Origin of the sequence: Streptomyces sp. DH12, from assembly GCF_020873895.1 — a bacterium.
Lineage (GTDB): Bacteria > Actinomycetota > Actinomycetes > Streptomycetales > Streptomycetaceae > Streptomyces.
In genome coordinates, this window is record NZ_JAHWGT010000033.1 from 1 (window position 1) to 81,594 (window position 81,594).

At 76.0% G+C, this 81,594-nt stretch carries 71 protein-coding genes and 2 pseudogenes; 49 read left to right on the top strand and 24 right to left on the bottom strand.

All coding sequences use genetic code 11. The annotated features are described in order from the left end of the window. Nucleotides 1-264: pseudogene (locus tag LPA54_RS25625) on the top strand (tetratricopeptide repeat protein); the annotation flags it as partial. An 82-nt stretch (nt 265-346) separates the two neighbouring features. Here the strand turns inward: LPA54_RS25625 and LPA54_RS25630 are convergent. Beyond that, on the bottom strand, nt 347-1,624 hold the full coding sequence (locus LPA54_RS25630) for a DUF1015 family protein (protein ID WP_228981887.1): 1,278 nt from the start codon (nt 1,622-1,624) through the stop codon (nt 347-349). 77 nt (nt 1,625-1,701) lie between these two features. Here LPA54_RS25630 and LPA54_RS25635 point away from each other — a divergent pair, with 77 nt between their 5' ends. From LPA54_RS25635 to LPA54_RS25680, 10 genes are all read left to right on the top strand, one after another. Then, nucleotides 1,702-2,730, top strand: a complete 1,029-nt coding sequence (locus LPA54_RS25635) for an HAD-IIA family hydrolase (protein WP_228981888.1) — start codon at nt 1,702-1,704, stop codon at nt 2,728-2,730. A gap of 143 nt (nt 2,731-2,873) precedes the next feature. Then, entirely contained in the window at nt 2,874-3,833 is a 960-nt protein-coding gene (locus LPA54_RS25640) for an iron ABC transporter permease (RefSeq protein ID WP_228981995.1), read from the top strand. 38 nt (nt 3,834-3,871) lie between these two features. Then, complete coding sequence (locus LPA54_RS25645; RefSeq protein WP_228981996.1) at nt 3,872-4,963, top strand: iron chelate uptake ABC transporter family permease subunit; 1,092 nt, start codon at nt 3,872-3,874, stop codon at nt 4,961-4,963. Further along, nucleotides 4,960-5,808, top strand: coding sequence for an ABC transporter ATP-binding protein (locus LPA54_RS25650; protein ID WP_228981889.1), 849 nt, complete (start codon nt 4,960-4,962; stop codon nt 5,806-5,808). The genes LPA54_RS25645 and LPA54_RS25650 overlap by 4 nt, the downstream gene beginning before the upstream one ends. A gap of 156 nt (nt 5,809-5,964) precedes the next feature. Then, complete coding sequence (locus LPA54_RS25655; RefSeq protein WP_228981890.1) at nt 5,965-6,246, top strand: hypothetical protein; 282 nt, start codon at nt 5,965-5,967, stop codon at nt 6,244-6,246. Between the two features lie 7 nt (nt 6,247-6,253). Next, nucleotides 6,254-7,069, top strand: a complete 816-nt coding sequence (locus LPA54_RS25660) for a TlyA family RNA methyltransferase (protein ID WP_228981891.1) — start codon at nt 6,254-6,256, stop codon at nt 7,067-7,069. Continuing rightward, complete coding sequence (locus tag LPA54_RS25665) at nt 7,066-8,028, top strand: NAD kinase (RefSeq protein WP_267487619.1); 963 nt, start codon at nt 7,066-7,068, stop codon at nt 8,026-8,028. Before LPA54_RS25660 ends, LPA54_RS25665 begins: the two co-directional genes overlap by 4 nt. 374 nt (nt 8,029-8,402) lie before the next feature. After that, on the top strand, nt 8,403-10,145 hold the full coding sequence (gene recN / locus LPA54_RS25670) for a DNA repair protein RecN (protein ID WP_228981893.1): 1,743 nt from the start codon (nt 8,403-8,405) through the stop codon (nt 10,143-10,145). 46 nt (nt 10,146-10,191) lie between these two features. Beyond that, on the top strand, nt 10,192-10,947 hold the full coding sequence (locus LPA54_RS25675) for a hypothetical protein (RefSeq protein WP_228981894.1): 756 nt from the start codon (nt 10,192-10,194) through the stop codon (nt 10,945-10,947). A gap of 112 nt (nt 10,948-11,059) precedes the next feature. After that, nucleotides 11,060-12,193, top strand: coding sequence for a glycosyltransferase family 4 protein (locus LPA54_RS25680; protein WP_228981896.1), 1,134 nt, complete (start codon nt 11,060-11,062; stop codon nt 12,191-12,193). 63 nt (nt 12,194-12,256) lie between these two features. On the opposite strand, the gene LPA54_RS25685 is transcribed toward LPA54_RS25680, so the two are convergent. Continuing rightward, a complete protein-coding gene (locus LPA54_RS25685) occupies nt 12,257-13,894 on the bottom strand; it encodes a PucR family transcriptional regulator (protein WP_228981898.1) in 1,638 nt (545 codons plus the stop codon). Between the two features lie 250 nt (nt 13,895-14,144). Next, nucleotides 14,145-15,947: a glycoside hydrolase family 15 protein gene (locus tag LPA54_RS25690; RefSeq protein ID WP_228981900.1), complete on the bottom strand. Its 1,803-nt coding sequence runs from the start codon at nt 15,945-15,947 to the stop codon at nt 14,145-14,147. Between the two features lie 544 nt (nt 15,948-16,491). Here LPA54_RS25690 and LPA54_RS25695 point away from each other — a divergent pair. The 12 genes from LPA54_RS25695 (at nt 16,492) to LPA54_RS25750 (ending at nt 31,202) form a co-directional block, all read left to right on the top strand. Further along, a complete protein-coding gene (locus LPA54_RS25695; RefSeq protein WP_228981902.1) occupies nt 16,492-18,141 on the top strand; it encodes a CTP synthase in 1,650 nt (549 codons plus the stop codon). A 92-nt stretch (nt 18,142-18,233) separates the two neighbouring features. Beyond that, nucleotides 18,234-18,860 carry an NUDIX hydrolase gene (locus LPA54_RS25700; protein WP_228981904.1) on the top strand — a complete coding sequence of 209 codons (627 nt, stop codon included), beginning with the start codon at nt 18,234-18,236 and terminating at the stop codon, nt 18,858-18,860. A 1,183-nt stretch (nt 18,861-20,043) separates the two neighbouring features. Continuing rightward, nucleotides 20,044-22,056, top strand: coding sequence for a tetratricopeptide repeat protein (locus tag LPA54_RS25705; RefSeq protein ID WP_228981906.1), 2,013 nt, complete (start codon nt 20,044-20,046; stop codon nt 22,054-22,056). A gap of 154 nt (nt 22,057-22,210) precedes the next feature. Continuing rightward, nucleotides 22,211-23,326: an alanine dehydrogenase gene (ald, locus tag LPA54_RS25710; protein ID WP_228981908.1), complete on the top strand. Its 1,116-nt coding sequence runs from the start codon at nt 22,211-22,213 to the stop codon at nt 23,324-23,326. A gap of 417 nt (nt 23,327-23,743) precedes the next feature. Further along, nucleotides 23,744-24,916 carry a ParA family protein gene (locus LPA54_RS25715; protein WP_228981909.1) on the top strand — a complete coding sequence of 391 codons (1,173 nt, stop codon included), beginning with the start codon at nt 23,744-23,746 and terminating at the stop codon, nt 24,914-24,916. Next, a complete protein-coding gene (locus tag LPA54_RS25720) occupies nt 24,901-25,431 on the top strand; it encodes a hypothetical protein (RefSeq protein WP_228981910.1) in 531 nt (176 codons plus the stop codon). The genes LPA54_RS25715 and LPA54_RS25720 overlap by 16 nt, the downstream gene beginning before the upstream one ends. Before the next feature lie 187 nt (nt 25,432-25,618). Beyond that, complete coding sequence (locus LPA54_RS25725) at nt 25,619-26,635, top strand: ScpA family protein (RefSeq protein WP_228981912.1); 1,017 nt, start codon at nt 25,619-25,621, stop codon at nt 26,633-26,635. Between the two features lie 32 nt (nt 26,636-26,667). Beyond that, a complete protein-coding gene (gene scpB / locus LPA54_RS25730) occupies nt 26,668-27,237 on the top strand; it encodes an SMC-Scp complex subunit ScpB (RefSeq protein ID WP_228981998.1) in 570 nt (189 codons plus the stop codon). Next, nucleotides 27,237-28,451 (top strand): pseudouridine synthase, encoded by a 1,215-nt coding sequence (locus LPA54_RS25735; protein ID WP_228981913.1) that lies wholly within the window; start codon nt 27,237-27,239, stop codon nt 28,449-28,451. Before scpB ends, LPA54_RS25735 begins: the two co-directional genes overlap by 1 nt. A gap of 223 nt (nt 28,452-28,674) precedes the next feature. Beyond that, nucleotides 28,675-29,409 carry an NUDIX domain-containing protein gene (locus tag LPA54_RS25740; protein ID WP_228981999.1) on the top strand — a complete coding sequence of 245 codons (735 nt, stop codon included), beginning with the start codon at nt 28,675-28,677 and terminating at the stop codon, nt 29,407-29,409. Then, complete coding sequence (locus tag LPA54_RS25745) at nt 29,406-30,428, top strand: ADP-ribosylglycohydrolase family protein (RefSeq protein ID WP_228981915.1); 1,023 nt, start codon at nt 29,406-29,408, stop codon at nt 30,426-30,428. Before LPA54_RS25740 ends, LPA54_RS25745 begins: the two co-directional genes overlap by 4 nt. Nucleotides 30,429-30,431: 3 nt before the next feature. Further along, on the top strand, nt 30,432-31,202 hold the full coding sequence (locus tag LPA54_RS25750; protein ID WP_228981917.1) for a nucleotidyltransferase domain-containing protein: 771 nt from the start codon (nt 30,432-30,434) through the stop codon (nt 31,200-31,202). Here LPA54_RS25750 and LPA54_RS25755 read toward each other — a convergent pair. The 3 genes from LPA54_RS25755 to LPA54_RS25765 all read right to left on the bottom strand — a co-directional run bounded on the left by LPA54_RS25755 (nt 31,122) and on the right by LPA54_RS25765 (nt 32,795). After that, nucleotides 31,122-31,886 carry a nucleotidyltransferase domain-containing protein gene (locus tag LPA54_RS25755; RefSeq protein ID WP_228981919.1) on the bottom strand — a complete coding sequence of 255 codons (765 nt, stop codon included), beginning with the start codon at nt 31,884-31,886 and terminating at the stop codon, nt 31,122-31,124. The genes LPA54_RS25750 and LPA54_RS25755 overlap by 81 nt on opposite strands. Before the next feature lie 100 nt (nt 31,887-31,986). Continuing rightward, complete coding sequence (locus LPA54_RS25760; protein WP_228981923.1) at nt 31,987-32,400, bottom strand: Rieske (2Fe-2S) protein; 414 nt, start codon at nt 32,398-32,400, stop codon at nt 31,987-31,989. A 59-nt stretch (nt 32,401-32,459) separates the two neighbouring features. Beyond that, nucleotides 32,460-32,795 (bottom strand): DUF952 domain-containing protein, encoded by a 336-nt coding sequence (locus LPA54_RS25765; RefSeq protein ID WP_228981924.1) that lies wholly within the window; start codon nt 32,793-32,795, stop codon nt 32,460-32,462. A 147-nt stretch (nt 32,796-32,942) separates the two neighbouring features. Between LPA54_RS25765 and LPA54_RS25770 the strand changes: the two genes are divergently transcribed. The 4 genes from LPA54_RS25770 (at nt 32,943) to der (ending at nt 37,065) form a co-directional block, all read left to right on the top strand. Next, entirely contained in the window at nt 32,943-34,028 is a 1,086-nt protein-coding gene (locus LPA54_RS25770) for a prephenate dehydrogenase (protein WP_228981925.1), read from the top strand. 189 nt (nt 34,029-34,217) lie between these two features. Continuing rightward, nucleotides 34,218-34,904 carry a (d)CMP kinase gene (gene cmk, locus LPA54_RS25775; protein ID WP_228981926.1) on the top strand — a complete coding sequence of 229 codons (687 nt, stop codon included), beginning with the start codon at nt 34,218-34,220 and terminating at the stop codon, nt 34,902-34,904. Between the two features lie 50 nt (nt 34,905-34,954). Next, the gene (locus LPA54_RS25780; RefSeq protein WP_228982001.1) at nt 34,955-35,557 is read left to right on the top strand and encodes a 1-acyl-sn-glycerol-3-phosphate acyltransferase; all 603 of its coding nucleotides are present in this window, start codon (nt 34,955-34,957) and stop codon (nt 35,555-35,557) included. Nucleotides 35,558-35,616: 59 nt separating this feature from the next. Beyond that, nucleotides 35,617-37,065: a ribosome biogenesis GTPase Der gene (gene der / locus LPA54_RS25785; RefSeq protein WP_228981927.1), complete on the top strand. Its 1,449-nt coding sequence runs from the start codon at nt 35,617-35,619 to the stop codon at nt 37,063-37,065. On the opposite strand, the gene LPA54_RS25790 is transcribed toward der, so the two are convergent. Both LPA54_RS25790 and LPA54_RS25795 read right to left on the bottom strand, forming a co-directional pair. Continuing rightward, nucleotides 36,960-37,343 (bottom strand): hypothetical protein, encoded by a 384-nt coding sequence (locus tag LPA54_RS25790; RefSeq protein ID WP_228982002.1) that lies wholly within the window; start codon nt 37,341-37,343, stop codon nt 36,960-36,962. The two genes, der and LPA54_RS25790, sit on opposite strands and share 106 nt — an antisense overlap. A 134-nt stretch (nt 37,344-37,477) precedes the next feature. Next, complete coding sequence (locus LPA54_RS25795; RefSeq protein WP_228981930.1) at nt 37,478-38,272, bottom strand: hypothetical protein; 795 nt, start codon at nt 38,270-38,272, stop codon at nt 37,478-37,480. 676 nt (nt 38,273-38,948) lie between these two features. Between LPA54_RS25795 and LPA54_RS25800 the strand changes: the two are divergent. Then, nucleotides 38,949-39,344, top strand: a pseudogene (locus tag LPA54_RS25800) (transglycosylase family protein); the annotation flags it as partial. Between the two features lie 82 nt (nt 39,345-39,426). Here the strand turns inward: LPA54_RS25800 and LPA54_RS25805 are convergent. Genes LPA54_RS25805 through LPA54_RS25815 form a run of 3 tightly spaced genes read right to left on the bottom strand, consistent with a single transcriptional unit; the run spans nt 39,427 to nt 43,438 of the window. Then, on the bottom strand, nt 39,427-40,158 hold the full coding sequence (locus LPA54_RS25805; RefSeq protein WP_228981932.1) for an ATP-binding cassette domain-containing protein: 732 nt from the start codon (nt 40,156-40,158) through the stop codon (nt 39,427-39,429). Beyond that, nucleotides 40,155-42,884, bottom strand: a complete 2,730-nt coding sequence (locus tag LPA54_RS25810) for an ATP-binding cassette domain-containing protein (RefSeq protein WP_228981934.1) — start codon at nt 42,882-42,884, stop codon at nt 40,155-40,157. The genes LPA54_RS25805 and LPA54_RS25810 overlap by 4 nt, the downstream gene beginning before the upstream one ends. Beyond that, nucleotides 42,881-43,438 carry a hypothetical protein gene (locus LPA54_RS25815; RefSeq protein WP_228981936.1) on the bottom strand — a complete coding sequence of 186 codons (558 nt, stop codon included), beginning with the start codon at nt 43,436-43,438 and terminating at the stop codon, nt 42,881-42,883. The genes LPA54_RS25810 and LPA54_RS25815 overlap by 4 nt, the downstream gene beginning before the upstream one ends. A gap of 90 nt (nt 43,439-43,528) precedes the next feature. Here LPA54_RS25815 and LPA54_RS25820 point away from each other — a divergent pair, with 90 nt between their 5' ends. The 5 genes from LPA54_RS25820 (at nt 43,529) to LPA54_RS25840 (ending at nt 48,106) form a co-directional block, all read left to right on the top strand. Further along, nucleotides 43,529-44,098 (top strand): hypothetical protein, encoded by a 570-nt coding sequence (locus LPA54_RS25820; protein WP_228981938.1) that lies wholly within the window; start codon nt 43,529-43,531, stop codon nt 44,096-44,098. Then, entirely contained in the window at nt 44,076-45,377 is a 1,302-nt protein-coding gene (locus LPA54_RS25825) for an ABC transporter substrate-binding protein (protein WP_228981940.1), read from the top strand. The genes LPA54_RS25820 and LPA54_RS25825 overlap by 23 nt, the downstream gene beginning before the upstream one ends. Nucleotides 45,378-45,431: 54 nt before the next feature. After that, nucleotides 45,432-46,721, top strand: a complete 1,290-nt coding sequence (locus LPA54_RS25830; RefSeq protein WP_228981941.1) for a glycosyltransferase family 4 protein — start codon at nt 45,432-45,434, stop codon at nt 46,719-46,721. Next, nucleotides 46,718-47,491 carry a hypothetical protein gene (locus LPA54_RS25835; protein ID WP_228981942.1) on the top strand — a complete coding sequence of 258 codons (774 nt, stop codon included), beginning with the start codon at nt 46,718-46,720 and terminating at the stop codon, nt 47,489-47,491. The genes LPA54_RS25830 and LPA54_RS25835 overlap by 4 nt, the downstream gene beginning before the upstream one ends. Before the next feature lie 396 nt (nt 47,492-47,887). Then, on the top strand, nt 47,888-48,106 hold the full coding sequence (locus LPA54_RS25840; protein WP_228981943.1) for an I78 family peptidase inhibitor: 219 nt from the start codon (nt 47,888-47,890) through the stop codon (nt 48,104-48,106). 112 nt (nt 48,107-48,218) lie between these two features. Here the strand turns inward: LPA54_RS25840 and LPA54_RS25845 are convergent, their stop codons facing one another. Then, nucleotides 48,219-49,259: a phosphatase PAP2 family protein gene (locus LPA54_RS25845; protein WP_228981945.1), complete on the bottom strand. Its 1,041-nt coding sequence runs from the start codon at nt 49,257-49,259 to the stop codon at nt 48,219-48,221. A 525-nt stretch (nt 49,260-49,784) separates the two neighbouring features. Between LPA54_RS25845 and LPA54_RS25850 the strand changes: the two genes are divergently transcribed. Next, nucleotides 49,785-51,521 (top strand): MFS transporter, encoded by a 1,737-nt coding sequence (locus LPA54_RS25850; RefSeq protein WP_228981947.1) that lies wholly within the window; start codon nt 49,785-49,787, stop codon nt 51,519-51,521. A gap of 82 nt (nt 51,522-51,603) precedes the next feature. After that, nucleotides 51,604-52,794 (top strand): acyl-CoA dehydrogenase family protein, encoded by a 1,191-nt coding sequence (locus LPA54_RS25855; RefSeq protein WP_228981948.1) that lies wholly within the window; start codon nt 51,604-51,606, stop codon nt 52,792-52,794. 12 nt (nt 52,795-52,806) lie between these two features. Here LPA54_RS25855 and LPA54_RS25860 read toward each other — a convergent pair whose 3' ends face one another. Further along, nucleotides 52,807-53,241 (bottom strand): cell division protein SepF, encoded by a 435-nt coding sequence (locus tag LPA54_RS25860; RefSeq protein ID WP_228981951.1) that lies wholly within the window; start codon nt 53,239-53,241, stop codon nt 52,807-52,809. Between the two features lie 273 nt (nt 53,242-53,514). On the opposite strand from LPA54_RS25860, the gene LPA54_RS25865 reads away from it, so the two are divergent. Then, nucleotides 53,515-54,834: a DUF5685 family protein gene (locus LPA54_RS25865; protein ID WP_228981955.1), complete on the top strand. Its 1,320-nt coding sequence runs from the start codon at nt 53,515-53,517 to the stop codon at nt 54,832-54,834. A 450-nt stretch (nt 54,835-55,284) separates the two neighbouring features. Next, complete coding sequence (locus tag LPA54_RS25870) at nt 55,285-56,373, top strand: S1 family peptidase (protein WP_228982004.1); 1,089 nt, start codon at nt 55,285-55,287, stop codon at nt 56,371-56,373. Nucleotides 56,374-56,456: 83 nt separating this feature from the next. Here LPA54_RS25870 and LPA54_RS25875 read toward each other — a convergent pair whose 3' ends face one another. Beyond that, nucleotides 56,457-57,479: a DUF3533 domain-containing protein gene (locus LPA54_RS25875; protein WP_228981957.1), complete on the bottom strand. Its 1,023-nt coding sequence runs from the start codon at nt 57,477-57,479 to the stop codon at nt 56,457-56,459. A gap of 191 nt (nt 57,480-57,670) precedes the next feature. Here LPA54_RS25875 and LPA54_RS25880 point away from each other — a divergent pair, with 191 nt between their 5' ends. From LPA54_RS25880 to LPA54_RS25890, 3 genes are all read left to right on the top strand, one after another. Continuing rightward, complete coding sequence (locus LPA54_RS25880; protein ID WP_228981959.1) at nt 57,671-61,201, top strand: DNA polymerase III subunit alpha; 3,531 nt, start codon at nt 57,671-57,673, stop codon at nt 61,199-61,201. Then, nucleotides 61,198-62,166, top strand: a complete 969-nt coding sequence (locus LPA54_RS25885; protein WP_228981961.1) for a hypothetical protein — start codon at nt 61,198-61,200, stop codon at nt 62,164-62,166. The genes LPA54_RS25880 and LPA54_RS25885 overlap by 4 nt, the downstream gene beginning before the upstream one ends. A 334-nt stretch (nt 62,167-62,500) precedes the next feature. Beyond that, nucleotides 62,501-63,388, top strand: coding sequence for a triacylglycerol lipase (locus LPA54_RS25890; protein ID WP_228981963.1), 888 nt, complete (start codon nt 62,501-62,503; stop codon nt 63,386-63,388). A gap of 98 nt (nt 63,389-63,486) precedes the next feature. Here the strand turns inward: LPA54_RS25890 and LPA54_RS25895 are convergent, their stop codons facing one another. Both LPA54_RS25895 and LPA54_RS25900 read right to left on the bottom strand, forming a co-directional pair. Then, complete coding sequence (locus tag LPA54_RS25895) at nt 63,487-64,509, bottom strand: lytic polysaccharide monooxygenase (RefSeq protein WP_228981965.1); 1,023 nt, start codon at nt 64,507-64,509, stop codon at nt 63,487-63,489. A 337-nt stretch (nt 64,510-64,846) separates the two neighbouring features. After that, on the bottom strand, nt 64,847-65,536 hold the full coding sequence (locus tag LPA54_RS25900) for a response regulator (RefSeq protein ID WP_228981967.1): 690 nt from the start codon (nt 65,534-65,536) through the stop codon (nt 64,847-64,849). A gap of 125 nt (nt 65,537-65,661) precedes the next feature. Here LPA54_RS25900 and LPA54_RS25905 point away from each other — a divergent pair, with 125 nt between their 5' ends. The 4 genes from LPA54_RS25905 to LPA54_RS25920 all read left to right on the top strand — a co-directional run bounded on the left by LPA54_RS25905 (nt 65,662) and on the right by LPA54_RS25920 (nt 69,183). Beyond that, nucleotides 65,662-66,645 carry a tripartite tricarboxylate transporter substrate binding protein gene (locus LPA54_RS25905; protein WP_228981970.1) on the top strand — a complete coding sequence of 328 codons (984 nt, stop codon included), beginning with the start codon at nt 65,662-65,664 and terminating at the stop codon, nt 66,643-66,645. A 116-nt stretch (nt 66,646-66,761) separates the two neighbouring features. Beyond that, nucleotides 66,762-67,244: a tripartite tricarboxylate transporter TctB family protein gene (locus LPA54_RS25910; RefSeq protein ID WP_228982005.1), complete on the top strand. Its 483-nt coding sequence runs from the start codon at nt 66,762-66,764 to the stop codon at nt 67,242-67,244. Then, nucleotides 67,244-68,740, top strand: coding sequence for a tripartite tricarboxylate transporter permease (locus LPA54_RS25915; protein WP_228981971.1), 1,497 nt, complete (start codon nt 67,244-67,246; stop codon nt 68,738-68,740). Before LPA54_RS25910 ends, LPA54_RS25915 begins: the two co-directional genes overlap by 1 nt. Continuing rightward, nucleotides 68,737-69,183, top strand: coding sequence for an N-acetyltransferase (locus LPA54_RS25920; RefSeq protein WP_058943449.1), 447 nt, complete (start codon nt 68,737-68,739; stop codon nt 69,181-69,183). Before LPA54_RS25915 ends, LPA54_RS25920 begins: the two co-directional genes overlap by 4 nt. On the opposite strand, the gene LPA54_RS25925 is transcribed toward LPA54_RS25920, so the two are convergent. Beyond that, the gene (locus LPA54_RS25925; protein WP_228981972.1) at nt 69,162-69,635 is read right to left on the bottom strand and encodes a DUF402 domain-containing protein; all 474 of its coding nucleotides are present in this window, start codon (nt 69,633-69,635) and stop codon (nt 69,162-69,164) included. The two genes, LPA54_RS25920 and LPA54_RS25925, sit on opposite strands and share 22 nt — an antisense overlap. Further along, nucleotides 69,616-70,539, bottom strand: coding sequence for a GNAT family N-acetyltransferase (locus LPA54_RS25930; protein WP_228981974.1), 924 nt, complete (start codon nt 70,537-70,539; stop codon nt 69,616-69,618). Before LPA54_RS25930 ends, LPA54_RS25925 begins: the two co-directional genes overlap by 20 nt. A gap of 130 nt (nt 70,540-70,669) precedes the next feature. On the opposite strand from LPA54_RS25930, the gene LPA54_RS25935 reads away from it, so the two are divergent. Continuing rightward, nucleotides 70,670-71,044 (top strand): GntR family transcriptional regulator, encoded by a 375-nt coding sequence (locus tag LPA54_RS25935; RefSeq protein WP_228981976.1) that lies wholly within the window; start codon nt 70,670-70,672, stop codon nt 71,042-71,044. Nucleotides 71,045-71,080: 36 nt separating this feature from the next. On the opposite strand, the gene LPA54_RS25940 is transcribed toward LPA54_RS25935, so the two are convergent. After that, nucleotides 71,081-72,181 carry a DUF5925 domain-containing protein gene (locus LPA54_RS25940; RefSeq protein WP_306806541.1) on the bottom strand — a complete coding sequence of 367 codons (1,101 nt, stop codon included), beginning with the start codon at nt 72,179-72,181 and terminating at the stop codon, nt 71,081-71,083. Nucleotides 72,182-72,453: 272 nt separating this feature from the next. Here LPA54_RS25940 and LPA54_RS25945 point away from each other — a divergent pair, with 272 nt between their 5' ends. Then, a complete protein-coding gene (locus tag LPA54_RS25945; protein WP_228981980.1) occupies nt 72,454-73,263 on the top strand; it encodes an SGNH/GDSL hydrolase family protein in 810 nt (269 codons plus the stop codon). Between the two features lie 134 nt (nt 73,264-73,397). Here LPA54_RS25945 and LPA54_RS25950 read toward each other — a convergent pair whose 3' ends face one another. After that, nucleotides 73,398-74,546 (bottom strand): serine/threonine-protein kinase, encoded by a 1,149-nt coding sequence (locus tag LPA54_RS25950; RefSeq protein WP_228981982.1) that lies wholly within the window; start codon nt 74,544-74,546, stop codon nt 73,398-73,400. A 197-nt stretch (nt 74,547-74,743) separates the two neighbouring features. Between LPA54_RS25950 and LPA54_RS25955 the strand changes: the two genes are divergently transcribed. After that, nucleotides 74,744-75,007, top strand: coding sequence for a hypothetical protein (locus LPA54_RS25955; RefSeq protein ID WP_228981983.1), 264 nt, complete (start codon nt 74,744-74,746; stop codon nt 75,005-75,007). Nucleotides 75,008-75,134: 127 nt separating this feature from the next. On the opposite strand, the gene LPA54_RS25960 is transcribed toward LPA54_RS25955, so the two are convergent. The 4 genes from LPA54_RS25960 to hmgA all read right to left on the bottom strand — a co-directional run bounded on the left by LPA54_RS25960 (nt 75,135) and on the right by hmgA (nt 79,961). Beyond that, nucleotides 75,135-76,349: a CaiB/BaiF CoA-transferase family protein gene (locus LPA54_RS25960; RefSeq protein ID WP_228981984.1), complete on the bottom strand. Its 1,215-nt coding sequence runs from the start codon at nt 76,347-76,349 to the stop codon at nt 75,135-75,137. 127 nt (nt 76,350-76,476) lie between these two features. Further along, nucleotides 76,477-77,676, bottom strand: coding sequence for a type ISP restriction/modification enzyme (locus LPA54_RS25965; RefSeq protein WP_228981986.1), 1,200 nt, complete (start codon nt 77,674-77,676; stop codon nt 76,477-76,479). A gap of 109 nt (nt 77,677-77,785) precedes the next feature. After that, on the bottom strand, nt 77,786-78,535 hold the full coding sequence (locus tag LPA54_RS25970) for a GntR family transcriptional regulator (protein WP_228981987.1): 750 nt from the start codon (nt 78,533-78,535) through the stop codon (nt 77,786-77,788). A 46-nt stretch (nt 78,536-78,581) separates the two neighbouring features. Then, complete coding sequence (hmgA, locus tag LPA54_RS25975) at nt 78,582-79,961, bottom strand: homogentisate 1,2-dioxygenase (RefSeq protein WP_228981989.1); 1,380 nt, start codon at nt 79,959-79,961, stop codon at nt 78,582-78,584. A 238-nt stretch (nt 79,962-80,199) separates the two neighbouring features. On the opposite strand from hmgA, the gene LPA54_RS25980 reads away from it, so the two are divergent. Then, entirely contained in the window at nt 80,200-80,805 is a 606-nt protein-coding gene (locus tag LPA54_RS25980; RefSeq protein ID WP_228981991.1) for a hypothetical protein, read from the top strand. Then, nucleotides 80,792-81,565: a class F sortase gene (locus LPA54_RS25985; RefSeq protein ID WP_228981993.1), complete on the top strand. Its 774-nt coding sequence runs from the start codon at nt 80,792-80,794 to the stop codon at nt 81,563-81,565. Before LPA54_RS25980 ends, LPA54_RS25985 begins: the two co-directional genes overlap by 14 nt. Nucleotides 81,566-81,594 lie beyond the last annotated feature (29 nt).

An 81,594-nucleotide genomic window follows, 5' to 3' on the forward strand; every position in this document is an offset into this window, starting at 1 on the left:
GTGCAACCGTGGACCGCGCGTCTGCGGTACGCGTACGCCGACGCGCTGCTCGCGGCGGGCCGTGAGGGCGAGGCGCGCGAGTGGTTCGCCAAGGCCGTCGAGGCCGACCGGGACGGCAGCACGGACGCCTCCGACCGACTGGCCGAGCTGGACGGCGTGGAGTTCATGGACGCCCTCGTCGAGGACGAGGACGAGGTCGCTCCCGGGGATGGCGCCGTCGACAGCCGCGACGAGCAGGACGCGCGGGACGACGACAAGGACTGACGTCCTCGCGGCATCACGCACAGGAGAAGGGGCGGACCCCGGCGCACAGCCGGGGCCCGCCCCTTCTCCTGTTCCCCGGCGCTCAGAGGTCCAGGACGCGCAGCACCAGGCCCGTCGCCGGCTTCGGCCCGAACGACGTCGACTTGCGCGGCATCGTCACCCCCTGGCGCGCCAGGTCCCGGACGACCTCCTCGCGCACCGGGTGCATCAGCACCGCCGTCGCGCCGTGCCGCTCCGCCTGCTCCACCACGGCCTCCGCGTCGTGGATGTAACCGATGTGCTCCGGGCCGTCCGGGACGCGCCACACGTGCTCAAGCAGCGTCGTGTGCAGCACCGTCGCGTCGAGCGTGCGCCACGCCTCCGGCCGGTCCGCGCGTACGGTGCGGGTGAGCAGCTCCGGATCCGGCCGGTCCACGAGGTGGAAGCGGCCGTCACCCGCCAGCAGGAACGCGTTGCCGTCGGCGACCGCCCCCGCCAGGGCGTCCAGGGCGGCCGGAAGCGGAACCTCCAGCGTCCGCACCCGGAAGGCGCCCTCCAGGGCCGCCAGCGCCCGCGCGACCGGCAGGCGGTGCAGCAGCCGGTGGATGGCCCGCACCTGGAGCGGGTAGCGGGCCGTGTCCACCAGCAGCACCAGGCCGGAGTCCCACGGGCCTGGTGTCGACCGCTCCTCGCGCAGGCGCAGGTACGTCGCCCAGCGGTGGTGGCCGTCCGCGATCAGCGCCTGGTGGTGCGCCAGGTCGTCCGCGGCGGCCGCCAGCTCCGCCGGGTCCGTCACCGCCCACAGCCGGTGGGCGAAGCCGTCCTCCGTCGTCGTCGCCAGCAGCGGGACCCGGGCCGTGGCCCGCTCGATGACGGCCGTCGCGCCCGTCGCGCGGCCGTCTCCCCGGTAGGTCAGCAGCAGCGGCTCCAGGTGGGCGCCCGTGGTGCGCATCAGGTCGGCGCGCTCCTCCACCACATCCGGCATGACGTCCTCATGGGGGAGGACCACACCCTCGGACGGGGCGGACAGCTCCAGGGCGCCGATCAGGCCCCGCTGGAGCAGGTCGCCGTTGCGCTGCTCGTACACGTACAGGGCGGGCCGGGCGTCGGCGGCCAGGACGCCCTCCGCCAGCCAGTCCGCGAGGGTGTCCGCCGCCCGGCGCGGGCGGGCGTCCGCGGTGGGCGCCTGCGGCAGGATGAGCCGCACGATGTTGTACGGGTCGGACGACTCCAGGTGGTGCAGCCCGTCCGGCCGGACGACGACGTCGTACGGGGGAGAGGTGACCGCCGCGAGGCTGCGCACCTTTTCGGGTACGTACCGCAGACCGCGGAACGGTTTCAGGCGCAGACCGTCTTCGGCCGCAGGACCTCTCGTGTTCATCCTTGCATCGTAGGTGGACGCACGGATGAGCGATGATCGGGGGACGGGAACGTCCGGACGAGTGAGGGGTGCGGTTGATGGGGCAGCAGGGGCGGAACCTGCCGGGTGGCAGCGACACCGCGTTGAGCGCGGCGTACGACACGGCGCTGCTGGACCTCGACGGGGTCGTGTACGCGGGCGGCGAGGCCATCCCGCACGCCGTGGAGGCGCTGGGCGCGGCCCGTGACGCGGGGATGCGCCTGGCGTACGTCACCAACAACGCCCTGCGCACCCCGGACGCCGTCGCCGCCCACCTGACCGAGCTGGGGGTGCCCGCCGAGCCGGGTGACGTCGTCACCTCCGCGCAGGCGGTGGCGCGGTTGATGGCCGGGCAGCTGCCCCGGGGCGCGAGGGTCCTGGTCGTCGGCGGGGAGGGGCTGCGGGTCGCGCTGCGCGAGCGGGGGCTGGAGCCGGTGGAGTCGGCCGATGACGACCCGGTGGCCGTCGTGCAGGGGTACGGCGGGCCCGACCTGCCGTGGGGGCGGTTCGCGGAGGCGTCGTACGCCGTCGCGCGCGGCCTGCCCTGGTTCGCGTCCAACACCGACCTGACGATCCCCGGCGCCCGCGGCATCGCCCCCGGCAACGGGGCGGCGGTGGAGGTCGTGCGGATCGCCACGGGCGCCGAGCCGCAGGTGGCGGGGAAGCCGCTGCCGCCCATGCACCGCGAGACGATCCTGCGGACCGGGGCCCGGCGGCCCCTCGTCGTCGGGGACCGGCTCGACACGGACATCGAGGGGGCGTCCAACGGCGGCGTCGACTCGCTGCTCGTGCTCACCGGCGTGACCGACCCGGCGCGGCTCCTCGCGGCCGTGCCCGAGCACCGGCCCACGTACGTCGACACCGACCTGCGGGGCCTGCTGACCGGGCAGCCGGAGGTGGTGGCCGAGGGGGGCGGGTTCCGCTGCGGGGGCTGGACCGCGTCCGTGGACGGCGGAGCGCTCACGCTCGACGGGGCGGGGGAGCGGACGGACGGGCTCCGGGCGCTGTGCGCGGCGGCCTGGACGCAGGCCGGTGCGGGTTCCTGCGGGGCGGACCCGGCGCGGGCCCTGGGCCTGCTCGGTTGGTGACGCCCGACACTCCGACGATCATCGCGGGGAGGGTAGGCTAACCTAACCGCGTGTTGGTCGAAACTCTCGAACAGAGCGCGGAGCCCCAGGCCGCCGCGCAGCCCGCTGGGCGGCGCCGCTTCCTGCGCGCCGCCGGGCTGTTGCTGTCCCTCGGCGTGCTGGCGCTCGTGTGCGTCGCGAGCATCGTCGTCGGGGCGAAACCGGTCCCGCTCGGCGACGTCTGGCACGGCCTGTTCCAGAACTCGGGCACCGGCCACGACGTCCTCATCGCCGACGTCCGGCTGCCCCGCACCGGGCTCGGGCTCCTCGCGGGCGTCGCGCTCGGCCTGTCCGGCGCCGTGATGCAGGCCCTGACGCGCAACCCGCTCGCCGAGCCGGGCCTGATGGGCGTGAACGCGGGCGCGGCGGCCGCCGTCGTCACCGCGACCAGCTTCCTCGGCGCCACCTCCTTCATGGGGTACGTCTGGTTCGCCTTCGCGGGCGCCGCCGTCGTCTCGGTCCTCGTGTACGTACTCGGCGGCGGGCGCGGCGCCACGCCCGTACGGCTCGCGCTCGCCGGCACCGCGGCGACGGCCGCGCTCTACGGGTACGTCAACGCCGTCCAGTTGCTCGACTCCGCCGCGCTGGACCGGCTGCGCTTCTGGACCGTCGGCTCGCTCGCCGGCGCCGACGGGGCCACCCTCAAGGCGGTCGCGCCGTTCATCGCGGCCGGGGTCGTCCTCGCCGCGCTGGTCGCCCGGCCGCTGAACGCCATGGAGATGGGCGACGACGCCGCCCGCGCGCTCGGCGCGCACCTCAACCGGACCCGCCTGCTCGCCATGGTCGCCGTGACGCTGCTGTGCGGGGGCGCCACCGCGGCGTGCGGGCCCATCGTGTTCGTCGGGCTGATGGTGCCCTACCTGGTCCGCGCGATCACCGGGCCCGACGTGCGGTGGATCCTGCCGTACGCGGCCGTCCTCTCGCCCGTGCTGCTGCTCGGCTCCGACATCGTCGGCCGGGTCGTCGCCCGGCCCTCGGAACTCCAGGTCGGCATCGTCACGGCCCTCGTCGGCGGGCCCGTCTTCATCCACCTCGTACGCCGCAAGAGGATGGCCCAGCTGTGACCGCCACCCCCGCACCCCCCTCCGCGCCCGCCACCCCCGTGCCCGGCACCGGCACCGGCACCGGTTCCACGCCCGCGCCCGCCGGGCCGGCCGCCACCCGGACCGTCCGGGCCGTCCGCCGCGGCGGGCTCTCCGTGCGCGTCGAGCCGCGCGCCCTGGCCGTCTGCGTCCTGCTCTCCGCCCTGATCCTGGCCGCCGCGGTCGTCCTCATCGGCAGCGGCGACTTCCCCGTCGCCCCCGCCGACGTCGTCGCCACCCTGCTCGGCGACGGCACGCCGGCCCAGGAGTTCGTCGTCCTGGACCTGCGGCTGCCGCGCGCCCTCGTGGCGGTCCTCGTCGGCGCCGGGCTCGCGATCGGCGGCGCGGTCTTCCAGACCATCACCCGCAACCCGCTCGGCAGCCCCGACATGCTCGGCATCAGCCAGGGCTCGATCGTCGGCGCCCTCGGCGTGATCGTGCTCTTCCAGGGCGACGCCACCGCCGTCGCCGTCGGCGGGCTCGTCGGCGGCGTCCTCACCGGCGCCGCCGTGTACCTCTTCGCGTACAAGCGGGGCGTGCACGGCTTCCGCCTGGTGCTGATCGGCATCGGCGCCGCCGCGATGCTCACCGCCGTCATCCACTACCTGATCACCAAGGCCAACCTGGTCGACGCCACCCGCGCCGTGGTGTGGATGACCGGCTCCCTGGAGGGCCGCGACTGGACCCAGTTCTGGCCGCTCCTCGCCGTCAGCGCGCTCCTCGTGCCCCTCGTCCTCGCCTACGGGCGGCCCCTGCGGATGCTGGAGATGGGCGACGACGCCGCGTACGCGCTGGGCGTGCGGGTCGAGCGGGTGCGGATGGTGCTGCTGGTCTCCGCGGTGCTGCTCGTCGCGTCGGCGACGGCCGCGGCCGGGCCGATCGTGTTCGTCGCGCTCAGCGCGCCGCAGCTGGCCCGCCGGCTGACCCGGTCGCCCGGCCCCAACCTGGCCGCCTCCGCCCTCATGGGCGCGGCCGTGCTCCTCGTCGCCGACCTCGTCGCGACCAACGCCTTCGGCGAGCGCCGGCTGCCCGTGGGCGTCGTCACCGGCGTCGTCGGCGGCGCCTACCTGCTGTGGCTCCTGGTCTCCGAGCGCCGGGCAGGCCGGATATGACCCCCTCGAACGACCAGAACGCCAGGAGTACCCCCATGGAGCGCCAGCGCCTCAGCGCGGAGTCGGTCACCCTCGCCTACGAGCAGCGGACCATCGCCCGCGACCTGTCCGTCGAGATCCCCGACCACTCCTTCACGGTGATCGTCGGCCCGAACGCCTGCGGCAAGTCCACGCTGCTGCGGGCCCTGGCGCGGATGCTGAAGCCCACCAGCGGCCGGGTGCTGCTGGACGGGCAGACCATCCACTCCATGCCGGCGAAGAAGGTCGCGCGGACGCTCGGGCTGCTCCCGCAGTCCTCGATCGCGCCCGACGGGATCACCGTCGCCGACCTCGTCGCCCGCGGCCGCTACCCGCACCAGGGGCTGCTGCGGCAGTGGTCGCCCGAGGACGAGCGGATCGTCCGCGAGTCGATGGACGCCACCGGCGTGGGCGAGCTGGGCGACCGGTACGTCGACGAGCTGTCCGGCGGGCAGCGCCAGCGCGTGTGGATCGCGATGGCCCTCGCCCAGCAGACGCCGCTGCTGCTGCTCGACGAGCCGACCACCTACCTCGACATCCAGCACCAGATCGACGTCCTCGACCTGTGCGCCGAACTCCACGAGACGCAGGGCCGCACCCTGGTCGCCGTCCTGCACGACCTCAACCACGCCGCCCGCTACGCCACGCACCTCATCGCGGTGCGCGGCGGGGAGATCGTGGCGGAGGGGCCGCCGACCGAGATCGTCACCGCCGAGCTCGTCGAGCGGGTCTTCGGGCTGCGCTGCCAGGTCATCGACGACCCCGAGACGGGCACGCCCCTGGTGGTGCCGGCGGCCCGCAAGGCGCGGGCGCTCGCCGGCGGCTGAGCCCGGGAGCCGACCGCGGGGCGGGGGCGGGGCTGCCCGGGGGCAGGCGGGGCCGGGCGTGCTCCGGCCGTGCGGCGACCCTGGGCCGACCGTAAGCCGGCCGTGCTCCGACCCCGCCACCGGCCCGGTGTCGGTGCTTCGCGGTAGCGTCGGGGCATGGACGACGCCAGTGCCGCCGAGCCGCCGACCCCCCTGGCCCCCGGGCCCGCCGCCGACCCCGGTGGGGAGCCCGCCGGGCCCGCGCCGCTCGGCGTGGCCCGGACCGCCACCGGCCACGCGGCGGTGGACGCCCTCCTGGAGCGGCTCGGTGACGCCGACCACCTCCCGGCGGACGGGCACCTGGAGGTGTACGAGGATGTACACCGGGGGCTGCGCGACACACTGACCGCGCTGGACGCGCACCCCCGGCCGGGATCCCCGAACGAGCACAGGAGCTGAACCGAACGTGGCAGGAGTGGCACGCCGCCGTCTCGACGCCGAGCTTGTACGCCGCAAGCTCGCCCGCTCGCGCGAACACGCGAGCCAGTTGATCGCGGCGGGGCGGGTGACCGTCGGCGGCGCCACCGCCTCCAAGCCCGCCACCCAGGTCGAGACGGCCGCCGCCATCGTCGTCGCCCAGGACGACTCCGACCCGGAGTACGTCTCCCGCGGCGGCCACAAGCTCGCCGGGGCGTTCGCGGCGTTCGTCCCGCTCGGACTGCGCGTCGAGGGCCGGCGGGCGCTCGACGCCGGCGCCTCCACCGGCGGCTTCACCGACGTGCTGCTGCGCTCCGGGGCCGCCCACGTCGTCGCCGTCGACGTCGGCTACGGCCAGCTGGCCTGGTCCCTCCAGAGCGATGAGCGCGTCACCGTCAAGGACCGTACGAACGTCCGGGAGTTGACGCTCGACACGATCGGGGGCGAGGCGGTGGACCTGGTGGTCGGAGATCTGTCCTTCATCCCGCTCGGCCTCGTCCTGCCCGCGCTCGCCGGCGTCAGCGCGCCCGACGCCGACCTCGTCCTGATGGTCAAACCGCAGTTCGAGGTCGGCAAGGAGCGCCTCGGCAGCGGCGGCGTGGTGCGCAGCCCCGAGCTGCGCGCCGAGGCGGTGCGCAACGTCGCCCGGCAGGCCGCCGGACTCGGGCTCGGCGTCCTCGGCGTCACGGCGAGCCCCCTGCCCGGCCCGTCGGGCAACGTCGAGTACTTCCTGTGGCTGCGGGCCGGCGCGCCCGCGCTCGATCCGGCGGACGTCGACCGCGCCGTGGCGGAGGGACCCCGTTGAACACCAGCCCGGAAACCCGACCCGGCACGAGCCCGGACACCCGGCCCCGTACCGGCCCGGACACCGCGCCCCGTACCGTCTTCCTGCTCGCCCACACCGGCCGCCCCGCCGCCGTGCGCAGCGCGGAGCTCGTCGTCCTGGGCCTGCTGCGCAGCGGCATCGGCGTACGGGTGCTGGCCGCGGAGGCGACCGACCTGCCGCTCCCCCCGTCCGTGGAGACCGTCCCGGAGGCCACCCCCGACGTCCTGGACGGCTGCGAGCTGCTGATCGTCCTCGGCGGCGACGGGACGCTGCTGCGGGGCGCCGAGTTCGCCCGGGCGTCGGGCGTGCCGATGCTCGGCGTCAACCTCGGGCGCGTCGGCTTCCTCGCCGAGGCGGAGCGCGACGACCTCGACAAGGTCGTGGACCGCGTCGTCACCCGCGCCTACGAGGTCGAGGAGCGCATGACCCTCGACGTCGCCGTCTACAACAACGGCGACCTCCTGCACACCAACTGGGCGCTGAACGAGGCCGCCGTCCAGAAGGTCGCCCCCGAGCGGATGCTGGAGGTCGTCCTCGCCATCGACGGGCGGCCCGTCACCGGCTTCGGCTGCGACGGGGTGATCTGCGCGACGCCCACGGGCTCCACGGCGTACGCCTTCTCCGCGGGCGGGCCGGTCATCTGGCCCGAGGTGGAGGCGCTGCTGATGGTGCCGATCGGGGCGCACGCCCTGTTCGCCAAACCGCTCGTCACGACACCGGACTCGGTGCTCGCCGTGGAGGTCGAGCCGCACACCCCGGACGGGGTGCTGTGGTGCGACGGACGGCGCACCGTCACGCTGCCCGCCGGGGCGCGCGTGGAGGTCCGGCGGGGGTCGGTGCCGGTGCGGCTCGCCCGGCTCCACCACGCGTCGTTCTCGGACCGGCTCGTCGCGAAGTTCGCCCTGCCCGTCTCCGGCTGGCGCGGGGCCCCGCGCTAGGGGGTGTCTTGTCGATCGGGCCGGATCGGCAAGGCGTCCCTTAGGTCCCGTCCGGAAAGTCCCGTCTGGGCCCCGGTGTCCGGCACGCACGCTCGCCGCGTTGCCGGGGTGCCCGAGTGGCTCCGCCACGGGGGCACCCCGGCGCCTCGCGATCGCACGCACCGGACACCGGGGCTCCTGCCCTCCGGGCGGACGGCGCCACTTTCCGGACAGGACCCAGCACCCGGCGCTCCCCCCCGGCGCCTCCGACGGCCCCCGGCGGTCCCGCGCCGGGTCAACGCCCCGCCGCCCCCGTGCGGCCCGTCACGCCCCGCCGACCAGTGGCTTCGCCCGGCGGACCGGGGTGGCGTCGCACGGGGCCGGGAAAACCTCGTATGGTCAGGGGCGTGTTGGAGGAGATGCGGATACGGTCGCTCGGGGTCATCGACGACGCGGTGGTGGAGCTGTCGCCCGGGTTCACCGCGGTGACCGGTGAGACGGGCGCGGGCAAGACGATGGTCGTGACGAGCCTGGGGCTGCTGCTCGGCGGCCGTGCCGACGCGGCCCTGGTACGGATCGGCGCCGGGTCCGCCGTCGTGGAGGGCCGCGTCGGCGTCGCCCCCGGCACCGCCGCGGCCCGGCGGGCCGAGGAGGCGGGCGCCGAGCTGGACGACGGCGCACTGCTCATCAGCCGCACCGTCTCGGCCGAGGGCCGCTCCCGGGCGCACCTGGGCGGCCGCAGCGTCCCCGTCGGCCTGCTCGCGGAGCTCGCCGACGACCTCGTCGCCGTCCACGGCCAGACCGACCAGCAGGGACTGCTCAAGCCCGCCCGGCAGCGCGGCGCGCTCGACCGGTACGCCGGCGAGGCCGTCTCCGTCCCGCTCGCCGCGTACGCCGGCGCGTACCGGCGGCTGCGGGCCCTGGACGCCGAGCTGGAGGAGCTGACCACCCGGGCCCGCGAGCGCGCCCAGGAGGCGGACCTGCTGCGGTTCGGGCTCGCCGAGATCGAGGCCGTCGCGCCCCTGCCCGGCGAGGACACCGAACTCGCCGCCGAGGCCGAGCGGCTCGGGCACGCCGAGGCGCTCGCCTCCGCCGCCGCGCTCGCGCACCGCGCCCTCGCCGGCGACCCGGAGGACCCCGAGGCGGTCGACGCGACCACCCTCGTCGGCGGCGCCGGGCGCGCCCTGGAGGGCGTACGCGCCCACGACCCGGCGCTCGCCGCGCTCGCCGACCGGATCGGGGAGATCTCCATCCTGGTCGCCGACGTCGCCGGCGAGCTCGCCGGGTACGCCGACGACCTGGACGCCGACCCGCGGCGGCTGGCCGCCGTCGAGGAGCGCCGCGCCGCGCTCACCGCGCTCACCCGCAAGTACGGCGAGGACGTCGCCGCCGTCCTCGCGTGGGCGGAGGAAGGCGCCGCCCGGCTCACCGAGCTGGACGGCGACGACGACCGGATCGGCGAGCTGACGGCCGAGCGGGACGCCCTGCGCGCCGAGCTGTCGCGGCTCGCCCAGACCCTCACCGACGCCCGGACGGAGGCGGCCGCGCGGTTCGCCGACGCCGTCACCGCCGAACTGGCCTCCCTCGCCATGCCGCACGCGCGCGTGTCGTTCGCCATCCGGCAGACCGAGGACCCCGACGGCGTGGAGGTCGGCGGGCGCCGCGTCGCCTACGGGCCGTCCGGCGCCGACGAGGTCGAGCTGCTGCTCGCCCCCCACCCGGGCGCCCCGCCGCGGCCCATCGCCAAGGGCGCGTCCGGCGGTGAGCTGTCGCGGGTCATGCTCGCCGTCGAGGTCGTCTTCGCCGGTACCGACCCGGTGCCGACCTACCTGTTCGACGAGGTCGACGCGGGCGTCGGCGGCAAGGCCGCCGTCGAGATCGGGCGGCGCCTGGCCAAGCTCGCCAGGTCGGCGCAGGTCGTCGTGGTCACCCACCTGCCGCAGGTCGCGGCCTTCGCCGACCGGCAGCTGCTGGTGGAGAAGACCCACGACGGGACGGTCACCCGCTCCGGTGTCACCGTCCTGGAGGGCGAGGACCGGGTGCGGGAGCTGTCGCGGATGCTCGCCGGGCAGGAGGACTCCCAGACGGCCCGGGCCCACGCCGAGGAGCTCCTCGCGACGGCGCGGGCGGACGCCTGACACCCGCCGGACCCCCCGCGGGCGGCGGCCCCGTAAGGTGCCCGTCATGATCGGGAACCTTGCGAGGGCCGCCGTCACGTACGGAGCGGCCGCCGCCGCGACCCGGGCCGTCGGCGCGGGGCTCCGGCGCCGGCGCCGACCCGGTTGGGAGCGGACCAACCACGCCGGCCGCACCGTCGACCTGTACGCCGGGCCGGCCGTGGCCGCCGGCACCCTCCTCGGCGGCGCCCTCGGCGCGGCGACGCGCCGCGAGCGGGGCGCCGTCCTGCTGGCGACGCTCGCCGGCGCGGCCTGCGGGGCGTACGACGACGCGCGCGGCGACCACCGGCGCGGCCTGCGCGCCCACCTCGGCGCGCTGCGGGAGGGCGAGGTCACCAGCGGCACCGTCAAACTGCTCGGCATCGGCGCCGCCGGGCTCGCCGCCGGCACCCTGCTGAAGGACCGTCCGCTCGACGGGCTCCTCGCCGGTGTCGTCATCGCGGGCAGTGCACATCTGGTCAACCTCGTGGACGTGCGCCCCGGGCGGGCCGCCCTCACCGCCATCGCCCTCGGGACGCCCGGAGTGGCCCGCGGCCTGCCGTTCGCGGCCGCCCCGCAGGCCGCGGCGGCCGCGGTCCTCGCCGACGACCTCGGGGAGCGCACGATGCTCGGCGACACCGGCGCGCACGCGCTGGGCGCCGCCCTGGGCACGGCCGTCGCCGCCGCCAACGGCCGGACCGGGTTGCTCCTGCACGCTGCCGCGCTCGTCGCGGCCGCCGCCAACGGCGACGCCGTCAGCCGCCGCGCGCGCTCACCCATGTGAGTGAAGCCGGGGGCGAGTGCACGCCGTCGTGCGCCCGAAAGTGGCGGGATGCGGCGGGCCCCCTCCGAGCGCCGGTGCCGGAACGTGCGTACGGGCTGGCATCCTTGGGCGCGTGACACAGCTGCGTACGGTCCAAGTGCTGGGCGGCGGCAGCGCGGGCAGCAGCGCTCATGTCAGATCACTGGCCGCCGGGCTGGTGGCCAGGGGCGTGCGGGTGACCGTGTGCGCCCCCGCGGAGCTGGACCACGACTACGACTTCCTCGGCGCGGGGGCGGACTTCGTCCCCGTGCCGCGCCGCAGCGACCCCCTCTCCGTCGGGGCGCTGCGGGCGGCGTGCGCGGGCGCCGACATCGTCCACGCGCACGGGGTGCACGCGGCGGTACGGTCCGGGATGGCGCTCGCCGCCCACGCGGCGCCGCTCGTCGTCACCTGGCACTCCCGGCCGCGGGCCGAGGGGGCCCGCGCGCAGCTGGTCGGGTTCATGGAGCGCAAGGCCGTCCGCGCGGCGGCCGTGGTGCTGGCCACCTCGTCGGAGCTGGTCGACCGGGCGCGGCGCAGGGGCGCCCGCGACGCCCGTCTGGGTCCGGTCACCCTGCCGCCGCTGAGCGGCCTCGCCGACCTGCCGGGGGAGAAGGCGCGGGCCGAACTGGGCGCCCTCGACCGGCCCCTGGTGATGACCGCCGGGCCGCTGGAACCGTACCGGGGCCACGACACGCTGTTCGACGCGTCACAGCGGTGGCTCGGCCACGACCCCGTGCCGCTGGTGGCCGTCGCCGGCGACGGTTCCCGGCGGCCCGCGCTGCAGCGCCGCGTCGACACCGAGGGGCTGCCGGTGCGGCTCCTCGGCCGCCGCGAGGACGTCACCGCGCTGCTGGCCGGGTCGGACGTCGCGGTGCTGGCCGGGCGCTGGGAGGCGCGGGCACCGCTCGCGCAGGAGGCGCTGCGGCTCGGGGTGCCGCTGGTGGCGACGGCGGTGGGCGGCGTACCGGAACTGGTCGGCGACGCGGCGGAACTGGTCCCGTACGCGGACGCCGTGGCCCTGGCCGCCGCTGTCTCCCGGCTGCTCACCGATCCGGCGCGGCACGCCGCGCTCGCCGCGGCGGGACCCCGGCAGGCCGCGACGTGGCCCACCGAGGACGAGACGATCGCCCAGGTCCTCAGCGTCTACGACGAGCTCTGCCCCCGCCGGACGCCCCGCGGCCACGGCGGCCACGGGCACGGCGGCGACGACGACGGCCCCGCCTGAGCCACCGCACGGCCGCGCCGCGGCCCGCGCCGCCCGCGTCCGCGGGGACGGGGACGGGGACGGTCAAGGGGTGTGGCGGCGGGCCCGGAGGGCGAGCGACAGGGCCAGGACCGTCTGCGGGTCGTCCAGGTCCGTACCGAGCAGCTCGGCGACGCGGGCGAGGCGGTTGTAGAGCGTCTGGCGGTTCAGGTGCAGTTCCCGCGCCGTCTCCGCCTTGCGGCCGGCGTGCGCCAGGTACGTCTCCAGCGTCGGCAGCAGCGGGCTGCGGGAGGCCGCGTCGTGGGCGCGCAGCGGGCCGATCGCCCGGTCCACGAACGCGGCCAGCGCCGCCGGGTCGTGCCGGTGCAGCCGCCACAGCAGCAGGTCGGTGTCGAGGCGCCGCGCGTCGTGCCAGGGCCGCTCGGGCAGGCCCTGCGCGGCGTCGGCCGTCTCCGCGGCGTGCCGCAGCCCGGCGGACGCCGCCGCCCAGCCGCCCGCCACGCCCACCACGACGGCCGGCGGCCGGCCGTCCGAGCGGTCCAGCCCGGCGCGCTCCGCACCGGCGCGCAACGCGGCGGCCACCCGGTCGGCCACGGCCGTGCGCTCGGCCTCGTCCCGCAGCCCCAGCAGCAGCGGCACCCGGCCCTCCACCGGGCGCACCCCCACCAGCACCGGCACCCCGACCTGGGACAGCTCCTCGGTCACCGCCCGGGCCAGCAGCGCCCAGCCGCCGGCGGGGGAGGGCCCCGCGGTCAGCCGCATGACGACCGGCAGCAGCGGCCCGTCGCCCGGCCGGAAGCCGAGGACCCGGGCCTGCGCCGGCGCGTCCGGCGCCGGGATCCGCCCCTCCGCCAGGTCCGTGAGGAAGTCCCCGCGGCCGCGTGCGGCCAGCTCCTCCTCCTGCCGGGCCTGCATCAGGACGACGGCGAGGATGCCCGCGGCGCGTTCCGCCGCCATCCGGTGGACCGGCAGCAGCCGCCCCGCCACGGGCAGCAGCACCAGCCGGGCCCGGACACCGCCCGGCCCCGGGGCGCCGCCCGGCCCGCCCCCCGGCACGTCGACCAGCACCGAACCGGCGGGCAGCTCCCCGCCCCGCTGCCCGCGCAGCCCCTCCCACACCTGCAGCGGGTCGGCGCACGGGGTGCCCCCGTCGCCCTCGGCGGCGTACAGCAGCCGGCCGTCGGCGGCCTCCAGGAACACCGGGTTGCCGGCGAAGGCGGCCAGGATGCGCAGCACCTGCGGCACGCCGCCGCCCGCGAGGAGCGCCTCGGTGCACCGGCGGTGGACCTCCTCGGCCCGGCGCAGCAGCGCGTAGTGGCCGTTGACGATCTCGGTGTGGACCTCCTCCGTCACCGAGACGAACGGCACCTCCCGGTGCAGCTGGACCAGCGGCAGCCCGGCGGCCCGCGCGGTCTCCACGACCGCCCCGGGCAGCCGGGGGAAGCGCGCCCCGAGCTCCACGACCAGTGCCGCGATCCCGCGCTCCGCCAGTCGCCGTACGAAGGCCCGCTGGTCGGCCGGGCGCGTCCCGATGCCGATGCCCGTCGTCAGCAGCAGCTCGCCGCCCTGCAGCAGCGACGCGATGTTCGGCACCTCGCCGGCGTGCACCCACCGGACCGTGCGGTGCAGCCGGTCGGCGCCCGCGACCACCTCGGGGAGCCCGCCGCGCAGCGCCGGCAGGTCCAGTGCCCGGCGCACGGTGATACCGCCCTGTTCGTCCATGGGGCCGGACGCTACCCGCGCCCGCGCCGCCGCGGCATCACCGCTGGGTGACGGCCCGCACCGGCCGCCCCAACCAGGCGCCCACGCCCGCCTCTTGAGGGCCGGCGGGCGGCTGTGGTGTACGTCACCCCCGGTGGCGGGAGCGGTCCCGCGCCTGGCGCGGACCCCGGCGGGAGCGGGCCCGGAGTGGGGTCGGGGCGGGAGCGGCCCGGAGCGGGGCCGGCGCCCGCCCCGGGAGGGCGGGGGGGGGCTAGCCGCCGTACGCGCCGCTCGCGGTCAGCCGCAGCGCCGTGTCGATCAGCGGGACGTGGCTGAACGCCTGCGGGAAGTTGCCGACCTGGCGCTGGAGCCGCGGGTCCCACTCCTCCGCGAGCAGGCCCAGGTCGTTGCGGAGGGCGAGGAGCTTCTCGAAGAGCTTGCGGGCCTCGTCGACCCGGCCGATCATCGCCAGGTCGTCCGCCATCCAGAACGAGCAGGCGAGGAAGGCCCCCTCGTCGCCCGGCAGGCCGTCCACGCCCTCGTCGGAGCCCTGCGTGGGGTAGCGCAGGATGAAGCCGTCCTCCGTGGACAGCTCCCGCTGGATCGCCTCGATCGTGCCGATGACCCGCTTGTCGTCCGGCGGCAGGAAGCCCACCTGCGGGATGAGCAGCAGCGACGCGTCCAGCTCCTTCGAGCCGTAGGACTGCGTGAAGGTGTTGCGCTCCGGGTCGTAGCCCTTCTCGCACACGGCCCGGTGGATCTCGTCGCGCAGGTCGCGCCAGCGCTCCAGCGGACCGTCGGCGTCGCCCGACTCGATCAGCTTGATCGTGCGGTCGACGGCGACCCACGCCATGACCTTGGAGTGGACGAAGTGGCGGCGCGGACCGCGCACCTCCCAGATGCCCTCGTCAGGCTCGTTCCAGTGCTTCTCCAGGTAGTTGATCAGCTTGAGCTGGAGGAGCGAGGCGTAGTCGTTGCGGGCCAGGCCGGTCATGTGGGCCAGGTGCAGGGCCTCGGTGACCTCGCCGTACACGTCCAGCTGGAGCTGGGCCGCGGCGCCGTTGCCGACGCGGACCGGGGCGGAGCCCTCGTAGCCGGGCAGCCAGTCCAGCTCGGCCTCGCCCAGCTCCCGCTCGCCGGCGATGCCGTACATGATCTGGAGGTTCTCCGGGTCGCCGGCGACCGCGCGCAGCAGCCACTCGCGCCAGGCGCGGGCCTCCTCGCGGTAGCCGGTGCGCAGCAGCGAGGAGAGCGTGATCGCGGCGTCCCGCAGCCAGGTGTAGCGGTAGTCCCAGTTCCGCACCCCGCCGATGTCCTCGGGCAGGGACGTGGTGGGCGCCGCGACGATGCCGCCGGTCGGGGCGTACGTCAGGGCCTTCAGCGTGATCAGCGAGCGGATCACGGCCTCGCGGTAGGGGCCGCGGTAGGTGCAGTGGTCGACCCACTCCCGCCAGAAGGCGCTCGTCGCCTCCAGGGCCGCCTCGGGGTCCGGCAGCGGGGGCTGCGCGTGGTGCGAGGGCTGCCAGCTGATGGTGAAGGCGACCCGCTCACCGGGCGTGATGGTGAAGTCGGAGTACGTCGTGAGGTTCTCGCCGTGCGTCTCGCAGGCGGTGTCCAGCCACACCGAGTCGGGGCCGGCGACGGCGACCGTGCGGTTGTCGACCTTGTGGACCCACGGCACGACGCGGCCGTAGCTGAACCGCATCCGCAGCGACGAGCGCATCTTCACCCGGCCGCTGACGCCCTCGACGATCCGCACCAGCTGCGGCGCGCCGTCGCGGGGCGGCATGAAGTCCGTGATGCGGACGGTGCCGCGCGGTGTGTCCCACTCGGATTCGAGGATGAGGGAGTCGCCGCGGTAGTGGCGGCGGTCGGCGGCCGGGGGCTCGGCGCCCTCGGCGGGCACCGGCCCGATCCGCCAGAATCCGTGCTCCTCGGTCCCGAGGATTCCTGCGAAGACCGCGTGCGAGTCGAAGCGGGGCAGGCACAGCCAGTCGGCCGTGCCGTCCCGGCAGACCAGGGCAGCGGTCTGCATGTCTCCGATGAGTGCGTAGTCCTCGATGCGCCCGGCCACGTGCAATCTCCAGTCGAACGGCCACGTTCGCCCCGCGGGGCGCTTACTGGGGTCAGGGTCAAGGATCGTTGACGCGAGGGGTTCCCGGGCGACGGGCGGGGTGGTGCCGTATGCGGGCCTGACTCGGCAACGGGTGTCCGAGCAGGATACGACGCGCCCGGGACCTCCGTGTGGGCTCCGTGTGATCTTCCTGTCGGCGGGTGCTGGGGCGGATGACCTGAACGAGTGAGCCAGTACCCCGCTGTGCGCATCCATGCGGATCGACGCGCGATCATCTGTTCCGCACACACCCGCACCCGGCCGAACCCAGACGAACGGTACCGAACATTGGCCGGTTCTCGGGCGTCGTGTGGCCGGAACGCGGTCCTCCTCAGGCGCTGATACCCTGGTAGCCCGTGGACCGGTGGGCGCCGCAGAACCAATCGGCGGCCCCCGATACCGCAGCGACGGCACCCCCGGAGACCTCGGGTTTCTTCCCCCGGGCCTCCGGATCGGACGCCGGTACGCACCTCCAGACCGCGACCACGGGAGCCCCCTCTTGGCCATGCCGCCCAAATCCACGACGACCAAGCACATCTTCGTCACCGGGGGTGTCGCGTCCTCCCTCGGCAAGGGCCTGACCGCCTCCAGCCTGGGTGCGCTCCTCAAGGCCCGGGGCCTTCGGGTCACGATGCAGAAGCTCGACCCGTACCTCAACGTCGACCCGGGCACGATGAACCCGTTCCAGCACGGTGAGGTGTTCGTCACCAACGACGGCGCCGAGACCGACCTGGACATCGGCCACTACGAGCGGTTCCTCGACGTGGACCTCGACGGCTCGGCCAACGTCACCACCGGCCAGGTCTACAGCCAGGTCATCGCCAAGGAGCGGCGCGGCGAGTACCTGGGCGACACCGTCCAGGTCATCCCGCACATCACCAACGAGATCAAGCACCGCATCCGCCGCATGGCGGCCGACGACGTCGACGTCGTCATCACGGAGGTCGGCGGCACCGTCGGCGACATCGAGTCGCTGCCGTTCCTGGAGACCGTCCGCCAGGTCCGCCACGAGGTCGGCCGGGACAACGTCTTCGTCGTGCACATCTCGCTGCTGCCCTACATCGGCCCCTCCGGCGAGCTGAAGACCAAGCCGACCCAGCACTCCGTCGCCGCCCTGCGCAACATCGGCATCCAGCCCGACGCGATCGTGCTGCGCGCCGACCGCGACGTGCCCACCGCCATCAAGCGCAAGATCTCGCTCATGTGCGACGTCGACGAGGCGGCCGTGGTCGCGGCCATCGACGCCAAGTCGATCTACGACATCCCGAAGGTGCTGCACACCGAGGGCCTCGACGCGTACGTCGTGCGCAAGCTCGACCTGCCGTTCCGCGACGTCGACTGGACGACGTGGGACGACCTGCTGGACCGCGTGCACAACCCCGACCACGAGGTCACGGTCGCGCTCGTCGGCAAGTACATCGACCTGCCCGACGCCTACCTCTCGGTCACCGAGGCCATGCGCGCCGGCGGCTTCGCCAACAAGGCCCGCGTCAAGGTCAAGTGGGTCACCTCCGACGACTGCAAGACGCCCGCCGGCGCCGCCCAGCAGCTCGGCGACGTCGACGCGATCGTGATCCCCGGCGGCTTCGGCGAGCGCGGCGTCAACGGCAAGGTCGGCGCGATCCGGTACGCCCGCGAGAACCGCGTGCCGCTGCTCGGCCTCTGCCTCGGCCTGCAGTGCATCGTCATCGAGGCCGCGCGCAACCTCGCCGGCATCACCGACGCCAACTCCACGGAGTTCGACGCAGCGACCTCCCACCCCGTCATCTCGACGATGGAGGAGCAGCTGGCGTACGTCGAGGGCGCCGGCGACCTCGGCGGCACCATGCGCCTGGGCCTGTACCCGGCGAAGCTCGCCGAGGGCTCCGTCGTCCGCGAGGCCTACGGCGACCAGCCGTACGTCGACGAGCGCCACCGCCACCGCTACGAGGTGAACAACGCCTACCGCGCGGAGCTGGAGAAGAAGGCCGGCATCGTCTTCTCCGGCACCTCCCCGGACAACAAGCTCGTCGAGTACGTCGAGTACCCGCGCGAGGTGCACCCCTACCTCGTCGCCACGCAGGCCCACCCCGAGCTGCGGTCCCGCCCGACGCGGCCGCACCCGCTCTTCGCGGGCCTGGTGAAGGCGGCCGTGGAGCGCAAGACGGGCAAGTGACGCGCTAGCGATAGGTTGACCGGGGTACGGGCCTGATCAGGGCACGTGCCCCGGTTTTCTGTGTACGCCGTGTACGAGGGAGGACGTCTTCCATGACGATCAAGGACACGCCCGAGGAGTGGCGGGTCACCGCGACCTCGACCCCCTTCCGGGGCAACAAGACCAGTGTCCGCACCGACGACGTGGTCATGCCGGACGGCACGGTCGTGGGCCGGGACTACCAGGTCCACCCCGGTTCGGTCGCCGTCCTCGCCCTCGACGACGAGGACCGCGTCCTCGTGCTGCGCCAGTACCGCCACCCCGTCCGCCACAAGCTCTGGGAGATCCCGGCCGGCCTGCTGGACGTGCCGGGCGAGAACCCCCTGCACGCCGCCCAGCGCGAGCTGTACGAGGAGGCCCACGTCAAGGCGGAGGAGTGGCACGTCCTCACCGACGTCTACACCACGCCGGGCGGCTGCGACGAGGCGGTTCGGATCTTCCTCGCCCGCGGGCTGTCCGAGGCGGAGGGCGACCGGTTCCAGGTCGCCGAGGAGGAGGCCGACATGGAGCTGGCCCGCGTACCGCTGGACGAACTCGCGCGCGGGGTCCTCGCGGGCGACCTTCACAACAACTGCCTCGTGGTCGGTGTCCTGTCGGTCCTGGCCGCCCGTGCGGGTGACGGCTTCGACGCGCTGCGGCCCGCGGAGGCGCCGTGGCCGGCCCGTCCCTTCCCCGCGTGACGCGGCATCAGTGTGACGATCAGCTGATCCGATCGGGCGATGTACGGGCCCTGCCCGGCACCCCGGGCCCCCGGCGCTGAACTACGCTCGGAGCACCCGCTCGGGGACCCGGCGGGACCAGCTCGTGCGCAGGCGGACGGGAGCGTGACCCGTGACGGATCAGGCGGTGAACATCGGCGGAGCCGAGCGGCCCGGGAAGGCCGGCGCCACGCCGGCGGACGCCCGACGCCGCGCCCTCCCCGGCACACCGCACGACCCCGCACCCACGACCGCGCCCACCCCCGCCACCGCCCCTGCCGCCTCCGCCGAAGCCCGGTCGCGGGCCGGTGCCGGGAGCCCGTCCGGGCCGCCCGGGACCGGCGGAGAGGCCCCGCCCACCGGGCGGGACGCCTCCCCGGAGCCCGCCGGGCAGCACGGGCCCACGGGCCCCACGGGCCCTGACACCGCCCGCACGGAGCCCGCTCGCACGGAGCCCGCTCGCACGCAGCCGGGGCGCGCCGGGGCCGGGCGGAACAGGGCGCACGACCACGGTCACGACAGCGGGCTCCCCGCGAGGAGCGTTCCCGGCACCGGACGCGCCGAGCCCGGGCTCCCCGAGGCCGGCGGCGCCCCGTCGGGCCGTGCCGGGGCCGACCGCCCCGTACCGGGCCCTCACGGGTCCGGCCCCACCCAGCCGGACCGCCCTCAGCCGGAGCGTCCGCAGCCGGAAAGCCGTCAGTCGGACAGCCCCCGCACGGACAGCCCCCGCACGGACAGCCCCCGCACGGACAGCCCCCGCACGGACAGCCCCCAGTCGGACAGCCCCCAGTCGGACAGTCCCCAGTCGGACCGCCCCCAGTCGGACCGCCCCCGTACCGACCACGGCCACCCGCAGGCGGACCGCGCCGAGCGGGAAGGCCCCGGCGGCGGGCTTTCCGAGGCCAGCCACCCCGGTGCCGGCCGCTCCGAGCCTGCTCCTCCCGAGGCCGGCTGCCCGGCGGCGGGCCGGCCCGGGGTCGGGCGTACCGAGGCGGCGGGCCGGCCCGGGGTCGGGCGTACCGAGGCGGGGCGCTCCGGTGGGGCGCGCCCCGGAGCGGGCCGTCCCGGTGTCGCCGGGCGTCCCGAGGCGGGTGGTCCCGGGGTCGAGGCGGGGCGGTCCGGCGGCGGGGCGGCTTCGGCGCGCTTCCTCGGGCGGGAGCGGGAGATGAAGGCGCTGCGGGCGGACATCTCGCGCGCGGGCCTGGACACGCTGGCCGGGCGCAAGGCCCCCCGCGCCCGGGTCCTGCTCATCGCGGGCCGCCCCGGCTCCGGCCGTACGGCGCTCGCCGAGGAGCTGGTGCGGGACCTCGCGCGCGGCTACCCCGACGGCGTCCTGCGGGCGCGGCTGAGCGAGCCGGGCGGGGAGCCCGTCCCCGTGGAGCGCGTCGCCCGCGGCCTGCTGGAGGACCTGGGCGTCACCGCGCCCGCCGGGGCCGACGAGGACGAGGTCGGCGACCTGCTGCGGGCGTCCCTGCGGGAGCGGCGCGCCCTGCTCCTGCTGGACGACGCGGCCGACGCCGAGCAGGTCGACGCGCTGCTGCCGGAGAACCCCCGCTGCCTGGTCGTCGCCGTCGCCGGGGGCCCCCTCACCGGCATCCCGGACGTCCGCCCCTGCACCGTGGGCGGCCTGGACGTGAAGACCGCCGTCGAACTGATCGACGGATACGCGGGCCCCGTCCGCATCACCGTCGACCCGCAGGCCGCCGAGACGCTCACCGAGCTGTGCGCCGGCCAGCCCGCCGCCCTGGTCCTCGCCGGCGGCTGGCTCGCCGCGCACCCCGGCGCCTCCGTCGCGGACCTCGCCAAGCGGCTGCGGTCCGTCCCGGACGACGACGGCCGGCCGGCGGCCCTGCGCCCCCTCGCCCGCGCCTTCCACCTCGCCTACGAGGCGCTGCCCGCGTCCGGAGGGCGCAGCCTGCGGCTGCTCGCCCTGGCGCCGCTCGGGCTGGCCGACGCGCAGACCCTGTCGGCGCTGGCCGGGTGCTCCGTGTCGGGCGCCGCGTCGCTGCTGGAGGGCTTCGCGGCGCGCGGCCTGGTACGGCGGGCGGCCGACGGGCAGTACGAGCTGCCCGGCTGCCTGGCGCCGTTCCTGCGGGAGCGGCTCGACGCGGAGGACCGGCCCGCCGAGGTGCAGCTGGCCCGCGCGCGGATGCTGGAGCGGACGGTGCGGCTCCTCCACTCCTGCCGGGCGGTCACCGAGCCGGAGGGGTCGCCCGCCCGCCGACGCCTCGCCGGGCTGCCCCGCGCGCTGCGCTTCCCCCACCGCGCGGCCGCCGCCGAGTGGCTGGCCATGCGCGAACCCGTCCTGCTGGCCTCCGCGCGCCTCGCCGTCGCCGACGGGGAGCTGGACACCCTGGCGAGGCGGTTGATCGCCGCCCTGGTGCGGGCCTTCGCCGCCCACCGGGGCAGCGAGGAGGCGGCGCCGCAGCTGTACGGCCTGCACCAGCTGGTCCTCGGGGTGGCCGAGCGGCGGGGCCTGCACCGCGAGCGCGCCGCCGCCCTGCTGAACCTCGCCGACCTGGACGCCGGCACGGGCCGCACCCGGGAGGCGCTGGTCCGCTACCGGGAGGCGCTGGACGCCGGCCGGCTGGCCAACGACCCGTACGCGACCGGCCGCGCCATGGAATCCGTAGGCGGCGCCCACCAGGAGCTCGGCGACTGGCAGCGGGCCGCCGACTGGTACGGGCGGGCCCTCGCCCAGCGGCTCGCCCGCGACGAGCGGGCCGACCAGGCGCGGCTGTACGGCAGGCTCGGCGCCGTCCACACGTACGCCGGCCGCTACGGCGAGGCGCTGCGCAACTGGCGTGCGGCGGCGGCCGGTTACCGGCGGCTGGGCGATGTCCCGGGCCACGCCCGGGCGTTGAGCGAGGCGGCCAGGGTGCAGGAGTACGCGGGCCGGCCCCAGGAGTCCCTGCGCACCTGCGAGGAGGCCGTCGAGTGGGCGCGCCGCGCCGGCGACCTACGGCTCCACGCGGCACTGCGGCTGCGCCTGGCCGACACCCTCGACCGGCTCGGCGACCCGGCCGCGGCCCGGCTGCACCGCGCGGCGGCCGAGCGGCTCCTCGGCCCCGGCGGACTGCCCGCCCAGACGGGCCGCGCAGGTCAGGGCCGTCCTGGCAACCCCGGGGAGCCCACACCCCCAGCCTGCGAAATCCGTAGTGGTTCCGAAAAAAATTAATGCTTTGTAAGGCTAGACACGGGGAAGTCCTTCATTAGACTGGGTCCGCTGCGATTAACCGCGGTGTGCCCCGCTGCGTCCTGGTACGCGCGGGTATGTATCGCTGTAGAGCGCTTCACCCCCAATACCCCTGAGTCAAGGACCGTGATCGACGATGAAGGTCGGCATCCCCCGCGAGGTCAAGAACAACGAGTTCCGCGTGGCCATCACCCCCGCCGGTGTGCACGAGCTCGTCCGCAACGGCCATGAGGTCGTCGTCGAGCAGAACGCCGGTGCCGGCTCCTCGATCACGGACGCCGAGTACGTGGCCGCCGGCGCGCGGATCCTCCCCACCGCCGACGAGGTCTGGGCCACCGCCGACCTGCTGCTGAAGGTCAAGGAGCCCATCGCCGAGGAGTACCACCGCCTCCGCAAGGACCAGACCCTCTTCACGTACCTGCACCTCGCCGCGTCCCGCGAGTGCACGGACGCCCTGCTGGAGTCCGGCACCACCGCCATCGCGTACGAGACGGTCGAGCTCGCCAACCGCGCGCTGCCGCTGCTCGCCCCCATGTCCGAGGTCGCGGGCCGGCTGGCCCCGCAGGTCGGCGCGTACCACCTGATGCGCGCGGCCGGCGGCCGCGGTGTGCTGCCGGGCGGCGTCCCGGGCGTCACCCCCGCCAAGGCGGTCGTCATCGGCGGCGGCGTCTCCGGCTGGAACGCCACGCAGATCGCCGTCGGCATGGGCTTCGACGTCACCCTGCTCGACCGCGACATCAACAAGCTGCGCGAGGCCGACAAGATCTTCGGCACGAAGGTCAAGGCCGTGATGTCGAACTCCTTCGAGCTGGAGAAGGCCGTCCTCGACGCCGACCTCGTCATCGGCGCCGTCCTCATCCCGGGCGCCAAGGCCCCGAAGCTGGTCACCAACGAGCTGGTGTCCCGGATGAAGCCCGGAAGTGTCCTTGTCGACATCGCGATCGACCAGGGCGGCTGCTTCGAGGACTCCCGTCCCACCACGCACGCCGAGCCGACCTTCCCGGTGCACGGCTCCGTCTTCTACTGCGTGGCCAACATGCCGGGCGCGGTGCCCAACACCTCCACCAACGCCCTGACCAACGCCACGCTGCCGTACATCGTCTCCCTCGCCAACAACGGCTGGGTCGAGGCGCTGCGCCGCGACCCCGCGCTGGCCAGGGGCCTCAACACCCACGAGGGCAAGGTCGTCTACCGCGAGGTCGCCGAGGCGCACGGCCTCGACCACGTCGAGATCGACACCCTCCTGGGCTGACGCCTCCCCGGGCGCGCCCCGCGCCCCTGACCGCCTCCGCCGCCCCGCCCGCCGTCCGCCCCCGCGCGTGACGGCGGCCGGGCGCGCGGTCGGGTCAACGGAGGTCGTCAACCTCACGCAACCGGCCGGACCTCGCCCGACGAGGTCCGGCCGGACGTGTGTCCGCTCGCACGCACGAGCCGGTGCAACTCGCCTCGAACGTAACCCTTGAACCGATTCGCGCCCCCGCGAAACGCGCGGATCGGGGGTCGCGCGCCCTTGACAGGAGGGGGTTCGCCCGCCGACACATCCCGCCGCGTCCGGCCGATTGTGTTGCTGCGGAGCGGTGACACGCCATAGAGTCGCCAACCGTCGGCATGGTGCCACGCTGACCTATCGATAAGTTTCCTGGTCACGTCCAAGGAGGTAAGACGACTTGTGAATGAGTCGACATTTACTCCCGGGGCCGCTCAACCAGGGACGCCCACGGCGGCCCACGGCGGCCCGCCGCCCGGGTTCGAGGCCGTCGGCTCCGTCGCTGTCCGAACCTTCGCGACGCACCAGCACATGACGACACCCCACACGATGAAGATGATGGACGGCCAACACGTGAACGCCATGGCCGGCAACGAGAGTGGCCGAGAGTCCACCCACTTCGCCGCCTACGACGAGCTGCCCGAGGGGCACTTCTACGACCCCGACGCCGAGTACGAGCCGGATCCGGAGTACGCGGCCACCCTCGCGCCCGACGCCGCCCGGCAGCGCCGCGAGCGGATCGGCCCGACCGGACGGCCCCTGCCGTACTTCCCGATCCCGGGCCCGCTCACCGAGCACGGCCCCGCGACGATCATCGCGATGTGCAACCAGAAGGGCGGCGTGGGGAAGACCACGTCGACCATCAACCTGGGCGCCGCGCTGGCGGAGTACGGACGGCGGGTGCTGCTCGTCGACTTCGACCCGCAGGGCGCGCTCTCGGTCGGCCTCGGGGTCAACCCGATGGAGCTCGACCTGACGGTCTACAACCTGCTCATGGAGCGGGGCATGTCGGCGGACGAGGTGCTCCTCAAGACCGCCGTGCCCAACATGGACCTGCTGCCGAGCAACATCGACCTCTCGGCCGCCGAGGTGCAGCTGGTCAGCGAGGTCGCGCGCGAGTCCACGCTCCAGCGGGCCCTGAAGCCGCTGCTCCAGGACTACGACTACATCGTGATCGACTGTCAGCCCTCGCTCGGCCTGCTCACGGTCAACGCGCTGACGGCGGCTCACAAGGTGATAGTGCCGCTCGAGTGCGAGTTCTTCGCGCTGCGCGGCGTCGCGCTGCTGACCGAGACCATCGAGAAGGTCCAGGAGCGCCTCAACCCGGAGTTGGAGCTCGACGGCATCCTCGCCACCATGTACGACTCCCGGACGGTGCACAGCCGCGAGGTGCTCGCCCGGGTGGTGGAGGCCTTCGACGACCACGTCTACCACACCGTCATCGGCCGTACCGTGCGCTTCCCGGAGACCACGGTCGCGGGCGAGCCGATCACCACGTACGCCTCGAACTCGGTCGGCGCGGCCGCCTACCGCCAGCTCGCCAGGGAGGTGCTCGCCCGGTGTCACGCCGAGTGAGTCTTCCCGGTGCCGACGAGCTGTTCCGTACGACCGGGGGCATGGCGCTGCAGGCGTCGACCCCCCGACGCCAGACCCCGGGCGAGCCCCGGGTGCCCGGTCAGGCCGGAGAGCAGACCCCGCCCTCCGGGGAGCACGCCGCGACGGCGGCGGGCGAGCCCGAGCCCGACCGGCCGCCGCGCGCCCGCGCGTCGGCGGACGAGCCGGAGACCGGCGGGGCCGCCGGAGCCGCGGCCCAGACGGCGAAGGGCGCCGCCGCGCCGGCCGCCCGGCGCGGGCGCCGCTCCCCGAGCCGCCGGCCGAGCGGGCGGGAGCGCCACGACGAGAAGATCACCGTCTATGTCTCCGCCGAGGAGCTGATGGACCTGGAGCACGCGCGCCTGGTCCTGCGCGGCGAGCACGGGCTGGCCGTGGACCGCGGGCGCATCGTCCGCGAGGCCGTCGCGGTCGTCCTGGCGGACCTGGAGTCCCGGGGGGACGCGAGCATCCTGGTACGCCGCCTGCGCGGCCGCTGAGCCCCGCCCGCGCGCGTACGGCGCCGTCCGGCGCCCGCGCCGGGTAGCCTACGGGCCGCCGCCCCCGCTCGCCCCTGGACCACGATGCCGCCGAACGACCCGCCCGACGCGCCCCGCCGGCGCCGCCTCCTCGGCCCCGGCCCGGGCGCGCGGCCCCCGGGCCCCGGCGACGCCGCGCAGGGCCCCCGTGCGGGCGCCCGGGTCCGCGGGCGCGGCAGAGGCCCCCAGGGCCGCTCCGGCCCCGGCCCCCGTCCTGGCCCCGCCCGCCACCGCCGGTGCCGACCCCACCGCCTCCACCGCCCCCGCGGACGCCGCGGCGCCGGTCACCGCCCCCGCGTCGCCGGTCGCCCCCGCGCCCCCGGCCCCCGCGGCGCCGGGTGCGGCCCCTCCGGACGCCGTCCCCCCGGACGGCGCCGCCCCGGAGGCGCGTGGGCGGTTCACCGTGCGGCTGGCCAACTTCGAAGGCCCCTTCGACCTGCTGCTCCAGTTGATCTCCCGGCACCGGCTGGACGTCACCGAGGTCGCCCTGTCGAAGGTCACCGACGAGTTCATGGCGCACATCCGCGCCATGGGGCCGGACGGGGACCTCGACCAGACCACCGAGTTCCTCGTCGTGGCCGCGACGCTCCTCGACCTCAAGGCCGCCCGGCTGCTGCCCGCCGCCGAGGTGGAGGACGAGGCCGACCTGGCCCTGCTGGAGGCGCGGGACCTGCTCTTCGCGCGCCTCCTGCAGTACCGCGCGTACAAGCGGGTCGCCGAGATCTTCAGCGGGCGGCTGGAGAGCGAGGGGCGGCGCCACCCCCGTACCGTCGGACTGGAGCCGCACCACGCGGAGCTGCTGCCGGACGTGGTCATCAGCGTCGGCGCCGAGCGCTTCGCCGGGCTGGCCGTCAAGGCGATGCAGCCCAGGCCCCGGCCGCAGGTGTACGTCGAGCACGTCCACGCCCCGCTGGTCAGCGTCCGCGAGCAGGCTCGGGTGGTCGTCGCCCGGCTGCGCGAGCGCGGCGAGATCGGCTTCCGGGAGCTGGCCGAGGACGCCCCGGACACCCTCACCGTCGTCGCCCGGTTCCTCGCCCTGCTGGAGCTGTACCGGGAGAAGGCCGTCGCCCTGGAGCAGGAGGAGGCGCTCGGGGAGCTGACCGTGCGCTGGACGGGCGGGGACGGGGCCGCGGTGACCGACGAGTTCGACCAGGAGGAGACGTGACGGAGCTGAAGCCGGCCCTGGAGGCCGTCCTCATGGTCGTGGACGAGCCCGCGACCGAGGAGCACCTGGCGAAGGTGCTCGACCGCCCGCGCCGCGAGGTCGCCGACGCGCTGCGCGAGCTGGCCGACGAGTACGACGTGCAGCGGCGCGGCTTCGAGCTGCGGCTCGTCGCCGGCGGGTGGCGGTACTACACCCGGCCCGAGTACGCGGACGCCGTCGAGAGCTTCGTCCTCGACGGGCAGCAGGCCCGGCTCACCCAGGCCGCGCTGGAGACCCTGGCGGTCGTCGCCTACCGCCAGCCGGTCAGCCGGTCGAGGGTCTCGGCGGTGCGCGGGGTGAACTGCGACGGCGTCATGCGGACCCTCCTCCAGCGGGGCCTGGTCGAGGAGGCGGGCACGGAACCCGAAACAGGTGCGATCCTGTACAGGACGACGAACCACTTCCTGGAGCGGATGGGCCTGCGCGGCCTGGACGAGCTCCCCGAGCTCGCGCCCTTCCTCCCCGAGGCGGACGCGATCGAGGCGGAGACGCAGGAAGGGGTCCCGTCGTTCGATCCGGACGCACCGGACTCCGAGCACGCAGACGACAAGACGGAACTTTGATGCGAAGCAGCAGCGGCAGGAACAGCAGCGGAAACAACGGCGGGAGCCGTGGTGGCAACAGCGGCGGCCGCGGCAGCAGCGGCGGTCGCGGCGCCACCGGCGGTGGCGGCGGTGGCCGTCCCGGTGGCGGTGGCCGCGGCGGCAGTGGCGGTGGCGGCGGCCGTGGTGCCACTGGTGGCGGTGGCGGCTACCGGGGTGCCGGCGGCGGCCGTGACGACCGGTCCAGGGGTGCCGCGGGCAACCCCCGCCGCCCCCGCCCCGAGGAGCGCACCTACGAGGTCGGCGGCGGTCCCGCCGACGGCGGCCCCAAGCGCGGACGCGGCGCGGCGGCCCGAGGCGGCGCCAAGGGCGGCCCGCGCCAGTCGCCGCAGCGCGGCGGCGGCCGCACCGTGCCGGCGCGCCCGCGCGAGCTGGACGCGCGGATCGAGGAGCGCAACCGCGAGCGGTACGCGAACAAGCCCGAGATCAAGACGCCCAAGACGTTCGGCGACGAGGAGGGGGAGCGCCTGCAGAAGGTGCTCGCCCGCGCCGGCGTGGGTTCGCGGCGGGCCTGCGAGGAGCTGATCGACGCCGGCCGTGTCGAGGTCAACGGCCGGATCGTCATCGAGCAGGGCACGCGCGTCGACCCGGAGAAGGACGAGATCAAGGTCGACGGCCTCACGGTCGCCACCCAGTCGTACCTGTTCTTCGCGCTGAACAAGCCCGCCGGTGTCGTCTCCACGATGGAGGACCCCGACGGGCGCCAGTGCCTCGGCGACTACGTCACCAACCGCGAGACGCGCCTCTTCCACGTCGGGCGGCTCGACACAGAGACCGAGGGCATCATCCTGCTCACCAACCACGGTGAGCTGGCCCACCGCCTCACGCACCCGAAGTACGGCGTGAAGAAGACGTACCTGGCCGCCATCACCGGCCCCCTCCCGCGCGACGTGGGCAAGCGGCTCAAGGACGGCATCCAGCTGGAGGACGGCTACGCCCGCGCCGACCACTTCCGGGTCGTCGAGCAGACCGGCAAGAACTACCTGGTCGAGGTGGTGCTGCACGAGGGCCGCAAGCACATCGTGCGCCGCATGCTCGCCGAGGCGGGCTTCCCGGTCGAGAAGCTGGTGCGGACCGCGTTCGGACCGATCCAGCTCGGCGACCAGAAGTCGGGATGGCTGCGCCGTCTGACCAACACCGAGGTCGGCATGCTCATGAAGGAGGTCGGCCTCTGATCCGGTGGCGCCGAGCCACCCGACCCTGCGGTCCACCACCAGTCGAAGCCCGCGGCCCCCGGCCGCGGGCTTCCGCGTTCCCGGTGCGAGCCGCTGGTGGACCACGGGCCGCCGAACCGCTTGTGGGCCGCACGCTTCCCGCTTTATAGTCATGGTGACCATTAAAGGGGTTCCGGTGAGGGTGGCGGAGCCCCCGCCCGCGCACCCACCCGTCCGGAGCGAGATGCAGGCCCAGCGGCCCGAGGGGTACGACCCGCGCGCCTTCCCGCCGTTCGCCGTCACCGTCGACCTCGCCGTCTTCACCGTCCGTCAGGAGCGCCTCCAGGTCCTGCTCGTCCGGCGCGGACAGGAACCCCACGCGGGCCGCTGGGCCCTGCCCGGCGGGTTCGTCCTGCCCGACGAGTCCGCCGAGCGGGCCGCCCGGCGCGAACTCGCCGAGGAGACCGGGCTGTCCGACGCCACCGCCGCCGGCCTCCACCTGGAGCAGCTGGCCACCTACAGCGACCCCGACCGCGACCCCCGGATGCGCGTCGTCTCCGTCGCGTACACCGCCCTCGTCCCCGACCTGCCCGAACCCCGCGGCGGCGGCGACGCCGCCCACGCCCGGTGGCTACCCCACGGCGCGCACGGGCCCCTCGCCTTCGACCACGACACGATCCTCGCCGACGCCCACCGGCGCGTCGGCGCCAAGCTGGAGTACACCTGCCTCGCCACCGCCTTCTGCCCGCCCGAGTTCACCCTCGGCGAGCTGCGGCAGGTGTACGAGACGGTCTGGGGCGTCACGCTCGACCGCCCCAACTTCCGGCGCAAGGTCCTCGCCACCCCCGGCTTCGTCCGGGCCGTGGACGGACCGCCTCGCCTCACCGGCGGACGGGGGAAACCGGCCGCCCTCTACCGGGCGGGGCCGGCCACCGCGCTGCACCCGCCACTGCTGCGACCCGAAGGACGGACCGGATGACCACCCCGACGACCCGCACCAAGCAGGCTGCCACCGGCTCGCTGATCGGGCTCGCGCTCGGAGACGCGCTGGGCTTCCCCACCGAGTTCGACGACGTCCCCTCGATCCTCGCCAAGTGCGGCCCCTGGCGGGAGACGGCCCTGCCGACACCCGCGTTCATCACCGACGACACGCAGATGACCCTCGCCGTGGCCCGCGCCGCACGCACCGCCCTCGACCGCGGCGCGTTCGGCCCGCAGTCGCTGACCGGCCCGCTGCGCGAGGAGTTCGTCGCCTGGTACCACGCGCCGGACAACAACCGCGCGCCCGGCCGCACCTGCCTGGTCGCCTGCGAACTGCTCGACGGGGACCGGCCCTGGCAGGAGGCGAGCCGGATCGACTCCAAGGGCTGCGGTGCCAACATGCGGGTCGCCCCGATCGGCCTCGTCCCCGGCCTCGGCGAGGAACAGCGCGCCGGAGCCGCCCAGCTCCAGGCCGCCCTCACCCACGGCCACCCCACCGCGCTCGCCGCCGCCGACCTCACCGCGCACGCCGTGCACCTGCTCGCCCGCGGCGCCGAACCCCTCGGCCTCGTCGGCCGGCTGCGCTCCTACGCGTACGACAACCGCTCCCGCTATCACCACCGGTGGCTCGGCGACCTGTGGACCCGGTCCCACGACCGGACGGCGCAGGCGTACGCCGAACGCGGCTGGGACGAGTGCCTGACCGCCCTGGCCCGGCTCGACACGGCGCTGCGCGACGCCAACCCCGAGACCGACCCCTGCCTGTACACCGGCGACGGGTGGATCGCCGAGGAGGCGCTCACCACCGCCCTGCTGTGCTTCCTGCTCTTCCCCGAGGAGCCCCTCACCGCGCTGCGCCGGGCCGCCTGCACCCGGGGCGACTCCGACTCCCTAGCCTGCCTGGCGGGCGCCTTCGCCGGCGCGCACCTGGGCGCCGGGGCGTGGCCGGGGGAGTGGGCCGACCGGATCGAGCACGGAAGTGAACTGCTCACCCTGGGCACTCTCTGGGACGCTTAGGCCATGACCGATCTCCTGCAACTCCCCGACCTGGCCCCCGTCGTCGCCGAGCAGCCCGACCCGCTGCTCTTCGCCACCGTCTCCGGCGCGCACCTCTACGGATTCCCGTCCCGCGACTCGGACGTGGACCTGCGGGGCGTGCACCTGCTGCCGGTGGACGCGCTGATCGGACTGCGCGAGCCGGAGGAGACCCGCTCCAGGGCCTGGGAGCGGGACGGCGTGGAGATGGACCTCGTCACGCACGACCTGCGCAAGTTCGTCCGGCTGATGCTGCGCCGCAACGGCTACGTACTCGAACAGCTCCTGTCGCCGCTCGTGGTGCACACCACCGCGCTGCACGCCGAACTCGCCGCCCTCGCGCCCGACGTGGTCACCACCCACCACGCCCACCACTACCGGGGCTTCGCCTGCACCCAGTGGCGGCTGTTCGAGAAGAACGCCGAACTGAAACCCCTGCTGTACACCTTCCGCACCCTCCTCACCGGCATCCATCTGATGCGCTCCGGCGAGGTCGTGGCGCACCTGCCCACGCTCCTCGACACGGTGGGGGAGGCCCCCGCGTACCTCCCGGAGCTGATCGCCGCCAAGGCGGAGGCCGAGCACGGGCCGGCGGCCGGCGTCGGCCAGGACCGCCTCGCCGAGGACGTCGAGGCGCTCCACGGCGCCCTCGACGCCGCGCAGCAGGCGTCGCGGCTACCGGACTCCGCGGCCGGGGCCCACGACGCGCTGCACGCCCTCGTCGTGCGGGCCCGCCTCCACGGCCCGCAGGGCTGAGCGCAGCCTCACCCGGTACAGGAAGTCCTCCACCCGGGCCCGGTCCGGCTCGGGCGGGAGGGGCGACGACGGGAGCGCGGCGTCCGCCTCGCTCCCGAGGCGGGTCATCCACGACTCCACCTCCGGCCAGGGGACCTCGCCGCGCTTCACCGCGAGGAGCCGCTCGCGCAGGTCCCCGGCGTCCACGGTGAGTTCACCGGTGCGCAGCAGGTCGCGGCAGCTGCCCAGCAGCCGCACGAGGTGCATGGCGTGCTTCCAGCGGGGCGCGCCGTGCTGCCGGACGTCCGCCTCGATCTTGCGGCGCTGGGCCAGCGCGTACCGGGTGAAGCTGTCGTACGCCCGCCGGGAGAGAAAGGCGCCGCGCAGCGCCAGCAGTTCCCGGCCCGTGTCGTCGACGTACTCGACGAGGGGCGAGTGCAGGCACTCCAGGACGTTGGGGTTGCTGCGCAGGGCGAGCTCGCAGAACCGCTCCACCTCCCAGCTGAACTGCTCCGGCGCCGGGCCGTCGACGTGGGTGGGCGGCTTGTCCAGGCGCCACTGGAGCGGCGTCGGCGCCACGAACACGCCGCGGCGGTCGGTGTCGCTCCGCGCGGTGGCCAGGCCGAAGGCCCGGGACCCCATGACGCAGGAGTAGACGGTGTGGTCGCGTACCAGCTCTTCCGGCGTGACGGGCTGCCCAGACATGGCCACGACCCTACGGGGTCCCCGCCGCCCGGAGACCCCCGCCCGGGGGTCCGCCCGGAGGCCCCCGCCCCGGGTCGGGCCAGTCGGCCCCCGCCCCGGGTCAGGCCAGCCGGATCTCGCCCCCGGCCACGGTGATCCGGCGGGCCGGCAGCGGCCGGGTCGCCGGGCCGGAGGCGACGGACCCGTCGGTGACGCGGAACCGGCCTGCGTGGCACGGGCAGACGATCAGCCCGTCGGCCACGGACCCGACCGTGCAGCCCTGGTGGGTGCAGACCGCGGAGAAGGCCCGGAACTCGCCCTCGACCGGCTGGGTCACGACGACCTTCTCGGCCGCGACGACGGTGCCGCCGCCGACCGGGACGTCGGCGGCCGAGGCGACCACCTTCCCGGCCGGCCCGCCGTCGTCGCCGCACGCCGGGACGAGGGCGGCGGTGGCCGCGGTGAGCGTGCCGGTGAGGACGGTACGGCGGCGGGGCGCGGCCGGCCGCGCCGACTCGGGAGGAGAGGGGTGCATGCGGACATCCTGGGACGTGTCATCCCCGACCGGTGGCCGACACCCCCGAGCGGCGCTTCTCAAGCCCGGGCAACGAGCTCCAGCGCCGCCCCGTCCGGGCCCCGCCGCACCTCCAGGACGGCCGTGACGGCCGCCCGCTCCAGCGGCCCGTACACGTGGGGGAAGACCCCCGCCCCCGACCGCTCCCAGCGGACCTCGGCGGTCAGCCGCCCCTCGTCGACCACCAGCGCCAGCAGCGTGCCCGGCACGTCCCGGTAGTGCGCGCCGGCGACGGCCAGCGCCCCGGCCGCGTCGGCGGAGCAGTGCACGAAGCCCTCCCGCGCGAGGGAGGCGGGACGGTACGGGCGGTCCGGGCCGGTGGCCCACTCCGCGAGGGGCACGACGTGGAAGAGCATGCGCACCAGTCTCGCCCCTCGACGGCCCCGGCGGCGCCGGACGACCTTGACTAGGCTGAACGCGCGGCCGCCCCGCGCCCGCGCCCCGCGTCACCCGCCTCCAGCCCGTCACCCGCCCCCACTCCTCCGCCCCAAGGACACCGCCCAGTGAGAACCGCAGTCGTCATCGGAACCGGGCTGATCGGCACCTCGGTCGCCCTCGCCCTCACCGACCGGGGCGTGACCGTCCACCTCGTCGACCACGACCCGTCCCGGGCCCGTACCGCCGCCGCCCGCGGGGCGGGCACGGAAGCCCCGCCCGAGGGCCCCGTGGACCTCGCCGTGGTGGCCGTGCCGCCCGCCCACGTGGCCGGCACCCTCGCCGACGCCATGCGCGCCGGCACGGCCCGCGGCTACCTCGACGTGGCCAGCGTCAAGGGCGGCCCACTGCGCGAGCTGGCGGCCCTCGGCGCCGACCTGTCCGCCTACATCGGCACGCACCCGATGTCCGGCAAGGAGCAGTCCGGTCCGCTGGCCGGCAGCGGCGACCTCTTCGAGGGCCGCCCCTGGGTCCTCACCCCCACCCGGGACACCGCCACCGAGGTGCTCAACCTCGCCCTGGAGCTGGTCGCGCTCTGCCGGGCCGTCCCGGTCGTCATGGACGCCGACGCCCACGACCGGGCCGTCGCCCTGGTGTCGCACACGCCGCAGCTGGTCTCGTCGATGGTCGCCGCCCGACTGGAGGAGGCCGAGGAGACGGCCGTGCGCCTCTGCGGGCAGGGCATCCGCGACGTCACCCGCATCGCGGGGTCCGACCCGCGCATGTGGGTCGACATCCTCTCGGCCAACCCCGGCCCCGTCGCCGACGTGCTCGCGGCGCTCGCCGCCGACCTGGACGGGACCGTCCGCGCGCTGCGCGCCCTGCAGTCCCCGGACGGCGACGAGCGCCGCAAGGGCGTCACCGGTGTCGAGGACGTCCTGCGCCGGGGCAACACCGGCCGCGGCCGAGTCCCCGGCAAGCACGGCACCGCCCCCGCCGCGTACGAGACGGTCGCCGTCCTCATCAGCGACCAGCCCGGCGAGCTGGCCCGCATCTTCGCCGACGCAGGCAAGGCCGGCGTCAACGTCGAGGACGTCCGCATCGAGCACGCGACCGGGCAGCAGGCGGGTGTCGTGCAGCTGATGGTCGCCCCGTCCGCAGCGCCGCCGCTCGCGGCGGCGCTGCGGGAGCGCGGCTGGGCCCTGCGGCAGTGACCCCCTGACCCCGGGCCGGAGGGCCCGGTGGCGGCCCGGGCCGGGAGGGGCCGCCGGCCCGGGCCGCCCGCGGGGCGCCGCCCCCGCGCGGGGGCGGCCGGCAGCGGGTGCGAGGAGTGGCGGGGACAGTCGGTAACCTTGTGGCGGGTCCTCGGCAACCGGCCGGCCCCGCTCCCCGTACGCAGGAAGGTGTCCGACACCGTGGAATCCGTGATCGTCGCCATCGACGGCCCCTCCGGCACGGGCAAGTCGAGCACCTCGAAGGCCGTCGCGGCCGCGCTCGGCCTCAGCTACCTGGACACCGGGGCCCAGTACCGGGCGATCACCTGGTGGATGATCTCCAACGGGATCGACGTGAACGACGCCGCCGCCGTGGCCGACGCCTCCGGCAAGCCGGTCATCGTCTCCGGTACGGACCCCTCGCAGCCGACCATCACCGTCGACGGCGTGGACGCCTCCGGCCCGATCCGCACCCAGGAGGTCACCGCCGCGGTCAGCGCCGTCAGCGCCGTCCCCGAAGTGCGCTCCCGGATCACCGAGCTCCAGCGGTCCATCGCGGCCGCCGCCCCGCTCGGCATCGTCGTCGAGGGCCGCGACATCGGCACCACCGTCCTCCCCGACGCCGACCTGAAGGTCTTCCTCACCGCGTCCGCCGAGGCCCGCGCGGCCCGCCGCGCCGGCGAGCTGAAGGGCGCGGACGTCGCCGCGACCCGCGAGGCCCTCGTCAGGCGGGACGCCGCCGACTCCAGCCGCAAGACCTCCCCCCTCGCCAAGGCCGACGACGCCGTCGAGGTGGACACCACCGACCTGACGCTCCAGCAGGTCGTCGAGTGCGTCGTCACCCTCGTGGGCGAGCGGAGGGCGGCCGCCCAGTGACCCCGTCGGCCAAGGGCGCCGCCGTCGGGCGGGGCATCGGCATCGGCCTGATGTACGGGCTGTGGAACCCCCGCGTACTGGGCGCCTGGCGCGTACCGGCCGCGGGCCCCGTCATCCTCGCCGTCAACCACGCCCACATCCTCGACGGCCCGATGCTCATGGGCACCGCCCCCCGACCCGTCCACTTCCTGATCAAGCAGGAGGCGTTCACCGGGCCGCTCGGCCCGTTCCTGGAGCGCATCGGGCAGCTGAAGGTGGACCGCTCGGCCGCCGACCGCACCGCCATCACCGGCGCCCTGGACGTCCTGGCCGCCGGCGGCGTCCTCGGCATCTTCCCGGAGGGCACCCGCGGCGAGGGCGACTTCGCCTCGCTGCGCGCCGGCCTCGCCTACTTCGCCGTACGCTCCGGAGCGCCGATCGTCCCGGTCGCCGTCCTGGGCAGCAGCGAGCGGCGGGGACGCCTCGTCAAGGGGCTGCCCCCGCTGCGCAGCCGCGTCGACGTCGTCTTCGGCGACCCCTTCGACGCGGGCGACGGCAGCGGACGCCGCACCCGCCGGGCCCTGGACGAGGCCACCGTACGCATCCAGGAGCGGCTCACCGCGCACCTGGAAAACGCCAGGCGCCTCACGGGGCGACAAGCGACACTCGAGTAGTGAGCCGGAGGCTCCGCCTCCCCTCACCGACCACCACGAACGCACGAGGAACGGACTTCATGAACGACCAGCACGACCACGGGGCACTTGGCGACGCCGAGTACGCGGAGTTCATGGAGCTCGCCGCCGAAGAGGGCTTCGACATCGAGGACGTCGAGGGCGCGATCGAGGCGGCCGGGCACGGACCGCTGCCCGTCCTCGCCGTCGTCGGCCGGCCGAACGTCGGCAAGTCGACCCTCGTGAACCGCATCATCGGCCGCCGCGAGGCCGTCGTGGAGGACAAGCCCGGCGTCACCCGCGACCGCGTCACCTACGAGGCGGAGTGGGCCGGCCGCCGCTTCAAGGTCGTCGACACCGGCGGCTGGGAGCAGGACGTCCTCGGCATCGACGCCTCCGTCGCCGCGCAGGCCGAGTACGCCATCGAGGCCGCGGACGCGGTCGTCTTCGTCGTCGACGCCACCGTCGGCGCCACCGACACGGACGAGGCCGTGGTCAAGCTGCTGCGCCGCGCCGGCAAGCCCGTCGTCCTCGCCGCGAACAAGGTCGACGGCCCGTCCGCCGAGGCCGACGCCGCCATGCTCTGGTCGCTGGGCCTGGGCGAGCCGCACCCCGTCTCCGCCCTCCACGGCCGCGGCACCGGCGACCTCCTCGACGAGGTCCTCAAGGCCCTGCCCGAGGCCCCGGAGCAGACCTTCGGCACCGCCGTCGGCGGTCCGCGCCGCATCGCGCTCATCGGCCGCCCCAACGTCGGCAAGTCCTCCCTCCTCAACAAGGTCGCCGGTGAGGAGCGCGTCGTCGTCAACGAGATGGCCGGCACCACCCGCGACCCGGTCGACGAGCTGATCGAGCTGGGCGGCACCACCTGGAAGTTCGTCGACACGGCGGGCATCCGCAAGAAGGTCCACCTCCAGGAGGGCGCGGACTACTACGCCTCGCTGCGCACCGCCGCCGCCGTCGAGAAGGCGGAGGTGGCCGTCGTCCTCATCGACACCACCGAGTCCATCTCCGTGCAGGACCAGCGGATCATCACCATGGCCGTCGAGGCGGGCCGCGCGCTCGTCATCGCGTACAACAAGTGGGACGAGCTCGACGAGGAGCGCCGCTACTACCTGGAGCGCGAGATCGAGACGGAGATGCAGCAGGTCTCCTGGGCGCCGCGCGTCAACGTCTCCGCCCGCACCGGCCGCAACATGGAGAAGCTGGTCCCCGCGATCGAGAAGGCGCTCGACGGGTGGGAGACCCGCGTGCCGACGGGGCGGCTCAACGCCTTCCTCGGCGAGCTGGTCGCGGCCCACCCGCACCCGATCCGCGGCGGCAAGCAGCCGCGCATCCTCTTCGGCACGCAGGCGGGCACCAAGCCGCCCCGGTTCGTGCTGTTCGCCTCCGGCTTCCTGGAGCACGGCTACCGCCGGTTCGTGGAGCGGCGGCTGCGCGAGGAGTTCGGCTTCGAGGGCACCCCGATCCACATGTCGGTGCGGGTGCGCGAGAAGCGCGGCCGGAAGAAGTGACCCGGGCGCGATGACGGCGGCGCCTGGTGGCCCTGGCCGTAGCCGTGCGTACCGGAGGCGGAGTGGGTCCCGGTGGCGAGCCCCGTGCCGTGGGACCCGGCGCCGTGCGCCGCGGCCGACTGCGCCGCGGCGAGCGCGCCGAACCCCTTGAACCCGAGGTCCTCCTCCCCGCTGCGGTCACCGGGGAGCGCCCGGAACGACCGGCGGTACTCGGAGTACAGCGCGTCGTAGATGGGCGTGGTCGAGTAGCCCGACTCCGCGTCCTGCGCGGGGCGCATGGCGGGGATGTGGTGGTACGACGGGCGGGACGGCTCGTATGAGTGCTGCACGTAGGTGCCAACGAACCCGCCGCCCGTCGGATGCGGCCCGTACGGCGAAATCGCGGGCCGTATGGCGGGGTGCAGGGAGCTCATCAGGAGGTGCCGGCCAGCGGCATCGCGGCGGCGACCAGACGGCCGTTCGCGGCGGCCTTCTCCAGCGCGTCGCGCAGCAGGTCCTCGCGGGGCTGCTGGCCGATGGAGCCGACCGGGGCGGCGAAGACCAGCACCGTGTGCGACTTGTTCGCCGCGGCCCGCCATCCCTCGGTGACCTGGAGCGCCTGGTGCGCCTGCCACCAGGCGACCTGCTGGCCGCCGCCCGTGCCGGGCTGGAGGATGGCGTGCAGCTGACCCATGGCGAGCAGCACGGACCAGCCGCCGAGGGCGGGCGGCTTCGCGTTCAGGTCGGCCACCGGGTGGAAGCCCTGCTCCATGAGGAGCGGAAGGAACTCGTCCTCCGTGCCGGCGGAGCCGGGGCGGGCGATGGGCTCCGTCGGCTCGACGACGAGCGCCGGGTGCAGTTCGCCGTCGATCAGGACCAGGCCGCTCGTGACCCCGAGGACGGCCTGCTGGGCGCCGCCCGGCAGCTGCGCCGGCACCGGGGCGGGCCGCTCGTCGGCGGTGATCGACCGGACCGCCCCCTGGAGCTGCTCCTCGGCGACCCGGACGACCTGGGAGGGGATGCAGGTGGCGTGGGCGAAGGCGAGGACCGCCGTCTCCTCGCCGACGAACAGCACGGTGCTGGTGTGCTCCTGCTCGGAATCGCCCGGGGTGCGGCAGGAGGTGCAGTCGTAGCTGCCCGGGGCGTTCTCGCCGGCGAGCAGCCGGTCGGCTTCTTCGTCACCGATCTCGGCGCGTACGTCCTCGCTGACGTCGAGCATGCGCGGCACGGGGGGCTCCTCGGACTCGTTCGTACTGTGGTGCCGGGCGTGTCCCGGCACATCCATGACGGGTTCAACGGGTGAGTCACGGCCGGGGTCACGCGCGCGCGGCGACCGAATCGGCGGGCGCGGCCGGTTCGAGGGGGTGGGAGGGGGGCGACCGCGCCGTTCGGCGGGGATCGGCCGACCGGGTGGCCCCGCCGGTGGGCCGACCGGGTGGGCAGCGCGGCCCGGCGTCGGGCACGCCGTGCGGCGCCCCGCGGGTGCGCGGCGGGACGCCTAGCGTGGCCCGATGCCGATGCCGATGCGGGAGTCGATGCCGATGCCGATGCCGGAGTCGATGTCAGGGCGGGGGACGGGGCGCGGGACGGAGTCGTCGCGGAGGGCCGGGTCTTCCGCTGCCGCCGTCCCCCCGTCCGTCCCGTCCGTCCCGGCCGCCGCGTGCCCCGCCCCCGTCCGCCTCGTCCCGCTCCCGGTCCTCGCCTGCCTCGCCGCCCTCGCCGTCGGGCTCGCCGCTGCGCCGTCGCCCGCCGCGGCCGCGTCCGCCGCCGCGGCGGGCGGCGCACCGGCGCCGGCGGCCGGCGCGACGCCCGCGCCCGGCCCGCCCGCCAGCGGGCCCGAGCAGGGCCACGCCCACGGCCACCCGCCCGTCGGCAAGGGCACGCCCGCCGACTGCCCCGGCGACTGGCCCTGGGGGTGCGTCGCGCTCTGCGAGAGCGGCGGGCGCTGGGATGTGAACACCGGCAACGGCCACTACGGCGGGTTGCAGTTCCGGCAGTCGACCTGGGAGGCGTACGGCGGGACGGCGTACGCGCCACGGGCTGACCTGGCCGACCGCGCGCGGCAGGTCACCGTCGCGCAGGAGGTGCTGCGCTGGCAGGGCTGGCGCGCCTGGCCCGAGTGCTCCGCGCGGTACGGGCTGACCGGGCGCGCCCACACGGTACGGCCGGGCGACACGCTCAGCGCGGTCGCGCGGCTCTTCCGCGTCGAGGGCGGGTGGCGCGCGGTGTACGCCGTGAACCGGGACGTCGTCGGCGAGGACCCGGACCTGATCAGGCCGGGGGCGATGCTCCGCCTCCCGGCGGACGCGGCCGGCTCCCCGCCTCCTTCGAGCCCGCCCGCCCCGTCGGCCCCGGCCCCGGCTCCCGCGCCCGCCCCCGCGACTACCTCGGCCCCGGCCCCCGCGCCGTCCCCGGCCCCGGGTGCCGACCCGGTTCCGAGCGGGGCCCCGGTCCCGGCCACGGCGGCCACTCCACCGCCTCCCCGCTGAAGACCACGGCGCCCCGCCGCAGTTCGTGGACGAGCGTGCCGGGCGGCAGACCGTCCGGGAGCCGCTGCTCGGCCGTGACGAGCGCGGCGCCGCCCGCGCACACCCGCCCCAGCAGGGCGTACGTGCGTGCCGCCACCGCCGGGGACATGCCGAGCGCGGGCTCGTCGACGAGGACGACGCGCGCCGGCCGGGACAGCGCCCGCGACACGGCGAGCATCCGCCGCTCACCGCCCGAGAGGGAACCGGCCCGGCGGGCCAGCAGCGGCCGCAGCTCCGGGTAGGCGTCGAGGGCGGCGGTCAGGTCCCCGCCCCCCGCGGCGAGGCGCAGGTTCTCGGCGACGGTGAGGGTCGCGTGCACGGCGCGCAGGTCCGGTACGAAGCACAGACCGCGGCGCGCCCGCCGGTGGGCCGGTACGCGGGTCACGTCCTCGCCGCGCCACAGCACCCGGCCGGCCACCGGGCGCACGGTGCCGGCGAGGGCGCGCAGCACGGTGGTGCGGCCCGAGCCGTTGCGGCCCAGCAGCACGGTGGCGGTCCCGGCGGGGACGGGCAGGTCGACGCCGTGCAGCGCCTCCAGGGGGCCGTAGCGGACGCGGACGCCGCGCAGCTCCATCTCGACGCTCACGCCACGATCCTCCCGGCCTCCAGGACGTGGACGGTGTGGGCGATGCCCGCGACCAGGTCCGGGTCGTGCTCGACGACGAGAACGGCGGTGCCGTCGGCGGCGAGGGCCGAGAGGAGGCGGGCGAGCGCGGCGGTCTCGGCGTCGTCCAGGCCGGCGGCGGGCTCGTCGAGGAGGAGCGTGTGCGGCCGCCCCGCCAGTGCCCGCCCCAGCTCGACGCGGCGGAGGGTGCCCGTCGGCAGCCCGGCGGCGGGCCGGTGCCGTACGGGCCCGTCCAGGCCCAGCAGCCGCAGCACCTGCTCGGCGGCGGTGTGCGGGGCGTCGCGCGGCCGGCCCTGCTCGGCGCCGAGCAGGACGTTCTCCTCGACGGTCAGGGTGGGGAAGACGGCCGGTTCCTGGAACGTCCGGGCGATCCCGAGGCGGGTGCGGGCGTGCGCGGGGCGCCGGGTGATGTCGGCGCCGTCGAGCGTGACGCGCCCGGCGGTGGGCCGCACGGTACCGGCGAGGCAGTGGAAGAGGGTGCTCTTCCCGGCGCCGTTGGGGCCCACGAGCGCCGTGACCCGGCCGGGGGCCGGCGCGAGGTCGACCCCGTCGAGCGCGGTGGCGCCGGCGTACCGCACGGTGAGCCCGTACGCGCGCAGCCGGGGCGCCGTGCCGGGTGGGCGCCCCTCGGGCGGCGGAGGGGCCGGAGGCGTCGGCGTGAGCGTCGCGGGTGGTGCGGGTGGTGCGGGGGAGGGGGTGTGGCGCCGCCGGGCGCGGCCACGCGCGGGAGCCGGGCGGCGCGCCGGGGTCGGGTCCTCCGCCGGAGCCGGGGCGCCGACCGGGGCCGGGTCACGTGCCGGTGCGGGCGGGCGGGTCGGCAGCAGGGCCGTCAACGGCGGCACCCGCCCCACGAAGGCGGCCAGCAGGCCGACGAGCGCGGCCGCCGCGCCGCCCCGCGCGCCCGCGTCCAGGCCCACCAGCAGCGCCGCGCCCAGCAGGGGCGCCAGCAGGCCGTCGGCGCCCAGTACCACCACCACGGCGAACCACAGTAGCGCCCGCACCGGGTCGAACGCCGCCGCGTCGAACGCGCGCGCCCCCATGGCCAGCAGCCCCCCGCCCAGCGCCGCCAGCGCCGCGCCCGCCACGAACGCGAGCAGCTTGAGCCGGGGCACCGGCACGCCCGCGGCCGCCGCGCCCGGTTCGTGGTCGCGCAGCGCCGCCAGCGCCCGCCCCGTACGGCCCCGGCGCAGCGCCCCGACGGCGGCCAGGGCGCCCGCCAGGACGAGCAGCTCCAGGAGGTAGAAGCGGCGGTCCGTCAGGAAGCCGGCCGGGCGCTCGACGACCAGGCCCGCCGTCGCGTACGGCTGCGCCAGGACGAACCGGCTCACCACGACGCCCACCGCCAGCGTCACCAGCGCCAGGGCGGGCCCGCGGCGCCGGATCGCGGGCCCGCCGGTCAGCAGCCCCAGCGGGGCGACCAGGAGCACCGCCACGGCGAGCGCGGCCAGTTCGGGCAGGCGCGGCAGCCCGGGCAGCCGGCCCGCCGCGAGCCAGGCGGTGAAGAGCGCGCCCAGACCCGCGTACGCCGCCTGCCCGAGGGAGATCTGCCCGCCCCGGCCGGTCACCACGACCAGCGACAGCAGGGCGACCGCGAGGGCCGGCACCTGGACCGCCGTGCGCAGGTCGGGCCCGGCGAGACCCAGCGGCAGCAGGAACAGCACCGCCACGGCCGGCCACCACGGGAGCGGCGCCCGCCGGCCGGCCGCCGCACCGCGCGGCCCGGCACCGTACCCGGTCGGCCCCCGGCCCGTCCGCCCGTACCCCGCCCCCCCGTACCCCCCTGGCCCGTATCCCGCCGCCCCGGACCCCGGGCCGCGCCCCGGCGCGTCCGACCCGCCCGGCGCGGGCACCGCCAGCGCCGCGACCAGCAGCGCCACCGCGAACAGGTTGGCGGCCACCGCCCCCACCAGCGGCCCCGCCCAGCCCTCCGGGTGCAGCCGCGTCAGCTGCGCCTGCGCCACGCCGACCGCCAGGGCCACCGCCACGGCCACCGGCAGGCTCCGCAGCCGCGCCGCCACGGCGACCGCGACGACCTCCAGCACGAGCAGCGGCAACCCGTACGGGTCGAGCCGTACGTACGGGGCGAGCAGCACCCCCGTGAGGCCCGCCGTGAACGAGCCGAACGCCCAGCCCGCCGCCGCGACCCGGTCGGCCGCGATCCCGCCCAGCGCCGCCAGCTCCCGGTCGTCCACCACCGCCCGCAGCTCCCGCCCCGGCCGCGTCCACCGGGTCGCCGCGCCCACCGCGCCCGCCACCGCCACGGCCACCGCGGGCCACGTCCACGGCGCGTCCCCCAGCAGCACCGGCGCGTCCGCCCGCGCGCCGCCGCCCCACACCAGCGCGGCGCCCCCCACGAGCAGGACGAACACGCCGATCGACGCCACCAGGGACCGCCCCGGGTCGGCACCGCCCGGGGCCGTCAGCGGACGGAACACCGCCCGGTCGAGCAGCAGTCCGATGCCGGGCGCGACGACGAGCAGGGTCAGGCAGGCCGCCGGGCCGAGCGGCCACCCCCACTCGACCGTCAACTGTCGCAGTACGTAGGCGCAGACCATCGCGACCGCCCCGTGGGCGAGGTTCAGCACGCCGGTCGCCCGGTACGTGACGACCAGTCCGACACCCGTGAGGGCCGCAGCGCCGCCGACCGCCAGCCCGGCGAGGAGGAGCTCGTACGTCAGCGTGTTCACGGCTGCGGCCCGGCCCCCGGGGTCGCCGGCCCGCCTGCCGGCCCGCCTGCCGGCCCGCCCGCCGGCGCGTCGCCGGGCGGCCGACCACCGTCCCGCGGCTCCGGTTCGCACACCGGGCAGGGCCGCAGCGGGGCGTCCCCCGCCGGGAGCACCTCGGGCCGGCCCGCCACCAGCGGGCAGTCCGGGCGGTGGGCCAGCGTGCCGCCCGGGACCCGCACGGGGGGCGCGCCGGACGACGGGCGGAAGGCCCCGCCACCCTCCCCGCGCTCCGCGGCCCCGTCCGGCGCGACCGCGCCGGTGCGGTGCTCGGCGGCAGGCGCTCCGGACGCGGGGCTCCCGGCGCCCGGGGCGCGGAGCGCGGCGGCGGTCCACACCGCGCCCGCCACGAGGAGCGCCGCCCCGGGGACCGTGCCGGACGCCAGATAGGGGAGCTGCCGCTCCGCCGACCGCTCGCCCGACACGCCGTACCAGCCCAGCACGCACAGCACGGCGCCCCCGCAGAGCGCGGCGGGACCGCCCCACCGCAGCAGTCGCCACCCCGGCAGTCGCGGCATCCGCACCCCTTCGCTCCGCTCCGATGGCGACACATGATGATTCCTTGCACTATGCGGTGAACGCCCATTTCCGCGAAGGAACAGACCCCGGTGGTGACCCAGATGGTCCACGCGACCCCCGGCGGGCCCCGTGCCCGCACCGCAGCGCTGGCGGCCGCCGCCGTCGCCGTCCTCGTCCTCCCGCTGGCGACGGCGTGCGGCGGCAGCGAGGACGCCAGTGACGCGGCGCAGTCCCCGGCGATCCAGACCACCTCCGCCGCGCCCGACCCCACCGGGTCGCCCACGGGCGCCACCGACGCGCCCGCCGACGAGGCGGCCGCCAGGAAGGAGGTCGAGAAGAACTGGACGGCGTTCTTCGACCCGAAGACCCCCACCGACGAGAAGGTCCGGCTCCTGGAGAACGGCGAGCAGATGCGCCCCGTCCTCGACGCCTTCAGCGGCGACGCGAACGCCGCCAAGACCTCCGCGAAGGTCGAGGAGGTCGACTTCGCGTCGGCGACCCAGGCGAACGTCACCTACGACCTGGTCGTCGGCGGCAGCCCCGCCGTCACCGACTCCAAGGGCAGCGCCGTCTACCAGGACGGCATCTGGAAGGTCTCCCGCTCCACCCTCTGCGCGCTGGTCAAGATCAGCGGCAATGCGGCCGTCCCGGGCTGCTGACCTCGCCCTCCGGGCGGCGCTCGCGGCGGTCCTCACGCTGAGCGCCGCCTGCGGCAGCCGCCTGCCGGAGCCCGCCCCCCGGCCGACCGCGGCGAGGCCGGGCGCCCCGCCGCTCCTCGTGGGCCTCATCACCAGCGCGACCAGCCCCGTCGGCGGCGAGGCGTTCACCGGCCCGCGCGACGGCGCCCTGGCCTACTTCGCCGCCCTCAACGCCTCCGGCGGCCTCGACGGCCGCCGGGTCGAGCCCGTCACCTGCGACGACGGCGGCAGCGGCGTCGGCAACCACACCTGCGTCACCCGGCTCCTCGACGAGCGGAAGGTGTTCGCCCTCGTCGCCACCACCGCCCTCGACTACGCGGGCGCCGCGCGGGTCTCCGCCGCGGGCGTGCCCGACATCGGCGGCCAGCCCATCGGGCCCGCCTACGACACCCACCCCCACCTGTACGGCATCTACGGCAGCTCCGCGCCCCGCACCGGCGGCCGGCCCGGCTGGAACGGCGTCCTGTACGGCGGCACCGAGGTCTACCGCTACTTCAAGCGGGCCCACGGCGCGCGCACCGCCGCCGTCGTCTCCTACAACCAGGCCGCCTCCGCCGCCTACGCCCGCCTCCTCACCCGGGGGCTGCGCGCCGAGGGCTACCGCGTCGTGCCGGAGCAGGTCGACTTCGCCCTGCCCAACTTCCGCGCCGTCGCCGCCGACCTGCGCGCCCGGAACGTCGACCTCGTGCTCGACGCGCTCGACAGCCACGGCAACGCCCGCCTGTGCGAGGCCATGGAGACCGCCGGCGCCGTCCCCGCGGCCAAGGTCACCCACGTCCAGAACTGGGACTCCGAGGTCGCCGAGGACTACCGCCGCTCCCCGCGCTGCCGCGCCGCCCTGTGGGCGACCGGCTCCAGCCGCAACCACGACGACCCGTCCCACCCGGCCGTACGGGAGTTCCGCACCGCCATGGACACGCACATGAAGGGGACCGGCCTGCGCTCGCAGTGGCAGCTGGAGGGCTGGGCCGCCGCCATGTGGTTCACCGACGCGGCCCGCTCCTGCCTGCGCACCGGCGCCCTCACCCGCGCCTGCGTCGAACGGTTCCTCACCCGCCCCGAGCCGTACACCGCGCGCGGGCTGCTGCTGCCCGTGCGGTTCGAGCGCCTCGCCGCGCCGCCGCGCACCCGCCGCACCTGCCTGTCCGTGGCCCGCTGGCGGGACGGCAGGGGCTGGGTCACCCAGGGGGACATGGACCGCACCTGCGCCACCGTCCCCCAGCTTGGCTACCGCCCGTGACGGCCGAGTACAGTCCACCTGACGACCTATCGACCTGGGGGACCCGGCGGCGCGATGCACATCTCCTTCCTGCTCCACAACGCTTACGGGATCGGCGGCACCATCCGCACGACCTTCAACCTCGCCGAGGCCCTCGCCACCCGCCACCACGTGGAGATCGTCTCCGTCTTCCGCCACCGCGACGAGCCGACCCTCGGCGCCCCGGCCGGCGTGACCATGAAGCACCTGGTCGACCTGCGCAAGGGCAGCCCCGGCTACGACGGCGACCACCCCGACCACACCCGGCCCGCCCGGGTCTTCCCGCGCGGCGACGGCCGCTGGAAGCAGTACAGCCGCCTCACCGACGCCCGCATCGCCGCGCACCTGCGGACGGTCGACGCGGACGTCGTCGTCGGCACCCGCCCCGGCCTGAACATGCACATCGCCCGGCAGACCCGCCGCGGCCCGGTCCGGATCGGCCAGGAGCACCTCACCCTCGACAGCCACGGCTACCGGCTGCGCCGCGAGATCGGCTTCCGCTACCCGCTGCTCGACGCGGTCACCACGGTCACCGAGGCCGACGCCCGCTCGTACCGCACCCGGCTCAGGCTGCCCGGGGTGCGCATCGACGCCGTCCCCAACAGCGTCCCCGCCCCGAGCGTCCCCGCGGCCGACTCCACCGCCAAGTGGGTCGTCGCCGCCGGCCGGCTCACCCAGGTCAAGCGGTACGACCTGCTGGTGGAGGCGTTCGCGAAGGTGGTCGCCGCCCGCCCGGACTGGCGGCTGCGGATCTACGGCTCCGGCGACGCCACCGGCAACGAGCGCACCGCCCTGCGCGCCCTGATCGAACGGCTCGGGCTGCACAACCACGTCTTCCTGATGGGCCCGGCCAACCCGCTGGAACCGGAGTGGGTGAAGGGGTCCGTCGCGGCCGTCACCTCCCGCCTGGAGTCCTTCGGCATGACCATCGTCGAGGCGATGCGGTGCGGGCTGCCGGTCGTCTCCACGGACTGCCCGCACGGCCCCGGCGAGATCATCGAGGACGGCGTCGACGGGCGGCTCGTCCCCGTCGGCGACGCCGACGCGGTCGCCGGCGCCCTCCTCGGGCTGATCCAGGACGACGACCTGCGCCGGCGCGCCGGGCAGGCGGCCCTCGCCGCGTCCCGCCGCTTCGACCCGGCGCGGATCGCCGAACGGCACGAGGCGATCTTCACCGAGCTGGTCGCCCGCGGCCCCGGCTCGGGCCCGGGCGGCCGCGGCCGCGTCCGGGACGCGCTCCACCGCGCCCGCGGCGCCGTCCTCGACACCGCCTTCACCCTCCGTTACCAGGCCGCCGACGTGCTCCGGAAGGGGAAGCGCGCATGACCGGAACCACTGCCGCGCCCCGGGCGCCGCGCGCCGACTGCGTCGCGGACCCGGCGGGCGGGCTCACCTTCCACCTCGCGGGCCACGACCCGGCCGCGCCCGACCTGGTGCTCCGCCGCACCGGCCCCGGCGCCGCCGGGGAGGTCCGGCTGCCCCTCGCCCCGGTCGGCGACGGCCGGTCGCGGGCCGTCCTGCCCACCGGGCTCGAACTCGCCGAGGGCCGCTGGGACGTCCTCCTCGGCGACCGGCCCGTGGAGGCGGGCGTCCGCGACGTGCGGGCCCTCGTCGACCGCACGCCCGAGCCGTCGGGTCCGGTCGCCCCGCGCGTCCCCTTCCCCACGCCCGACGGCCGCCTCGGCGTACGCGCCTGGCTGCGCCCCCGGCACGCCGAGGCCGGGGACATCACCTTCGGCGACGCCGGCTGCACCGTGACGGGCGTGCTGTACGGCGTCCGGCTCGGCCCCGGCGCGACGGCCGAGGCGCGCTCCGACGACCAGGTCCACCAGGTGCCGGCCGAGGGCGGGAGGGACACGTTCGCCTTCACGCTGCCGTACGCGCCGCTCGCCCTGCCGCCGCTGGAGGGCCGCCGGCTGTGGCGGCTGTGGCTGCGGCCGGCCGCCGGTGCCGACGCGGTGCGGATCGCCCGGGTCCTCGACGACGTGTGGGACCGCAGGAACGTCTTCGTGTACCCGGAGCACCGGGGTGACGGCTACCTGGCCGCGCCCTGCTACACCGGTGAGAACGAGCTCTGCGTGCGCGTCACCCCGTAGGACGGCCCATCGTCCGGCCGTCCGGGATCCGCCCCGGACGGCCGCGGCGGATCCCGGGGAGCACCCGGACGGGCGACCGCCCGGCCCTCTCGCGGGACCGTCCGCCGTCACGGCGGAACACGTGCGTTCGAGCCGGACGAGAATGCGGGAATCGTGTGGAGAGGCCGTGAAACAAACGTGGCCGAAGTGGTCGGGTGAAGCGCGGGGAAGGGAATTCCCCGGCCGTGGAATAGGCGCGTGGGAAGAGCGGCGGAATTCGCCGGGAAGAGCCGCTCACCAGCCCTCACGCCGCACGGCAGGACACCTTGCCCGCCCGGCGGGTGGCTGTGACACACATGTGACACACCGCGTACGGGCGGATGGCGCGGGCCCGGTACGCGCGCCTACGGTGAGGGCATGGCACCGATACCCGCGTCACCCCCCGCGCACCCCGACGACGACCCCGGCTCCTACGTCGGCCTCGACGACCGGGACGCCGGGCGCCGGGCCCGCTCCCGCGGCTGGACCACCGTCCGCGCGGTCCCGCCCGGCTCGATCGTCACCCTGGAGTACGTCGCCGGGCGCATCAACTTCGAGGTGCGCGACCACACCGTCATCCGCTGCTGGCTGGGCTGAGCCCGCCCGGGCCCGGCGCCCGGCACGCGGAAGGGCCCCGGCACGTCGGCCGGGGCCCTTCGCGTGTGCGTGTCCCGTGCGCCGGCTGCGTGCCCGCGCCGGTGCCGGTGCGTCAGCCGCCCGTGACCGGGCGGGACCGGGGCGGGCGGCGGCTGCCCGCGGGGGTGACGGGCGTCCGCTCGGAGCGCAGCACCGCGTGCGTACGGGGCTGCGACAGCGTCGCGCGGATGCTCCCGGCGTGGAGCCCGGCGGGCTGGACCCCCACCGGGCCGGGCCGGCCCGCGGGTTCGTGCGCGGGCTCGTCCGCCGGGAAGTCCGCCCGCTGCGGCTGCATGGCCGGCAGCGGTCCGCCCGCCGGCAGCACCGGCGTGACGGGCAGCACGGGGGCCGCCGGGCGGCGGCGCTCCCGAGGTCCCTCGCGGAGCCGGTCGCGCAGCCGGTCCCGGGCGGAGAGGATCGACACCTCGGCGCGGGCGATCAGCGGCTCGCACCAGGGCAGCCCCAGCAGGATCAGCAGTCCCGCCGCCCAGCCCAGCAGGACGTCGCTCAGCCAGTGCGTACCGAGGTAGACGGTCGTCAGGCCGACGCCCAGGGCGACCACGGCGGAGAGGGCGGACAGATGGCGTCGCGCCCGCGGCGTCGTGGCCAGGTAGGAGAGGATCCCCCAGGTCACGACGGCGTTCGCGGTGTGGCCCGAAGGAAATATATCGCCGCCCGCGAAGAGCTCGGCCGAGCCGATCTGCGTCGCGTAGTGCGGGCCGAGCCGGCCCAGGCCGAGCTTGACGGCGCCGACCGTCACGTTCAGCAGCAGCAGCGCCGTGCCGAGGACGAGGAGCGGGCGCAGCGTGTGCTGCCGCCAGGACCGCCAGCCGAGCCAGGCGGCCACCATGACGGCCGTCGGGCCGCGCTGGCCGAGCACCACGAAGTAGTCGAGCGGCGCGTGCAGCTCCGGCCACTGCTGGTACGGCCGGAACAGCATGACCTTCCAGTCGATGAGCACCAGCCACGTGGACGCCAGCACGGCGATCACGATGGCCAGGTAGAACACGGCCGTCCCGCCGAAGAGGGCGAGACGCGTGCGGCTCATCCGCGGGATCTCCATCTTCGGCGGTTCCGGCTCCCGGTCCAGTCGGGCAAAGATGTCGGTACGCACCCAATCGACGTTACAGCGAGTGAGCGTCGGGCCAGGCCGTTCCGGTCTCTTTGTGATGACGATGTGATGTGGAGTGGGTCTCGGCGCCTGTTTATCCGCCGCTTATCCGGAAAAACGCCGGGGGCCCCACCCGAATGCCGGACCAGGCTCTTCCGTAAGTGTGTTTGCGTCCCGGAGAAAAGGAGGCGGCGCCGATCGAGGCGCGGGAATTCGTACGCCGTTCGGGGTCCTCTCCGGCGTGTCGCGGTGTGCCCCGGAGTCCGGGGACCTCGCGGGGGCGGGCCGCCGGCGCGGTCCGCGCGGGCGGGGGCACGTGGCGCACGCCACACTCCCCGGCGTGTCCGGGTGAGAGCTGGGCCACGCACCACCCGCCCCACGTCACGTAGGCTGACCACTCGCTCGCCCTCCCCCGACGGGTCGACCGCGTTCGACCGGGGGAACCCCAGGTGCAGGGCCGCCCCGCGGAAGGTCCCCTCCCCGGCCGGCGCCCGCCGAGCGCGAGAGTTCCACGCGGGAGGTACCTACATGTCGGGAACGACCACTGCCGGAGCGCGTCTTCGTGCCGCCGGCGGCGGTGCCAACCGCTGGGTCGTCCTGGTCGTCCTCTGTGTGAGCCTGCTGCTGGTCGCGCTCGACGCGACCGTCCTCCACGTCGCCGTCCCGGCGGTCACCGAGGACCTGCGCCCGAGCTCCACCGCCCTCCTCTGGATCGTCGACGCCTACCCCCTCGTCTGCGCCTCGCTGCTGATCCTCTTCGGCACGCTCGGCGACCGGATCGGGCGGCGGCGGGTCCTGCTCGGCGGCTACGCGCTCTTCGGCGCCGCCTCCGCGGTCGCGGCGTTCGCCGAGACGCCCGCCGTCCTGATCGTCGCCCGGGCCCTGCTCGGCGTCGGCGGGGCGATGATCATGCCCGCCACGCTCTCCATCCTGCGCGCGGTCTTCCCCGACCGGCGCGAGCGGGCCACCGCCATCGGCGTCTGGACGGCCGTCGCCGCGATCGGCGCGGCCACCGGGCCGGTGCTCGGCGGCTTCCTCGTGGAGCACTACTGGTGGGGCTCGGTCTTCCTGATCAACATCCCGCTGATGGCACTGATCCTGCCCGCCGGCCGCTGGCTGCTGCCCGAGTCCCGGGGCGGCGGCGAGGGGCCGTGGGACGTCCTCGGCGCGCTGACGGCCGCCGCGGGTGTGTTCGGCGCGGTCATCGGCGTGAAGCGGGCCGGCGCGGGTGAGGGGCTCCTCAGCCCGGCGACGCTCGGCCCGCTGCTCGTCGGGGCGGCGCTGCTCGTGCTGTTCGTGCGGCGCCAGCGCGGCAGGGCCCATCCGCTCATCGACATGCGGATGTTCTCCCGGGCCGCGTTCACCACGTCCGTCGGCTGCATCGTGCTCGCCATGCTGGCCCTGGTCGGGCTGGAGCTCATCGCCGTCCAGTACCTCCAGCTGGTCCTCGGCCTCAGCCCCCTGGAGACCGGGCTGCGGCTGCTGCCGCTGACGTTCGCGGCGATGGCCGCGGGCGCCACCGGCTCGTACACGCTCGCCCGCGTCGGGCCCCGCCGCATGGTCGGCGCCGGGTTCGTGCTCACCGCCGGCTCGGTGCTGCTGCTGGTGCTGATGGGGCTGCACGACCGGCCGCTGCTGCTCACCGTGGGCTTCGTACTGCTCGGCTTCGGGCTCCAGACCACGCTGTTCGCCGCCTACGAGTCGATGCTCAGCGAGGCCCCCGCCGACAGCGCGGGCGGCGCGGCGGCCATCGGCGAGACCTCCTACCAGCTCGGCGCGGGCATGGGCATCGCCCTCCTCGGCAGCGTCATGAACGCCGCGTACGCCCCCGGGCTCGCCCGGGTGCCCGGAGTGCCCGCCGACGCGGCGGCCGCCGCGTCCAACTCGCTGGGCGAGGCCTACCAGGTGGCGGCCGGGCTCGGCGGCGCCGCGGGGGAGGCGCTGCACACCGCGGCGCGCCACGCCTTCGTGCACGGGCTGCACGTCACGCTGGTCGTCAGCGCGGCCCTGCTGCTCTCCGGCGCGGCGATGGCGCTGCGTCTGCCGCGCGTGATGGAGACCCCGGCCGAGGAGCCCGCCGCCGACCGTGCCGAGCAGGCCGCCGGCCGCGTCGGTCCGGCCCCCGGCGTCCCCGCGTCGCGCGGGGCCGCCGGCGCGCCGGGACCGCGGGACCGGCAGGCGCCGCACCAGGCCGGTGACGGGACGCGGGTACCGGCGCGGCGCGCCCCCGCCGAGACGGCGGGCTCTGGACGCGCGGCACACTGAGCCGTAACGTCGCGCGGGCACCGCGATGATCAGCGGTGGTTTTCCCGTCGTTCGCTTGGCGAGCCAGCCGTCGGAGGCCCGTATGCCCGCACCCTCGAAGCTCCCGCCGTTCGACCCCGCCGACCCGCTCGGCGTCGACGACCTGCTCGGACCCGAGGACCTCGCCGTCCGCGACACCGTACGCGGCTGGGCGGCGGACCGGGTGCTGCCGTACGTCGCCGAGTGGTACGAGAAGGGCGAGCTGCCCGTCATCCGCGAACTCGCGCGCGAGCTGGGCGGGCTCGGCGCGCTCGGCATGACGCTGGAGGGCCACGGCTGCGCCGGGGCGAGCGCCGTGCAGTACGGGCTGGCCTGCCTGGAGCTGGAGGCCGCCGACTCCGGCATCCGCTCCCTCGTCTCCGTGCAGGGGTCGCTCGCCATGTACGCGATCCACGCGTACGGCTCGGAGGAGCAGAAGCAGCGCTGGCTGCCGTCGATGGCGGCGGGGGAGACGATCGGCTGCTTCGGCCTGACCGAGCCCGACCACGGCTCCGACCCGGCCGGGATGCGGACGTACGCGAAGCGGGACGGCTCCGACTGGGTCCTCAGCGGCCGCAAGATGTGGATCACCAACGGCTCGGTCGCCGGGGTCGCCGTCGTGTGGGCGCGGACGGACGACGGCGTGCGCGGCTTCGCCGTGCCGACGGACAGCCCCGGTTTCTCGGCGCCCGAGATCAGGCACAAGTGGTCGCTGCGCGCCAGTGTGACCAGTGAGCTGGTCATGGACGGTGTGCGGCTGCCCGCCGACGCGGTCCTGCCGGGCGTGAGGGGGCTCAAGGGCCCGCTGAGCTGCCTGTCGCACGCCCGGTACGGCATCGTGTGGGGCGCCATGGGGGCGGCGCGCGCCTCGTTCGAGGCGGCGCTGGAGTACGCGCGGACGCGCGAGCAGTTCGGACGGCCCATCGGCGGCTTCCAGCTCACCCAGGCGAAGCTCGCCGACATGGCGGTGGAACTGCACAAGGGCATCCTGCTCGCCCACCACCTGGGGCGCCGGATGGACGCGGGGGTCCTGCGCCCCGAGCAGGTCAGCCTCGGCAAGCTGAACAACGTGCGGGAGGCGATCGGGATCTGCCGCACGGCGCGGACGATCCTCGGGGCGAACGGGATCTCCCTGGAGTACCCCGTGATGCGGCACGCCACGAACCTGGAGTCGGTGCTCACCTACGAGGGCACCAGCGAGATGCACCAGCTGGTGCTGGGCAAGGCGCTCACCGGGCTCGACGCCTTCCGGTGAGCGGTCCCGCCGTCAGCTCTGGTTGAAGAAGCCGTCCTCGGTGCGGCCCCCGGGCTCCCCGGTGACGATCTGCGTGTCCGCGGGCGTCAGGAGGAAGACCCGGGTGGCCACCCGCTCGATGGAGCCGCGCAGGCCGAAGGTCAGGCCGGCCGCGAAGTCGACGACGCGCTTGGCGTCGTCGGGCTCCATGGAGGTGAGGTTCATGATGACCGGTACGCCGTCGCGGAACAGCTCACCGATCGCCCGGGCGTCGCCGAAGCCGTCCGGGGAGACCGTGGCGATCCGGCGGCCCTCCTCCCGGGCGCTCTCGGAGGCGACCCGGACCCGGGGGTCGGTCACCCAGGCGTCGCCGTTCTCGGCCGGCTCGGCGTACTCGTCGTCGTAGTAGCGCTCGTCGTTGTCCTCGACGAGTCCCAGCCAGGCACTCGCCTTGCGCACCGATCCCATGGACGCCTCCTTTCAACGCGGTCACGTGTGGTTCCGCACCCCTATGGTCGTCCATGATGCGGATCGCGCGCCAAGTGGACAGTCGCCGCGCGAGTGTTTCGTGACGGTACTGGTGCAGAAGTTGTGGCGATTCGTCAGGGTTGTTGCTGCGTATCGGGGTTCTCGTACCTCACATATGAAATTCATACCGGTCGGGTGAGTCGCCGGGCGTACGGGTGAACCGCCGACGCCGATACCATGCCCCGCGCGCACGAGAACAGACACGGGGGATCGATGTTCGGAATAGTCAGGCCATGTTCGCACCGGCTCACGGAGGGCCTCCGGGCCGAGTGGATGGCCCATCTGTGCGGCCTCTGCCTCGCACTGCGGGCGGACCACGGGCAGCTCGCCCGCGTCGCCACGAACTACGACGGACTCATCGTCTCGGTGTTGACGGAGGCTCAGACCGAGCGCGTCGCCGGGGCCCGCCGCACCGCCGGGCCCTGCCCGCTGCGCGCCATGCGCACCGCGCCCGTCGCCCGCGGCGAGGGGGCCCGTCTCGCCGCCGCGGTCTCGCTGGTGCTGGCCTCGGCGAAGGTCCGCGACCACGTCGCCGACCGCGACGGGCTGCTGGCCCGCCGCCCCGTCGCCGCGGCCGCCCGCCGGATGGCGCACCGCTGGGACGCGGCGGGCGCCCGGACGGGACGGGAGCTCGGCTTCGACACGGCGGTCCTGGTGGACGCCGTGGACCGGCAGGCCGGCGTCGAGGCGCTGGCCGGGCCCGGCACGCCCCTCCTGGCCGTGACCGAGCCGACCGAGACGGCCACCGCGGCGGCGTTCGCCCACACCGCCGTCCTGGCCGGCAGGCCCGGCAACGCCGCCCCCCTCGCGGAGGCCGGCCGCCTCTTCGGCCGGCTCGCCCACCTGCTGGACGCCGTGGAGGACCGGGAGGCCGACGCGGCGGCGGGCGCCTGGAACCCCCTCACCGCGACCGGCACCTCCCTCGCCGAGGCGCGGCGCCTCGCCGACGACGCGGCGCACGGCGTGCGCCTCGCGCTGCGGGACGCGCAGTTCGTCGACGACCGGCTGCTGCACCGGCTCCTCGCCCACGAGCTGCGCCGCTCGGTGGACCGGGCCTTCGCCACGACGAGCTGCTCGCACCAGGCGTACGGCGCCCCCGGCGCGCCGGGGGCGCCGTACGACGGGCACCAGGGCCCGTACGGCCAGCAGGACCCGGCCGGGCAGGGCGGCCCGTACGGGGTCGGTGCCCCGTACGGCGTCGGTGGCCCGCACGGCGGCGGGAACCCGTACGGCGGCGGGCAGCCGGGCGGGCACGGGGGCTTCGGCGGGGGACACGGTGGGCACGGGGGCGGGGGCTTCGGCGGCCCGGGCGGGCCGGGGGGCCTCGGTGGCGGCGGGACACCGCGGCCCAAGCCGCCGCGCGGCCTGCTGGCGGGCTGCGCCGTCTTCGTCGGCCTCTTCTGCACCTGCCGGATCTGCTGCGCCAAGGAGTACGAGGGCCCGTGGTCCCGCAAGAAGCGCGAGGGCTGCTGCCGGAACTGCGACTGCCCCGACTGCGGCTGTGACTGCTGCTGTCCGTGCGACGGCTGCTGACGCCGTATGACCTCCGCCGGCGCCCGCGCGCCGGCGCGCCGCGGGGCCCCCGTCCGGATCGCCGGGCGGGGGCCCCGCGCATGCGCGCACCGGGGAGGCGGACGCACTCTGCCGCCCCCACCGCCCGTCACGCCAACTCCGCCCGCCACGGGCCGCCTTGACCGCAACATCTGCGGCCCATTCCTCGAAAGCCGTGGCTGAAACCCCGGAAGATCAAGACAGGACTAGTCCTCACGTCCTGTCCATCCGGTGGTTGCTCGCGGTGTTCGCAGTCGGAACCGACCAGTGGTGACCCGGGGTAGCCCGGGGGTCGGCGGACGTGCTGTGGGGGTCGTGTGCGCGTCCGGAAGTCGACCTTGTGTGCGGGCTGTCGGCCTCGGAATAGTTGGCGGCCCATCCTCCGTGCCAGGCACCCCACGCGCCGGGCACGGCCCCCACAGGAGGTCGATGTTGAAGCACCGACGCATACCCCAGAGGCGTGCGGCCATCGCCGGTGGAGCCGTGGTGGCTCTGCTGGGCGCCGCGGTCACCTTCCAGACTGCGAACGCCAGCGATGATGTACAGCAGTTCGAGGCGAGGGTCCTGTCCGTCCAGGCGGCCGGAAGCCTCGCCTCCACCCTCGGTTCCCGGCTCGGCGAGACGGACGCCGGGGGCGCGTACTACGACGCCGACTCCCGCACCCTCGTGGTGAACGTCGTCGACGAGGCCGCGGCCGAGACCGTCCGCGAGGCGGGCGGCGAGGCGCGGATGGTCGAGCACTCCCTCGCCGAACTCAAGGGCGCCCGGAAGGCCCTGAAGGACCGGGCGACCATCCCCGGCACCTCCTGGGCCGTCGACCCGGTGACCAACAAGGTCGTCGTCACCGCCGACCGCACCGTCAAGGGCGCCTCCTGGGAGAAGCTCACCCAGGTCGTGAAGGGGCTCGGCTCCAAGGCGGAGCTGAAGCGGTCGGCCGGCACCTTCACGCCGTTCGTCGCCGGCGGCGACGCCATCCACACCGGCGGCGGCCGCTGCTCCCTCGGCTTCAACGTCGTCAAGGACGGCCAGGCGCACTTCCTCACCGCCGGCCACTGCGGGGACGCCGGCTCCGCGTGGTCCGACCGGCAGGGCGGCGAGGCGGTCGGCACCATGGTCGACTCGCAGTTCCCCGGCGACGACTTCGCGCTGGTCAAGTACGACCGCGAGGTGGAGAGCCCGAGCGCCGTCAACCTGTACGACGGCGGCTCCCAGCAGATCAGCCGAGCCGCCGAGGCGACGGTCGGCATGAAGGTGACCCGCAGCGGTTCCACGACGCAGGTGCACGAGGGCGAGGTCACCGGCCTGGACGCCACCGTCAACTACGGCAACGGGCAGGTCGTCGAGGGGCTCATCCAGACCACGGTCTGCGCCGAGCCCGGCGACAGCGGCGGCTCCCTCTTCTCCGGTGACGCGGCGGTGGGCCTGACCTCCGGCGGCAGCGGGGACTGCAGGGCCGGCGGTACGACCTTCTTCCAGCCCGTCACCGAGGCGCTCGCCCGGTACGGCGCGCGGATCGGCTGACGCCTCCAGGAAGCGGGGAAGCCCCCCGGCCCGGTCTCCGGGCCGGGGGGCTCGTGCGTGCGGCCCGGCGGGGCCGCCCCGGGTCAGGTGCCGACCGGCTCGTCCGGGGTGTCGGCGTCGCGGCGCAGCGACGAGACGACGAGGGTGACCACCGTGCCGAGGACCGCCCAGATCGACAGGACCTGGAGGGCGCCGGAGACGGCGTTGCCCTGGAAGTACGCGACGGACCGCGCGGCCCAGGTGCCCGCGCCCGGGGGCAGGGCGGGTCCGATGGCCCGCCAGAAGTCGGGGAGCATGGGACTCGGGAAGGCGCCGCCCGCACTGGGGTTGCCGGCGATGACGATCAGCAGGACGGCCAGTCCGATGCCGACGATGCCGGTGAGCGCCTGGAGGGCGAGGGTGATCGCGCCGACGGCGAAGACGACCAGCGCGCCCAGCCCCCACAGGGCGGCGACGCTGCCGGGCAGCGCGCCGAGGACCGGGCCGACGATGATCGCGCCGCCCAGGCCGCCGAGGATCGCGGAGAGCGCCAGCACGGCGAGCCGGATGACCGCGCGGAGGGTGTTGGCCGGCCGGGAGCCCGCGCTGATCGCCAGGATCGACGCGAGCAGGTAGCCGCCCACGCACCACCCCACGACGAGGTAGAACGCGGAGAGGCCGTCGAAGTCGTCGGGGGAGGCCGGGGCGACGTCCACCGTCCGGACGGTGCGCTGCTGGGGCCGCTCGACCTCGGTGGCGATCCGCTCCAGGGCGCTGGCGAGGACCGTGCCGCCGCCGGAGGCGACGAGCAGGGTGTCGGTGCGGCCCGCCGGGTCGACGACGAGCGCCCCGTCGATCTCCCGCTCCCGGATCTGCCGCCGGGCCTCGGCCTCGTCGGGGAGCACCCGCGGGTCGAGCGGGCCGCCGGGCAGCGTGCCCAGGCGGTCGGCCGTCCGCTCGGCGGCGGCGCCCGGCGCGACCACCCCGAAGGGGACGTCCGAGGGCTTCGGATCGTGCAGGGCGCCCACGTAGGAGGCGATGAACAGCAGCTGCAGCGCGAGCACGCCGACGACCAGCAGGGCGGCCCTGGGGGTGACGGCGCTGCGCACCTCGGAGGCGAACGTCATGTGGCCCACGCTCCGCCGTGGCCGGTGTTCCCGCAGGTGGGGCGGGGCTGAATGGCTGAGGGGCGGTCCTTCTCCGGCCGCCCGGGGGAGGAGGGCGGATCCCGCGCGAACGGAGTCGTACATTCGTTCGAACGTGGTTTATGGTGGTGCTCAGGGGGGTGGTGAGGTCCGGAACGATCCAGGAGGTGCGGATGCCGCGGTTCACGCACCTGCACACCGTCTCCGGCTTCTCCCTGCGGTACGGGGCCTCCCACCCGGAGCGGCTGGCCGCCCGCGCCGCCGAGCGCGGCATGGACGCCGTCGCCCTCACCGACCGCGACACCGTCGCCGGGGCCGTGCGGTTCGCCCGGGCCTGCGCCGACGAGGGTGTGCGCCCGCTCTTCGGCGTGGACCTCGCCCTCGCCGAGCGCCCCGTCCCCGGGTCGGCCACCGAACGGCGCCGCACCCCCGTGCGCGGGGGCGCCTTCGTCGACGAGTCCGCGCCCCGCGCCCTCTTCCTGGCGCGCTCCCGGCGCGGCTGGGCCGCCCTGTGCCGGCTGGTCACCGCCGCCCACGCGGCGGCCGGCGGCCCGGCGGCCCGGGCGACCGGCGCCCCGGTACTGCTGCCCTGGGCCGACAACCACGGCGACGACCTGACCGTCCTGCTCGGACCCGACTCCGACGTCGGCCGGGCCCTCTCCGCGGGCCGCCCCGACCGGGCCGCCCGGCTCCTCGGCCCCTGGCGCGAGGCGTACGGCGACGCCCTGCGCCTGGAGGTCGTGCACCACGGCCGCCCCGGCACCGGCCCCGGCTCGCTCCGGCAGGCCGCCCGCACCCTGGGGCTCGCCGCCGAGCAGGGCGTGCGGCCCGTGCTCAGCAACGCCGTGCGGTACGCCGACCCGGGGCAGGGCCCCGTCGCCGACGTCCTCGACGCCGCGCGCCGACTCGTCCCCGTCGACCCGCGCAGGGGCCTGGACGGCGGTGAGCGCTGGCTCAAGGACCCCGCCGCCATGGCCGCCGTCGCCGAACGCGTCGCCGAGGCCGCCGGGCTGCGCCGCGACACGGCGCACCGGCTGCTCGTCCTGACCGAGGAGACGGCGCAGGAGTGCGTGGTCGACCCGGAGGAGGACCTCGGCATCGGCACCGTCCACTTCCCCGAACCCCGCCTGGTCGGCGCCGCCCACCGCACCGCGGACCGGGTGCTGCGCTCCCGCTGCGCCGCCGGCATGGTGCTGCGCGGCCACGACCGGAAGCGGGAGTACTGGGCCCGCCTCGACGACGAGCTGCGCACCGTCGAACGGCTCGGCTTCGCCACGTACTTCCTCACCGTCGCCCAGGTCGTCGACGACGTGCGGGACATGGGCATCCGGGTCGCCGCGCGCGGCTCCGGCGCCGGGTCCCTCGTCAACCACCTGCTCGGCATCGCCCACGCCGACCCGATCGAGCAGGACCTGCTGATGGAGCGGTTCCTGTCGACGCGGCGGCCCGCGCTGCCCGACATCGACGTCGACGTGGAGTCCGCCCGCCGACTGGAGGTCTACCGGGCGATCCTCGACCGCTTCGGCCCCGAGCGGGTCGCCGCCGTCGCCATGCCCGAGACCTACCGCGTCCGCCACGCCGTGCGCGACGTCGGCGCCGCCCTGTCCATGGACCCGGCCGACATCGACCGGATCGCCAAGTCCTTCCCGCACATCCGCGCCCGCGACGCCCGCGCCGCCCTGGACGAACTGCCCGAGCTGCGCCGGCTGGCCGGCGAACGGGACCGGTACGGGCGGCTGTGGGAGCTGGTCGAGGCGCTGGACGCGCTGCCGCGCGGCGTCGCCATGCACCCGTGCGGGGTGCTGCTCTCCGACGCCTCGCTGCTCTCCCGCACCCCGGTGGTGCCGACCAGCGGCGAGGGCTTCCCGATGTCGCAGTTCGACAAGGACGACGTGGAGGAGCTCGGCCTGCTCAAGCTCGACGTGCTCGGCGTGCGGATGCAGTCGGCGATGGCGCACGCGGTCGCCGAGATCGCCCGCACCACCGGCGAGGAGGTGGACCTCGACGACCCGGAGCAGGTGAGGCCGGGCGACCCCGCGACGTACCGGCTCATCCGGTCCGCCGAGACGCTCGGCTGCTTCCAGATCGAGTCGCCGGGCCAGCGCGACCTGATCGGCCGGCTCCAGCCCGCGACCTTCCACGACCTGGTCGTCGACATCTCGCTGTTCCGGCCGGGACCGGTCGCGGCCGACATGGTCCGCCCCTTCATCGAGGCCCGGCACGGCAGGGCCCCGGTGCGCTACCCGCACCCCGACCTGGCGGAGGCGCTGGAGGAGACGTACGGGGTGGTCGTCTTCCACGAGCAGATCATCAAGATCCTCGACATCATGACCGGCTGCGGCCTGGACGAGGCGGACGCGGTGCGCCGCGGCCTCTCCGACCCCGAGTCGCAGGCCCGCATCAGGGTCTGGTTCGAGCGCAGGGCCAAGGAGCGCGGGTACGGGGCGGACGTCGTCACGCGCACCTGGGGGATCGTCGAGGCGTTCGGCAGCTACGGCTTCTGCAAGGCGCACGCGGTGGCCTTCGCCGTGCCGACCTACCAGTCGGCGTGGCTCAAGGCCCACCACCCGGCGGCCTTCTACGCCGGGCTGCTCACCCACGACCCGGGGATGTACCCCAAGCGGCTGCTGCTGGCCGACGCGCGGCGGCAGGGGGTGCCGGTCCTGCCGCTGGACGTGAACGCGTCCGGCGTCGCCCACCGTATCGAACTGGTGTCCGGTTCGGGGGCGGGGCGCGTGTCCGGTACGTCCGGCGCGCCCGGTACATGGGGGGTGCGGCTCGCGCTGCTCGACGTCCACGGCATCAGCGAGGCGGAGGCCGCGCGCATCGAGGCCGGCCGGCCGTACGCCTCCCTGCTCGACTTCTGGGAGCGCGCCCGGCCCAGCCGCCCCGTCGCCGAACGGCTCGCGCAGGTCGGCGGGCTCGACGCGTTCGGCGCCAACCGCCGCGACCTGCTGCTGCACCTCGCCGAGCTCCACCGCGCCCAGCGGGGCGGCGGCTCGTACGGCGAACAGCTCCCGCTCGCCGGCGGCCGCAGGTCCGCCCCCGTCGGGCTGCCCGACCTGACCGACGCCGAACGGCTCAGCGCCGAGCTGGGCGTCCTCTCCATGGACGCCTCCCGCAACCTGATGACCGACCACCGGACCTTCCTGGAGGAGCTCGGCGTCGTCACCGCCCAGCGGCTGCACACCGTCCCGCACGGCCGGACCGTCCTGGTCGCCGGCGCCAAGGCGGCCACCCAGACCCCGCCCATCCGCTCCGGCAAGCGGGTGGTCTTCACCACCCTCGACGACGGCACCGGCCTGGTCGACCTCGCCTTCTTCGACGACAGCCACGAGCGGTGCGCCCACACGGTCTTCCACTCCTGGCTGCTGCTCGTCCGCGGCACCGTCCAGCGCCGCGGCCCGCGCAGCTTCAGCGTGGTCGGCTCGGCCGCCTGGAACCTCGCCGAACTCGTCGAACTGCGCCGCGAGGGCGGCCTGGACGCGGTCGCCGCCCGCCTGGCCGAGCCGCCCGCCGGCGCCCCGGACCCGTCCGGCCCCGCCGGCCCCGACCCGTCCACCGCCCCGGCCGGCACCGGCCGCCGGATCACGATGGCCAACGGCTACGTGATGAACCCATGGGCCGACCTGCGCCCCGCGGGCGAGGGCGTGGCGGCGCCCGGCCGCAAGCTGTGGCACCAGAGCCAGGGGAGCGCGGGATGACCGGGACGGTCCTGTGCGTACGGTTCGCTCTCGCGCCGGCGGACGAGGCGCTGCTGCCCGAACTCCTCGCCCTGCTCGGCGGGTTCACCCCCCTCGTCCAGGCCGAACCGCCCGACGCCGCCCTCGCCGACCTGGGCGGCGCCGTACGGTACTTCGGCCGCGGCCCCGCCGAGCTCGCCGCCGTCATCCGGGTCCGGGCTCTCGCCCTGTACGGCGTGGAGTGCGCCATCGGCGCCGGTCCCGGCCCCCGCACCGCCCGCACGGCCGCGCGCCGGGCCGCGCCCGGCACCACCCTGGTCGTCGACGACCCGGCCGCCTTCCTGCGCGACCTGCCCGCGGCCGCCCTGGACGGGGTCGGCCCGGCGACCGCCCGCACCCTGCGCTCGTACGGGCTCGACACGGCCGGCCGGGTGGCCGCCGCCCCGCTCGCCGTGGTCCAGCGGATCGTCGGCGCGCGGGCGGGGCGCGAACTGTGGGAGCGGGCACGGGGCGTCGACCGCACCCGGGTCGTCCCGAACGCCGCGGCCCGCTCCGCCGCCGCCGAACGCTCCTTCCCGCACGACGAGCTCGACCGCGACCGGCAGCGCAGGGCCCTGCTCTCCGCCGCCCAGGAGCTGGGCGCCCGGATGCGGGCCGAGGGCCGGGTGTGCCGCGCGCTCACCCTCACCGTGCGGTACGCCGACCGCTCCACCACCACCCGCGAACGCACCCTGCGCGAGCCGACCGCGCACTCCGCGGAGCTCACCTCCGTCGCGTACGCCCTCCACGACGGGCTGGCCCTCCAGCGGGCCAGGGTGCGCGGCGTCACCCTGCGCGCCGAGGGCCTCGCCCCCGCGGAACGGGCCGCGCACCAGCTCTCCCTGGACCCGGCCGACGACAAGGCCCGGCGGCTGGAGGCCGTGGCGGACCGCGCGAGGGCCCGGTTCGGCCCCGACGCGATCATCCCCGGCTCGCTCGCGGCCTAGCGTCCCGCCGACCGACCGACCGACCGACCGACCGACCGACGATCGGCTGACCCCGACCGTCCGACCCCGACCGGCCCCGACCGACCGACTGACCCCGACCGGCTGACCGGGCGGCCGAGCGGCCGGGCGGCCGGGCGGCCGGGCGGCCGGGCTCCCTTACCGGGCGGCGGCGGAGTCCGGGCAAGTTTTACCGACACGCAACTTCCCTCCTGCCGCTACCCGTACGTAACTTGACCTCGGCGCGGCCCCCACGCCGCGCCATCCCCGCCAGTGGTCCGGGCCGCCGGGGCGTACCGCCGCCGCCCTTCCCCTCCAGCCGCCAGGAGACCACCCGATGCTGCCCCCGCACGCCCCCGCCCGCCTGCGCCGCGCGCTCAGAGCCCTGACCGCGGCCCTCCTCCTCACCGCCGCCGCCGTCCTCGCCCCGGCCGGCGCGGCCCAGGCCGCCGCCCCCGCCGCCACCGACAGGGGCTGGAACGACTACGCCTGCGAGCCCTCCACCGCCCACCCGCGCCCCGTCGTCCTCGTCCACGGGACGTTAGGCAACTCCGTCGACAACTGGCTCGGCCTCGCCCCCTACCTGGTGCGGCGCGGCTACTGCGTCTTCTCCCTCGACTACGGGCAGCTGCCCGGCGTCCCCTTCTTCCACGGCCTCGGCCCCGTCGCCGAGTCCGCCGAGCAGCTCGACGCCTTCGTCGACCGCGTCCTCGACGCGACGGGCGCGCCCGAGGTCGACCTGGTCGGCCACTCCCAGGGCGGCATGATGCCCCGTCACTACCTGAAGTTCCTCGGCGGCGCCGCCGAGGTGAACGCCCTGGTCGGCCTCGCCCCCGACAACCACGGCACCACCCTGCTCGGCCTCACCGCGCTCCTGCCGTACTTCCCGGGCGCCGCCGACCTGCTGAACGAGAAGACCCCCGCCCTCGCCGACCAGATCGCCGGCTCCCCCTTCCTGCGGCGGCTCAACGAGGGCGGCGACACCGTCCCCGGGGTCCGCTACACCGTCATCGCCACCCGGTACGACCAGGTCGTCACCCCGTACCGCTCGCAGTTCCTCGACGGGCCCGGCGTCCGCAACGTCCTCCTCCAGGACCTCTGCCCCGTCGACCTCTCCGAGCACCTGGCGATAGCGCTGGTCGACCGGGTCGCGTTCCACGAGGTCGCCAACGCGCTCGACCCCGCCCGCGCGACCCCCACCACCTGCGCGTCGGTCCTCGGCTGACGGAGTCGACGGCCCCCGTCGACGGCTCCGGCTGGCGGACGGGCGAGGGCCCCGGCCCGGCATGCGCCGGGACGGGGCCCTCGCCGTCGCCGCGGGTGTCAGGCGGAGCGGCGCCGGGCCGCCCGCAGCAGCAGCACCGCACCCGCGCCCAGCGCCACGGCGCCGCCGGCGGCCAGGTACACGGCCGTACCGTCCCCGCCGGTGGTGGCGAGGTGCGGCCCGCCGGCCGCGCCCGGTGCGGCGGCGGCCGGGGAGGCGGTGGCGACCGGTACGGGGGAGGCCTCCGCCTGCCCGGCCGGGCGCGTGCCGCCGTCCGGCGCCGGCGTCGGGTGCGTGCCGCCGTGGCCGTCCCCTCCGGCGTGCCCGTGGCCGCCGTCGCCGTGCCCACCGTCTCCGCCGTGCCCGCCGTGGCTGACGGTCGACCGGGCCGCGTCGTCCGCGATCCGCCGCTCGCTCGGCGCCGACGCGGTGGGGCCGGTCGGCACGCCGCCGCCGAACACCACGTCGGAGCACGTGTAGAACGCCTCCGGGGAGTCGGAGCGCTGCCAGACCGAGTACACCAGGTGGCGGCCGGACCGGGCCGGGACCGTCCCGTCGAAGACGTACGAACCGTCCACCAGCTTCGGGTCGGTGACCTTCACGAACGGTTCGGCCTCCAGGTCCGCCCACGTCAGGGGCTTGGCCGCGTCGTAGCCCTCCTTGGTGAGGTACAGCGCGATGGAGCCGCGGTGCGGGGCCGTCGCCCGGTAGCGGAACGTGTGCTTCCCGGCGGCCATCGGGCTGGCCGGCCAGTCGGCGCGCGCCAGGTCCAGGCCCCGGTACTTGTCCCGCCCGGCGCCGCACAGCCGCCCGTCGGGGACGATCTCGCGGTGCCGGCCGGCCGCGTCGGGGATGTTGACCTCGTTCCAGTCGTAGAACGGCTGCGTCCCGCCCGCGGCGACCGCGGCCGCGCAGGCGGCCGAGTCCGGGCTCTCCGGGCCCTCGGCGTGGCAGGCCGAGACCCGGCTGACCGGGTCCGTCATCGACCCGTGGGCGGCGGCGGGTGCGGCCGTCACCCCGGACAGGCCCAGCGGCACCGCGGTCAGGGTGAGGACGGCGGCTGCGGTACGCGGGGAACTCACGGGAACGGCTCTCCTTCGACGGAACGGGTACGGGAACGGGGCACGCGCCCCGGGCACGGCGGGCGCCGCGGGCGCGCGGACGGGGGCCCCGGAGGACGGTCCGGGGCGACCGGTGGACGGGACGGGCGGCGGCGCGGCCCCCCGGCAGCGCCGACGGCCGTGAACCAGCCACCGACGCGCAGCACGCTAACTCCTGCGGAGCGGTGAAACGCCTGATCAGTGCGGTGGAGGGCGATCCTTAAGGCGCACTTGAGGTGGCGTTGAGAAGACCCTCAGGAAGATCGCCCGCACGGGCCGGCCCGCCCGCGGGGGAGACGCCGGTCGTGTGGCGCCCGGCTCAGCCCACGGGGCGGTACCGGCGCTCCGGGCGGCCCGTGCCGCCGTAGCGGAGGGCCACCTCGGCGCGCCCCGTCTCCGCGAAGTACTCCAGGTAGCGGCGGGCGCTCACCCGGGACAGGGAGCCCGCCTCCGCGCACTCCGACGCGGACAGCCCGGCCGGGTGCGCGCGCAGGACGCGCTCCACCAGGTCCGCCGTGTGCGCGGCCAGCCCCTTCGGCAGCTCCCGGGCGGCCCGCGGACGAGTGCCGAAGATCCGGTCGACGTCCTCCTGGCGCGCCTCGTCCAGCGCCGCGAGGCGGGTGCGGACCGACGCGGCGTGCAGCAGCTGCTCGCGCAGCGCCGCCTGGCTGAACGGTTTGATCAGGTAGTGCAGCGCGCCCGCCCGCAGCGCCGAGCGGACCGTGGCCGCGTCCCGGGCCGCCGTGATGAACAGCGCGTCGGCGTGGGCGGAGCCGCGCCCCGCGCGCTCCTCCTCCGCCCGTACCGCCCGCAGCACCTCGATGCCGTCCATGTCGGGCAGGTACACGTCCAGCAGCAGCAGGTCGGGGCGCAGCTCCCGGGCGGCGCGCAGCGCGTCGGCGCCGCTGTGCGCCACCCCGGCGACCTCGAAGCCGTCCACCGCGGACACATAGCGGCCGTGCAGCTTGGCGACCATGAAGTCGTCGTCCACCACCAGCACCCTCGTCACGGGGAGAACGCTAGGCCGCGACCACAAGGACCACAACGTCCGTTGGTTGCGGAACGGAGACATCTCGTTCACGCGTGGGCAACATGTGGCGCACCCCCCGCATCCCGGAACGAAAGGCGGCACCCGTGCGACTGCGCACTCCCCTCGCCCTGCTCGGGGCGGCGCTGCTGGTGCTCGTGGGGCCGCCGCTGCTCGAACCCGGCAGCGGCCCCGACACCGGCACCCACATCCCCGGCCTGCGCCTCATGGTCCCCAACACCCCCGGCGGCGGCTACGACATCACCGCGCGCACCGCGGCCAGGAACGCCGAGGACGCCGGGCTGACCGGTGACGTCGAGGTCTTCAACCTGCCCGGAGCCGGCGGCACCGTCGGCCTCGCCCACCTCGTCGGCGAACACGGCAACGGCCGGATCGCCATGTCGATGGGGCTGGGCGTGGTCGGGGCCGTCCACACCAACAAGGCCCCCAGAGGACTGGCCGACACCACGCCCATCGCCCGGCTCACCGAGGAGCAGGACATCGTCGTGGTGTCCAAGGACTCCCCGTACCGGACGCTCGGCGACCTCCTGGCCGCCTGGCGGGCGAACCCCGGCAAGCTGCCCGTCGGCGGCGGCTCGTCGCCCGGCGGGCCCGACCACCTCGCGCCGATGCTCATGGCGCAGGCGGCCGGCATCGCCCCCCGCTCCGTCAACTACGTGCCCTTCGACGGCGGCGGCGAGCTCCTCGCGTCGATCCTCGGCGACAAGGTCGCCTTCGGCGTCTCCGGCGTCGGCGAGTACCTCGACCAGATCCGGGCGGGCGAGCTGCGCGTCCTCGCCGTCACCGGCGCGAAGCGGGTCCCCGGCCTCGACGCCCCCACCCTGCGCGAGTCCGGCCTCGACACCGAGTTCACCAACTGGCGCGGCATCGTCGCGCCGCCCGGACTGACCGACGCCGAACGAGACCGGCTCGTCGCCCTCGTCACCGCCCTGCACGCCTCGCCCCAGTGGCGCCGGTCGCTGGAGGAGAACGGCTGGACGGACGCGTTCCTCGCCGGGGACGCCTTCGGCACGTTCCTGGACCGGCAGGACGAGCGCGTCGCCGACGTACTGAAGGAGCTCGGACTGTGAGCACCCCCTCCCCGCAGGACCCCTCCAACGCGCAGGGCCCTTCCACCTCTTCCGCCCCACAGGGAGCCCCCGTCCCGGCGCCGGGCGCCCCCGCCGCGCGGAGCCGCCGCGCCTGGCTGCGCGACCACTCCGAGCTGGGCGTCGGCGTCCTGCTGCTCCTCCTCGGCGTCCTCGTCCTCACCGACGCCCTCACCATGAGCGTCGACCTCGCCCAGCGCGGCCCCGTCGGCCCCCGCACCGTGCCCCTCGTCGTGGGGACCGGGCTGGTGCTGGTGGCCGTCCTCCTCACCGTCGACGTGCTGCGCGGCGGGCGCGGCGAGGCCGAGGGCGGCGAGGACGTCGACCTGTCCGAACCCGGCGACGCGCGCACGGTGCTGCTGCTCGTCGGCGTGTTCCTCGGCAACGCCGTCCTCATCGAGCCGCTCGGCTTCCCGATCTCCGGCGCGCTCCTCTTCTGGGGCTCCGCGTACGCCCTCGGCAGCCGCCGCACCGACCGCGACCCGCTCGTCGCGGCCGTGCTCTCCCTCGTCACCTACGTCGTCTTCGACCACCTGCTCGGCGTCCCGCTCCCCGGCGGCCCCCTCATGGGAGTGATCTGATGGATTCCCTGAACTCCCTCGTCGACGGCTTCGGCACCGCCCTCACCCCCCTCAACCTGCTGTGGGCGGCGGTCGGGGTCCTCCTCGGCACCGCCATCGGCGTCCTGCCCGGCATCGGCCCCGCCATGGCCGTCGCCCTGCTCCTGCCCGTCACCTACGGCCTGGAGCCGACCGGCGCGTTCATCATGTTCGCCGGCATCTACTACGGCGCCATGTTCGGCGGCTCCACCACGTCGATCCTGCTGAACACCCCCGGCGAGAGCGCCGCCGTGGTCGCCGCCATCGAGGGCAACCCCATGGCGAAGTCCGGCCGCGGCGCCCAGGCCCTCGCCGCCGCGGCCGGCGGCCACTTCGCCGGCGGCATGATCGGCACGATCCTGCTGGTCGCCCTCGCCCCGGTCGTCGCCGCGCTCGCCGTCGACATCGGCGCACCCGACTACTTCGCGATCATGGTGCTGGCCTTCATCGCCGTCACCTCCGTCCTCGGCTCCTCCCGCGTCCGCGGCCTGGCCTCGCTCCTGGTCGGCCTCAGCATCGGCCTCGTCGGCCTGGACCGGATGACCGGCCGGCCCCGGCTCACCTTCGGCTCCCTCCAACTCGCCGACGGCATCGACGTCGTCATCGTGGCGGTCGGCCTCTTCGCCATCGGCGAGGCCCTCTGGGTCGCCGCCCACCTGCGCCGCGGCACCACCGAGGCCCTCCCCGTCGGCCGGCCCTGGCTCGCCCGCTCCGACCTGCGCCGCACCTGGAAGCCGTGGCTGCGCGGGCCCCTCATCGGCTTCCCGTTCGGCGCCATACCCGCCGGCGGCGCCGAGATCCCCACCTTCCTGTCGTACGTCACCGAGAAGCGGCTCTCCCGCCACCGCGACGAGTTCGGCCGCGGCGCCATCGAGGGCGTCGCCGGACCGGAGTCCGCCGCCTCCGCGTCGGCCGCCGGCACCCTGGTCTCGATGCTGACGCTCGGCCTGCCCACCACCGCCGTCGCCGCCGTCATGCTCGCGGCGTTCCAGCAGTACGGCATCCAGCCCGGCCCGCTGCTCTTCGAGCGCGAACCGCAGCTGGTGTGGGGGCTGATCGCCTCCCTCTTCGTCGGCATGGTGCTGCTGCTGGCGCTCAACCTGCCGCTGGCCCCGCTGTGGGCGAGGCTCCTGCGCATCCCCCGCCCTTACCTGTACGCGGGCATCCTCTTCTTCGCCTCCGTCGGCGCGTACGCGGTCGGCGGGGAGGCCCTCGACCTGGTGGTGCTCCTCGTCATCGGCCTCATCGGCTTCGGCATGCGGCGCTACGGCCTGCCGGTGCTGCCCGCCGTCATCGGCGTCATCCTCGGCCCGGCCGCCGAACAGCAGCTGCGCCGCGCGCTCCAGATCAGCGACGGCAGTCTCATGGGCCTCGTCGACACGCCGTTCTCCGTCACCGTCTACTGCGTCGTCGCGCTGCTGCTGACCTGGCCCCTGATCGGCAGGGCGCTCGCCCGGCGCCGTAACCTGACGCCGTGACCGACGCCGTTCGCCCCGCCGACCCCACCGACGTCCCCGCCGTACGGGACGTCACCGATGCCGCCTACCGCCACTACATCGCCCGGATCGGTGTCGTCCCGGCGCCGATGGAGGCGGACCACGCGGCGGACGTGGCGGCGGGGCGGGTGTTCGTCACCGGCGCACCGGTGCGGGGGCTGGTCGTCGTGCGGACCGAACCCGACCACCTGTACCTCGACAGCGTCGCCGTCCACCCCGACGCCCGGGGCACGGGCCTCGGCCGCCGCCTCCTCGCCTTCGTGGAGGACCGTGCCCGCGCCCTGGGCCGCCCCGAGGTGCGGCTGCTGACGAACGCCATGATGTGGGAGAACCAGGCGATGTACGAGCGGTACGGCTACGAGGTCGTGGAGCGCCGTGTCGACGGCCCCTACGACCGCGTCCACTACCGCAAGGCGCTGCCCTGACGGGCCAGGGCCTCCAGGGCGTCCAGGGCCTGCACCGCGCGGGCCGCGGCGGCGGGGTCGCGGTCGGCGAGGCCGCTCGCGGCGAACTCGTCCTCGTCCAGCCGCAGCACCCGCGTCCGGTCCGCCGACACCCACAGGTCCAGGTCCAGGTCCTCGACGACCACCTCGGCGGCGCCCACCACGGCGGGCCGGGTGATGTCGCAGTACCAGCCCTTCAGGGTGCCGTCGGCGGCGCGGACCTCCTTGACGGAGTACCACCGGTCCCGACCGTAGTGCTCCGTGAAGACGTCGCCCGGCTCGAACCGCACGAACCCGAAGTCCCGCACGGCCCCGCCCGCCCACGCGGCCCGCACCGTCAGCAGCGTGCCGTCGTCGGAGACGACCTCGGCCGGGTAGCGGATCTTCGTGCGGCCCGCCTTGACGAGCACGACGTCAACCCAGCGTGCGGACATGTCCGACCTCCGTGGCGCAGACGCGGTAGCCGAGCCGCCGGTTGACGGCGAGCATCGGGGCGTTGGTGGAATCGTTGCTGGTGTACGCCGACCGGAAGCCGGCGGCGCGCGCCCGGCGCAGCGAGTCGGCCTTGGCGAGCGTGGCGAGGCCGCGGCCCCGGTGGGCGCGGCGCGTACCGGTCATCCCGGAGGCGTAGCGGGTGGCGCCGTCGGTGTGGGCGGCGGTGAACGCCGCGACCTCCCCGTCCACGAGCACCACCGTGCTGAGCCGCTGGTCGAGCAGCGGGTCCCCCCAGGTGTCGCGGAGCCAGTCGGCGTAGTCGTCCCACTCCACCGGTACATCCGTCGGTTCGTCCGCCACCACCTCGGCGTCCGCCTCGAACAGCGGGCGCGGATCGGCCGCGAGGTCCGCCGCCGTCCGCAGCTCGACCCCCGGCGGGAGGGCGGCGACCGGGTCCGGCAGGGCGGCCGCGGCCAGGTCCAGCCGCTGGTGGCGCATGGTGCGGGCGGGCCGGTAGCCCCGCCTCTCCGCGAACGCCCGGCACGCCGGGCGGTCCGCCACCCACCCGTGCACGGCCCTCGCCCCGACGGCGGCCAGGTGCTTCTCGACGGCCCGCAGCAGCAGTCCCCCCACCCCGCGTCCGCGGTGGTACGGGTGGACCGCCGCGGACGCGTGCCCCTGTCCGGGCACCGGGCTCCCGTAGGTGATGCCGGCGGCCGCCCAGCCCACGGCCTCGCCGTCCCGCTCGGCCACCAGGAGGCGGTGGCGGCGGGCGGGCGGCGACGCCGCCACGTCGAACAGCACCGAGGCGGGGGTCACCACCACGTACGGCGCGCACGACCGGCGCACCCGCGTGACCCCGGGCGCGTCCTCGGGACGGAACTCACGCACGATCACGTTCATGCACGGGACGCTACGCGCGCCCCCGCCCGCGCCGCCTCCCCATTTCCCGCGTGTGGGGGAGGGGGCCGGGCGCGCGGGCAGGGGCCGGCCATGTGGGGAGGGGGCCGCCGCGTGGGGGAGAATCAGACCCGTGACGCTGAAGCTCGTCCTCGACCAGGACACGGCCACCCCGCCGTACGAACAACTCCGCGCCCAGATCGCCGAGCAGGCCAGGACCGGCCGGCTCGCGGTCGGCTCGAAGCTGCCGACCGTGCGCGGCCTCGCCCAGGAGCTGGGCCTGGCGGCGAACACCGTCGCCAAGGCGTACCGCGTGCTGGAGGCCGACGGGGTGATCGAGACCCGGGGCCGCGCCGGCACGTTCGTCGCCGCCGCGGGCGACGCGGCCGAGCGCCACGCCGCGACGGCGGCCGCCGCCTACGTCCGGGAGGCCCGGCGGCTGGGGCTGTCGCGCGCCGAGGCGCAGGCGGCGGTGGCGCAGGCCCTGCGCGCCGGCTACGGCGCCTGACCCCCCGGCCCGCCGCCCCGGCGCGGGCCCGCGCCGCTACAGGTACAACCCCGCCTCGCGGGAGCGCGGTTCCGGCAGGGCCGTGGGGGAGGTGCCGCGGCGCAGGGCGTACAGCTCCGCGAGGGTCGCGCCCTCCCGGCCGACGCCCTCCTCGGTTCCCAGCCACCCCACGGCCTCGGCCCGGGTCAGCGGTCCGACCTCGATCCGGGCCAGGCACCGCCCGGGCCGGACCACGGCGGGGTGCAGCCGCTCCAGGTCCTCGTTGGTGGTGACGCCGACCAGGACGTTGCGCCCCTGCCCCAGCAGCCCGTCCGTGAGGTTCAGCAGCCGCGACAGGGCCTGGCCCGCGGTGTGCTTGGCCTCGCCGCGGATCAACTCGTCGCAGTCCTCCAGCAGCAGCAGCCGCCAGCGGCCCCGGCCCGTGCCGTCGTCCTCGCCGATCGCGATGTCCATGAGGTAGCCGGTGTCGCCGAAGAGCCGCTCCGGGTCGAGGACGCAGTCCACCTGGCACCAGTCCTGCCAGGACCGGGCGAGCGTGCGCAGGGCGGAGGTCTTGCCCGTGCCCGGCGGGCCGTGCAGGAGCAGCAGCCGCCCGCTGACGTCGTCGGGCGTGACCTTCATCAGCCGGTCCAGCGCGTCCGCCACCGGGGCGGTGTAGTTGGGCCGCACCTCGTCCCAGGCGCCCGCGGCGATCTGCCGCGTCGTGCGGTGCGGGCCGCGCCGGGGCGACAGGTACCAGAAGCCCATGGTGACGTCGTCCGGGCGCGGTTCGGGCTCGTCCTGGGCGTCGCGCGTGGCGTCCGCGAGGACCCGCTCGGCGAGCGCGTCGTCGACCGCGGTGACCGTCACGTCGGCGCCGCGGCTCCAACGCGAGACCAGCAGCGTCCACCCCTCGCCCTCGGCGAGGACGGCGCTGCGGTCGTCGGCGCGGGCCGAGCGCAGCACCGTGGCGCCCGAAGGCAGCAGCGAGGCCCCGGACCTGACGCGGTCGAGGCTGCGGCTGCGCGAGTGCGGCTGCTCTCCCGTCGCGAACCGGCCGAGGAACAGGGCGTCCACGACGTCGGACGGGGAGTCGCTGTCGTCGACGGTGAGCCGGATCGGCAGGGCGTCCTGAGGGTTGGCTGACATGCCGCCCATGATCCGACACCGCCGCGCCCGCCGCACCGCCTTTCCGGCCCGCCGCCCGCCGCACCGCCCCCGCACCGCCCGCCCCGCCGCCCGCCCCACCGCTCCCGGCCCGCCGCCCCTCCGGCGCGTGGTGCGCCGCGAGGGTGTACGGCGCCCGCCCGCGCGGTGACGCGCGCCTCCCCGCACGGGTGAACTCCCCGGCGATTCCCGCACTTTGTATTGGCATGTACGCGGCATGCTGCTACCAAAGTCGAGGCAGAGATGCTGCTAAAGGGGGTTGCATGAAAACGTCCCGCTCCGCCGCCCTGGCGTCCTCACTCATCCTCGGCGCGGCCCTGACCCTCGCGGGGGCGGGGACCGCGCAGGCCGACTCCTCGGCCGCCGCCGTGGACTACGTTGCCCTCGGCGACTCCTACTCCTCCGGTGTCGGGGCCGGCGCGTACGACGCCGCCAGCGGCTCCTGCAAGCGCACCCCGCGGGCCTACCCCGCCCTCTGGGCGGCCGCGAATTCACCCTCGTCGTTCGCCTTCACCGCTTGCTCGGGCGCTCGTACGGGTGATGTGACGGCCGGTCAGCTCGGGCCGCTCAACGGCGGGACGGACCTCGTCTCCCTCACGGTGGGCGGCAACGACGCCGGCTTCGCCGACGTGATGACCACCTGCGTGCTGCAGTCCGAGGCCAACTGCCTCGCCCGCGTCAACGAGGCGAAGCGCTTCGTCGACACCACCCTGCCCGGCCGCCTCGACTCCGTGTACTCCGCCATCCGGAGCAAGGCGCCCTCGGCCCGCGTCGTCGTCCTCGGCTACCCCCGCTTCTACAAGCTCGGCGGGTCCTGCGTGGCCGGGCTCACCGAGAACGAGCGCCGTGCCATCAACGGCGCCGCCGACCACCTCAACACGGCCACCGCGAAACGCGCGGCCGACCACGGCTTCGCCTTCGGCGACGTCGTGCCGAACTTCACCGGCCACGAGATCTGCTCCGGCGCCCCGTGGCTGCACAGCGTCAACTGGGTGAACGTCGGCGAGTCGTACCACCCGACGGCGGGCGGCCAGTCGGGTGGCTACCTGCCCGCCTTCCGCAACGTCGCCTGACCGACCACGCGCGCGGGCCGGGCCCGGACCACCGCGTCCGGACCCGGTCCGCGCGCCCGACCGCGCCGCCCGCCCGACCGGCGCCCCTCCGCGCGGCCGGCCGGACGGGTCGTGATCCGCCCGAGCCGCCGCGCCTACCGCAGGGCGGCGTACACCAGCCCGGCCACGACCAGGCCGACCACGGCCGCCACCAGCCCCACCGCGCCCGCGACCGCCGCGGCCCGCCGCCCCGACGCCGCCGCGCCGCCACCGGCCGGCCCGTCCGCAACCCCGCCCGCCGCCGTCCCGACCGCGCCCCCGCCGTCCTCCGCGCCGTCCCCGTCGGGCCGCCGTACACCCCCGGCCCCCGCCGCCCCGTGCCGCCCGGCCGGGTCCCCCGGCGCCGGTACGGTACGGGCTTCGCCGCCCGCCTCCACCGCGGACAGGAGCCTCGCGGCCTCCTCGGCCGAGGGGCGCGCCTCCGGGTCCGGGCGCAGCAGCGCCCCGAGCACCGGGGCGAGAGCGCCCGCCCCGCGCGGCAGCGGCGGCCCGCCCCCCGCGTCCAGCGCGCCCCCCGCGCCCCGCCCCCCCCCCGCGTCCAGCGCGCCCTCCGCGCCCCCCGCGGCCTCCTCGCCGGCGCCGGGGGCGGGCCCACCGGCGACCGCCGGCGGACGCCCCGCCACCGCCGCGTACAGCAGCGCCCCGAGCGACCACAGGTCACCCGCGGGCGTGGCGGGTCGCCCCGGCCCGCACTCGGGCGCCCGGTACCCCTCCTCGCCCGCCGGACCGGCCGCGGCCGTCCCGAAGTCCGTCAGGGCCACCCGGCCGTCGTTGCCGAGCAGCACCGCCCCCGGGGCCACCGCGCCGTGCGGCACGCCCGCCGCGTGCGCCGCGCGCAGCGCCCCGAGCACCCGCGCGCCGACGAGCGCCGCCCGCCGCGGCGGCAGCGGCCCCTCGGCCTCCAGCGTCTCGGCCAGCGTCAGCCCCCGCACCAGCTCCGTCACGATCCAGGGCCGGCCGTCCCACACCACCACGTCCAGCACGGCGACCACGCACGGGTGCGCGACCCGGGCCGCCTGCCGCGCCTGCCGCTCCACGCGCTCCGACAGCCGCCGCCCGTCCGCACCTTGCCGCCCGTCCGCGCCGCCGCCCCCGAGCGGCAGGCGCACCTCGCGCACGGCGACATCGCGGCCCCGCGCCTCGTCACGGGCCCGCCACACCGTGCCGGCGCCGTCCTCGCGCAGCGCGTCGGTCACCCGGAACCGCCCGGCCACCAGCCTTGCCCCGTAGGCTTCTTGACTCACGGCGGGCCTCCTCGCACCTCGTCGTCGGACACCAGGAGGCTGTCCAACTCACCGTGGAACCAGACATATTCGGAGAGTAACTGTCAACCCCCGTATCGGAGCGGCGAATCCCCGTACCGGGATACACGACTGCGAGGTGGGGACGATAGGGTTAACGTTGGCCCGGGCCGGGTGCCCTTGTACGGGTGGGGAGTGTCATGAATCAGATAACAGTGCGCAGCAGGCCACGCGTGCCTGCCATCACCTGCGGGAGCAGCGCGACGAGTTCGCGCCTCGACCGCCACCTCGCGGTTCTGGGGGGCCCGGCCATCCCGCAGCGCGAGGCCGCCGAGGCCACGTCGCTCATGCGCGAGCTGACGACGCGTGATGTCGCCCACAGTAACCGCAGCCGGAGCGCCCGCGTGTCGCTCTTCGCGCCGCTGCGCCGCCTGCGCCGCTCCCTCTTCGGCAACCACGGCTGAGACGGGCGGGGGACGGGCGCCGGCCTCCGCCCGTCGGGCACCGCGGCGGGAGGCCCCGACCCGGCAGCTCCACCCCGGGGCCGCCCCCGCCCGCCCGGCCCGACCCCGGCCCGTGTTCACCGCGGCGTCACGCGACGACGCCGTCCCGGCGCAGCCGCGCGCACTCCCGCGCGTCCAACCCGAGTTCCCCCAGTACGGCGTCCGTGTGCTCGCCCAGCGCGGGCACCGCCCCCATCAGCGGCTCCGGTCCGCCCGGCAGGGTGATCGGCGGCAGCAGCGCCCGCAGCGGCCCCACCGCCGAGCCGACCTCCCGCCACCGGTCCCGCGCCGCGAGCTGCGGGTGCGCCACCACGTCGGCCACCGTGTTGAGCCGCGCGCACGCGATGCCCGCCGCCTCCAGCCGCTCCACCGCCTCCGCCGAGTCCAGCCCGGCCAGCGCCCCGCCCACCGCGGCGTCGGTCCGCTCCCGGTTCGCCACCCGCGCCCCGTTGGTCGCGAACGCCGGGTCGTCGCCCAGCTCCGGGCGGCCCAGCACCTCGCACGCCAGCCGGCGCCACTCCCGGTCGTTCTGCACCGACAGCAGCACCTGCCCGCCGTCCGCCGTCGGATAGGCGTCGTACGGGGCGATGACGGCGTGCGCCACCCCGGTGCGCGCCGGGGGCTCGCCCCCGTGCATCCCGTGGTGCAGCGGATGGCCCATCCACTCGGCCAGGGACTCCAGCATCGAGATCTCCACCGGCCCGCCGAGCCCCGTCGTGGCCCGCCGCAGCAGCGCCGCCAGCACCCCCGAGAACGCGTACATCCCCGCCGCGATGTCGGCCGCCGGGACGCCCGCCTTCACCGGCTGCTCCGGCGTGCCCGTCACCGACACGAGCCCCGCCTCGCACTGCACGAGCATGTCGTACGCCCGCTTGTGCGCGTACGGGCCGCCCGCCCCGTACCCGGAGACGTCGACGGCCACCAGGCGCGGGTGGGCCGCGCAGAGCGTCGCCGCGTCGAGTCCCAGGCGCGCGGCCGCTCCCTGGGCGAGGTTCTGCACGAACACATCGGCCCCCGCCACGAGCCGGCGCACGAGGGCGATGCCGCGCGGGTCCTTCAGATCGACGGCGAGGGACTCCTTGCCGCGGTTGCACCACACGAAGTGGGAGGCGAGCCCGCGCGCGGCCGTGTCGTAGCCGCGCGCGAAGTCGCCGCCGTCCGGCCGCTCGACCTTGATGACCCGGGCGCCGAGGTCGGCGAGCTGGCGGGTGGCGAACGGCGCCGACACCGCCTGCTCCACGGCGACGACCGTGACGCCGTCCAGCGGCAGGGGGAGCGGCCGGGGCCGCGGGTGGGTGCTCATGACAGCCGTGCCTACCGTGTACCGGCCACCTTTGTCACCCCTCCGGGCGGGCGGGCGCCTGCCCCGAAGGCGCCGGCAGGGCCTCCGGCCGCGCACCGGGGCGGCCGCCGACCGCCCGGCGGGGCGGCTACAGCAGGGCGAGCTGGCCCTCCGGGCCCTCCTCCGCGCGGTCCAGCACCGAGGCCGGGCGGCGGGCCGCGCCCGGGACGGGCAGGACGCCGGCCGCGCGGAGGTCGGCGCGGGTCACCCGCTCCACGCCGGACAGCTCCGGACGCTCCGCCTCCAGCTGGGCCTGGAGGGCCAGCACGGTGATCAGCTCCAGCAGCTCCGAGGTCCACTCCGCGGGCCACGCGGCGGGGCCGACCGCCTCCAGCGTGCCGGGCTCGACGGGGGCGGTGCGGCGCTCGAACCACGCCTCCAGCACCCGCACCCCGCCCGCCCGGTACTCCCACGCGCCGGCCGGCACGGGCGCGATGCGGCCCCCGTCGCCGACGAGCAGCGCCTCGGCCTCCGCGTCGTACGCCAGGCCCCGCGGCCGCGCCGGCAGCGCGGCCCGCACGTACGGGCGCCGCCCGCCCGGCAGTCGGGGGCGCTCTCCGCCGCGGGCGCCGCGCAGCTGCACCTGCGCCATCCGGCGGCCCAGGGCCACGCCCGCCGCCCACACGGCCGGGTCGGCGGGCAGCGGGACGGCGCACCCGGCGGGGGAGGGGCGGGCGGCGGCCAGCGCCCAGGCCGGCAGCTCCTCCGCGGGCACCTCGCGGCCGTGGCGCGCCCCCAGCAGCTCCAGCAGGCCCGGCGTGACGTTGGGCTCGCGCCCGCCGGGGCGCCGGTACAGCGGCCGGATGCGGCCCGGGCGGCCCGCCGGCGAGCGGCCGTCCGGCAGCACGGCCGTCACCAGCAGGGCCGGGCCCGGCGCCTGCGGCACGTACCCCTGCTCGACGGTGAACAACTGCCGCCCGTCGGCCACCCGCCACAGCTCCGGACGGGCCTCGTCGAGCAGCCGGTGGTCCGGCAGCAGCCACTGCTCGTCGAACGGCCCGTGCGCGAGCCGCACCGGCTCCGGGCACGGGCCGGCCTCCCGCGCGAACCGGGCCGTCCCCGTCCGCTGCCCCGGCAGCGCGGCGACCGCGCTCGTGAGCGTCCGCGCCCGCGTGGGCCGGAACAGGGTCTCCCGCTCGGCGCCGCCGGCCCGGACCAGCGCGTCCCAGCGGGCCCGCAGCGTCCGCGCGTCCGGGGCGACGACCCACGGGCGGCCCAGTCGCAGCGGCGCCACCGACCAGGGCATCAGGTCGTCGAGCAGGGGCACGTCATCGGTCACGGCCCGCATGCTAATGACCGCGCCCGGTCGCCACCACCACGTCCGCGACCCGGCGCCCCGGACCGCGTCCGCGCCCGGCCGCCCCGATCGGGGCCCGCGCCGGCCGCCGCGGCCGGGCTCAGTCCGCCTCCACCGTGACCGTGAAGGAGAACCGGTCGCCCCGGTAGCGGATCCGCGCCACGTCCACCACCCGGCCGTCCTCGTCGTACGTCACGCCCGTGTAGTGCAGGATCGGCGACAGCAGCGGCACCTGGAGCAGCTCGGCCGTCTCCGGGTCGGCGAGCCGCGCCTCGACCGTGTCCGTGATCCGGCTGATCCGCACCCCCACCGCGTCCCGCAGCACCTTCGTCATCGGCCACCGCTCCAGGTCGGCCACGCCGATCGCCGCCGCGACCTCCGGGCGGACCGCGTTCTCCGCCCAGTTCGTCGGCTCGCCGGTCTCCGCGTCCCGCCGCAGCCGCCGGTAGGCGACGACCTCCGGCAGGTCGGGGAAGTGCTCGGCCAGCTCGCCGGGGACCGGCCGCGGGCCGTGCCCGAGCACCGTCGTCCGCTCGCCGGACTGCTGCGCGACGATGGCGTCGATCGAGCCGAGCAGCCGGCGCGGGGCGCTGCGCCGGGCGCCCGGCTCGATGAAGGTGCCGCGCCGCCGGTGGCGGCTGATCAGCCCCTCCTCCTCCAGCTCCTTGAGCGCCTGCCGCATGGTCAGCACGCTCACCCCGTAGTGCGCCGCCAGCTGCTCCTCGGTGGGCAGCCGCAGCGACGCGTCGGGGGAGCGCCCCAGTATCGAGGCGCGCAGGGACTGGGACACCTGGTACCACAGCGGCAGCTTGCGGTTGAGGACCAGGGAGTCGGGGGCGAAGGCGGACACGGCATCTCCGGGGGGCTGGGTGCGGTGTACGACCCACGGTGACGTACTACGCGCGGAAGTGGCGCTCCAGACCCTGCCACACGTCGTCGTAGCCCCGCTGCAGGTGGTCGGCTCCGGCCGCCTGGGCGGTGGTCGTCAGCGGCCAGCGCGTCTCGAACATGAAAGCCAGGCCGTCGTCGATCCTCTGCGGCGCCAGCTCGGCGGCGCTGGCGCGGTCGAAGGTCTCCCGGTCCGGGCCGTGCGCCGACATCATCGAGTGCAGCGAGCCGCCGCCCGGCACGAAGCCCTCCGCCTTGGCGTCGTACGCGCCCTCGATCAGGCCCATGTACTCGCTCATGACGTTGCGGTGGAAGTACGGCGGGCGGAAGGTGTCCTCGCCGACCAGCCAGCGCGGCGCGAAGACGACGAAGTCCACCCCGGCCAGGCCGGGGGTGTCGGACGGCGAAGTGAGGACGGTGAAGATCGACGGGTCCGGGTGGTCGTAGGAGATCGTCCCGATGACGTTGAAGGTGCGCAGGTCGTAGACGTACGGGACGTGGTTGCCGTGCCAGGCGACGACGTCGAGCGGGGAGTGGTCGTACGTCGCGGCCCAGAGGTTGCCGCAGTACTTGTTGACCACCTCCACCTCGCCCTCGACGTCCTCGTACGCGGCGACCGGGGCGCGGAAGTCGCGCGGGTTCGCCAGGCCGTTGGCGCCGATCGGGCCGAGGTCGGGCAGCTGGAAGGGCCGGCCGTAGTTCTCGCAGACGTACCCGCGGGCCGTGTCGTCGAGCAGCTCGACGCGGAAGCGGACGCCGCGCGGGACGAGCGCGACCTCGCCCGGGCGGGCGGCCAGGACGCCGAACTCGGTGCGCAGCAGCAGACCGCCGCGCTCGGGCACGATCAGCAGCTCGCCGTCGGCGTCGCTGAAGACCCGCTCCATGGAGGTGTCGGCGTGGTAGAGGTGCACGGCCACGCCGGTGCGCCGGGTCACGTCGCCGTTGCCGCCGAGGGTCCACAGGCCCGCCAGCCAGTCCGTGCCGGGCGCCGGCGCGGGCAGCGGGTTCCAGCGCAGCCGGTTGGGGTCGGGGACGGTCTCGGTGAAGGGCGCCGAGCGCAGCGTGCCGTTGTCCACGCGGGTGAACGCCGGGTGCGCGGCGGACGGGCGGATCCGGTACAGCCACGACCGCCTGTTGTGCGCCCGCGGCTCGGTGAAGGCGCTGCCGCTCAGCTGCTCCGCGTACAGCCCGAGGGGGGCGCGCTGCGGGGAGTTGCGGCCGTGCGGCAGGGCGCCGGGGACCGCCTCCGACTGGTGCTCGTTGCCGAAGCCCGAGAGGTACTCCAGGCCCGCGGCCGTCCCGCGGGCCCGTTCGCGCGCGGACCGGTCTCCCCGGTCCGCCTGCTCGCCCGTCCGTCCGTCCGCCTGTACGGCGCCGCCCATGGTCATCGCCCGCTCCTGCCGTTCAAGGATTCCTCTGTATGACCGTAGGATTCCTGGTGCCCCGCCGTCAACGGGGCGCGGGGGGCCGTGCGGCGCGGGGGGCCGCGCGGCCCCCGTCCGGCGGCTGCGCCGACCGGGCGAACCGGCGCGGCGCGCCGCCCGGCAAGTCCGATCTGTCCGAGAGGTAACGGATATTCAGATTATCGGCTGATCCGTACGACACATCCTCACGGAGGAACCCCTCATGACCGCAGCCCGACCACTCCTGCGCACCGCCGTCGCCGGACTCGTCCTCGCCGGCGCCGCCCTCGGCGGCGCGCCCGCCGCCGTGGCCGCACCCGGGGACAACGGCGACGTCAAGATCCACAGCAGCAGCACCTCCCCGCTCGACCAGCGCAACGAGCCCAAGGTGTGCAGCTTCTACCTCGCCGCGTTCAACTTCGACGGGCTCCAGCAGGTCAGCTACACCATCACGCCGCAGCCGATGAAGACCGGCGACCCCAGCGTCCAGGGGGCGATCACCCTCTCCCCGACGGGCACCGGCCACACCGACGAGCTCTCGCTGCCCGACGGCATGTACAAGCTCACCTGGACCTTCACGGGCGCCACCGGCGCCGGCAAGACGAAGGTCTTCGGCGTCGACTGCCCCGACGGCACGAGCGGCACGAGCGGCACCAGCGAGGAGGTGACCCCCAGCGGCGCCGTCGGCGCGGGCGGCGGCGGCATGGCGGAGACCCCGTCGGACGACGGCTCGTCGTTCGGCGTCGCGGCGGCGCTCGCGGCCGGTCTGGCGGGCAGCGCCGGACTGATCCTCGTCCGTCGTCGCCGTCGCGCCGATGGCGCCGCGTAGGCCCGGCCACACACGGTTCACCCGCCGGCAGCGGCGCCTGCTCCGCCTCGCCAGGACGGCGACGGCGGCTGCGACGCTGGTCGCCGGCGGGGCCTGGTGGGCCCAGGACGAGGCGCCGCCGTCCGGGCCCCTCCGGCCCGTGGCGGCCCAGCGCCAGCAACCCGCCGCCCCGGCCACGCCGGCACCCGGGGCGGCCGCCGGGGCCGCCGGCGGGCGGGCCGTCCGCCCGGCACCCGCGCCCACCCCGAAACCGCCGCCGCCGACACCGCCGCCCGCCCCCCTCGGCCCGTCGCCCGCCGCCCGGCTCGCCATCCCGGCCATCACCATCGAGGCCCCCGTCATCGGCCTCGGCCTGGACGAGACCGGCCGGCTGCGCTCCCCGCCGGTCGACGACCCCCGGCTCGTCGGCTGGTACGACGGCGGTCCCACGCCCGGTGAGAAGGGCACGGCCGTCGCCGTCGGCCACCGCGACACCCGCACCGGGGCCGCCGTCTTCCTCGACATCCACTCGCTGAAGCGCGGCAACACCGTCCGGGTCACCCGGCTGGACGGGCGGACGGCCGTCTTCACGGTCGACCGCGTGCGGACGTACACGAAGGACAAGTTCCCCGACAAGGAGGTCTACGGGCCCACCGGCCGCCCCGAGCTGCGCCTGCTCACCTGCGGCGGGGCCTTCGACCCGAAGAAGGGGTACGACGCCAACGTCGTCGTCTTCGCCCACCTCGCCGAGGTCCTCCCGGCGGGCGTCGACCAGGCGTGAACCGGCGGGCCCGCGCCTCCCCGAGGGGG

Bases quoted from the DNA above. Each gene is read 5' to 3' on its own strand.
- LPA54_RS25740 (WP_228981999.1), top strand. From the start codon at position 28,675: ATGCAGGCCCAGCGGCCCGAGGGGTACGACCCGCGCGCCTTCCCGCCG.
- LPA54_RS25960 (WP_228981984.1), bottom strand. From the start codon at position 76,349: ATGAGCACCCACCCGCGGCCCCGGCCGCTCCCCCTGCCGCTGGACGGC.
- LPA54_RS25885 (WP_228981961.1), top strand. From the start codon at position 61,198: ATGACCGGGACGGTCCTGTGCGTACGGTTCGCTCTCGCGCCGGCGGAC.
- LPA54_RS25890 (WP_228981963.1), top strand. From the start codon at position 62,501: ATGCTGCCCCCGCACGCCCCCGCCCGCCTGCGCCGCGCGCTCAGAGCC.
- der (WP_228981927.1), top strand. From the start codon at position 35,617: ATGAACGACCAGCACGACCACGGGGCACTTGGCGACGCCGAGTACGCG.
- LPA54_RS25955 (WP_228981983.1), top strand. From the start codon at position 74,744: ATGAATCAGATAACAGTGCGCAGCAGGCCACGCGTGCCTGCCATCACC.
- LPA54_RS25915 (WP_228981971.1), top strand. From the start codon at position 67,244: ATGGATTCCCTGAACTCCCTCGTCGACGGCTTCGGCACCGCCCTCACC.
- LPA54_RS25765 (WP_228981924.1), bottom strand. From the start codon at position 32,795: ATGCTCTTCCACGTCGTGCCCCTCGCGGAGTGGGCCACCGGCCCGGAC.
- LPA54_RS25745 (WP_228981915.1), top strand. From the start codon at position 29,406: ATGACCACCCCGACGACCCGCACCAAGCAGGCTGCCACCGGCTCGCTG.
- scpB (WP_228981998.1), top strand. From the start codon at position 26,668: ATGGTCGTGGACGAGCCCGCGACCGAGGAGCACCTGGCGAAGGTGCTC.
- LPA54_RS25930 (WP_228981974.1), bottom strand. From the start codon at position 70,539: ATGAACGTGATCGTGCGTGAGTTCCGTCCCGAGGACGCGCCCGGGGTC.
- LPA54_RS25965 (WP_228981986.1), bottom strand. From the start codon at position 77,676: ATGCGGGCCGTGACCGATGACGTGCCCCTGCTCGACGACCTGATGCCC.
- recN (WP_228981893.1), top strand. From the start codon at position 8,403: ATGGTCAGGGGCGTGTTGGAGGAGATGCGGATACGGTCGCTCGGGGTC.
- hmgA (WP_228981989.1), bottom strand. From the start codon at position 79,961: ATGACCATGGGCGGCGCCGTACAGGCGGACGGACGGACGGGCGAGCAG.
- LPA54_RS25830 (WP_228981941.1), top strand. From the start codon at position 45,432: ATGCACATCTCCTTCCTGCTCCACAACGCTTACGGGATCGGCGGCACC.
- LPA54_RS25850 (WP_228981947.1), top strand. From the start codon at position 49,785: ATGTCGGGAACGACCACTGCCGGAGCGCGTCTTCGTGCCGCCGGCGGC.
- LPA54_RS25865 (WP_228981955.1), top strand. From the start codon at position 53,515: ATGTTCGGAATAGTCAGGCCATGTTCGCACCGGCTCACGGAGGGCCTC.
- LPA54_RS25840 (WP_228981943.1), top strand. From the start codon at position 47,888: ATGGCACCGATACCCGCGTCACCCCCCGCGCACCCCGACGACGACCCC.
- LPA54_RS25700 (WP_228981904.1), top strand. From the start codon at position 18,234: ATGACGATCAAGGACACGCCCGAGGAGTGGCGGGTCACCGCGACCTCG.
- LPA54_RS25815 (WP_228981936.1), bottom strand. From the start codon at position 43,438: ATGCCGCGACTGCCGGGGTGGCGACTGCTGCGGTGGGGCGGTCCCGCC.
- LPA54_RS25735 (WP_228981913.1), top strand. From the start codon at position 27,237: ATGCGAAGCAGCAGCGGCAGGAACAGCAGCGGAAACAACGGCGGGAGC.
- LPA54_RS25675 (WP_228981894.1), top strand. From the start codon at position 10,192: ATGATCGGGAACCTTGCGAGGGCCGCCGTCACGTACGGAGCGGCCGCC.
- LPA54_RS25940 (WP_306806541.1), bottom strand. From the start codon at position 72,181: ATGGGCGGCATGTCAGCCAACCCTCAGGACGCCCTGCCGATCCGGCTC.
- LPA54_RS25685 (WP_228981898.1), bottom strand. From the start codon at position 13,894: ATGGACGAACAGGGCGGTATCACCGTGCGCCGGGCACTGGACCTGCCG.
- LPA54_RS25650 (WP_228981889.1), top strand. From the start codon at position 4,960: ATGACCCCCTCGAACGACCAGAACGCCAGGAGTACCCCCATGGAGCGC.
- LPA54_RS25985 (WP_228981993.1), top strand. From the start codon at position 80,792: ATGGCGCCGCGTAGGCCCGGCCACACACGGTTCACCCGCCGGCAGCGG.
- LPA54_RS25825 (WP_228981940.1), top strand. From the start codon at position 44,076: ATGCGGCCGTCCCGGGCTGCTGACCTCGCCCTCCGGGCGGCGCTCGCG.
- ald (WP_228981908.1), top strand. From the start codon at position 22,211: ATGAAGGTCGGCATCCCCCGCGAGGTCAAGAACAACGAGTTCCGCGTG.
- LPA54_RS25655 (WP_228981890.1), top strand. From the start codon at position 5,965: ATGGACGACGCCAGTGCCGCCGAGCCGCCGACCCCCCTGGCCCCCGGG.
- LPA54_RS25980 (WP_228981991.1), top strand. From the start codon at position 80,200: ATGACCGCAGCCCGACCACTCCTGCGCACCGCCGTCGCCGGACTCGTC.
- LPA54_RS25635 (WP_228981888.1), top strand. From the start codon at position 1,702: ATGGGGCAGCAGGGGCGGAACCTGCCGGGTGGCAGCGACACCGCGTTG.
- LPA54_RS25875 (WP_228981957.1), bottom strand. From the start codon at position 57,479: ATGACGTTCGCCTCCGAGGTGCGCAGCGCCGTCACCCCCAGGGCCGCC.
- LPA54_RS25750 (WP_228981917.1), top strand. From the start codon at position 30,432: ATGACCGATCTCCTGCAACTCCCCGACCTGGCCCCCGTCGTCGCCGAG.
- LPA54_RS25695 (WP_228981902.1), top strand. From the start codon at position 16,492: ATGCCGCCCAAATCCACGACGACCAAGCACATCTTCGTCACCGGGGGT.
- LPA54_RS25860 (WP_228981951.1), bottom strand. From the start codon at position 53,241: ATGGGATCGGTGCGCAAGGCGAGTGCCTGGCTGGGACTCGTCGAGGAC.
- LPA54_RS25880 (WP_228981959.1), top strand. From the start codon at position 57,671: ATGCCGCGGTTCACGCACCTGCACACCGTCTCCGGCTTCTCCCTGCGG.
- LPA54_RS25780 (WP_228982001.1), top strand. From the start codon at position 34,955: ATGTACGGGCTGTGGAACCCCCGCGTACTGGGCGCCTGGCGCGTACCG.
- LPA54_RS25835 (WP_228981942.1), top strand. From the start codon at position 46,718: ATGACCGGAACCACTGCCGCGCCCCGGGCGCCGCGCGCCGACTGCGTC.
- LPA54_RS25630 (WP_228981887.1), bottom strand. From the start codon at position 1,624: ATGAACACGAGAGGTCCTGCGGCCGAAGACGGTCTGCGCCTGAAACCG.
- LPA54_RS25945 (WP_228981980.1), top strand. From the start codon at position 72,454: ATGAAAACGTCCCGCTCCGCCGCCCTGGCGTCCTCACTCATCCTCGGC.
- LPA54_RS25925 (WP_228981972.1), bottom strand. From the start codon at position 69,635: ATGTCCGCACGCTGGGTTGACGTCGTGCTCGTCAAGGCGGGCCGCACG.
- LPA54_RS25755 (WP_228981919.1), bottom strand. From the start codon at position 31,886: ATGTCTGGGCAGCCCGTCACGCCGGAAGAGCTGGTACGCGACCACACC.
- LPA54_RS25855 (WP_228981948.1), top strand. From the start codon at position 51,604: ATGCCCGCACCCTCGAAGCTCCCGCCGTTCGACCCCGCCGACCCGCTC.
- LPA54_RS25790 (WP_228982002.1), bottom strand. From the start codon at position 37,343: ATGCGCCCCGCGCAGGACGCGGAGTCGGGCTACTCGACCACGCCCATC.
- LPA54_RS25760 (WP_228981923.1), bottom strand. From the start codon at position 32,400: ATGCACCCCTCTCCTCCCGAGTCGGCGCGGCCGGCCGCGCCCCGCCGC.
- LPA54_RS25705 (WP_228981906.1), top strand. From the start codon at position 20,044: ATGAAGGCGCTGCGGGCGGACATCTCGCGCGCGGGCCTGGACACGCTG.